Raw genomic sequence first — 115,343 nt, 5'->3', positions numbered from 1 at the left:
CACCGGCATCTGGCTTTTGATGCTTTCGACTTCTTCGCGCAGCCGGTTGAACTCGGCGTCGTCGCCCTTGGCCTTGGCCTGACCGATCAGCTTGGAGGCGGCGTTGCGCTTTTCCTGCATCTCATTGAGGACAACGGTGTATTTGCGCGCCTCCTCGTCAAGAGCGAGGATCTCCCCGGCGCGGGGGGCGAGGCCCCGGCGCGCGAGACCGGCGTCGAAAGCGTCCGGATTTTCGCGGATATAACGAATGTCAAACATGGGTCGCGGTTTAGCCGGGTTGCGCGGAGCGGTCCAGTCTCACCTGCCGGTCAGGCCGACGCCTCTTCTGCGCTTTCCACCGCCTCTTTCGCCTTTCTCTCAGCGAGGCGCACGGAAAGGACGGAGACCTCATATAGCGAGATGATACAAGCGCCGAGGATGAGCTGGCTGAAGGGGTCCGGCGGTGTCAGGAAGGCGGCGATAATGAAAATCACCACAATCGCGACGCGCCGGTTGCGCACGAGGAACCCTGAGGTGATGAGCCCCGCCCGGGCGAGCAATGTCAGGAACACCGGCAACTGGAACGCGAAGCCGAAAGCCATGATCAGCGTGGTGATGAGCGAGAGGTAATCCCCCACCCGGGTCAGAAGCTCGATGGAAACGCCGGAGCCCTCACCCGCATCCTGCTCCATCCCCACGGCAAACCGCATGACGAACGGCATGAGGATGAAATAGACAAGCGCGGCGCCGAGGGCGAACAGGAACGGCATGGCGGCGAGAAACGGCAGCGCCGCCGCGCGTTCGCGCCGATACAGCCCGGGCGCCACAAACTTGTAAATTTCGTAAGCGACCACGGGGAACGCCAGCGCGATCCCACCCATCGCCGCAAGCTTCACCCGCGTGAAGAAAAATTCGAGCGGGGCGAAATAGAGTTTCGGTTCGACGCCTGCGGCGGCGACGGCGCGCCGGAACGGGATCACCAGAAATTCATAAAGCGGAATTGAAAACACAAAGCAGATCGCAAAACCCACCGCGACCGCGACCACAGAAACGATCAGACGCTGGCGCAGTTCAACAAGATGGTCGAGCAGCGGCGCAGAAGACGCTTTCAGCTCATCTTCTTCCGACGCCATCTGGTTTTTTTTCTTGCTTTCGCCGCTCATGTTTTCGCGGCTCCGCCAGCTTCATCTGACGTTGTTTCAGGGATGGTGTCTGGCGCCGCATCCGGCCCGGCGCCGGCCGCGGCGTCCGTCTTGGTTTCTGTCGTCGCGGTCGCCGCGGCTTTGTTGATTTCACGGGCTTCGTCGCGGAGGTCTTTTTCGATCGGCGCCACCGCTTCCGACATGGCGCGCTCCGCGTCGGCGATGGGATTGTTTTTCTTGAGCTCGTCGATTTCCTTGCGAAGCTCTTCCATATCCGCTTCGCGCGCCATCTGATCGAAAGCGGCGGTGAACTCCCCCGCCAGACTGCGCGCCTTGGCGACGAGACGGCCGGCGGAGCGCATTAGTTTCGGCAGGTCCTTCGGACCGACCACGATCAGCGCGACGATGGCGACAAGCACCAGCTCAAAAAACCCGAATTGCGGCAGGAGATTCATGACGGCCCAAAACCAATCTGACTTGCGCTCATCAAACCCGGACGGTGGAACGCGCGATTGCGCGACAAGCGCCCGCGTTTACGCCCAAGGACTAAGCTTTGTCCTTTTCCTCAGCCGGCGTCACATCCATGGCCTTATCGCCACGGTCGTCGATGGCCTTGTCTTCTTCCTGCAGGCCCTTGCGGAAAGACCGGATCCCCTTGGCGAAGTCGCCCATGATCGAGGAGATCTTACCGCCGCCGCCGAAGAGCAAAAGCGCGAGAACGAGAATAATGACAATCTGCCAGGGTCCGATTGCGCCCATGACGAGCCTTTCAACTTGAATTGCAGCCAATTGGTAATGCCCGAAGGCCCATTACGCAAACGCGAAACGGCGTAAATTCATGCGCCAATCAGGCGTCTGCGGCCTCATCGCCGTCCTCATCGAGGAAATCCTGAGAAAATTCGCCGGATTCATCCTCTCCGTCGTCATCCTCATCATCTCCATCCACCGGCGACGGCACGGAAAATCCGGGCGGCAGGCGGGCGTCGAGAAGCCCCGCAGCCTTCAAATCCGCGATTCCCGGCAGGTCGGTGACGGTTTCCAGCCCGAAATGCTCCAGAAAGCCCTCAGTGGTGCCGTAAAGGGTCGGCCGGCCCGGCGCGTCCTTGCGCTTGCCGCGCATTTTGACCCAGCCGATTTCCAGAAGCTGGTCGAGGGAGCCCTTGGCGACCTGGACGCCGCGCACATCCTCAATGTCGGCCCGGGTGCAGGGCTGGTGATAGGCGATGATCGCCAGGGTCTCGAGCGCGGCGCGCGAAAGCTTGCGCTGGGTCGTTTTTTCCTTCTGGAGGACATGGGCCACATCAGATGCGGTGATGAAGCGCCATTTCTTCTCCACTTTGGAAAGGACGACGCCGCGGCCCTCATAATCGGCGGCGAGTTGTTCAATCAGCAAGGCTGTCGCGGCACCCGCGGGCAGACGGTCGGAAATGCTCTTTTCGTCGAGCGGTTCGGCGGCGGCGAACAATAAAGCCTCTACCATGCGCTTGTGCTCGGCGAGGTCTTCCTCGCTCCAGTCGACTTCAGGCGCCGCGACTTCCGGCTCAGCCTGTTCGGTTTCCGCCGCTTCCGTTTCGGCGGCCTCGCCCTCAGCTTCTGTCTCAAGCTCGGCTTCTGTGGCGTCTGCTTCTTCGCCTTCGATGTCCTGTGTCTCTTCGTTCACGGCAGCCGTTTCACTTTCCTTGTCCGAGAGTTCCTCTGCGAGCGCTTCTTGCGCTTCGCGGGCGTCGAGGCCCTTGAAATTGCGTCCTGCATCTTCTTCCATCATGACGCGTCTCCTTCACCCGTATCACTCTCCGGCTTCTCCGGACGGGCCTTGATGTAAATCGGTTCAAAGGCGCCGATCTGGCGCAACTCAATGCGCCCCGCCTTGGCGAATTCCAGCGCAGCGTTGAACGAACTTGCAAGCACGGAGGTCTCCGGCGCGTCAACATCATAGCTTCGCGTCAGGCTGCGCAGCTCAGTCCATTCCGGGATGGCGCCAAGAATGCGTTCGAGCCGGTGACGCGCCGCTTCTACGGAATAAACCGCCGGCGGGTCGATATGATATTCGCGGTCAATGGCGACAATGCGCTGGGTCGTATAGGCCTTGAGCAGATCGAGAATGTCCGCCTGCCAGTCAGGTTTTTGCGTGACCCTGACGCCTTCCGGCGCGCCGCGCGGGAAAAAGTCCCAACCAAGTTGCGGCATATTCTGAAGGTCTTCGACGGCCTTGCGCATGGCTTCGAGGCGCTGAAGCTGGAAGGCGAGACGCGCGGCCATTTCGTCCGCCGTGGGCTCATCGCCGTCATCTTCGGCGGCCGGCAGCAGCATCTTGGATTTGAGGTAAGCGAGCCATGACGCCATGACGAGATAGTCGGCGGCAAGTTCCAGATTGCGGTCTTTGGCGGCTTCAACGAACAAGAGATACTGATCAACGAGAGCGACCATGGAAATCTTGCGGATATCAACCTTCTGGTGGCGCGCAAGATCGAGCAGAACATCGAGCGGACCTTCATAGCCCTCGATATTCACCACCAGTGCATCAATCGCGTCTTCGGTTGTCGTCACGCGAACCGGCGCGTCAAACGCGTCGCCGTTTTCGCCGTCATGACCGCCGCCGCCAGAAGCGCCGCCCTGTTGGCTGCTCATCGCAACCACCTGAATATGTTCACCATCCGCCATCGCGCCATTTAACGCCGATTCCGGCCCCCGCCTATCGGCTTTCCTACCCTGTTGAAAACTAGAACCAATCCATGGACCTAGCAGAATTATGTGTCGCGTTTTCGAGCCGCAAAACCGCCTGACCTTTTGCTGAAAACACCCTAGGCAAGCGCCGGTTTAACAAGCGCATTGAGGCGTTCATAGGCCTCGTCAGTCCCGCCTCTATCGGGGGTCTGCAACTCCGCCATAGCGGCGCGCGCCCTGTCTGCAGCTTTGCCGGTGAGATCGCGCAGCGCCCCAGCGCTTTCTTTTTTCTCAGCAAGCGAGAAATTACAGGCAAGCGCGATATCGCAGCCGGCGTCATAGGCGCCCGTGATGCGATCCGAAATCGCCCCGCCCAGCGCTTTCATCTTGAGATCGTCCGTAAACAGGAGCCCGTCAAAACCGATTTCGCCGCGAATGACGTCATTGACGATGACCGGCGACAAGGTCGCGGAGCGTTCCGCATCATAGGCTTCATAAACAATATGCGCGGTCATCCCCATTTTCTCGTCGCGCAGAGATTTGAACGGCTGGAAGTCACAACCCAAGAGATCGTGTTTCTTCGCGCAAACACGCGGCAGGTCATGATGGCTGTCGCAGAGCGACCGGCCATGACCGGGCAGATGTTTGATCACGGGAAGCGCGCCGCCTTTTTTCAAGCCTTCTATATGCGCATGGGCAATCGCGGTGATGATGTCCGGCCATTTCGCGTAGGCGCGGTCGCCGATCACTACCGGGTCGGCGTCGATCTGCGGCACGTCGAGCATCGGGATGCAGTTCACATTGACGCCGCAATCGGAAACAAGCCGTCCCAAAAGATAGCCGTTCAGTTCCGACGCTTCGCGCGCTTTCGACGGATCAAGCTTCCAGAGTTCGCCGAACACCGCCGGCGCGGGATGCGCGGGAAAAACCGGCGGCTTCATGCGCGCAACGCGACCGCCTTCCTGATCGATCAGGATCGGCGCATCCGCGCGGCCAACGCATTCGCGAAGCTCGTCGCAGTGGGCGCTTATCTGGTCGGCGCTCTCACAGTGACGCCCGAATAGGATAAACCCCCACGGGTCCACATCCTTGAAGAAAGCCCGCTCCTCATCAGAGAGGCGCGGGCCTTCGCAATCAAAAATTACTGCAGTCGGCATGAAGCGAAACGGCCCCTGCCCTAAAGCGCTTTGATCAGGCAGTCCTGTCCACGCTCTTTCAGATCAGCGCAGTAGGTTTTGGCGGCGTCAGCAGAGCTGAACGGACCGATGCGCAGACGGTGATAAACGCCGCGATCGCCAAGGTCGGCCACTTCCACATCGGGGCCTTTGCCCGAAAGAAAATCGCCAAGCTTGGTTTGCATGCGGCCCCACTGCGCCATGGCTTCATCATTGGAGCGGAAAGCGCCAACCTGCACCACATGGGTGCCGGAACGCGCATTGCCTGCGGTCACGGAAGCTGACGGCGCCGCCGGAACGGACGGCTTCACGCTGACGGTCGGCGGCGCGCTATCGCGCGGCTCTTCCGCTGTAGGATTATTGTCGAGCGCTGCGGCGTCTTCCGCCTGAAGATCGGCAAGACGGGTCTCGACTTCGTCGCTGACATCGGCGGCGGCCTGTTCGGCCTCGGCGGCGAGCGAACCGATCGTATCTTCGGCGGTGCGGCTCACCGGCTCTTCCGGACCTTCAGCGAGCGTCGTCACCGGATCGCCGGCGTCGCCGTCAATTGCATCGTAGACTTCGCGATTGACTTCAGGCGTGCCGTCTTCGGCGGTTTCGATCTTGATGGGTTCAGGATCGGCGGCGACGTAGGGCGTTTCGATGGCGCCGCCGTCACGGCCGACCTTCATGCCCTGCTTGTAAGCGATCCACACGACCGACACGAATGCGCCGATCATGACGATGCCCATAATCAGGACAGCAAAGCCCGATAGCCCGCGATCTTCATCATCATCGTCGAACTCGTCATATTCCTGATAGTCTTCTTCGAAGGCTTCTTCTTGTGCTGCATTCGCCATGTCTTAAACCGCTCCTTAAGCGCCGTAGATATGCGCCCCGTCTCTTTGGACTTCTCTTCTCTTGCGCCGGCGCCCCGTCGCAGCCAACCCAAAAACCTATCCCGGTCCGGCGTCAATACAGACCATCGCCGAATCGTTGTTCGCGCGCATTCTAGCATCCCCGGCCACGGGAGTCGCAGCTTTAGCCGTCAAATTCGACGCCAAAAAGGCGGCGATATTCCCTGACGGCGTAGCGGTCGGTCATCCCGGCGATGTAGTCGCAAACCGCCCGGGCGCGGCGCGCTTCGGACCCGCCCTCATAGCGCTCACGCCATTCCGGCGGCAACGTCTCCGGCTCAGTGAAGAACAAGTCGAACAAAGATTTAATGATTCTCTTGGCCTGGCTGCGGGCGCGGTTGACCTTGTAGTGGCGATACATGTTTTCGTGGAGAAAACTGCGCAAGCCGCCGAGGTCCTTTTCCATGTCTGTGGAAAACGCGCAAAAAGCGGCGGAGGCCCGGCGCACCTCGTCTGCAGACGCCGGCGGCGCGGCGGCGAGACGGCGCCTTGTTTCAGCGAGCACATCCTCGACCATGGCCCCGATCAGATCCGACACCGCTTCCGCGATCAGGATATCTCTCGGCGCTTGCGGGTATTTTGCTTCCGCCGTGCGAATCGCGGGGCCAACCAGCGGCAGATCGCGCGCTTCGGCGAAACCAAAAAGCCCGGCGCGCAAACCGTCATCAACATCGTGATTGTTATAGGCGATATCGTCGGCGATGGCGGCGACCTGCGCCTCCAGCGAGGCGAAGCTGTCGAGCCAGAGATCGTGACCCGCCGCATATTCGACAATGGCGGCGGGCAGCGGCTCTTTTTTGCGCGCCAAAGGCCCCGTGAGCGGGCCGTTATGTTTGACGACGCCTTCCAGCGTCTCCCAGGTGAGATTAAGGCCGTCAAAAGCGGCGTGGCGGCGCTCCAGTTTGGTCAGGAGCCGCAGCGTCTGGGCGTTGTGATCGAACCCGTCGAACGGCGCCATGCACTCGACCAGCACATCCTCGCCCGTATGTCCGAAAGGCGGATGACCGAGATCGTGGGCGAGCGCCAGACATTCGGCGAGGTCCTCATCGAGCTGAAGCGCACGCGCCAGGGTCCGGGCGATCTGCGCGACCTCAAGGGAATGAGTCAGGCGCGTACGGTAGTGATCGCCTTCATGGGAGATGAAGACCTGCGTCTTGTGCTTCAGGCGGCGGAAGGCGACAGCATGGATCACCCGGTCGCGATCACGCTGAAACGGGGTCCGGCCCCGGCTCTCGGCCTCCGGATGGAGACGCCCGCGGGTTAGCTCCGCCCGGGCGGCATAGGGCGCGAGCGGCGCCGGGAACGCCATGGGACCCTCTTCGCCGGAATGGGCGCCATAAGCCGCCTCCGGCATATTCTCGGTGATTTGACCCTGTAATCGCAAAATATCGCTCCGCTTCCGCCAGAAAGCTTGGTTTCGGCCTTGTCCGCCGATTCCGTTAACAAGGCTCCCCGCAAATATAGGGATTTCTCGAGGAATTGCGCCCTCCTCCCCCATTTATGGGGGAGGTGTCGCCCCGGACCTGATCCGGGGTGACGGAGGGGGCGAAGGCCCCCATCGACCGCTTCGCGGCCACTTCCCCCGTAAACGGGGGAAGAAGGAGAGAGCCCTCGAAATCGCCGCCCAAACCTCCTATTTAGGAACCAGCATTAGAGTGAGCCTTATGACCGTTACCGAAGCCAATACAGATTCTGGCCCTGTCACCGTATCCGCCCGCGCCGCCAAGCGCATCGCCGCGATCCTGTCGAAGGAGCCCGCAGGCGCCATGCTGCGCGTCGCGGTCGAGGGCGGCGGCTGCTCCGGCTTTCAGTACAAGTTCGATATTGTGAAGAACCGCGAGACGGACGACCTCGTCCTCGACGCGGACGGATATTCCGTACTCGTCGATTCCATTTCCGTCGAATACATGAATGGCTCGGTCATCGACTTTTCCGACGAGTTGATCGGCGCGGCGTTCAAGATTGAAAACCCGAACGCTACGGCGGCTTGCGGCTGCGGGACGAGCTTTTCGCTTTGACGCGATTGTTAAAAACCCTTTCTGATTTGAACGCAATGTCTATGCGGCCTTATCAGCTCTTCTTTGATTGGCAACTTGATCGGAAACTCAAAAAGCTTTCTGAAAAAGAAGCAGGCTTAGTCTTGGCGTTGTTAATCGACATGCGAAACAAGGCCATATCCGACGCAAACTGCGATATATTTGAATCAATCAGCTCCTTTCGCACCCAATTGAATCAAAATCGAAAAGAAGCTTTGCAAATATGGCCATATATTAGGCGAGATGGGAGTAATCGTTTTCTCGATATCGCTTCAAGAATTTTTATGGGCCTAACTCAATCACGCGATGAGCGCCTTTCAAGAGTGTGGAGCCAACTCACCAAGAGCGTAGACCTTGTTCCAGAATGCGCACGCGATTGGGAGCAAAAGCACAACGAACTACTTAGAATTTACGACTACAAAAAAGTTCCAACCGGCATCGTGCTTGAAAACGCCTACCCGGCCTAGAAACATCTCGCATTGCAGGCGTTTGCTGATTCAAATTCGTTCCGCCGATGGTTATAGTGGACCGAAATGGCTATCCTCTCCCCATAAATCACGAGGGAGACGAAACATGCGGAACATTTTGATGACGGGCGTTGCGGCGCTGGCGGCGAGTTGGGTCGTGGCGGCCTGCACGGCGGCGGACAAAGAGGGCAGCGACGCGCAAGCCGCGCTTGAGGGAGCCAACAAGACCAAAGCGCTATACTGCATGGATCTTCTTTTTAACCAGAAGAACATCGACGCCGCGCGCACCGAATGCTGGGGCGAGACCTATATCCAGCACAACCCTTACGCCCCTGACGGACCGGAAGCCTTATTCGCCTTCTTGACGCCGTTCTTCGAAGCGAACCCCGATCTGCGGATTGATGTAAAACGCGTCGCGACCGAAGGCGATCTCGTCTGGATTCATTACAACAACAAGCCGACGCCGGATTCCCTCGGCATGGCGGTTGTCGATATTCTGCGCATGGAAGACGGCAAGTTCGTCGAGCACTGGGATGTGGTGCAGCAGGTCCCGGAAGAATCCGCCAACGACAACACGATGTTCTGACGGGCTACTGGTTCGCCGCTGAAATGATCGGCGCGAGATCGCTCCAGTGTTTTTCAAGAGCGTCTTTCATCTCGCGATAGCCATTGGCGACAGCGACGTCGTATTTCTTCCAGTCGCGCAGTTCGACGCCGGGGACCGCCGGCGTCACCATAATGTCGGCGGGACGCGGCGTTTCAGTATGTTCGCGGCGCGCCGTCGCTGAACGCATCAACAGGGAAATGATCGGCGGCGCCGCGCCGAAACCATTATTGGCGACCCACGAAAAAAATCCCGGCGGATCGCGAAACGCTTCGATGTCGATCATCCCTTCGCGCGCCACATCGACGCCGATGGTCAGGCCGCGATGGGTTGTCGTCATGATGTCGGTCGGAAAATTGTTCACCACGGCGCCATCGACGAGAAGCGCGTGATCATCGATCACCGGCGGCAAGATGCCGGGCAAGGCGATGGAGGCGCGCAGCGCGTTGCGCACCAGCCCCTGATTGTGAATGCGCGCGGCGCCGTTGATGATGTCCGACGAAACGCAGAGAAACGGCGTCTGAAGATTTTCGATCAGCGCGTCTGCGAAATGCTTTTCGAGCCGGGTCTCAACGCGCCCGCCCCGGGTCAGCGCCACCACCGGCAGGACATGATCGCCAAGCGGGTTCGACGCGACGAAAGCCTCACGAATGCGGCTATCCGTCTCCTCCTGCGACCAGCCCATAGCGACGCAGGCCGCAACCACCGCGCCCATGGAGGCGCCGCAGAGGAAATCAATCGGCACGCCCGCCTCGCGCATGGCTTTGACGGCGCCGATATGGGCGTAAGCGCGCGCGCCGCCGCCAGACAGGACAAGCCCGATGGACTTGCCCGAGATGATCCGCGCCAGCCGGTCGATACAGGCGTCATTGTGAATATTGATGACGCGCGAGGCGCCGATCGCCTCCATCCATTCGGCCGTTTTGCCGCTATGGGTTCCCTCATGCAGCATGACGAGATCGACAAGACGGAACTTGCGCGCCCGCGCGCCGTCCTCCGCCGTTAAGGGAAAGGGTTTCGAAGGACGGCTGTCGCGCCGCGCCAGCACCAGGAACCGGTCGGCATGCCGCAGGACGAAACGGTACCAAGGGCTGTGATCGACCCGCGCCGCCAGCAGCACTACATCATGGGCGTTTTCGACAAGATCGAACGCGTTGGTTTCCGGCGGTTCATCCGTACAGGGAAAATGCGTGACATTGACTTTGTATTTCGCGATGCGTTTCGCCAGCTCCCTCACCCGCGCATCGACATCGATAGAAGGCGATGTGGCGATCAGCGCGAAAATGCGCGGCGCCGATTGCTGAAAACTCGCCTGGGGGTGGCGCGATCTCGCCAGCACCACACGCGCCAGCGCCGCGGCGAAATCGCCATGGGCCTCGATAAGGCGGTCAACCTCCTCGCGGGTGATCGACAACAGCTCCGTGTCGCGCAGCGCAAAGACGCTCGCCGAATGCGGCTCGCCCGAGAGCAGCGACATCTCGCCAACGGGTTCTCCGCCGCGCACATAGCCCACAACCTCGTCTACGCCTTCATGGTTTTCGCGCACGACGATCAGGCGGCCAGTCAGATTGATATGAAGCGCGTCGGAGGCGGAGCCTTGGGCGTAAAGCTCCCAACCGCCCGCAAGCGAGAGCCATTGGCTCGCCTCTGCGATATCGTTGATCGTCGCAGCGGAAAGGCCGGCGAAAAACGGAAGATTACGAAGGCGCGCGCGGACATCATCCATAAGCCGCGATCTAGCTTGTTTTGAGAAGCCGCGCCAGCGGGCGAATGGCGGCGGCTAGTTCAGCTTTTTCGTAGCGCCGGGCGTTTTCGGCGCCTCGGCCTTGTCCGGCTTTGCGCCAGGCAGCGGGGCGACCTGTACGCCCTCTTCGACAAGCGCTTTCACATCCTCGCCGGAGGCTTCGCCGTAAATGCCGCGCTCTTCGGTTTCGCCATAATGAATTTTGCGCGCTTCCTCGGGAAACTTGTCGCCCACATAATCGAAATTCTTCTCGACATAGTCGCGCGCGCGCGCGACAGCGCTGGCCAGATCCTTATGGATAGCAGCGAGCCTCGCCGTGCGGGGACCATCGCGGCGAGCGACAGCCGGCGCCATCACCGCCTTGCGGACCTCCTCAGAGCCACAGCTCGGGCAATCGATCAGCCCTTTTTCCGATTGAAAATCATAATCGGCGCTGTCACGGAACCAGCCTTCGAATTCGTGGTCGTCGTCGCAAATCAAACAGTACTTAATCATGTTTCTAAAATGGCCAGTTTGAAGGATTGTTCAAGAGCGAGATTAGGGATGCGCTGGCGGGCTTGCCAGACGGCCGAAGGATCAATCTCTGCAAGAATAACGCCGGGCTCGTCCCCCGGCGCTTCGGTGAGGACGTCGCCCCACGGGCCGATGATCAGGGAATGGCCATAGGTCTCTCGCCCATCCTCATGTGTCCCGCCCTGGGCCGGGGCGATGACAAAGGACCCGGTCTCGATCGCCCGCGCGGTGAGCAGCGTCTTCCAGTGGGCCTCGCCCGTCTGCCGGGTGAAGGCCGCAGGCACACAAAGGACTTCCGCCCCGGCTTGCGCCAATTGCCGATATAAATGCGGGAAACGCACGTCATAACAGATGGTTAGGCCTAATTTCGCAAGCGGCGTCTCGGCCATCACAGCCTCTTCGCCGGGCCGGTACACATTGGATTCCTTCCAGCTTTCGCCATTGGGAAGGTCCACATCGAACATATGCAGCTTGTCATATCGGGCGGTGATGGACCCGTCCGGGGCGAACAGAAAAGCGCGATTGGCGGCCCGCCGCTCCTCAAGCTTCACCGCCATGGAGCCGATCAGCAGCCAGGCCCCGTGGGCCTTCGCCGCCTCTGAAAATGTCGCGATTTCGGAAAGGCCGTCTTCCTCCGGCAGGTTTTCAAAAAGCCGTGAAGCCTTGCGGTCGACCACATTGGTCATCTCGGGCGTGGCGATAAACCGCGCACCCTTGCCCGCCGCCTCCGCGATCAGATCGCAGGCGTCAGCGGCGTTCGCCGCCCGGTCGAGGCCCGAGCGCATCTGAACGCAGGCCGCAAGAAATGGGGTCCGATCAGCCATTCAATAGGGCGTCCAGCTTGCCGGCGCGGTCGAGCGCGGCGAGATCGTCATAACCGCCCACATGAGTGTCGCCGATAAAGATCTGCGGATAGGTCGTCTTGCCATTGGACTTCGCCAGCATCTCCTTGCGCTTGTCCGGATCATAGGCGGCGGAAATTTCCTGCGGCTTCACACCCTTCTTGTCGAGCAGCGAGAGCGCCCGGAAACAATAAGGACATAGGGGTTTCGTGTAGACGACGACTTCTTTCATTTCAGCTCCGCAATTCTTCTTTCACGTCCGGTAATGCCAACAAGGCGCTATATGGCCCCGATCCCGCCTTTGACAACGCGCGCCAAGACCAGCGCATCGACTTGTGAAGCGCCTGCGCGTTTCAGCGCCCGCGCCGCAGCGGACAAGGTTGCGCCGGTTGTTAGCACATCGTCAACAAGCACCACATGGGCGCCACGGAATCGATCACGCGCCTTGTCATCACGAACACCGAAAGCGCCGGAAACGTTGCGTTTTCGTCCCTCGGCAGAGAGATCTTTTTGCGGCGGCGTCGCGCGGCGGCGCACAAGGCCGTCAATGCACAGATTGGCGCCCGTCTCTTTCGCCACAGACCGCGCGAGGAGCGCCGACTGATTGAAACGCCGTTCACGCAGCCGCTGGGGGTGCAGCGGCACCGGGGCGAGAATGGAGGATTTGGTCATCATCCCTTCTCCCGCCCTTGCCATCCAGCGCCCGAACATGCTGGCCAGCTCCGTGCGATCGCCATGCTTGAAGCCGACGATCAGGCTATGGGAGGCGTCGTCATACACAAGCGCCGCGCGCGCATGCACAAAATCCGGCGATGCGGCGATGCACGCCGGACACTCCACCTCCGCGCCGTAATCCGCCGCGAAAGGAACGCCGCAGCGCGCGCAGTAAGGCGTTTCAATGAAATGCGCCGCGCCCCATGCGCGCGCGCCAAGCGCATCGGCGGAGCCGGTTTCCTCCCGCGTCACCGGGCAATGAGGCGGCATAGCGAGATCGAGCGCTTTTTGCGCCGCGCCTTTGCTCCAGGAACCGAGCCGGGTGAAGATTTGCGGTTTCACGTGCGATAGACTAACGCCCCGGCCAGAAGAGAACCAGTGACGCTGATGACCGCCCCGCCGCAGATTTTCGATCGCCCACTTTACGCCCGCCGCCGCGCGCGCGCCGCGACAGGCTTCGCCGCGTTCGATTTCCTCCACCGCCGCGCCATGGAAGACGTCGTCGACCGGCTCGAAAGCGTGAACCGGCGCTTTCCCCTCGCAGCCTTTGACGGCGCCGGCGCCCTGACCGCGATGCTGACGCCCGATTGCGGCGTTGATGAAGCGGTCTGTTTCGATCTCGCGCCAACGCGGCTGTCTGCAACTGGGCTTCGTCTCGCCGCCGATGCGGAGGCGCTGCCGTTCAGGCCGGAAAGCCTCGACTTGTTTGTCAGTATACTGACGCTTCATACGGCGAATGATCTCGTCGGCGCCCTCGCCCAGGCGCGGATGGCCCTTAAACCCGACGGTCTTTTTATCGCAGCCGCTTTCGGTGAGGAAACGCTTAGCGCCCTGCGCGCTTCCTTTTACCGGGCGGAAGCGGAGATCACCGGCGGGGCCTCGGCGCGCATTGCGCCTTTTGCGGGCGTCAAGGATTACGGCGCCGCCTTGCAGCGGGCCGGTTTCGCGTTGCCGGTCGCAGACATCGACAAAGTCAGCGTTAAATATGACGACCCTCTGAAACTCTTAAAAGACCTGCGCGGCATGGGTGAAACGCGGGCGCTGAAAACAAAAGCGGCGCCCTTGCGCCGCGACGTCATTTTGCGGGCCATGGCCCTGTTTGCGGAAACCGGCGGAACGGAGCGATTTGAAATCGTCTATCTCACCGGATGGGCGCCCCATCAGAGCCAGCAAAAACCGCTCAAACCAGGATCGGCCCAAGTCTCATTGAAGGACGCCATCAAGGGCGCGTCCTGAAGCCACTATTCAGATCAGCTTCCCGCGTCATCCATAGCGGTGCCGATATCGTCATAGACACCGCTCGCCGATGAGGAATAAGCGCGGAGCGCCGAGACGATACCGAGAAAGATCAGGGCGACAATCAGCCCGTATTCGATCGCCGTGGCGCCCGATTCGCAATCGCGAAAGGCCTTTACCCGCCGGCGTACGCCCCGCAATGGCGAAGCCTCAAAATTCCAGAATTGCGCCATCACAACAAGTCCCTTAGCTGCGCCGCCAGAGGGCGATCCGCTGGCGGCATCTCCATCCGGGTCAAACCTTCCGGCCTGACCCAGCGAAGCTCCTGCCCTTCCATCGGCGTCGGCGCGCCCTCCCACTTCCGGCAGACATATAGGGGCATCAAAAGGTGAAATTCCCCTAAAGCCTCGGACGCAAAGGCCGCCGGCGCCAGGCAAGACGCCTCTGTTTCTATGGCAAGCTCTTCCTTTAACTCACGCACCAATGCCGCTTCCGGCGTCTCGCCTTCTGCGAGTTTACCGCCCGGAAATTCCCATAGTCCCGCATGGGCCTTTCCTTCGGGCCGGCGCGCCATCAGGACCTTTCCGTCCCGGTCGATGAGCGCGCAAGCCGCAACGAGCAACAGCTTCGCCATAATCTTGCCTTAATTGTTACGTGAGGGGATTTAACAGAACGCTGGTTCAATCGCTAAAATTTTAAACATTGCGGCGCCCATAAACTGGTTAAAGCGCGTTTACGGTCCGGTCTCTTCGCTCGCATCCGGCTCGCCATCCTGTTCGCCACTTTTTTCAGTGGGCAGCGTGAACTCGGGATCGTCAAGCGGCGGATCGGACAGATCCGGCGGCGCGGCGCTCGGCGTCTCATCTTCCTCTTTCGGACGGAAATAGACGACCTGGCTCTTTTTCTCCAGATCACGCAGGGAGGATTCAATCGTCCTCATACGGAGGAAATTCTCGATCGGCGCACGCACGCGCGAAAACGGCACGGCGCTGGTGGCGCGACGGTCAACCACCTCAAGGATGTGCCAGCCAAACTCGGTCTGGAAAGGCGCAGCAAGCTCGCCTGGCGTCGCTGAGAAAGCGGCGTTTGAAAAAACCGGGGTCATCATCCCCCTGGTGAACCAGCCCACCTCGCCGCCCAGAGGGGCCGTGGCGCGGTCAAGTGAGCGTTCTTTCGCCAGCGCAGAGAAATCCGCGCCGCCTTTCAGCAAGGCGACCACTTCCTCCGCCTCCTCGCCGGTGGCGACCAGAATATGGCGCGCGCGCACTTCGTCGCCAAGGCGCGTCACATCGGATTGCGAGCGGTACAGCCGCTCCACCGCTTCGGGGGTGACCGTGTCTCGCAATTGCGCGTCCATATAGGCGGCGGCGAGCACGCGGTCTCGGGCGGCGTTGACCTTTCGGGCGACGGTGGGGCTGCGCTGGAGCCCGTCATCGAGCGCCGCCCGGGCGAGAAGCCGCTGTTCCACGTAGGATTCAACAAGCTCACGTTCAAAGGCGTTGCCGGGGGTCAGGGTTTCGTCTGGCCTCAAAAATCCGCCCGCCCGCGCCGACGCTTCAATCTCGGAAAGATGGACATAGCGCCCGTCAATGCGCGCTAGGATCGGGTCGTCTTCGTCCACCGGGGCCCGGGCCGAGGACGCGCCCGCGGCGTCAAGCGACGGGACGGAGCGCAGGAGATCGATCATCCACAAGCCGCAGACCATCAAAAAGGCGCCGAAGAGTGACGAATAGGCGCGCCCTGTGCGGGTCGGCAGCCAGGCGATCAGCCCGCGAAAGGCCGTGAGCGCTATCCCGCCCACATAAGCGAGCCCCGCGAGGGTCTGGCGCGCCAACAGCTTCACCGCCCGCCAGAGAGCCGAATCCAGGGCCGCAGCCACCCGCCATGTGGTGATGGAGAATTTGGCGATCGCCCGTGCGACAATGACGACGCCGGCCCAGATCAGTCTCGCCAGCCAAACGGTCCCCGCGAACAGCGGCCGCCATACGGCGCCCGCGGCTGCAGCGGCGGCCGAGCCTCGTTTTTCCGTGTCGAACTGTTTACCGTCCGGCGTTTCCATCCTGTTCCGCTCTGTGCGCCCCGGTCCTAGTCCCATTCGTTGACAGGGCCAAAGGCGCTCACTATCTCTCCGGCGCGCCCGTCGCGGCGCTGCAAATCCAACCTGGCCGATGAAAGGCGCGCCCCGCGCTGGTCTCACGTGGGCGCTCACCGCCTTTTCACCGCAGCACGAAGGCTAATGTCCTCATGGCGCTACTCGGTATCGCAAAAAAAATCTTCGGCTCTTCCAATGACCGCCGCCTCAAGCCTTTATTCCGCCGGGTGGAAGCGATCAATGCGCTTGAAGACGAACTCTCCAAGCTGACTGATGATGGCCTGATTGCTCAGACTGAAAAGTTAAAACAGCGCTATAAGGACGGAGAATCTCTCAACGATTTGCTCGAAGAGGCCTTTGCGACCGCCCGTGAGGGCGCCAAACGGGCTCTTGGCCAGCGCCATTACGACGTCCAGATGGTGGGCGGCATGGTGCTGCATCTGGGCGATATCGCCGAAATGAAGACCGGCGAGGGTAAAACCCTTGTGGCGACCCTGCCCGTCTATCTGAATGCTCTGACGGGCCGCGGCGTCCATGTGGTCACGGTCAACGACTATCTCGCCAGCCGCGACGCGGAATGGATGGGCCGGGTCTACACCCAGCTCGGTATGACCACCGGCTGCATCACCCACGGCCTCAGCGACGAAGAACGCCGGGCGGCCTATGCCTGTGACATCACCTACGGCACCAATAACGAATTCGGCTTTGACTATCTGCGCGACAACATGAAGTCGTCGCTCGATCAGATGGTCCAGCGCGGCCACCATTACGCGATTGTCGACGAGGTTGATTCGATCCTGATCGACGAAGCGCGCACGCCGCTGATCATCTCGGGCCCGACTGACGACAAGTCCGAACTCTACATCACCATCGACGCGCTGATCCCGCAGCTGACCGAAGATGATTACGAGATCGACGAGAAACAACGCTCAGTCACGCTGACCGAAGAAGGCAACGAAAAGATCGAAGGGCTTTTGAAAGAAGCCGGCCTGCTTCAGGGCGACAATCTTTATGACTCGGTCAACATCTCTCTCGTCCACCATGTCAATCAGGCGCTCAAAGCGCACAAAACATTCCAGCGCGACAAGGATTACATTGTCCGCAATGACAAGGTGACGATCATCGACGAGTTCACCGGCCGCATGATGGAAGGCCGGCGCTGGTCGGACGGGCTTCATCAGGCGACAGAGGCGAAAGAAAAAGTTCAGATCCAGCCGGAGAACCAGACCCTCGCCTCGATCACGTTCCAGAATTATTTCCGCCTCTATGAAAAGCTCGCCGGCATGACCGGGACGGCGCTCACCGAAGAAGCTGAATTCGCCGACATCTATAAGCTCAACGTCAACGAAATTCCGACGAACAGACCGATCGCCCGCATCGATATGGATGACGAGCTCTACATGACGGCGGACGAAAAATACAAAGCCATCGCGCTGGAAATCGCCGATTGCGTGAAGCGCGGCCAGCCGGTGCTGGTCGGCACCGTCTCTATCGAAAAATCGGAATATCTCTCCAATCTTTTGAGCGACAAGAAATTCTACAAGGACCTCGCCAAAACCCTGCGCGAACGCGCCGCCAATCTCAAAGAGAAAGAGGCCGAGCTCAAGACCAAGATGGAGAGCCAAGCGGCCTATCTGTCGGAACTTGGAGATCGCAAGGATCCGATCCCGCATAATGTTTTGAATGCGCGCTACCACGAACAGGAAGCCGAGATCGTCGCCCAGGCCGGCGCGCCCGGCGCCGTCACCATCGCCACCAACATGGCCGGCCGCGGCACCGACATTCAGCTCGGCGGTTCCGTCGACATGCAACTGATGGCGTCGCTTGAAGAAGGCGATGACGAAGAGACGATCAAGCGCAAGCGCACCGAGATCGAAGCCAAGATTGCCGCCGACAAGCAGAAGGCGCTGGACGCCGGCGGCCTTTTCGTGCTGGCGACGGAACGCCATGAAAGCCGCCGCATCGACAATCAGCTGCGCGGCCGCTCAGGCCGTCAGGGCGACCCGGGCACCACCAAATTCTTCATCTCCGTCGAAGACGACCTGATGCGGATTTTCGGCGACGGCATGGAAAAGATGTTGAAGCGCTTCGGCATCCGGCCGGACGAGTCCATCGAACACCCCTGGTTCACCAAGGCGGTGGAGACGGCGCAGAAAAAAGTCGAACAGCGCAATTACGACATGCGCAAAAACGTTCTCAAATTCGACGACGTCATCAATGACCAGCGCAAGGCGATCTTTGAGCAGCGCATTGAATTCATGTCCACGGATACGGTGGATGACATTATCGGCGACATGCGCAACCAGCTCGTCGACGATCTTGTCGCAGCGCATATGCCGCCGAAATCCTACGCCGAACAATGGGACGTCGAGGGCCTGAAAAAAGACCTTCAGGAGATCTTCGGCAAAGACATGCCCATAGACGAATGGGCGAAGGAAGAAGGTGTCGCGGACAGCGAAATCGCCGACCGCCTCGTCGAGGAGACCGGCCGGATCGCCGGCGCGCGCGCTGCAGAGGTCGGTCCCGACATGATGCGCCGCATCGAAAAGGCGATCCTCCTCAATGTTCTCGACACCAACTGGCGCGAGCATTTGCAGATGCTTGACCATCTGCGCTCGGTGATCTGGCTGCGCGGCCACGGCCAGCGCGATCCGGTGAACGAATTCAAAACGGAAGCCTTCGCCCTTTTCGAAAGCCTTCTTGATGGCTTGCGCCGCGACGTCACACGCATGTTGATGCATGTGCAGGTGCGCGCGCCGGAACAGGCTTTGCCGGAACGCCGCGAGATTCCAATGACGGAAACGCACGTCAACCCGACAACGGGTGAGAATGAAATGGCGGCGGTGGATCCGCGCTCGCGCCTCTCAGCCGGCATCGGCACCATGAAAGGCGTCGCCCGCACCAAAGGCGTCGATCCGAACGATCCGGAGACCTGGGGACGCGTGCCACGCAACGGCCCCTGCCCCTGCGGCTCAGGCAAAAAATACAAACATTGCCACGGATCGATTTAAGCGCGCGCCTTATTTGCGGAAGTCGACGGGCTTTTCCAGTCCGACAATAGCCTCGCCGATGTCGTCCATGCGTTTCGAAAGCAGCGCCTGCGCATAGTAAAGGCCACGATTGTAATAGGCGCCGCCGATTTTCTCCGTAAAAAAATCGAGCAGGAAACCAGCGTCAAAGGCGCTGGCATCCAACTCAAGCTCATCGCGGAGATAGATCTGGATCGCCGCAACAATCTCTTCGCGTTCTTCTTTTGAAAACGCGATTTCGCTCATCAATCCATCTTTCGTTTCATCGCCGCCGCAATGTCAGGAAGCGCCTGCGCATTTGACAGATATTGAGGTTCGGCCCGCGCCAGCGTCTTTTGCTCAAACGCATAGCCGTAGGACAGCACGGCTGCATCGCTGTCTTTGGCGCCGATAATGGAAAACCCGACGGGAACGCCGCGCACCGTGCCCATGGGCACGGTCAGATGCGGATAGCCGGCGATCGCGGCGAGCGTTCCGGCCCCGACGCCGCCGGGCCAGACATCGCCATTAATCGGATCAACGCGCGGCGACGGCGGCCGCGACGGCGAGACAAGAATGTCAACGTCATATTGCGCCAGCATCGCATCGATGCCGTCCGGACCGGACGCTCTTTGAACATCGTCACGAGCGGAAATATATTCCGGATCGTCAAGACCGCCCTTTTCCGCCGACGCTTCAAAGATGCTCTGATCGAACAGCGCCAGCTCCACATCCGCATGCGCTTCATTGAAGGCGATGAGATCGTCGAGCGTGCGCGCCGTCACCGCCGGCGCGGCGTCGGCGAGATATGCGTTGAGCGAAGACTTGAATTCATAATACAGCACCGTACGGCTTTTCGGCCCGCTATTCTCTGTCGCCGGTTCGAACGCGTCGATATCGACCAATATGGCGCCACCCGCCTCCATCGCATCGAGCGCAGCGTTGAACAGTTCGATAACCTCCCCGTTGTCGCCTTGCGCATAACGCAAGACCCCGATCCGCAATCCGTTCAGGGACTGCAAATCGAGGGCGGCGACATAATCGACCGCAGCCTCCCCGTCAGCCATGGCGTTGAGCATCATCGCGGCGCCTGTCACCGTTTTCGTCATGGGACCGGCCGTATCCTGCGACGGCGAGATCGGCACGATATATTGCTGGGAGACAAGTCCGACTGTCGGTTTGAAGCCGACGACGCCATTTATGGAAGACGGACAGATAATCGAGCCATTGGTCTCAGTGCCGACGGCGCCCGCGCCGAGCGACGCGGCGATGGCCGCGCCTGACCCCGAACTGGAGCCGCAAGGATTGCGGTCGAGCATATGCGGGTTCTTCACCTGCCCGCCCAGCGCCGACCAGCCGCTCATGGAATGGCGCGAGCGGAAATTCGCCCACTGGCTCAGATTGGTCTTGCCGAGAATGATGGCGCCTTCAGCGCGCAAGCCAGCGGCGAGCGGTGAGTCGCGGCCTGTCACATTATCTTTGAGCGCCAAGGCGCCGGCGGTCGTCGCCATCGGATCGGCGGTCTCAATATTGTCTTTCAACAGCACCGGCACGCCATGCAGCGCCCCCAGCTTTTCGCCCGCCTGTTTTTTCGCGTCGGCTGCGCGCGCATCCTCCAGCGCATTCGGATTGAGCGCCAGCACGCTTTGCAATGTCGGACCGGCCCAATCGACCGCTTCTATGCGGGCGATGTACGCTTTCGTCGCTTCTTCCGAACTCACATCGCCAGCCTTTATCGCGGCGGCGAGTTCAGGAAGCGTCATCGCAACAAGACCTTCCGCTGCGTAACTTTCAGGCGCGGCCTCCTTCGCAGTTCGTTGTCCAGCCAATTCCACTGGCGACTGGGCGGTTTCCTGCGAACAGGCGGCAAGCGCCAGCGCCGAGACGGCGCAGGTCAATATAGTCCTCATTGGTTGGCCCCTTTTTGTTTATTCCCACCAATAAGACTTCCGGCGGCGCTCTCCGGTCACATTTTCATTGAGCGTCGCCGCATCATATAGCCGTCCGTTCAGCATCACCTGGCTGATATCGTCAGTGTTTTGAATGTCCTCGAGCGGATTGGCGTCGAGAATGACGAGGTCAGCAAGCTTGCCCGCTTCGAGCGAACCAAGGTCTTTTGAGAAGCCCAGCACCTTCGCCGGTGTGATCGTCGCGGTTTTGAGAGCCTCAAGCGGGCTCATGCCGCCGCGTGCGAAGGACCACATCTCCCAATGCGAGGCGAGCCCCTCTTCCTGGCCATGGGCGCCGATGGACACCATGACGCCGCGATCAGCGAGCATTTTCGCCGTTTTGGCGCTGACCTGATCCACATAGTCTTCTTCAGGCGCTTTCTCGCGGCGCGCGGAGCCCGCAGCCAGAAAACCGGTCGGCGCATGTTTCGACAGAATCGGATGCAGCCAGACATCCATCGCCTGACGCCAGTAAGGATCGCCCGCCGGCCCGCCATAGGTGACGACGAGCGTCGGCGTATAGGCGACTTTTGTCTGCTCCCAGAAGCTCAACACATCTTCGTAAAGCATCGCCACCGGGACATTGTGTTCAATGGTGGTGTTGCCGTCGGCGATCAGCGACATGTCCATATGGAAGAGCGAACCACCCTCCGGCACGACATTGATGTTTTCATTGCTGGCGGCGATCGCAACCTGCTGGCGCTGCTCGCGCCGGGGCTGGTTGTAATTTTTGATGGAGTGCGCACCCTGACTTTTCAGGCGACGCACATGGGCGAGCGCATCGTCATAGCTGTCGATCACAGCGTAGACGCTCGGCGCCTTCGCGCCATAGACAACTTCACCCGTGGAATAAATGCGCGGCGCCAGGATCTCTCCCGCCCGCTGATATTCCGATGCGGAGAAAATGTGGCTCGCCTGACTGGATGGGTCATGGATCGTCGTGACGCCCAGCGCCAGATGCGCCATCACCGACCAGTTCTGTTCCGGGATGATGTCATCGGTTCCCTGCGGTCCGTGGGCGTGCGCATCGATAAGACCCGGAATGATGGTCTTTCCGGACAGATCGACCGACGGCGTGCCGGCGGGATAGGTCATCGCCGCCGCAGAACCGATTGCAGCGATGCGGTTATTCTCCACCAGAATGACGCCGTTCTCGATAACGCCGCCATCTTCATCCGCCATGGTGATGATGCGCGCGCCGACCAGCGCCACGGTTCCCGACGGCTTATCCGCCGTAAACGTCATGGTCAGGTCAACGCCGTCAGTCGGCGCCTCATAGGCTGGCGCATCTTCGTCATCTTCGCCTTTCGGCGCCGCTGGCGTGAGATCTTCGACTGTGGCCGAATAAAGCGTCGGGCCCAATGTCCAGTTCAGGGCGCCGCGCGACCAGTTGATATAGGTGGCGCCGTCGCCGCTCGCCTTCGTCACCGGCAGGGCGGACGCCGACCGGCCGGCGCCGACTTCCTGCGGGCCCGGCGTCATCGGCATCACGAAGGCGCTGTAGTTCTCGGTAAAGGCGAGATATTTGCCGTCCCGCGACGCCTCGAACTCGTTGATCAAATCACCGGCGGCATGTGTGCGCTCTTCATTGCCATTGAGATTGACGCTGACAAGCATGCCCTTGTCGCCGTCAAACTTTGTCATTAAAATCCGGTCATTGGCGTCAGCGAAATGCGGGTTCGACCCGTCATCGGTCACTTTTGTCATCGCACCGCCGCCAGCGGGAACCGTATAAATCCCTGGCGCCTCGGACCATTCTTTTTTGGTCAGATAACCGCCCTCGCCTTTTTCAAAAACGATGGTCTTTCCGTCCGGTGAAAAACGCGGCCGGCGATAGTGACCGGGCTCGCGCGTTACGACGCGGCCCGCGCCGCCGCCGGCGCTAGTGACTCGGATGGCGCCGAGATCATCATCGGACCACGACACATAGGCGATGCGCGAGCTGTCATAGGACCATGACGGAAACAGCTCGAACCCGTCGCGCGAATTGGTGAGACGGCGCGGCGCCCCATTCGGCAGGTTTTTCACATAAAGTTTGCCGAGCGATTCAAACACGGCGCGCTTGCCGTCAGGCGACACCGCCGTGAAGCGCGGCATGTGCGTTTTGAACGTGTCCGGCGCCACCTCCACTTGCGGGCGCGGCGGGTCGATGACCGCGCGCGTATCTGAAACGTGGAAAGGAATTTCCGTGACGGCGCCTGTGGCGACATTGATGCGATTAATCTTGCCGCCCGACCAGAAAACGAGACCTTTGGAATCCGGCATCCAGTCCATATTGGGATAGGCGCCCTGCACCGCCCAGGTCTCCTGCATGTCCTGATCGAGGTCATCATAGATTTTGCGCTCAACGCCCGAGGTCAGGTCTTTCACATAGAGCTTCGACTTGGCGCGCTCGCGGCGCACAAAAGCGATGGATTTCCCATCCGGCGACGGCGCGGCGCGAACGGCGCCGCCGAGCCCCGCCACAGCGGTCGTTATCTCGCCAGTCGCCATTTCATAGCGGTTGATATGGAAAAGATCGCCGTTGGAATCCTGCGCGTAGATAAAAGTCGATCCGGGCGTAATGTTTTGCGAATAATAAACATAATTCCCGTCAGCGGAGAAAATCGGCTCGCCAAGTTCTTTCTGGTGAGTCTCGCTCGGCTTTTTCACCAGCGGCACACCTTCGCCGCCGGAGATATGGTACAGCCAGATTTCACCGACACCGGCCGAGCGTTGCGTTGTATAATGCTTGCGCGCTGCTAGATATTGTCCGTCCGCCGACCAGGTCGCATTATTCAGGAGACGGAACTTCTCCTTTGTCACGGCGCGCTTGTCGCCGCCGTCGACATCCATAATCCAGATATTGTCGCCGCCGCCGCGATCCGACGTAAACGCAATCTTCTTTCCATCCGGTGAAAAGCGCGGCTGCATATCCCAGGCAAGACCGCTGGCGATGTTGCGCGCCTCACCGCCCGCCATGGGAATGGTGTAAATATCGCCGAGAAGGTCGAAGGCGATGGTCCGCCCGTCGGGGCTGACATCAAGGCTCATCCAGGTGCCTTCGCGCACATCAAGACTGACATCGCGCGTCGGCAGAGGCGGCGCCGAAACGTCCCACTTCTCCTCTTTCTTATCTTCTCCCTCCGCATCCTGTGCGGCGACAGCAAAAGGCGCGAGCGCAACGGCTGTAAACAGCCAGATCTTCTTATTCATTGAATAACCCCGGATGATTCCCTCGAAAGGATCAGCCTAAGGCGTTGAGGCCGCGCGCGACAACCCTAACAGGGCGCGAGAAGCGCTCCCTGCGGCGTAAAGGCCTCAGCTCGCCGCAAGAACCTCTTCCACCCAGCCTGGCACGACCTCCGTCGCGAGGCCGTATCGGCCCGTAGTGAAGAGATCCGCGTTTAAGGAGGGCTCAAGATTAAGCTCCATCGTTGGAACGCCAAGCGCGTGCGCCTCGGCGACAAATCCCGCCGCAGGATAGACCGAGCCCGATGTGCCGATTGAGACAAACAGGTCAGCGCCCATGATTGCGTCCGCCGTCTCCTCCACATGGCGAGGCGTCTCGCCGAACCAAACCACATGGGGCCGCATGCCCCCGGCGCGATTGCATGACGCGCACACAATATCGATGGAAAGGTCTTCCGCGCACTCAATCACAGCGGCGCAGGAAGCGCATTCAGCTTTATTAAGTTCGCCATGCATATGCAGGATGTTTTTTGATCCGGCCCGCTCATGCAGATTGTCCACATTCTGCGTGACCAGCGTCAGGCGCCCGCCGCGTTCCGCCAACGCTTGCTCCAGTTTCGCGAGCGCCATGTGCGCGGCGTTGGGGTTCACCGCCGCTATGGCTGTGCGCCGCATATTATAAAACTCATGCACCAGGTCGGGAGTGGCGGCGAAGCCTTCCGGCGTCGCCACCTCCCTGTAATCATATTTCGCCCATATGCCGTCTGCGTCGCGAAAGGTTGCAACACCGGACTCCGCCGAGACGCCAGAACCGGTAAGCACGACAATGTCTTTGGGCGCTCGCAATATCTATTCGCCGAAATAGCGTGCAAGGCCGATCAGGAAATCTCTCTTGCCGATATCCAGTCCCAGATGACGCAGGATCAGATAGGTGCTGGTCGCATGAAAATAGAGATTGGGCATGATCCATTCCTGCGCGAACGCTTCGCGCGGCATGGTGACTTTCCGGTCCGGTCCCATGGGCACAGTAATGTCCGCCTTCGGGTCGGCGTCGAGCGCGGTTGTATCGAGCGCTTTGACAATGGCGCCGGCGCGTTCAATGCGCGCGCGCAACTCGGCGATGGTTTTCTCGTCATCGGGAAAGCTCGGAATGTCAGCGCCGGCGAGACGCGACAGGCCGCGCGCCGGAATTTCCGTGGCGAACCGGACCTGCGTCGCCAGCGGGTGCATGTCCGGCGCCATGCGCCAGCCCAGATAAACGCTTTCTTCCACTTTTGTCTTCTCGCAACGTTCTGCGGCCTTAACGAGAATATGGTCCAGCGAGATAAGCATATTGTCGACGGCGGGGAGAACAGAAGACGAAATTGTCGTTGTCATGGGGCAATGTCCTGAATGATGAGCCGGGCGCCAGTTGCGCGCCCGGTCGATTTAGGGGATCACTCTCCCATGTTTAAGGCTCCGGGCAACCCCCACGCGAAAACGTGACATGAAAAACGTCCTGTTTGTCTGTCTTGGCAATATCTGCCGCTCACCCGCAGCGGAGGGCGTCTTGCGCGCCATGGCCAAAGAGCGCGGAATCGACGTCACCATCGATAGCGCCGGCACCGGGGGCTGGCATGCGGGCGACCCGCCCGATGCGCGCATGACGGCGGCCGCGGCGAAACGCGGGATCGATCTATCCTATCAGCGCGCGCGGCAGGTCGATCTGTCAGACTTTTATCAGTTCGATTATTTGCTGGCGATGGACCTGTCGAACTTCTCGGACTTGCTCGAACAGGCGCCGCCAAACCGCACCTGTGACATCAGGCTGTTTCTGGATTTTGCCGATTGCGCGACCCGCGAAACGCCCGATCCCTATTATGGCGGAACAGACGGCTTCGAGCGCGTCCTTGATCTTATTGAACTTGGTGCCGAGGGTTTGCTCAATCACCTCGAAGATGAAAGCGCGTAGCTCGCTTCAATCTCGTAAACGCTGGTCGTGTTGCCGAGCTTCGAAGAATAAAGGTGAAAGTCTTCCACCGGAAACGGCCCGCAGGAAAACAATCCGTGCTGGGCGGCGTAACTTTCCGCCTCATGCAGCGTTGTCCCCTTCAAATAAGCAAGGGTCACATGGGGTTTGAATTTACGCTTCTCAAGATCGAACCCAGCGCGCCGCAGCGCGGTCTCAACCTTCGCCTGCAAATGCAAAAGCGCCGGCGCAGCGTCGGCGCCCGCCCACAGGGAATGAGGTTTCTTGTCGCCAAAGGTTCCAATCCCTGAAAGACGCAATTCAAAAGACGGCGCATCAATCTCCGACAGGGCGTCGATTGCGGCGTCAAATCCGTGCCGGTCCGTCTCGCCGATAAAGGCCAGCGTCAGATGAAAATTCTCAACCGGGCGCCAGCGCGCACCCTCAACGCCATATTGCAGCGTGGTGAGCGCATCGGCGACGATCTCAGGCAGGGAAAGGGCGACAAACAGACGGTGCATGATGAAGCAAGTTGGGTTTAGTATGCCCCCGCATAGCAGCTTTCGAATTGAAGTCGAATATTCAACGCATAAATATGAATGACACCCCGAAACTTTTCTGCCTCGGATATGGCTACACCGCCCGCTTTTTCGCGGCGCGAAAGCGCGCGCAAGCATGGCGCATTACGGGCACGACCACCTCCCCCGAAAAAGCCGCCGCCATGAACGAAAAGGGCGTCGCGGCGCATCTCTGGCGCGGGGACGGTTTCGACCCGTTATGGCTCGATGGCGTTGACGCGATTCTGATCTCGACGCCGCCCGGAGAAGCGGGATGTCCCGCTTTCAACGCAGCGTCACAGGCCATTGCCGACCACGCCAAACAGGTTCGCTGGATCGGCTATCTTTCGACCAATGGCGTCTATGGCGATCATGACGGCGCATGGGTGAATGAAGAAAGCGAGTTACGCTCCACAAGCCCGCGCGCCCTGCATCGCATCGAAGCCGAACAAAGCTGGCGCGCGCTGGCGTCAGCCCATGACCTGCCGTTGGTCATCTTTCGCCTGCCGGGGATTTACGGCCCCGGCCGGTCAGCGATCGATACGGTGCGCGCCGGCAAGGCCAGACGCATCCTGAAAGAAGGGCAAGTCTTCTCGCGCATGCATGTGGAGGACATCGCAGCCGCGCTAGACGCCAGCATGGACAAGCCGCGCCTTCACACCATTTACAATCTCGCCGACGACGAACCGGCGCCGCCGCAGGACGTTATTGACTATGCCTGCACACTTTTAGGCGTTGAACCGCCGCCGCTGGTCGCCTTCAAAGATGCAGACATGTCACCCATGGCGAAAAGTTTTTACGCCGACAACAAACGCGTCTCCAATCAGCGATTGAAAGACGCGCTCGATTTTAAATTGACCTATCCGACCTATCGAGAGGGATTGCAGGCAATCGCAAAAGCGCGGTCTTAATAAGCCTCATCGCCTTCGGTGGTTTTTTCAGGTGATTCCTGATCGAGAGCGGCGTCTTCATCCCATTTATAGATGCCGGTGATGAAGCAGCGATTGGTGAAGCCCGGGCTGTCCCTGACGATAATGACGTCGCCCTTGGTGACGCAGCCGCCTGCGGGACTGCTGTCGAGGCCGATGCTCAGCGCCGAACGCAGCGTGTTCGAACGGCAGTTTCCGGAAAGCTCGGTATAGTACCAGTCGTTCACGCCCTTTTCGAGAAGGACGACATTGTCGACCCCCTTAAGGTCTTTCCATCCGTTGATGGTGCTGCCGAAACAGATGCGGTCAACCTTTTCGCCGATCCGCGGATCGGGGCCCTGGTCTTTCTCGCCTTCATGATGACTGGCGCATGCGGCGCCCGTCATCAGAGCGGCGCCGGCAATCACTGACAGAAGCTTTCTCATGAAGCATCCCTCCACTTTTAGTCGCGCCCAGCGGGCTCAGATTTAACATAAAACACCGCTACGCAGTTCCACACAAATGCGCGAGCAGCTCTCGCCCTGCGCTAAACGCAGCGAAAAACAGAAGGAGACATGATTGCTGGTGCGGTTAAGACGCAATTGCGTCGCGATAAGCGACTTTATAGAAAGATTTCAGCAGCCTGAAGACTTCCTCACCGCGGCCTTCGCGGCGCAACGCTTCAAGTGAATCCCGCGTCAGATCGAAGGCTCCGACCGGCGCGCGCGGCGTCGTCAATTTATGACACCCCATGGACCAGTCGGGAAAATTGCGCGCCGACAAGGGCGCGCGAAAAAGATCGATAATCTGACGGTGGCGCGGATCTGCGGCGATCCGGGCATAGGTCGCATCGAGCGCTTCTTTCGGTCCTTCGAGGGCCTGGATGAAATTGCCCTCGGCGAACAGGAGAATGCCGGTCAGGCCGTTTTCGGCGTTGTTACGCTGTGAAACCTCAAGAATATCCTCAAGATCGGGTGCGGCGCGCAGTGCAGCGCTTGTATAAATGATAATTTCCATGATGAGCGCCTCCCCGGACCTTTTGGGCTTCGCGGCCCCTACTCCTCATCTCCTGAAGCCGGCATAGCGCGCCGTCCTTTATAAGCAGTTGATGCAGGGCCGTTTTGGAACAGGACATAAAGAAATCTTTATATGTCCCTTGCCGCCATTCCGCGCCCCTGTTATAGCGCCGCCCATACTTTCATCAGCAGATCAGGGAATCACCGACATGACCGCGCCCGCGCATCACGATTATCACGTCAAAGACATCAACCTCGCGGATTACGGCCGCCGGGAGATCGAGATCGCCGAAACCGAAATGCCTGGCCTGATGGCGACGCGGGAAGAATATGGCAAGGCGCAGCCCTTAAAAGGCGCGCGCATCGCCGGCTCCCTGCATATGACAATCCAGACCGCCGTGCTGATTGAAACGCTGAAGGATCTTGGCGCCGATGTGCGCTGGGCGTCCTGCAACATCTATTCGACCCAGGATCACGCCGCCGCCGCAATCGCGGCCACCGGCACGCCGGTCTTCGCGTTCAAGGGTGAGAGTCTCGAAGAATATTGGGACCTCGCCGACAAGATCTTCGAATGGCCAAATGGCGAGACGGCCAATATGATCCTCGACGACGGCGGCGATGCGACGCTTCTCATTCTGCTTGGCGCCGATGCGGAGAAAGATCCGTCGCTCCTCGACAATCCGTCCAATGAAGAAGAGACCGCGCTGTTCGACACGATCAAGCGCCGTCTTGCGAAACAGCCGAACTGGTATTCGACCGTCAAAGCCAACATCAAGGGCGTGACCGAAGAAACAACGACCGGCGTGTTGCGCCTTTATCAACGCCAGAAGAAAGGCACGCTTCCTTTCCCGGCGATCAACGTCAACGACTCGGTGACGAAATCAAAGTTCGACAATAAATACGGGTGTAAAGAGTCGCTCGTCGACGGCATCCGCCGCGGCACAGATGTGATGATGGCCGGCAAGCTCGCGCTCGTCGCCGGTTATGGCGATGTGGGCAAAGGCTCGGCTGCATCGCTGCAAGGCGCAGGCGCGCGCGTCATGGTCACGGAAATCGATCCGATCTGCGCACTACAAGCGGCCATGGACGGCTTTGAAGTCGTCACCATGGAAGAAGGCTGCAAACGCGCAGACATTGTCATCACCTCCACCGGCAACAAGGATGTGCTGACCGTCGATCACATGAAAGCCCTCAAGGACATGGCGATCGTCGGCAATATCGGTCACTTCGACAATGAGATTCAGGTCGACGGCCTGAAGAATTTCAAATGGGCGAACGTCAAGGATCAGGTCGACATGATCACCTTCCCCGACGGCAAGCGCATGTTGCTTCTGTCTCAGGGCCGTCTGTTGAACCTCGGCAACGCAACGGGTCACCCGTCATTCGTCATGTCCGCGTCCTTCACCAACCAGACGCTCGCCCAGATCGAACTCTGGACCAAAGGCGACCAGTACAAGAACGAAGTCTATGTTCTGCCGAAACATCTCGATGAAAAAGTTGCGGCGCTTCACCTCGCCAAGGTTGGCGCACAATTGAGCAAGCTCAGCCAGGAGCAGGCGGACTATATCGGCGTACCGGTCGAAGGCCCCTACAAGTCCGACCACTACCGCTATTAAGAAAAGCTGCCCTTCAGGCTTTTTCACAAAACCGCCGGCGCCTCGCCGGCGGTTTTTTTGTGCCCCCGACCACCGCCAGAAAAGAATTGCTACATCTGTAGCATTACGCTAATATGCGACTATTGTAGCACGGGGGCGTGCTCATTGGTATCTGCGTTCTGAACGCTTCCGTCTATGCATGCTCAACCTTGAGCAAACGCATGAAAGGAATGCGCTATGTTCTTGATAAGATGGATTATTGGTATGCCTATGGCTGCGCTGGTGACGGCAGGCCTGTTTTTCATGATGGCGCAGCTGATCAGGGACCGGAATGAGGGTCTGCCGCCCTCCAAACCTGACTTGATCCTCAAGATTACGCCGCAGACAAAAGAAACAGATCCCTATGAAATCAAGCCGCCGACGCAAATCCTTCAGAAAGCGCCGCCGGAAACTGATTTCGAATTTCAAAAGACAAGCAGAGCCCCGATTGGGCCACGGGTCACACCAGAGCGCGCGCCAGTCGACCGAGAACCACCGGGAGGAAAAACCCGTTTTGGGGCAACCATCAAAGTGCCGCCTGCCTACCCGGAGGGATGCCGCTCTCGCGGGGTCGAGGGCGTTGTTATCGTCGAGTTCGATGTTTCGCCGGAAGGCAATGTGATCAATCCGCGGATCAGCTCATCCCCCAACGGGTGCTTCAATCGAACAGTTCTCAAAGCCATCTCCGGCTGGAAATATCCGCCCGCCGCCAATGGCGGCATGCGCTACGGCCTCATAGAGCGGTTCAATTTTCAGCTTCAGGAATAATGCGTTAGGGGCCGCCTACCTGTTGAAAAGTTCATCACCGGAGCGGCCCCAATCCCGCCTTTTGCCCTAGCAGCGCATAACGAACACAGTACATATTGTGCAGCTCAACAGTCAGTGACGCAAAATATCGCGAATCTGTATATTCAGCGATGTGGGGAGAGCCCATGACGCTGTTACTGGCGCGACGGCGAGCAGGTGCGTGAATGCGGCGATACGCGAAGTTATTGATGGCGGGCTCGACCCTTTCCGGGGTCTTTGGCTTGTCCAGTGCGCTTGCTCAAAGTGCGACCGACACCGCTGAAACATCCGGTGGCTCACTTTCCGTTCTGACCGGCGTCGATCCTCTGGTCGCGGGCGCTGCTGGCGCTATAGGGCTTGCTGTCGCCGCCGTGGTCTGGGCGCTGCGGGTCTCCGCTGCGACGCGCCACCAATCGCTCCACTGGTCTGACACGCTCGCAGAAATGGAAGCGCGGCTTGAGAAAGCCGATTCCGTCCTGTCCGCTCATCCCGGCCTCGTCCTCGTCTGGGAGGACGACACCGACTCATTGAGCGCCGGCTGGGGCGAGCCAAAAATTCTCGGCGGACCGGCCGCGCTCGCCTCGCTCCTGTCTTTCTCCAAGGAAGGCGAAGACGCGAAAACACTGCCTGTGGACCGGTTGCTGAATGCGCTGGGCGCGCTCCCGCTTCAGGATGACGACGCTGAAAAGCCGGAGCCCCTGCGCGACAAGATCGCCAATCTGCGCGCCCATGGCGTCGCCTTTTCGGGCAATGTGGTGACCGCTGACGGCCGCTCCATCGAAATCGACGGCCGCGTCGCCGGCGGACAGGTCGCGCTCTGGATCACCGATCCCGCCGTTCGGATGGCCGAAGACGGCGCCGTTATCGGCGCCTTCCGCGAGCGCGCCGTTGATCTCCATGGCGCACACGCCCTTCTTGAACGCTCGCCGACGCCAGCATGGCGGCGCAATGCGGATTTGCAGCTTGTCTGGGTAAACCGCGCCTATGCCGATGTTGTCGAGGCGCCAAATGCGGCCGACGTCATCAAGCAACAGATCGAGCTCGACAATTCGATCCGGAAACTCGCCGCCTCCGCCGCGTCGGAACGCAAGGCCAGTGAAGGCCGCGCGGTCATTAATTCGCGCGGCGAACGCCGGGTATTCCGGATTGTCGAAACCCCGCTCCATGGTTCGGGCGATGCGGCGCTTGGCGGCGTCGCTATTGACGTTACCGAACTCGACAAGGCGAAGTCTGATCTCAAACAGCAGATCGAAGCGAACCAGCGCACGCTCGACCAGATCCAGACCGCGGTCGCGATTTTCGGCGCCAGCCAGAACCTCATCTATTACAACCGCGCTTTTCAGGAGCTGTGGTCGCTTGACGACGCCGAGCTTTCAGGCCGGGTATATCATGGCGAAGTGCTCGACCATCTGCGCATGAAAGGCCGCCTGCCCGAACCTTCCGACTATGACAAATGGAAGGAACAGCAGCTTGCTCTTTATACGGAAGGTCTGGCCGAGCCCGGGGCCGAACGTCTCGGCGGCGCGCCAGACGATATCTGGCGCCTGCCCGACGGGCGCACGATCCGCGTCGGACGGATGCGCCATCCGCTTGGCGGCGTCATGCTCGCCTTTGAGGACATTACGGAAAAGATTTCCCTCGAAGCGCAGTTCAACACACAGATCAAAGTGCAGAAGGCGACGCTCAACAATCTCGCTGAAGGTGTTGCGGTGTTCGCCGGCGACGGGAAGTTGCGGCTTTACAACAAGGCGTTCCAGAAACTGTGGCGGCTCGATGCGCGTCATCTCGACGCCGAACCCCATATCGACACGATCCTTGATGGGCTCAAGAAACTGGCGCGCGACGCCGACACGTCCTTCGATGCGCTGCGCCGCTCCATCGTCTCCAAGGCGCATGAAGACCGCCAGACCTATGAATTCCGCGAAATCCGTCTGGCCGACGGGCGCACGATTGCGATTGGCGCTGAGCCCCTGCCCGATGGCGCAACGCTCGCCCATTTCATCGACGTCACGGATTCCAAAGAGCGCGAAAAAGAACTGAAAGAACGCAACGCCATCCTTGAAAACGCCGACCGCCTCAAATCGAAATTTGTCGATCACGTTTCGTATCAGTTGCGCACGCCGCTTTCGACGATTATCGGCTTTTCGGAAATGCTCGACGGTCAGATGTTCGGCGTTCTGAACGACCGCCAGAAAGATTACATCGCCTCAATCCTGTCGGCGTCCTATCATCTGCGCGATCTCATTACCGACATTATCGACCTCGCCGCGATCGACGCCGGCCAACTCGACGTTTCGTTCAAACAAACCGATATCCGCAAATTACTGGAAAGCGCGGCGACCTTCGCCGCGCTCAAGGCCGAAGACACGCAAGTTGCGCTCAAGGTCGATTGCCCCAAAGACATCGGCGAAGCCGAGCTTGACGAAAAGCGCATCAAACAGGTGCTGTTCAATCTTCTCGCCAACGCCTTCGCCTATACCGGCCCCGGCGGCGCCGTCACCATCGGCGCGAAGCGCGTCGGCAAGGCGGTGAAGATCTGGGTTTCCGATACTGGCCGGGGGCTTTCCCCCACGGATCAGGCGCGCGCCTTTGACGCCTTTGAAAGCCGCGGCCCGTCCGCCGGCGCCGGTCTTGGCCTCGCCCTCGTTGAGCGCTTTGTGAAGCTCCATAATGGCTGGGTGCGCATGGATTCCAAGGAAGGCGAAGGCGCGGTCGTGACCTGCTTCCTGCCGGAGCCTGTGGCAGGCAATGAAGCGGCGGCGTCCGGGGACATTCCCGGAAACGAGGAAAAATCAGAGGCTGCGGCGAAAAAGAAGCCTGCGCGCAAACGCGCGAAACCCCGCAGCACCGGCGAGGCGCCGGCCCGGCCCCAAGCTGCTGAATAGGCCCTGAAGCAGACCGCAAAACGGGCGATCTCCGCTTTTTTCTGCGCCAGCCCCGTTTTCGCCGCGTTCGCGGCCTATATGCGAAAAACCCCTCACACTTTTTCGCCCGCCGCTCTAGAGTGCCTCCATGATTGCAACCCTTTTGCTGCTCCTCGCCACGCCGGCGGAGACTTTGAGCCCGCGATATGCGGACTGTATCAATCTCATCGAAGCCGATCTTGAGCTTGGCCGCATTGCCGCACAGCAATGGGTCGGCGAAGGCGGCGGCGCCGAAGCGCGCCACTGTCTCTCTATCGCCGATTTCAAGGCTGGCTTCCCAAAGCTCGCGGCGTTGCGGCTGGAGGAGATCGCCCAGCGCAATGATGCGGGCGACGATTATGTGCGTGCGCGGCTTTTATCCCAGGCGGCGAATGCATGGCTTGAAGGCGAAGAGCCGAAGCGGGCTGAAGACGCGCTCAACCAGGCGCTAGCCCTCGTCCCCGACAGCGCAGAGCTGCAATTGACGGCCGCAAAGGTCTACGCTGCGCAGGAACGCTGGCATGAGGTGATCACCGCCGTCACGACCGCCGAAGACGGCGATCTGGTCAGCGCCGAGACTTTCGTCTTGCGCGGCAGAGCCCGCCTTGTGTTCGGCGCCCATGAAAAGGCGGCGGAGGATGTGGTCGCCGCTCTCTCTCTTGATCCGACCAATGTGGATGCGCTTGTCCTGCGCGGCGATCTCGCACAGGTGGGAATAAGCATCGACGTTTTCCTGGACACGTCACAGGAAGAATAAACCGCCTTTCCTCAATTCGACCTCGACGCACAGGGAAAATCACCCCAAAGCCCTTTCCCGGGAGAGCTTGTTAACCTTTGGTTAAGTAATGAGTCCTCCGATGGGTTAACGAGATGTTGGGCGAAAGGTCGGCGCCATGGCTAGCGCATCACTGCAGGGCGAATCGGTTCGCGAACTCCAGGAACGCATCGCGCGCGAAGCGGGCGCCCCGCCCCAGCGCCGGCGTTCAGGCCTGTCGCGCGCGGCGCGCCTCAATCTCATCGACATTCTCTCGCGCTGGAGCGGACCCGGTCTTGCGCTGATCGCAGGCGTCTCAGTCTATCTCGCTATTCTGTCGGGCCGCACCTATCCAGGGCGCGCGACCGCCTGGGCCTTGATGATGCTGGGCGCGCTTTGGGTGACGCGGCGGCTCAGAAGCGATTTTCGCGCCGGCGGACGCCTTGCCTCGCGGCCTTTCCGCTGGAGAGCCTCCTTTACGGCGAGCCTCAGCGTTCTCGGCGTGATTCTCGCCAGCGCGCCGATCCTGCTGGCGCCGGTCGAGGCCGTCACCGCTTCGGGCATCCAGATTCTCGCGCTTTCCGTGATCGCCTCCTTTGTCGCGGCGCTGATGCTCTCGGCACATCTGCCCAGTGCGGCGGCCCTCGCCCTTCCCGGCGCAGCTTTCGCGGTGCTTGCTGGCATGCGTGCGGGCGACACCGGGCTGCTGGCCGGCGGCCTCGCGATTTCGCTGCTTAGCATTTCCGGTCTCTATCTCGCCAACCGATATCTCGAAAAGTCTGCGGCGAAGCGTTATCCGCGCACATCATTGCTCCGACGCGAAGTTGAGCGCCGCGCAGGCTCAGCAGTCTCAGCGCCGGGCACCCATCACGCCGCGCAAGCCTGATCGCTCAGCGCCGCCATATTATCGTATTTTTAATACTCTATTTAGCTGTTGCAGCATTTTGCACAGCGCCGCAGGCGTTATATCGCAGCGGAACGAATTCACATGCTTTTCGTTAGACAATTTCAAAGCCTTCACGTTATGACGGCCAAAAGTTTTTGATCGCAAAGGACGCGACATGCCTGAGGGCTTTATCACCGACACCGATAGCCGAATCCTGGAAGACGTTGTTGCGCTGGCCGAGAAGAAAAAGGCTGGCGACACGGACGAAAACGGCGCCCTGACGCCCGCCTTCAAGAGCTATCTTGAACAGATCGTCCTTTACGCCACTGGCGAAGACAAGATCTGGACCGAACCGCAAGCGCTCCTCAACCGCGCCAGCGCCGCATGGAAACACGCGCAGACACGCAAGGCCGGTGAAAGCAAAGTCTCCTTGCGCATCGAGGAAGGCAAAAGCTGGACCGAACGGCGCATGGTTCTCGATATCGTCACCGACGATAAACCGTTTCTTGTGGATTCTATTTCGGCCGCGCTTGCCGATCACGGCAAGCCGGTGAGCTTTTTCTCCAACGCAGTTGTCGCCATTGCGCGCAACGCCAGCGGCAAACGCGACCCGAATGCGACGCAGGCGAGTTTCCGCGAATCCATGATCCACATCGAGATGGATCCGCCGGTCGTCGAAAACGAACTCGAAGCGCTGCACGATGAAATCGAAGCGGTGTTGAACGACGTCGCTATCGCTGTCGAAGACTGGGAGCCGATGCGCGCGCGCCTTGGCGCCTGTATCGCGCAGCTCGAACGCTCGCGCTTGCCGGGTGTGAAAGCCGACGAACAACGCGAAGCGGTGCAATTTCTGAAATGGCTTTGGGACAACCGCTTCGCTTTTCTGGGTGTGCGCCATTTCGACAAGGTTGGCGAAGGCGACGCCATCCAACTCGCAGTCGATCCGGGAAAAGATCTCGGCATTTTAAGAGCGCCGGACCGCAATGTTCTGCAATCGACCTTTCAGCCGGACGGCAATCTGTCGCCGGCAGTGGCGTCTTTCCTCGCTTCGAAAGAACCCCTTCTGGTCGCCAAATCGAGCACCAAATCGCTCATCCACCGCCGCGTTTATATGGACTATGTGGCGGTCAAGAATTTTGCGCCTGATGGCACAGCGATCGGCGAAGACTTGTTTGTCGGCTTGTTCACAGCCGAAGCCTATAACCGCCCGGCGTCGGATATTCCGCTGGTGCGCGCCAAGGTTCACGCGGTCCTCGAAAACACGGCCTTTACGCCCGGCGGTCACAACGAAAAAGCGCTGGTCAACATTCTGGAGTCATGCCCGCGCGATGAGCTTTTCCAGGTCGATGTGGAAACATTGACGGAAATGGCGCTCGGCATTCTGCGCCTGTACAAGCGTCCGCGCGTCAAGCTGTTCATGCGCCGCGACCGTTTTGACCGCTTCATCTCCGCGATGCTGTTTGTGCCGCGCGACCGGTTCAATTCCGAAATCCGCGAACGCGCCGGCCAGTTGCTCGCCGATACATTTGACGGCCGCGTTCTTTCCTTTACGCCATTCTTCGGCGACGCGGCGCTGGTGCGCGTCCATTACATCATCGGGATCAAGCCCGGCGCGCCGGAAGGCCCCGGCATGGCCGAGCTGACCTGGCAAGTGCGCCAGATCTGCCGCAACTGGAATGACGGGCTTCTCGAAGCCATGCGCGAAGCCAATGACGGCTCGGCGCCGACCGCGCTGTACGCCAAATATGAAAAAGCCTTTGACGCAGGCTATCGCGAGCGCACCTCGCCCAAAGGCACATTATTCGACATTGACGCGCTGGAAAGATTAGACAGCGAACCGATGGTCGTGCGCGCCTACAGAAAGCCCGCGGACGACGACAAGACTGTGCGCATCAAGATCTACAAGCGCGGCGCGCCAATGACGCTGTCGACGCTGATCCCGACGATCGAGAATCTGGGCCTCAGCGTCCTTCAGGAAGCGAGCTATCAGGTCTCTCCCTTCGGCCAGAAAAAGGACTGCTGGATTCATGACTTCGCAACCGTGCAGTCGGGCGGCCAGCCCGTCGCGCTGAATGAAGTCAGGGAGACCTTCGAAGAAACCATTCTCGCCGTGCTCGAAGGACGCACCGAAGATGACGGTTTCAACGAACTGGTGCTGACCGCCGGGGTCAACTGGCGCGAGGCGTGGCTGCTTCGCGCCGCTGCCAAGCACCACATGCAGGCGGGCTTTGCCTATTCGCAAACCTACATTCAGGAAGCGCTCGGCAACCATCCCTCTATTGCGCGGTTGTTGATCGCGGCCTTCCATGCGCGCTTCAATCCCGATGGCCCGTCCAGCGCAGACGCGAGAATCCAGGATGTCGAAGCCGCCGACGCCGCAATTGAAGACGCGCTTAACGCAGTCGCCAGTCTCGACGAAGACCGCATCATCCGCCGCTATCGCACGCTGTTCGCGGCGATCACGCGCACCAATTACTACCAGCGCCTCGCCGACGGCTCGATCAAGACCTATATCTCCTTCAAGGTCGACAGCTCCAAAGTCGCGGAAATTCCTGAGCCCAAACCCTATCGCGAGATCTTCGTCTCCGGCCCCCGGGTCGACGGCGTGCATTTGCGCTTCGGACCTGTCGCGCGCGGCGGCCTTCGCTGGTCGGACCGGCGCGAAGATTTCCGCACCGAAGTTCTGGGGCTTGTCAAAGCGCAGCGCGTCAAAAACGCGGTGATCGTGCCCACCGGCTCCAAGGGCGGTTTCTATCCCAAACAATTGCCGACAGGCGGCGACCGCGCAGCGATCTATGAAGAAGGCCGCGAAGCCTACAAGGTCTTTATTCGCGGGCTTCTCGATCTCACTGACAACATCGTCAGCGGTGAACCGAAAACGCCGCCGCGCATTGTCCGCTGGGATGATCCCGATCCCTATCTTGTCGTCGCCGCCGACAAAGGCACGGCCGCTTTCTCCGACACGGCGAATGCAATCTCCGAAGAATACGGCTTCTGGCTCGGCGACGCTTTCGCGTCGGGCGGGTCGGCCGGTTACGACCACAAAGTCATGGGCATCACCGCCCGCGGCGGCTGGGAGGCGGTGAAACGCCACTTCCGCGAAATGGGCAAGGACATTCAAACCGAGCCCTTCACTGCGGCCGGAGTCGGCGACATGTCCGGCGACGTCTTTGGCAACGGCATGCTGTTGTCGCAGCAGACGAAGCTTGTCGCAGCCTTCGACCATCGCGACATTTTCCTGGACCCCGATCCCAATCCGGCGAAATCATGGGCTGAGCGCAAACGTCTTTTCGATCTGCCGCGCTCGTCCTGGCAGGATTATGATAAAAAACTGATCTCCAAAGGCGGCGGCGTCTTCTCGCGCACGGCGAAATCCATCCCGCTGACGCCAGAAATCAAAAAGCTCCTCGACATCGCCGACAAGGAACTGCCGCCGTCGGAGTTGATCCGCGCAATCCTTAAAGCGCCGGTGGAGCTGTTCTGGCTCGGCGGCATCGGCACCTATTTCAAAGCTGAAGACGAAGAAAACTGGCGAGTCGGCGACCGCGCCAATGACGCGGTCCGGATCGACGCCAGCGACATGCGCATGAGCGTTGTCGGCGAAGGCGCCAATCTCGGCCTCACCCAGCTCGCGCGGATCGAATATGCGCAAAATGGCGGACGCATCAACACAGACGCTATCGACAACTCCGCAGGCGTTGATTCATCCGACCATGAAGTCAACATCAAGATCCTTCTGTCCAATGCTATCGAGCATGGCGAACTGAAGCGCGAAGACCGCAACGACCTCCTCGCCTCCATGACCGAAGATGTGGCCGAGCATGTCCTGCGTCACAATTACGATCAGACCCGCGCCATTACCCAGATGGAGACGACGGCGCCCGCCGACCTCGATGTCTACGCCCGCTTCATGACTACGCTGGAGCGCGAAGGCCGGCTCGACCGGGCGATTGAATATCTCCCGGATACAGAACGCCTCGCCTATATGCGCCAACATGGCCTCGGACCAACGCGGCCGGACCTCGCTGTTCTCCTCGCTTACGCCAAGATGTGGCTTTTCGATGAGCTTGCAAAATCCGAAAACATGGATGACCCGCTATTTGAGCGCGAGCTTGTCGCCTACTTCCCTGACGCGCTGCAACAATATGGCCGCGCCATCGTCACTCATCAGCTGCGCCGGGAGATCATCGCGACGCGGCTCTCCAATGAAATTGTCGACACCTGCGGCGTCAGCTTTGTGCAACGCGCGGCGGAAACAAGCGGCGTCGATTTCGCCGTCATCTCCCTCGCCTATGAAGCTGTGCGGCGGATTTTCAATCTCAACGATTTCGCTGCGTCCGTTGACGCGCTCGACAATCAGGCCCCGGCCTCTTTGCAGACCGGCCTTTATCTCGAAGCGTCACGCTTGCTCCGTGAACAGACATTCCATCTCCTCGGCGATCCTGAGGCGAGAGACAGACTGGCGCGCAAAGGCCTGAAATCCGTTGTCGACCAATATGAGTCAGCGGTGGCGGAGTTCAAAACCGCCCTTCCCAACATCCTTCCCGAAGATGCGGCCGCTGCGCTTGAAGACCGCCGGCAGGCATGGATCAATGACACGGCGCCAAAAGACATCGCGGGCGACGCAGCGGCGATACCGGCGCTCGAATTCGCCTTCGACATTGTCAATCTGGCGAACCAAACGGGCTGGTCGAACCCCGGCGTCGGCGGCGTTTTCTTCGCTGTTGGCCGCCTGTTCAATATCGACGCCATGCGCGAGAAGGCGCGCCGCGAGCCGCCAGCCGATCATTTCGACCGGATCGCGATCCGCCAGATCATCGAAGACCTGACCAACCGTCAGCGCATCCTGACAGCGCGCGTCATCGCCGCCGCAGGCGCCGAGCCCAAAGGCGCGCCGGCGAAGTGGACGGAGAAGGTCATCGAAAAATGGTCCGCGACAGCCGAAGACGCGATTGCACTCTATGAAGAGTCAACCGCGTCCCTCGACCTCGCCGGTCCTGTCAGCGTCGGCAAGTTCTCGCTCTTTATCCGCCGTCTCGACGAACTTTCGCTGGATACTGTCCGGTAATTTTAGTGCCGGAAATGCCGGGCGCCTGTGAACACCATCGCGAGCCCGGCGTCATCCGCCGCCTTGATGACATCGTCATCGCGCATGGACCCGCCCGGCTGAATGACGGCCGTCGCGCCCGCTTCGGCTGCGGCGAGCAACCCGTCCGCAAACGGAAAGAACGCGTCTGACGCAACGACAGAGCCTTTGGCAAGGCTTTCGCTGGCACCTGACGCTTTGGCGGCGTCTCCGGCCTTGCGCGCGGCGATGCGGCTAGAGTCGAGGCGGCTCATTTGCCCCGCGCCAATGCCGACCGTGGCGCCGTCTTTCGCATAGACGATGGCGTTCGACTTCACATGCTTTGCGACCTTGAACGCGAACAGCATGTCGGAAAATTCCCGCGCGGTAGGCGCACGTTTGGTGACGACCTTCAATTCATCTTGCGTCACGACTTTTGAATCGCGCGACTGCACGAGAAATCCGCCCGCCAGCGGTTTGACGACCAGCCCTGGCGCATCAGGCGCAGGCAAGCCTCCCGCAATCAGGAGGCGCAGATTTTTCTTCGCCGCAAAGGCCGCGATGGCGGCGTCATCGGCGTCAGGCGCGATCACAACTTCGGTGAAGGTCTCGATAATCTTCTCCGCGACGGCGCCGGTCAGTTTCTGGTTCAGCGCGACAATGCCCCCGAAGGCTGACACCGGATCACAGCGAAGCGCAGCGAGATAGGCGTCCAGCATGTCGGCGCCGATGGCGACGCCGCACGGGTTTGCGTGTTTGATGATAGCGACGGCGGGCTTTTCCGCCCCGAATTCACCGATCAGTTCATAAGCGGCGTCGGTGTCGTTCAGATTATTATAGGAAAGGTCTTTGCCCTGAACCTGACGCGCGGTCGCAACGCCCGGACGCTTGTCGCCGGTCTTGTAGAACGCGGCTTCCTGATGCGGATTCTCGCCATAGCGCAGCACATCGTCGAGCCTGCCCGCCATGGAAAAGTCTTTCGGGAACGTCTCGTCAAGCTGGCCCGCAAACCAGCGCGAGATGGCGGAGTCGTAAGCGGCGGTTTTTGAAAACGCCTTCATGGCGAGGCGCTGTTTGGTTTCGTCTTTCAGTGCGCCGCCGCTTTCAATCTCGCCAAGCACGGTTTCATAATCAGCGGGATCCGTGACGACGCCGACAAAGCGATGGTTCTTGGCTGCAGCGCGGATCATCGCCGGACCGCCAATGTCGATATTTTCGATACACTCGGCGAAGTCGCCACCCTTCGCGACCGTTTCCTCGAAAGGGTAAAGATTGACGACAAGCAACTCGATGCCATCGATGCCGTGATCGGTCATGGATTTGAGATGACCTTCATCGTCACGCAGGGCCAGTAATCCGCCATGGACGCGCGGGTGCAGGGTCTTGATGCGCCCATCCATCATTTCAGGAAATTCGGTGATGTCGGAAACGTCGGAGACGGCGAGCCCCGCCTCGCGCAGCGCTTTCGCGGTGCCGCCAGTAGAGATGAGATCGACGCCAGCGCCCGCAAGGCGTTTGGCGAAGTCCACAATCCCGGTTTTATCGGAGACGGAAATCAGCGCGCGGCGCACCGGCGTTTTGTCGGCCATGAACATACCCCTTTTCGGATGGCGCCGGATTAACGCCCGGGCGCCCCAAGGGCAAGGCTGCAACAAGGCTCAAAGGGAAATTTAGCGATTCGACTGGTTCGGCGAATGCGCTGCGGCGCCATTCGCCGCGCTGAATTCTGGCACCAGATGATGCACAGCTTCGTCGAGACCCGCCTGCTCCCCGCGCAGGGCCGCGTCGATGACGTCGGAAAGCCGGGGATTGAGAATCGGCAGATCGATCATCGCCGGAGATGCGAGCAAAACGCCCTCCGCCCCGGTTTTCACCAGCGCATCCGTGTCGAGGAAGATTTCCTCAAAAAGCTTCTCGCCCGGACGCAACCCGGTGAACTTGATTTCGATGTCCTTGCCCGGGGTCAGGCCATAAGCCTCGATCATGCGTTTGGCGAAGTCGAGGATCTTCAACGGCTCACCCATATCCAGAACGAAGACGCGCCCGTCATGGGTGACAATCGTGTTCTCCGCAACATCGAGACTGGACGCCAGCAAGACAAGCTGGATCGCCTCGCGCGTGCTCATGAAATACCGGATGATTTCCGGATGGGTGACGGTTACGGGCCCGCCGCGTTCAATCTGGCGGGTAAAGAGCGGCGCAACGGAGCCGGTCGATCCCAGAACATTTCCGAACCGCACGGTGACGAAGCGCGTATCGTTTTGCGCAACATCGAGCGCCTGCGCATAAAGTTCAGCTATGCGTTTCGTGGCGCCCATGAAGCTTGTCGGGTTCACCGCCTTGTCAGTGGAGATGAACACCACGGACTCCGCCTCATGCTCCATGGCGGCGTCAAAAACATTTTTCGCGCCAAGAACATTTGTCAGCGCGCCCGCGCAACGGTTTTCTTCGACGATGGGCACATGCTTGAACGCGGCGGCGTGGAGAACAACATCCGGTTCGGCGCGGTCGAAGACGCGTCTTAAATGTTCGGCGCGGCAAACATCGGTAAGTTCCGATTTGAAGATGCCGCCATAACCGGCTTCTTTCAGTTCGAGATCGATCTGGTAAAGCGCAAATTCCGCATTATCCACCAGCGTCAAACGCCCAGGCTCAAACGAAGCAATCTGACGGCAAAGCTCGGAGCCAATCGTGCCGCCAGCGCCTGTGACAAGAATGCTCCTGCCCGCCATCATCTTCCTGGCGGCCTTGAGATCGATCTTGCGCGGCGGCCGCGGCAAAAGGTTGGCGAGATCTATGGTTTGTCCGGGACGGACCCGCGTCCGCTCCGCGCCAAGAAATCCCCGTACTATCTCTACTATCCCCGGCATCGCCCGCGCCCGCTTCCGTATTTTGTTATTTATGCACATCACTGCGCGATGCGCCAGCCGTTGACGGCTAAACCGCGTCGAGACGCTGCAGCGCCCATTTTACATTGAGCGCCGTGTCTTCACGCCGGTCATAGACGCCGGCCCGAATGACAATCTGTTCTGACGCCGCCGGCGCGCCGCCGGCGCCGCAATAGACGCTTTTTTCAAGCAGCAATTCCGGACAGTTGGATTTAAATCGCCAGCCTTCCTTGTTGGGAAGCAGCAGGATCACCGACTTTTTGTCCCGCGCAAGCGAGGCCCGGACGCCCGGATCAAGATGGAACCGCCAAATTGCGGAATCGATTTCGCGCGGCGCACAACCCGCCAGCATCTCCTCCCCGCGAAGATCCGCGCCATTCGCCGCAAGGAACAATCGCCGCAAATAGGACGCGCCTTCAGGATTTGGGGTCTCTATGCGGCGTTCGATCTCGAGGAGCCGGCCCGCGGCTTCTTCGCCGCGACGCTGGACGACATCCCCGAACACCGGCGACGCCCCGCTTTCCACAAAGGAAAGCGCCGTATGGGCGCTGCGTTGCTCAAGCGCCTTGCGCCAGGAAATACCGCGATGAGCGCCATTGCCGCAATTGACGAGGATGCGGCTGCGGCCAGAAGAAAAATGCAGGGAGCCCGTGCTTTTGAAGGCGCTGCCGCTGTCATCGGCGGTGTCGGCGATCAGGAGTGCGCGCGCCCCAGTAAGTTTGTGATAGCGCGAATGACGGGCGAAATCGGCGGGCCCGAGATCGACGTCCGTTCCTGTCTGAACAGCGAGGAGCGCTTTTGAATCGTCTTCATATCCGCCATTGAAGACGGCGAGCTTGCCGTCGGGACACCGAAAGAACGCCGCCATGACGCTCGCGCGCTGCACCTGATGACGCAGAAAGCCCGGTGGTTGAAATCCGCGCGTCTCAATCGCCTTGATGAGCGACTGCAAGCGTAAGGCAAGTTTTAACTGGCGTGACGGATTGCGGCTCACATGCCCGCCGTCAGGCCGCAATTGCAAACGCAGTTCGCGGCGCGCCATTTCAAGTCCGCGCTCCGCAGGCCCCTCACAGCCCGGCAGCGAATAGCCCGCAATGCCAAGACCGAGCGCCGTCATCAGCCGGTCGAAACCGGTGGCGGCGCGATGGGCGGACCGCGCCAAGTGACGGGTCTGTCGCGCCATGCAGGCGAGCACGCGGCTGCGCCACATGGCGTCGGTTCCCGCCAGAATAAGCGGGTGATAGGCGCAAAGTTCAACCAGCCGTTCAGCGGTGAAATAAGGCTCCCAGCTTTCCGCCGACCAGCGCTCATGGCGGTCGAGCCAGGCCTTCATCAGCGCGCGCGCGGGCGCCTTACCGTCATCGCCGAGCGCTGACAGATGACGCAGCCATGAAAATTCCTGTAGCCACGCACTCAAGGCGCCGTCGGGTTCAGCGAGATCCCAAAGTTTTTCGAGTTCACCTTCGCAATCGATGCTTTCATCGCCAAGCGCGATGCGGCCACGCGCCAGCGCCTGCGCGATCGTTTTATCGGGCGCATAGGGATCGTCAGGCTTGAACAACAGACGGTCAGGGGCCGGACCTTTCAACTGCGCCTGATAGAACGGGCTTTCGCCCCAGGCGCGGCGCACCCGCGAGATCACATCGCGCGAGGCTTTTCCGGAATGTCGCTGAGCGCGGGCCATGACGTCACGACCCCGGGCGCAAAGCGGCGATATTCGCCGCATACTGACTTTCGCCGCCGCGAAAAACTGCGGAGCCCGCCACCAGTACATCCGCGCCAGCCTCGATCGCGAGCGGCGCAGTGTTCGGATCGACGCCGCCATCGACCTCCAAATGCACAGACTTGCCGGACGCGTCGATCAGCTTGCGGATGGCCTCAATTTTTTTCAGTTGCGACGTAATGAATTTCTGCCCGCCAAAACCCGGATTGACCGACATGACGAGCACAAGATCGAGATCCTCGATCGCCGCTTCAATGGCGCTGGCGGGCGTCGCCGGATTGAGCGCCGCGCCGGCTTTCACGCCTGCGCCCTTGATGCGCTGGATCGTGCGATGAAGATGCGGGCCGGCCTCCGGATGGACGGTCAGGATATTCGCCCCCGCAGCCGCAAACTCGTCGATATAGGCGTCGACCGGCGAGATCATGAGATGGACGTCGAAAGGCAGATCCGTCGCCCCGCGGATCGCCTTCACCACCATGGGCCCGATGGTGAGATTGGGGACAAAATGTCCGTCCATCACATCGACATGAATGAAATCCGCGCCTGCCGCCGCAATAGCGGCGACTTCCTCGCCCAGGCGGGCGAAATCGGCAGACAAAATGGACGGGGCGATCAGAACTCGGCTCATGGCTTGAGGTATCGTGATGCGCCGCCGACACGCAATAAGCACGGGACCGAAATCAGCCTTGCTGTGCATAAATTCCTGAAAGAAAAACCCCGCCTTCTGGCGGGGTTTTCCTAGGGGGTGCGTGTAAGAGCGTCAGGGACGGACGCTTTCGATTTCTGAAAGGCAGTTTCAACAACCTAACGAGGATCTTTGTAGGTTCTGAATGGGGCAAAAGTAAGACGAATCCGCCTTAATTTCACTCAAATTGTTGTTTTTATTAGTTAATTCCTGTTATCCATAACAGGAGCCGGCTTCGTCTTAACCCTGACCGGCCGCATCACCAGCCGGGTTTTCCACATGCCGAAAAGCGTTGCGCCAGCCAGCGCAGCCCCGGACAGGAGACCGCCGATCCACTCGACGTCATAAAGACCGATCCCGGCTAGGGCGAAAAGCGCGAGACCGAGCAGCATCGCCAGAAAACGCAGGGGCGATGACGCGGCCCGCCCCACCGCACGCACAGCGCCAGATGCCGTTGAAGCCGCAACGCGGGCTGTTTTGATGGCGCCTTCAGTCACAGCCTCAGCCACTTTCCGAGGGCCAATCAGCCTGACCAGCCCCGCCAGGGCGGCGGCGGCCGCAGCCAGAAGCGCCCATTTCTTGGCGCTCAGCGGGGCTTTTTCCTGATCGGCATGGTCAGCCGCATGAGCCATAACCGGCGTCTCCACCGCCACCGTCGGAACAGTGACCGCAGGATCGAGATCGCTGGCGCCCGCAGGCGACAGAGCCGCCGTCGCCGCCGTCACTGACGCCGCCGCGAGCAGGCCCATCTTCATTTTCTTCAAATTCATATTGTCGTCCCTCCAGAACGATTTGCATTATAAATGGGGGGGCTTCACCGCATTTTCAACATCGGTTGCGCTTCCCTTTCCGCCGCGATCTAAGACGCGCTGACCGCCATCCTGCATGAAAAAGGACCTGCTCATGGAAAAGCGCCGCCTTGGCCGCACGGATTTAGACGTTCCCGCCCTTTGTCTCGGAACGATGATGTATGGCGACCAGATTTCCGAAGCGGACGCCGTTCTGCAAATGGACGCCTGTTTCGATCGCGGGATCAACTTTCTCGACACGGCGGAAATGTACACCGTGCCGCCAAAACCGGAAACGCAGGGCGAATCCGAACGCATTGTCGGCCGCTGGATGGCGTCACGCGAAGTGCGGGACAAAGTCATTCTCGCCACGAAAGTCGCCGGACGCTCGCCCGCCGCCTATATGCGCCCGGAAGGCGGCGAGACGCGCCTCACGCCAGAGCAGATCAGATTCGCCGTGGAGCGCAGTCTTGAAAATCTGCAGACGGATTATATCGATCTCTATCAGCTTCACTGGCCAGACCGCCCCATGCCGCTCTTTGGCGGCGTGCGCACCGGTTATGTGCATTATCAAGACAAAGGCGTTCCCATCGAGGAAACCCTTTCAGCGCTTGGCGATCTCGTGAAAGAAGGAAAGGTCCGCCATGTGGGGCTTTCCAATGAAACGCCTTATGGCGTGATGCAATTCCTGAAAGCGTCAGATGAACAACAATTACCGCGCGTGATCTCGATCCAGAACGCCTACAATCTGTTGAACCGGTCTTTCGAAATGGGTCTTGCGGAGATCGCTCTTGAGGAACAGGTGGGCCTCCTCGCCTACTCGCCGATCGGCCAGGGCGCTCTCACCGGCAAATATCTCGACGGCGGCAATCCGCCGGGCTCGCGAAAGGCCTTGTTCAACCGGTTGCAGCGTTATGAAACGCCGATGGCCGATGAAGCGATCCGCGGTTATCTCACCATCGCGGAAAAGTTCGGCGCCGATCCCACCGTCTTCGCCATGCAGTTCGTGACGACCCGGCCTTTCGTAACCTCAAACATTTTCGGCGCGCGCAATATGGATCAGCTAGACGTGATCTTTGCATCGCTTGACCTGAAATGGACCGACGAAATGGACGCCGCCGTGAATGAATTGCACGGGCGCATCCAGAACCCGTGCCCTTAAGAGGCTAAACCTCAACCTTGCCTAGCCCGCGACGGCGCGCCGCGGCGAGCACCGTGTTGCGCAACAGACAGGCAATCGTCATGGGGCCAACGCCTCCGGGCACCGGGGTTATCGCGCCTGCGACTTCCGCCGCCGCGTCATAGTCGACGTCGCCGACGAGCCGCATCTTGCCGCTTTCCTCGATACGGTTGATGCCGACATCGATGACAATGGCGCCCTTCTTCACCCAATCGCCCTTGATGAGGCGCGGAATGCCGACAGCGGCGCAGAGGATATCCGCCTCGCGGCACACCGCGGCGAGATCCTTTGTGCGTGAATGCGCCATGGTGACGGTGCAGTTTTCCGCCAGCAAAAGCATCGCCAGCGGCTTGCCCACCAGAATGGAGCGGCCGACAACCACCGCGTTAAGGCCTGAAAGATTTTCCGTCACCGTTTTTGCGAGAATGACCGACCCCTGCGGCGTGCAGGGAACAAGCCCCTCCTTGCCGAGGATCAACCGCCCGGCGTTCACCTCCGTCAGACCGTCAACATCCTTGTCCGGATGAATTTCGTTGATGACGCGGTCCGAAGAAATATGCTTCGGCAACGGCAATTGCACGAGAATGCCGTCTACTTCGTCATCGTCATTCAGCTTGCGGACAAGCGCGACCACGTCATCTTCGCTCGTGTTTTCGGGTAGCTTGTGTTCGATGGAGCGCATGCCGGATTTTTCCGTCGCAACATGCTTGTTGCGCACATAGACCTGGCTCGCAGGATCTTCCCCCACCAGCACCACTGCGAGCGCCGGTTGCACGCCATGCCGGGACTTGATGTCCGCCACCGCGCTCGCTGCCTTTTCGCGCACGCTTGCAGCAATCGCTTTTCCATCGATGATTGTCGTCATGTTCCCTCTCTCCACACTCACTCTGAGGCGAGATTTTGCAGCGCAGCGGTGAGCGCCTTTTTTTCGACTCTTATATCAACCACCTTCAGCCTCGATGTTTCACCGGAAGCAATCAAGAACGCTGATTTCGGCAGACCTAGAACCTTGGCTAACAGTTTGACGATCGCTGCATTCGCCTTGCCCTTGTCCGGCGGCGCCGACACTTTGACGGCGAGACGCGCCTCGCCTTCGGGGCCAAGCCAGACGCCTGCGATGGCGTCCGCTTTCGCGCCGGGGCTCGCGCGCACAAACAGCCGTGCGCCCTCTTGCGTCATTTCGTAGAATTCAGGCCGGCTCACCGGGAGCGCATTACTTCAGCGCGAGCCGCGCCGCGAGCCACCAGTTCATTTCCCTCAGGAAGTAAATGCCGAGAAGCAGGACCAGCGGCGAAATGTCGATGCCGCCAATATAGGGGATCACCTTGCGGATCGGCTTCAGCGCCGGCTCCGTCAGCGAGGTGACGAAGCGCCAGATCATATCCACAAACTGGTTGTGGCGATTCACAACATTGAAGCTGATCAGCCAGGACATGATCACCGATATGAACACGATGAGCGAGTAGATCGAGAGAATGGCGTCGATCAGCGAAAACACCGGCATTGGAATCATGGGCTTTGCAGGCTCCTCATCAACGGGTCCGTCGTGGACCTGAAGACGGGACTTAAGGGCAGTCGGTGGGCCTTGCAAGTTTGGCCGCGCCGCCCGCCCGCTCTCAGCGGGGCCGCCTATTCCGTCAGGCCCTGATCCACGGGCCGGCGGGTGCAGAGCAGCGGGCTCGCAAGGCCGCCGGCGCGAACGAAGCCCACCCCCTCCTTCTCGATGATGAGAAGCGTGATGTCCGCCTCGAAACCGCCTTCGGGCTTGGTGGAAAACGGCGCAGCGTCGCCAGCCCAGAGGAGCCGTCCGGCCTGATCGATCAGGGTCGTTTTCCCCTCCCAGCAGCCAGTATAGGCGCAAACCGAAAAGGCGCCGTCACGGCTTGCGGTGATCGACATGGGCGTCATTTCACCTTCGGGCTGCGCCGCGCACCCGTCGACGGCGCACCAGACCTCCACCGTATTTTCACAATCCCAGGCGTCCGGCGGGATCTCCGATTTTGATGAGGATAAAAGCGCGGCGAGCAACAGGGTCAGCATGAGCTTTCTGGCCTTTCGGGTAGCTTGCCGAAGCTTAGCCCCGGCCTCTCGCCTGCGCCAGAGCGGGCTCGACGAAGGCCCCGCTGGCGACCCTCCGGTAATTGACAGGCCAGAACGCCAAGCCGTAAAAATGCTGCTTCCCAAACGGGGCTCGCGACGCCCCTGACATCCGGCCAATGGCCGCCGTAAAATATTCCTGGAATGGGGCTGTAGCTCAGTTGGGAGAGCGCGTCGTTCGCAATGACGAGGTCAGGGGTTCGATTCCCCTCAGCTCCACCATAATATAACAATAACTCATTGTTATTATTGATGTTTTTTTTCTTTCATCTTTTTCGGCCCCTCTTTCAACCCCGTTTTGAAAAAGGAAGACAAATGACCGAAAGACAAATCAAAAATGCAAATCGCATTCGCCAACTAAGGCCCCCGAAGGGGCCTTTTCTTTTGAGACGGGTACATCGACCCAATCATGAGTCCATTGGGACATTGGTACAGCAATCGCCGTGGCAAACATAATCCGGGTCGCGGTCAGGGACATTCACATCGTCACGCTCGCCAGCGTCGATCCGGTTTGCCCCCGCGCGCAAGTTTGTTGCAACATCTGCAGCGCCCCGATTTTCTAACTCATGCGCAAATGTGCGGGCTTCTGTTGGAGAAAAACCCGCAGGCCCTATAAAGGCGCGCCGCTTCATGGTGATAGTCTGGCGCCAACCATCAAGCTTTAGATGACGAAAGGCGAGTGCCTTCCGCTCCTCATAAGTGAGTTTGATAACATTCGTCATGTTCAAGCCCTCATTTCTTTTACGGCATCCCGCCGACAAATCCGCTTGTGTCTGTGTTGCTCACTAACGCAATGCGCGCACCGCTATGGCCGCAATGCGGGCGGCGGCATTTCAGTTCGCGGGCAACTTCCGCCAAGCTCACATCGCGATGATCGACCTTTAAGAGCAGCTGCACCGGGCTTTGCAGCCATGTGTGCAGGCATTTCATGCAAGTCGCCTCGATCACTTGGCTGTCATCCAAATCGCGCAGGTGCATATCATCAAGCCAGCTCACCAGAAATCCTCCGCCGACGGAATGCGCGTATAAGAAATCTTGCCCCCGGCGTAACCACCCGGCGGTGGCTTCCATGGCCCCAATGAAAGAACGCGCTTGCCGAATTTCCTGTTGAGCGTGTCGATTGAGAAGGTAATGCGCTCCCATTTCTGGCGGTCGCAGTCGTCATTCAAAAACATATCAAGCTGGCGCCCGGTCGCAGGCGACAAGTCCAGGAGCGTCACGCCGACGCGCACAATTTCATGGTTGCGGGAAAGCTCGTCGCGGGCCTTTTCCCAAAGCGCGCCTAAGCCGGTTAGGATCGCCTGATCGTCATTAACGCAAGGCAAATCCCGCTGCGCAAACCATCCCCCTTCGCGCAGGTCGAGCCAAAGCCACAGTTTGCTGGCGTAGAATTGATCACGGCGCATTCGTCTTGCAGCTTTAGTAAGCAGCAACCGGCCTATATCGCGCGCCTTGTCGATCTTGCGCAGTTCCGGCGGCAAGACGCGCCCATGTCCATACATGCCCCGGCCTGTTGGTTGCGCTTGAATATCGTAGCCATGCAGCCCGTACCACATGCGCTCGCCATTCACATTGCCCCACAGGGCGCGCATCTGTTTTGGCTGGGTCGCGATTAGCTGCGCGGTGGTGTGAATCCCGGCGCGGTTAAGGCGCTGCTCCATACGCCCGCCAATTCCAGAGATTTCTGACAGGGGAAGCGCCGATAAATATTGAAGCGCGCCCTCTGGCTCCCAGACGGTGACGCCATTCGGCTTGTCCATCTTACACGCAAGTTTTGAAAGCAAGCGGTTAGCGGCAAAGCCGATTGAGCATGTGATATGCGGGCCGACATTTTTTGCGATCCGCACTTTAAGCCTCTGCGCCAAAGCATGAGGATCGCGAATATCGCGAGGCGCAAGTTTGCAAGTCAGCTCATCAATTGATTTGACCGTATCAATTGGAATTTCGCAGGCAATCTCGTTTAAGAGCGCGTTGTGTGCGCGCCTGAATAAGTCAGGCCGCTGCATGACAAGAACGATGTCGGGGCAAAGCGCCTGCGCATCCGGCGTGCGCATGACGTTCTTAACGCCGCGCGCCTTCGCTTCCTTACTGCAGGCAATTACGGTGGTGTATTTCGCCTTGTCCGTTTCAAACGGAATAACGCCCACTGGCCGCCCGCGCAGCGCGGGAAACGCTTGCTGCATGACGCTCGCAAAGAAGCCGTCAAAGTCGAGATACAGGCGTTCAATCGTCTCTGGTTTGCGCACGGTCCTACCCCACAATCCGGGACGGACCGCCCTTCCGGCCTCGGATATGGATTAGAACAAATACGGAACGAAAGAGTCAATGGTCTTGTTTTCCAATGCCTCCCGGCGGCAGGATAGCCGCCATGTGCAATCGCTATGAAAACCGGGGAAGCATTAGCCAGATCAGGGCTTTAGCCAAAGTGCTGGAGGCTGAAATCATAACCACGGCGGCGACTGATAATTTACCGCCGCAAGACAACATTTACCCTGATCAGGATGCGCCGGTGCTGCGGCCAGCAGGGAACGGCAAGTTAGAGCTTGCGATGTTGCGGTGGGGCTTTCCGCCCATTCCCGGCCAGAAAGCGCCCATCACAAATATTCGCAACCTCAAAAGCAAATGGTGGAGCGACGTAAATCGCGAATGGATGACTAAGCCCGAATATCGTTGCCTTGTTCCGTTTACAGCCTTTGCAGAGCCGGTGCGTGATTCAACATGGTTCACGGTGAAGGATGTTGAGATAGCGTTCTTTGCTGGCGTGTGGCGTCCATGGAAGGGCGAAAGATTAGCCGAGCAACCGGGCAAGAAGCGCAGAGCGCGCGAGGAACGCGAATGGGAGTTGTACGCATTTCTCACAACAGAGGCGAATGATCTAGTTCGGCCAGTGCATGAGAAGGCAATGCCGGTCATTCTCAGCGATCCAATGGAATGCAATGCGTGGCTCGGCGGTGGGTTTGAAAGTCTTGGATTGCAACGGCCGTATAATGCGGAGGGTATGATAATTCGTGACAAGTCATAGTTTTTATAGCCTTCGCCGAAAACCGTATCGGGCTTTAGTCGAGAAACTCTCGCGCCGGGTCTTCTGGGTCGTCCCAAAGGTGAGTTGAGCCGCGCTGATCTTTCGCCGTCGCCGCCGTTTTCGCGCAATAGCTGCTTTGCTGCGCTAATCGCATTTTCGTCGCGAGCTGCACAATCGAGGCACTTTCACGCGCCTGCATCCTAAGAAGCTTGTCGAAACTCGCAGTCTTCACCGTCGGCTCGTCGAGAACCCGGTCGATCTGTTCCGCGATCCGCCGGGCCATGCAGACATGGCGGCAGAAACTTTCGAGCAACGCCCATGTCTCGCGCTTGAACCAATCCTGCGGCATTCGTTTCACGACGGCGCGCCATTCCTCCGCCTGTTCGATGTTCAAAAACGGTGGAGGCTCAGGCCGTGGTGGCATGGCGTTGATGCTGACAACGTTTAACTCAGATGCCGATTTCTTGCCGCGTGCGCCCATGGTTAGCCTGCCTTTCTGTTTATTAAAAATCGCCGGTTGTTGACGTAAGTGAGAGATAACGTGCCCCCACCGGCTTTTTCCCCCAACCTTCATTAGTGAAATTGGTCCCCCCCCGGGGGTTAAGGCCACGCCGTCGCTGCTCGCGCCTTGTCGGGGATTAACTTCATGAAAGCAGAGCGCCATTCGTCGAGAAGGAAGGCGTTGTCTGTAAGCTTTGCTGGTAGGTCTATGGAAGCGGTGAAACATTCATCGCTTTCGTCATAGGCGTAGAACATTACCGCGTCGCCCGTTTCGCATAGGACAGGATCGCATTGCTCGATTTTCAGTCCGCGTTCATTCGCTTTGGAGGCGACATATTCGGCGGCGTGTTTCAGAGTGGTCATTTCATCGCCCTCGTGGTCATTTGCCAGTGCCGCGCAACGCTTTGATTGCCGGGCTTGCCTTCAGCGCCGGGAACGTCTTTGAGACAAAACCAGAGAGAGCCGTCGCAAGTGACCGCATCGCCCTTCTTGTATTCGTCCGCGCGCTGAAAACCGCCGCGATATTTCATTGATCCGTCAAGCCGCGCCTCTAACGCCTCGATGCGTTCTTGAGCGTTAATGCGCATCGCTTCGAGAAAGCGGAGTTGGTTGTTGATTTCATCGTGGCGTCCCTGAGAATAAAGAACGGCGTGCGATTTACCGCTGTCAAAATCCTTGCGCCGGTCGCGTAAGTTCGCACCCGCTTGCGACCAGAGGCGTTCAAATTCCGCGCGGTCTTGATGTTCGCCGTCGCCGTTCATTATGCCGAGACTTTCCGGTATTCGACGTTATCGAGCCAGGCGACGCATGGGCGCATTTTCGCCCAATTGATCCGTCTAGTGACCAATATGCCGACGTTGTCGCTCTGCCAAAGGCTGACCATTCCCGCCGTAGTGGCGCCGGTTCCGTCTGTTCCGTCTTGTTCAAGCCCGCTGTCCAGCATTTCGACGGAAGCGTGCTCCGCGATGTCGATGGTTACGCCATCATCCCCAAAGGCGATGCCTTCGCCGTCAATAAGCGAAATGGTTTCATCTGGCACATAGCGCGAAGTAATAACCGGCAATCCCAAAATCTCGCCGCCTCTGGCGCCGATGTTTGGATGCTCGAAAGAGTTAAGCGCCGCCGCGATATGGGGCCGCATGACAACGCTTGCCGTGGTAAGATCGCCCGCGAAGGTTTCAACCAACTCGCGCAAATCATATGCAACATCGGTTGTCGCCGCGATGCCGCTTACGCCCTGAAGAACGCCAGCCGGGCTAACGTCCGCCACCGCCGATGCAGTTGACATGAATGTGGAGTCGAGAAGTGCGACGCTCGCCCGCACTAACTCGCTTCTGATCCAAAGCTCGCTGTTTGCGGCGCCAAACTTTAGAAGTTCTTTTGAAATGACCGCCAAAGCCGAAAGGCCGAGCGGCGGGAGGCCGCTGTTCGTAAAGACGCCGCTTGTAACGGGTGCCGGTCGAGCTTCGCCGCGCCAATACGCGCTCGTCCCGGTGCTCATGGAGGTCAGGCGCGTACTCAACGGGGCCGCGCGCATTTGCAGTTGGCCCGTGATTGATCTTTCGCGAACCACTTCGATAAACTCATAGCCGACTTCACCGGCTACCGACCCCGCCCAATCGCTGTCTTGCGTATTTGCGGCAGAAACCGCCGCCTTGATGAATATCGCCGGTTCCGAGTCCTCGCCCCACATCCTCGCGGCATATTTTTCTGCCAGCTGCGCGCGTCCGCCCGCGTGCGCCATCGCAATCGCTGCGCGCGTGAACCCGAGCCCTCTTTCGCTGTGTCTGGTAAGATAATTCGCCGCCAACTTATTAACCCTTTTTAAGAGCCCGGCGGCGGGGGTGCGTCAGAAAATCCCGCCGCCGGGGCCGGTCTGCAATGAGAAACCGTTTGCAGAATCGCCCGGTGCGGCAGTGCAATCCACGTAGGTTTGCGGGGCTTCACGTAGGTTTGCGGGAGTTATTTTTGTGAATTTCTAAGGGTTGCGATTTCAACGAGGGAAAACAGGTGGAGTCCGCAGATTATTTCAGGATGCAGCTTTCCCTCGTTAATCCATGCTTCAAGCGTGCGAGGCGAACGCGCCAGAAATTCCGCCGCGATTTTCTTTGGAACAAGATCGACCGGCGCCAATGTGATGCGACGATCCCGGCATATCCCGCGCAAGGTCTTTAGATCGGCCTCAATCGCTGCCTTGTCGCTTATTGGGACAAGACTTTCCCATGAGGAATGAACCCGCCCGCACTGACACGCCCGGCGCCCGGTCATCTGCACCCCTCTGAATATATGAATTTCTGCGTCCGGTGCGTCCGGTTGCGTCCGCTCACCGCTAGAATTCTTCCGATGAAAGGCTGGGGTAGGACGCACCGGACGGAGCGGACGCACTTTCCACCTTGTTTCTGTTGTTAGTGAGAAGGATTTTTCTAGTCCGCGCCCGGTCGCTCGCTTTGTCGCGATGAACGTCTATTCCAACTTTCCGCAAAACGGGGGCCGCGCGCGTAAGCCGCTCTGATAGGGCTTTGGCTGACTTCGGGAATCCGCTGCCGCGCCGAGTGCTTTCATCAGCGCTTTCCCAAAGCGTATGAAACAATTCAGTCGCCGTACCGGTCCACTCATGGAACGTCGCCATATGGGCGATGACGCCGGAGGCTACCTCATCCGAGTCTGCGATTGCATAAACAGCCTCGTCACGATTGCCCGCATAAGCCTTCATGAAAGCGCCCTCGTCAGAGTGCGCCGCTTCGCAAGCGACGGCCCATGCGGCAAAGTCCGCCATGCGGGGGACGCGATCAAGCTGAACGTGGGGGAGCGCCGCCAAGCCTTCGCTGACGGCGTCGTAAAGCCCGGCCAGAATGGCAGGAAGCGCCGCGTTAAATTCGTTCCAGATGTCCCGTTCCGTCCGGCGTCGGTCTTCAGGGATTGCCGCCAGCTTTATAAGAATAGCTCTGTCCGCTGCGTCCGCTCTGTCCAAAAAATCCCCGATGCCGTTGCAGATGATCGGCCTTTGAGCATCGAATAAGATTTCATCCGTATCAGTATGCAGCTGACGGGTCGCAAAGCCGCCGCCGGTTGCAAGCCGACAAAGGGCATCGGACAGCCACGGCGAGACGCGGCTGACATTGTCGAATGCAAGCACATGCCCATTGCATGCAGCGATATAGAGGTCCCGCTCATCTCGCGGGAACGTCCGCAACGCGGCGGCATTTGGATCGATGATCGACTTCATGACCTTCGACGCCGTACTTTTCGCCGCGCCCTGTTCACCGACGAAAGCAAGGATCGGAAACGGCCCGTCAGGGCGCACGGCCTGGACAAGCCACGCTTTTATGAGAACAAAGTCATCAGGGTTTTCGAGATTGAGGAACGGTTGCAGGCGTTCGAGCCCGCCAAGCCCACGCACGGGCGCGGGAAGCGCCTTCATGCCCGCTGCGCGCCGAAACTTTACCGGCGATCCTTCGATGATGCGCCATCCTTCGGCGTCGATTTCAACGGCCCGCCAATCACGGTCGCAAAGGTCAATATAAATTCGCCGCGCGTCGCCGCCCGCCCGGATATACGGGAGCGCTTGGGCGCCGTCGAAGCGGGCCTTGCCTTCGATGATGGTCAGGGCCGTCTGCACGGCGTCCGATGCAGCGGCAGTGCCGTCTCGTGTATAGTATTCACGCGCCAGCCATTGCTTAAAACCCTTACTGCGAACGGGCCAGTTTTCACGATGTCCGTTGATGTCCAAGGAGGCGAACGGCGTTCCATCTGGCGCATGAAACAAACCGCAATCGCTGGCGATCTCAACCAAACGGTCCGCGGCCTTTTTTGACTTCTTATCCTTCTCACTCATGCTGCGCCGCCGTTGAGAAGAATGGTCTCAAACATAATTTGAGGCATTACACAGAAAGCTGATCCGGCGACGTTGACTAAGCCAAGATCGCCTCCGTCGAGCAACGCGGGAAAAAGATCGCAAACGAATTGTGGGAGGGCGGCGCCGTAAAAGGCGGTCGCTTGAGGCTCGGGAAGCCACATAGCGCGCGCCCAATCGCCGGGCCGGGAATGCTGGCGCCAATCGTCAAGCAAACGGATTGCACGGGCGGCTTGTTCTGAATCTTGCGCCGGGGCGCGGCTGTAGCTATAAGTCATTTGTTCTCTGATTGGTTTGGCGATTGATCTTGAGGCTTGAAACAAAAAGCGCCGCCCTCGGCATGGGGCGGCGTTTTCGTTACGCGGCACTCGATGAAAGCCGCTGCGCTAATTCGATGATGTCAGAATTGCGCCACGCTGCTTGATTCGGACCGATTTTAACCGGCGCGGGATACCGGCCCTCTTTGATGCCACGATACCAACTTGTGCGGGAGGTCGGGATTATCTCCAGTACACGATCGATGCGTGAAAGGCCTTCGGGGGGGAGCGAGGTTGGAGAGTTCATTGCCGTTCCTTTGAATGCGCCGCGATTGAATGCGGCTGTATGGGACGGCCTTAGAATTATGCACCGGTGGCGGTAGGAATCTACCGACTAGTTCCTACCGGTTATTTGTCTCTTCTTTTCCTTTTTGCCCGCTGGATTGCCTCTTTCAGGGAAGCGCCGTTTGCGTAGCCGTACTTTGCTGAGTGCAAATCGTACCATTCGCGCTTCGTCATAAATTTGAAGTCAGCGCTGATCGGTCGGCCAAGTTCCTTTTCAACCTGAGCCCGCAGCTGTGGGTCTGTCTCAATCGCTTTTCTCACCTGTAAGCTGGCGCTCTTAACGATATTATATTGGTTTTCTATCTGTAGAAGCTTTGAAACGGAGACGGCTCCGCGTCTTACTCGCGCTGGAATTGCGCTTCTATCGGGATTTTTTGTATTTTTTGCGTTCAGAATTTCTCGAATAATGGTGCCAAGCTGTTTTCGATCTTGATGTGACAATTCGGTGTCGGGCGCACTCAGCCAATCAATAAAATTTCTGGTTCCATCTTTAAGCCACCGATCTAGAGCAGTGCGTGGCGGGGTAAGTTTAATTGCCATTGCTTAACCTCGTCACAAAAGCCTCCCAATCGGCCATCAATTCCCGTCTTTTCTCCAGAAGGGTTGTGCGCCGATATGCGGCCTCAACACGGTCGGGAATTTTATGCGCGAGGGCGGCTTCCATCGCTGCATGAGGATAAGCTGTCTGTTCCTCGGCCCATGTCCTGAATGAGCTTCGAAAACCATGCGCAGTAAAAGGCTCTCCCATCCTTTTTAGCGCCGCTGCGAATACGGCGTCAGAATACGGACCGCCGTCCGCGTTTGCCGGAAATACGAGATCGCCTCGGCCTGAATGACTTCTCACTTCCTTAAGAATTGAGATTGCTGCGGCACATAACGGGACCACATGCGTTTCGCCCGCTTTCATTCGTTGAGACGGAATGGTCCACAGCTTCTTTCGCAGGTCGATTTCCGACCAACTGGCGAAGCGAATTTCGCCGGTTCGCGCTGCGGTCAATATCAACAACCGGAAAGCTGCCTTCGACGTGAGCGCCATTTCAGACTTACGCAACCGAGCATAAAAAGCCGGAACGTCCGCATAGGGCATGCTCCTCAAGTGAACCGCTGGGGCCCGCTTCTTGCTGAGCGCAGCTGCAATGTCGTCTACCGGATTCGGCCCCGGCCTGAGGTTCTCAGCTATGGCTGCACTTAGAACACGCCCCACACGTTGCTTCACCCGGCGCGCTGTTTCAGGCTTATCTTTCCAAATTTTTTTCAAAGCGCCAGTGACGGTCGGCCCGTCAACCGCGTCAATCATCAAGGAACCAAAATGCGGGAATGCGTATAGCTCCAAGGTTCGCAACCAAGCTGTTGCATGTTTCTCATTTCGCCACTCATGCTTAATCTCATCGTAAAGATCGCGGGAAAAGGCTTCAAAGGTTGGAACCGCGCGCGCGCGCTGCTTTTCTGCAAGCGGATCGACACCATTCCTGATGTGGCGCTTAATTTCGTCACGGCGTGCACGCGCCTCGGCTAAAGAGACTTCCCGGGCCGAACCGGCGCCGATTTCGCGTCGCTTGCCGAGATAGGCAACGATTACAACCCAGCGTTTGTTTCCTCTCTCATCAATGACAAGGTTCAGACAGTTGCCATCCGCATACTTTCCGGGCGCCGACAATGAGGCAACCCGTCTAGCGCTCAATTGGTTGTATTTGACGTTCGACACTGCCGCCTCAGGTGGAAACCCAACTATCTAATCCCCCTTTCCACCCCCTTTTATGCATGAAATTCGGTGAAAAGGCATGGGACAGTATGGAACGCTTTATAGCAATAGTCTATTGATATGTTGATGTTTTTGGGATCGCATGGGACGGCGTGAGACACAGGTTCGGAGGACCTCAGCTCCACCATAATTTATCTCGCAGCAAACTGGTTTGCACTCGCCAGCAATAACGCAACATGAGCGCAGCGCAATAACGCGCATATGCCCTTTCACTATAGCTTCCCGTGATCATTGCTTCCTCAAATCCGATTTTTCGGAATCAATTCCAATTTCCGCGGTGAAAATTTCGAAATACGTTCTCAAGCTATGTTTTTTGGAACGTCTCGCGCGCGCACCAAAAATGAAATTGATTTCAAAAAATAAAACACCGCATACGGATTGTCTTTACCATGTTTTCATGTCCGACCGCGATAGTGATCTTGCGCCGGGAGAATATGAGGCTCGTTCTCAGTGAGTTTCTTTCGACGTTGCGGGTGGTGTGACCCCAACGCGTTCTGACAGAGATTTGTCATTTCGTATGTGGCGATCGCCAGCGCCGGAAGAAGCCGGCGCGGTCCGTCGCATGCTGTGACCGCCGCCCGTAAGCACATTTGAACAAGAACATAGAAAAATGTCGGAGCCGGCCCCATGAAATATGTCGACAACATAAAACTCTCTGTCAAAACACCCGCCCTCATCTTGCCAATCGTGCCGGCGACCGCCGTCATGACATATTATCTTGGCCTGCCCGCCGCCGCCTTGATCGGCGTACTGCTCGCCGGCGCAGCAAGTTTCTTCCTCGTTAGAAGCGTCACCGACCCCCTTCAGACGATCAAGAACGCCCTCTCGCGCCTCACCGCGCTTGAATTCACCGACGTCAACGCGGAAGACAACAACGCGCGCGGCGACGAAATCGGCGAAGTCGGAAAAGCTGTCACCGAGCTTAACGCGAGCCTGAAAGCGGATATTGAACGGCGCCGCAATGAGGCCTGGTCCGCCAGATTCAAGAGCTCGGCCTTTGAGGGCTCAACAAACGCCATGATGGTGATCGATCGCGATTTTAAAGTGATCTTTATCAATGACGCCACCAAGAAATTGCTGGCGGACAATATCCACACCTTCCGGGATATCTGGCCCAATTTCGATCCGGACAAGATTATAGGCTCCTGCATCGACATGTTCCATAAAAAACCGGAACACCAGCGTCAGATGCTGTCTGACCCTACACGCCTTCCCTACAAGACGGACATTTCTGTCGGCGACCTTAAATTCGAACTGGATGTCCGGGCGGTTAAAGACCGCGACGGTGAATATGTCGGCAACGTCCTGCAATGGAACGATGTCACGACCATCCGCACCAATGACGGCATCCTGAATGCGCTCGACCGTTCGCAGGCGGTTATCGAGTTCACGCTTGAAGGAAAAATCCTGCACGCCAACAAAAATTTTCTCGATGTTACAGGCTATTCCCTGAACGAAATCATCGGCCGCCATCATTCCATTTTTGTTGATCGCAAGGAAGCCAGTTCGCCCGCCTATAAGGCGTTCTGGGAGAAACTCGGCAATGGCGAGTTTGACACCGGAAAATACAAGCGCGTCACCAAAGCCGGTGAGGATATCTGGATTCAAGCCGCTTATAATCCGATCCTCGACGGCAATGGCAAACCCTTCAAGGTCGTGAAATTCGCCACCGACATAACACAGACTGAAATCACCACGAACGAGAACAGCGCCAAGATTAGCGCAATCGGCCGGTCGCAAGCGGTGATCGAGTTCGAACTAGACGGCACCATCATCACTGCAAATGACGCCTTCCTCTCGGTCATGGGTTACACACGCGAGGAAATCGTCGGCAAGCATCACCGCATGTTCGCCCGCGAAGACTTCGCCAAGTCCAGCGAATATCACCATCACTGGGAACGGTTGCGCAATGGCGAGTTCATTGAAGGCAAATTTGAGCGCGTTTCCAAAGACGGCAAGGAAGTCTGGATCCAGGCGTCCTATAATCCGCTCTTTGACCTCGACGGCAAGCCTTACAAAGTTATCAAATATGCGTCAGACGTTACACATGTCGAGCTTGAGCGCCGTCGCAATGAAGAAGAACGCGCTCAAAAAGCCGAAGAAATCCGCACGGTCATAAGCCAGGTCGGTTCGGCTTTGCGTCGCCTTTCTGACGAAGACTACAGCCGCACCATCGAGGAGGCCTTCCCTGAAGAATTCGAACAGGTAAGAGCTGACATCAACACGGCCATCACCAAAATGGCGGAAGCCGAAAGACAGCGTGACCTCAACGAAAAGCAAATGGCGAAACAGCGTGAAGAACAAAGCGAAGTCGTTCGCGCACTCGCCTCCGCTCTTGAAAGTCTTTCAGAAGGCGATCTGGCGATCGAGATCGAAAAGGCTTTCCCTGAAGGGTTCGACCAGCTTCGGCTCGACTTCAACAGTGCGATCTCAAAACTCTGCGAGGCCATGCGCGGGGTTGTGATTTGCGCCGATGGCATCAAGACCGGCGCAGGTGAGATTACACAAGCGTCTGACGACCTTTCGCGCAGGACTGAAGGTCAAGCTGCAACGCTGGAACAAACGGCTGCATCGCTGGAACAACTGACGGTAGGCGTGAAGGCCGCAGCTGAAGGCGCCGATCGCGCCAACGGCGTCGTCAGTGAAGCCAAACGCAACGCTGAGGACAGCGGAGAAGTGGTGCGCCAGGCGGTGACCGCTATGTCTGAGATTGAAAAATCGTCGGAACAGATCTCGCAGATCATCAGCGTCATCGACGACATTTCGTTCCAGACAAATCTTCTTGCCCTGAACGCCGGTGTCGAGGCTGCCCGCGCCGGCGACGCCGGACTCGGCTTTGCGGTTGTCGCCAAAGAAGTCGGCGCCCTCGCCCAGCGTTCATCCACTGCCGCGAAAGAGATCAAGGTGTTGATCAAGACCAGCTCCCAGCATGTGGAGCACGGCGTCGATCTTGTTGGTCAGGCCGGCAAGGCGCTCACCGAAATCGTCGCTTCGGTGACGAACATCAATGAGCTTGTTTCAGCCATCGCCACGTCGGCGAAAGAACAGTCGACCGGCATCGCTGAAATCAACATTGCAGTGAACCAGCTTGACCAGGTCACACAGCAGAACGCCGCCATGGTTGAGGAATCGACCGCCGCCAGCCACTCCATGGCGCAGGAAGCTCAGGAGCTTGCGCGCATGGTCGCCACCTTCCGGACCGATCAGGCTATCAGCAGCGTCACCGGTCAGGCGCAACAACAGGCGAAGAACGCAAAAGCCAAAAAGCCACAAGACGGCGCCAAAGCGACGACAAAAGAAGTCATCGCCGCACATCAGACCACCGGCGGCAAAACCGCCAATGGCGCTGACAATTGGGAGGATTTCTGATCCGGAAAATGTAGCGCGAGCGGCGGGCGATAAACCATGCCCGCCGCCGTGTTCTTTTCTTGATGATCAGTCTTACCGATCACGGCTGGTAATAGGTCTCAACACTTCCTGTTCTCTTTATCCGTACAGAAATTAGCCTCACGCATGTCAGTTTCAGCTGGCCTCTGAACGCCGACGTGAAGGTATGGCGCGCTGTGTGCTCTTTTTCCGCTTCAGGCGCAGTGTGAGCATTATGGGCGCCCTCAATGAAGGCGCCACAGCTTCTGGACATTGGTTCCCGGCGCACTAGACTCCCCGAAATTTTCGAGGATTCCCATGCCCGCCGACACCGCACACACCGCCCCCGATCTCAGCGAGAACATCGAAGAGTTGAACCGTCTTTTTGCGTTGCAAAAAAGCGCCTGGGCCGTCGCGCCTTTCCCCTCCTATGACCAGCGCATCGCCAGCCTCGATCGCCTCATTCGCCTGACCGAGGCGAATGAGGAAGCCTTCATCAAGGCGATAAGCGACGACTTCGGCAATCGCGCCCGCCAGGAGACCCTGATCGCGGAAATCGTGGTCACCATTTCCGGCGCCCGTCACGCCAAAAGAAGCCTGAGAAAATGGATGCGTCCGCACGGCGTGCCGACACCGCTTCACATGCTTCCCGGCCGCAGCAGGATTGAGCCGCAGCCTTTGGGCGTCGTCGGTATTATTTCACCGTGGAACTATCCGCTGCAACTTGCGCTGGCGCCGGCAGCTGCGGCGCTCGCCGCCGGGAACCGCGTTATCATCAAGCCGAGCGAATTGACGCCGCGCCTCGCCGAAACATTGCGCAAGGCGATCGCCGACGAATTCGACGAACGTATCTGCGCCGTCGTGACAGGCGGCGTTGAAACCGGCCAGGCCTTCGCCGAAACGCCCTTTGATCACCTTCTCTTCACCGGCTCCACGGCTATCGGCATGCGCGTAGCGCAAGCCGCTGCGAAAAACCTGACGCCGGTCACGCTTGAACTTGGCGGCAAGTCGCCGGCGATCATTGACGAGAGCGCAGACCTGGACGCGGCGGCGCGCTCCATCGCTTACGGCAAGATGCTCAACGCCGGACAAACCTGCGTCGCGCCTGATTATGTGCTGGCGCCGCGGGACAAACTCGACGCCACGGCGGACGCGATCGTCAATGCTGCGCGTAAAATGTTTCCCTCAATCGACACCAGCCATGACTACACCTCAATCATTTCCGACCGGCATTTCGAGCGGCTGAAATCGATGATAGATGACGCCCGTGATCGCGGCGCCAGAATTATCGAGGTTGGCTCTTCAAACGCGCTTTATCCACAACGCAAAATCCCGTTGACGCTGATTGTCGATCCCCCGAATGACGCCGGCGTGCTGAAGGAAGAAATTTTCGGCCCCGTCTTGCCGATCCTGCCCACGGCGTCGACGGAAAACGCCATCGACCACATCAACCAGCATGATCGGCCCCTCGCCCTTTACTGGTATGGCGAGGACAATACGGCGCGCGACAAGGTTCTACAAAAAACCGTGTCCGGCGGCGTCACCGTGAATGACACGCTCTGGCATGTGGCGCAGGAAAATCTGCCCTTTGGCGGCGTCGGCAAAAGCGGCATCGGCGCCTATCATGGCGAGGCGGGGTTCAACACCTTTTCGCATCTGAAGCCGGTCTTCTACCAGAGCCGGTTTTCATCCGGCGCCCTGCTCCATCCGCCCTATACGGAGAAGACAACAAAGATCCTCTCCATTCTCCGCAAGTTTATTTAGGGACACTATGGCGGACCATAAAAACAAGCGCGAAAGCGCGGGCGAATTTGATTATGTGATTGTCGGCGCAGGGTCAGCGGGATGTACGCTCGCGGCGCGCCTGTCGGAGGATGCTTCGGTCAGTGTCTGCGTCCTCGAAGCAGGCGGTCCGGACACAAATCCTTTAATCCACGCCCCAATCGGATTTGCGTTTTTCGGCGACAAGGCGCCGCTCAACTGGCGCTTCGAGACCGTTCCGCAAAAACATCTCAACAATCGCAACGGCCACCAGCCGCGCGGGCGAACGCTTGGCGGATCAAGCTCCATCAACGCCATGATCTATATTCGCGGCAGCCGCGCCGATTATGACCGCTGGGCGGCGCATGGCGCGACGGGCTGGAGTTGGGACGACGTTTTTCCCTATTTCCTGAAAGCCGAAGACAATGGCCGCGGCTCCGACGCCCATCACGCCATTGGCGGGCCGCTGACCGTTTCCGATCTGCGCTACAAAAATCCGCTTTCGGATGTGTTCCTCGAAGCGGCGGGAGAAATTCAACTGCCGTCAAATCGTGATTTTAATGGCGATACCCAGGACGGCATGGGCTATTATCAGGTGACCCAGCGCGACGGACAGCGTTGCTCGGCTGCGCGCGCCTATCTCCATCCGGCCATGGAGCGCCCCAACGTCACTGTCATCACCGACGCTCATACGGAGCGTGTTTTGTTTGACGAAAAACGCGCTAATGGCGTGCAATTCGTCCACATGGGCGCCCCGAAATCTGTCACCGCGAAACGAGAAGTGCTCCTTTCCGCTGGCGCATTTCAATCGCCGCAGATTTTGCAGCTATCGGGCGTCGGACCGGCGGCGCATCTGCGCGCGCATGGGATAGAGGTCATCGCCGACCGCGCGCAGGTCGGCGAAAACCTGCAGGACCATCTCGACTGGGCGGCGCTTTACAAGGCGAAGTCGCCTGACTCTATCGGCATGCATATGGGAATGGCGATGCGCGCCCTGCCCGCTCTCAACGCCTATCGAAAACGCCACGAAGGCCTGTTCACTACGAACATCGCCGAGTGCGGCGGCTTTTTGAAAACAGACCCATCGGAACCCGAAACCGACATTCAACTGCATTTCCTGCCCGCCATAGTGGACGATCACGGCCGCAAGAAACATCTGGGCGGCGGGATCTCCTGTCATGTCTGCGTCTTGCGTCCGAAATCCCGCGGCACAGTGCGTCTCGCCTCCGCCGACCCAATGGCGGCGCCAGCCATCGATCCGAATTTCCTGTCAGATGAAGACGATTTGAAACGCCTGAAAAAAGGCGCCCGCATTGTTGAGCGGATCTTTGACGCGCCGGCGATGAAAGCCATACGCGGCAAACGGCTTTATCTTGATGAACCGGCGGATGACGCCGCACTTGAAGCGGATATCCGCAATCGCTCCGACACGATCTATCACCCGGTCGGGACATGCCGCATGGGGTCGGACACAGACGCCGTCGTCGATCCGCAATGCCGGGTCAATGGCGTTGAAGGGTTGCGCGTTATCGACGCGTCAATCATGCCGTATCTTATTTCAGGCAACACCAATGCCCCGACGATCATGATCGCCGAAAAAGCGGCGGATATGATCAAGCAAAATTAAGAAGACTGCTCTTGCGGCGCCTCAGGCTCAATCATCGCCGGTTTCACTGGCGCCGTATCGGATAATGTTTTCGCCAGCGCCACGCGTTCTTCAGGCGTGCGTTTTTCATCGCCAAGCTTCATAGCCTTGTCGAGCACGAAGCCAAGCCCCCTGCGATTGGCGATCTGGATAGAAATGCCGGGGCGCGCATTGAGTTCAAGCAGCATCGGCCCCTTGTCGCGGTCCAAGACGACATCGACGCCAATATAACCAAGCTCCGTCACCTCGTAACATTTTGCGGCCATGAGCAGAATATCATCCCAATAGGGCGTCTGGACATCTTCGAGCGGATGCGCGGTATCCGGGTGAATGTCGATAAACTGATCGTGCTGCATGGCGCGCATGGTCTTGCCTGTCGCGAGATCGACGCCGCAGCCAACGCCGCCCTTGTGCAGGTTCGCCTTGCCATCTGATTCCGCCGTCGGCAGGCGCAACATGCCGAACACCGGGATGCCCTTCACCACAATGACGCGAATATCCGGCACGCCGCGATAGGAAATCTTGCCGAAGACATCATCGAACTTCACGCGATATTCAATCAGCGCCTTGTCCGGCTGGCCGCCAAGGGAATACATGCCAGACAGCATGTTGTTGATCTGGAACTTCATAGTGTCGAGATCGATGCGCCGCCCCGAGGACAAACGCCAGCCGCCTTTCAGCGGCCCCTCAACCACGATAATGCCTTTGCCTTGCGAGCCCTGCGCCGGCTTGATGACGAAACCATCGGGATGGTTGATGAATTCCGGCAGGCGCTTCATATCGCGCGCGTCCTTGATGACGCCGTAAAGCTCCGGCGTCGCAATGCCGGCGGGCGCGACGATCTGTTTCGTCAGGAACTTGTCATCAACGCGCACGAGAAACTTGCGCGGGTTGAGGGCGTTCACATATTTGACGTTGCGTTCGTTGATGCCGATGACGCCGTTGGCCCGCAATGCCTTGATGGTGTTGTACACGGTCTACCCCGCCAGCGCCTTGAACCGCCAGAGTTCCGACAAACGGAGCCCCGTATAGCGGCCCATCAACACACACAGGCCCATGAGCACGAGCAGCAACTCGGGGAAACGGTACATTAGATATTCAACCTGGCTATTGGTCATGGCGAGATAGGTGATCGCCGCCACCGCGAGTGAACCAATGCCCTGCTTGATCGCTTCACTGGCGGAATTTTCCTCCCAGACGATCGACATCCGCTCAATCGTCATGGTCAAGATCACCATGGGGAACAGCGATATTGAAAGCCCCATCGCCTGATTGGTTTCCGCCATCAAAATAGCGAAACCGGCCATCATCATCACGATGAAGATCAGCACCACCGCCAGTCGCGGGACCAGCAGCAATTGCAATCGTTCCAGATAAAATCTCAGTGCAAGACCGAACGCAATCAACAGCGAGAATAATAGGACCCCATTCAGCAAGGCCGTCTCGCGAAAGGCGATGCCGATCAGCACGGGCATGAAGGTGCCAAGCGTTTTGAAGCCGATGAACTGGCGCATGAAAACCAGCATGGTAATGCCGACCGGAATGGTGATCAGCACCTGATAGACAAGCTGCGTCGTCAATGGCAGGCCGGAAAAGCCAAAGGTCCGCGCCATGGAGCCCAGAGGGCCGGGCGCATTTTCGGCGATGGCCGTCGCGGAAGTTTCAAGGGAGCGCAGGGCGATCTGCGCATCCAGATTATCAACTCCGTCGGCCTGAATCATCGGCGCCGTTCCATACCAGATGGTGAAGAAGCGCGCCGGTTCGCCATCGGGGAAATAGCGGAAATCCTCTCCATCCACATGATATTCAAGCCAGCGATGGGTTTCGACGCGCCGCCGCGCCTCGGCAAGATACACCCCGCCGGCGATACGGGCGGGAACGCCCTGCGAGCGCAAAAGCTGCCGCACCAGTTCCAGCCGGCCGGCATCGCCCGTGCTCTCATCGAGAAGCGCCGAGATTTCATCCGCATACTGCTCGCTGCCTGTGCGCTCGCCAAAGGTTTCGGCGATCGCGAGATCAGCGAAGGAGCGATCATCGGCGGAGCGCTGCCTCAGATTGCCGGACCAGACGATAAAGGCCTGGCGCTTTACCGGATCGGCTTCAAACGGCACAGCCCCCGGTCCCGATTCCCGGAACGACAAGGGCAGCGGCGTCGATTTGGTTTCGCCGAGCGTTTGCGCCGCGTAGCGCAGAACCTTGCGGTTCGCCGGATAGCGATAGGTCCAGACCGCCTTGCGGTTGCGCGTTTGCGGCTCGGCCACGAGCGACAGACCGAAGGAGCCGTTATAGAACTCCTCCTTCGGGAAAGCGCGCTCCACATCCGTCGCCGGCACAAAGGCTTCGATGCGCGCGGGCTCATTGCGGCCGTCAAATTCCAGAAACAGTTCAAAATCCCACAGCGTCGCGCGCACCCCCGGCGTCAGCGGATAATGAAGGACGGTCGCCTTGATGACGAATATGGAAAGACCGGCGGCGATCAGGGCGAGCCCTAAAATCACCGCATGGCGAAGCTTAATCTTCATTCACTGGTTCGCATTCTTGTTCGGCCATAAAAGTGCGGCTCGCATCCACCAGAACCCGATTGGCGAGAAACTCGCGGCCGATCAGAATCTCATATTCAAAGTCGCCTCGGTCCGCCAGATTGATTTCGGCGCGACCCCAGGTTCCCCCGACACAAAGCGGCAAGTGAATAACCGGACGGCGGATAACTCCGCCGGTCTTGGTTTTGATCGCCGCGAACCGGATCACGTTCTGGTCGTAGCGGACGGCCCGTCCGTCTTTGCCAATCAGCCGGAAGCGAACCCAGTTATCGCGTTCGCCGCGTTTATATACCTTGACGTTATAGGCGTGGACCGAACTGGTGTCCGCGCCGGTGTCGAGCTTGCCCTTCATGGAAAGCGCCAGATTGCCAAGCGCTACATTCTCAATGTAACCGAAAGTGACAGGCTCACCGCGAGCTTCGCCTTCGTCATCGGCGAGCGCAGGCGCGGCCTGCGCGGCGACCGCAGCAAGCAAGGCAAAAAAGAAAGGCAGGCGAAGTCTTGTCATCAATCGTCTCCGGCGGCGTTTTCTGGCTGATGAACCGGTCGGATGACCGGCCTTGAGAACCGCTTGGGGATAGCAAAGCCGTATATAAAGTAAACGGCGCCCCCGTGTACAACTGCCGATCAGCGCCTTAATTAACAGAAAGCGGATCGCGCGCCTGCGGTAACCCTTTAGCGGCCAGATTTTTGCTATATTTCAGCCGAGAAGCCCTGAAATAGACGGATGCAAAGCCGTTTGGGCGGCGAAACTCATGAGGTCGAAGCGAAATGTGTGGCATTATTGGCGTTCTTGGCACAGGCGAGGCCGCTCCCCGAATCATGGCGGGCCTGAAACGGCTCGAATATCGGGGCTATGATTCGGCTGGCGTCGCGACGGTTAACAATGGCCGGCTCGACCGCCGCCGGGCGCCGGGCAAGCTCGGCAATCTTGACGCTGTGCTCACTGACAATCCCCTGCCCGGCAGCGCCGGCATCGGCCACACGCGATGGGCCACCCATGGCGTTCCCAACGAAACCAACGCCCACCCCCACGCGACCGAGCGCTGCGCCGTCGTCCATAACGGCATCATCGAAAACTTCGCAGAGCTACGCCGCGAGCTGGAGGAAAAGGGCGTCGTCTTCGAATCGGAAACGGACGCCGAAGTCTGCCCGCAGCTGATCACCTATTATCTCGAAACGGAAAACATGACGCCGGCTGAGGCGTTCAAAAAAGCCATCAGCCGGATGCGTGGCGCCTTTGCCTTCGCGGCGATCTTTTCCGGCGAAGACGATCTCATGATCTGCGGCCGCAAGGGCAGCCCCCTCGCCATTGGCCGCGGCGACGGCGAAATGTTTCTGGGATCGGACGCCTATGCGCTGGCCCCCTTCACCAATCGCGTCACCTATCTTGAAGAAGGCGACTGGGCGGTGATCACCCGCGACACCATAGACGTGTGGGATGAAAGCGGCGCGAAAGTGACGCGGCCCGAAAAAATCTCCGCTGCAAGCCAGGGCCTCGTCGACAAGGACGGCCACCGCCACTTCATGGCGAAAGAAATCCACGAGCAGCCTGAAGTCATCGCCCACACCATCTCGCGCTATGTGGACCCGGTTGCGAAAACGGTTCACCTGCCCAAGGGCTCATTCGATTTCGCCAGGCTTGACCGGTTGACGATTTCCGCCTGCGGCACCGCCTATTACGCCGGTCTCGTTTCCAAATACTGGTTCGAGAAATGGGCGCGCCTGCCAATCGAAATCGATGTCGCTTCCGAATTGCGCTATCGTGACGTGCCATGGACCGCGAATGGCGGCGCACTGTTCATCTCCCAGTCCGGCGAGACAGCCGACACGCTCGCTGCGCTTCGCGAGGCGCGCGCCAATGGCCAGCAAATCGCGACTGTCGTCAACGTGCCTGAAAGTTCCATCGCCCGGGAATCCGACATCATCTTCCCTATGGCGGCGGGACCGGAAATCGGCGTCGCTTCCACCAAGGCTTTCACCTGTCAGCTTGTGTCGCTCGCCTGCATCGCGATCGCAGCGGGACGTGCGCGCGGCGTCTTGTCTGTGCAAGAAGAACAGGATCTCGTGTCCGGTCTTCTTGAATTGCCGCGTCTCGTCACCGAAGCGTTGAAACAAAGCGATCATATTGAAACCATCGCCCGCGACATCGCAAAAGCCACCGGCGTTTTTTATATTGGCCGCGGCGTTTCCTACCCCATGGCGCTCGAAGGCGCACTGAAGCTGAAGGAAATTTCCTACATTCATGCGGAGGGCTATGCGTCCGGCGAACTCAAGCACGGCCCTATCGCCCTTATTGACGAAAACCTTCCAATCGCAGTGATCGCGCCGATGGATGCGCATTTTGAAAAAACTATTTCAAATATGCAGGAAGTCATGGCGCGCGACGGCAAAGCGCTTTTAATTTCCTGTAAGGACGGGATCGCGAAAGCCGGCGCCAAGGCCTGGGCGACGATCGAAACGCCAAAGACGCACCCCATGCTGTCGCCCATCATTTATGCGGTTCCGGTGCAACTCCTCGCCTATTTCACGGCGACGACCAAAGGCACCGATGTGGACCAGCCGCGCAATCTCGCCAAGTCGGTAACGGTTGAGTAATTCGCAATTCTGAGCGAGAGTAATGCTGCAGTTGCGAAGGGCCGACTCAGCGCCATGACAGGACTTCACGCCTCCCTCGAGCGCTTTCGCCAATGGTTCATTGCGGACTGTCTCCCGTACTGGGCCGAGCATGGCGTCGATGCGCCAAGTGGCGGATTTTACGAAGCGATTCATTTCGACGGGACGCCTTCAACAGGCCGCCCGCGCCGGGTCAGAACCCTCTTCCGTCAGGTTCACACCTTTACCCAGGCCGGACTTCTAGGCTGGCTTGATGGGGCTGATCCCATCGCGGCGCGCGGCTTTGACTATCTGCTGACGCATGCCTGCCCTGACGACGGAGCGCGAGGCTGTGTCTTCCATCTTGGCGATGATGGAAGCGTGCTTGATGACCGCCGGGACCTTTACGATCAGGCCTTCTTGCTGCTCGCCTGCGCTTCCCGGATTAAAGCTGGCGACGAAGGTCCGGCCAAAGCGCTCGCCGACAACACCATCGCCTTTCTCGACCGCGAACTGGCGTCCCCCCATGGCGGCTGGCTGGAGAGCGACGCCGGCGATCTGCCGAGACGCCAGAACCCGCATATGCATCTTTTCGAAGCCTTTATGGCGCTGTACCGCGCGACCGGCGATGAGGGGTATCTTGGATACGCGGATCAGATCTACGATCTTTTCTGTTCGGCTTTTTACGGCGCCGCCAACAGCATCGTTCGCGAGAATTTCGCTGAAAACTGGAAGCCTCGCGAGGACGATCCGATAGAGCCCGGTCACATGCTTGAATGGGTCTGGCTCCTGAATGCTTATGAGGCATGCGGAAGGCGTACGCCCCTCGATATGCGCAAGCGGCTTTATGACCATGCGCTGGCGTTCGGCGCCGATCCCGGTTTTCACGGGTTGATCGATAATCTGGCGGCGCCGGTCGTGAATAAGATTCACGGCGCCAAACGGCTCTGGCCTCAGACGGAATATCTGCGCGCGTCTCTCGTTCTGGCGGGAAAAGGATCGACTGACGCCGCTGCGAACGCTGAAAAACTGATCGGCGATCTATTCAATACATATCTCGCCATAGAGCCCAAAGGCCTTTGGATTGACGAATTCGACAGCGACGGGGAGCGACTCGCCCGTGACGTTCCGGCCAGCATCCTTTATCATCTGTTCGAGGCGGTCGCAGAAGCCGACGCCTTTCTGAAAGCAAGAGACGCATCGTGAAAATCCAACCAGTCATCATGTCCGGCGGATCGGGGACGCGGCTCTGGCCGCTATCGCGCAAGGCGCGGCCCAAACAATTTCTCAATCTTGTCTCGGACCGATCGCTTTTTCAGGAAACGGTTTTGCGGCTTCATGATGACGGCGGCAATTTTGCGCCGCCGCTGGTGATTTGCGGACGCGGCCATGCGGAGCTTGTCGCAAATCAACTCGAAGCGATTGGCGTGAAAGCGGCGGACATTATCCTTGAGCCCTTCCCGCGCAATACGGCGGCGGTCGCCGCCGTCGCCGCCGCATGGGTCTGCGAAAACAATGAGGACGCCCTCGCCCTGATCGCCCCCGCCGATCACCATGTGGAAGACGCCGCCGGATTCCGCAGCGTCGCCCTTAACGGCGCCAGCGCCGCCGAAAACGGCTCCATCGTGACCTTTGGCATTAAGCCCACCTACGCCCATACAGGCTATGGTTATATTCAGTCTGCTGAGGAAATTTCCGGCGGCGTTTATCGTGTCGCTTCTTTCCGCGAAAAGCCCGACGCCAAAACCGCTGGCGACTATCTCGCCAAAGGCGGCTATTATTGGAACGCCGGCATTTTTCTCTATCACCCAAAAGCGATGCTCGACGCCTTCGCCGCACACGCGCCCGACATCGCCAAAGGCGCAGAACAAGCGCTCGCCGCGAGCAAGAATGAAAACGGCGCACGGCTTCTCGATGAAACACTATTTTCCGAAACGCCGAGCGATTCCATTGACTATGCGATCATGGAAAAAACCGACAAGGCCGCCGTTGTGGCGCCAGTCGATGTGGGCTGGACCGATATCGGCAGCTGGAGCGAGGCGACCACCGACCCTGAAAGCGCAGGACACATGGCGGTCGACAGCACCAATGTCACCCTGCGGTCCGACGGGCCGGTGATCGGCGCGATAGGCGTCGACAATCTCATCATTGTCGCGACAGGCGACGCCGTGCTGGTCGCACGCAAGGACAAGGCGCAGGAAGTGCGCGCCATCGTTGATGAACTAAAGCGCCGTGGACGAGAGGATTTGCTATGACCCGCCGCATCGTCGTCGCCGGCGGCGCCGGTTATATCGGCAGCCATGTCTGCGTTGAGCTGTTGGAGCGCGGCGACGCGCTTCTCATCATCGACGACTTTTCAAACTCTCACCCCGAGGCCGTGGCGCGCATTCAGGAACTCGCAAAAGGCGACGTTGAACTCCTGAAAGCCGATATGGCCGACGAAACCCAGCGCGACATGATCATCAATGCGGTGAAAGCATTTGGCGCGGACGGCGCCGTGCATCTTGCAGGACTTAAAGCCGTCGGCGAATCCGTTGCCGAGCCTGCACGCTATTACCGCGTCAATCTCGGCTCGGCCCTGACGCTGATCGCCGCGCTGGAAGCCGCGGACGCCAAAACAATTGTGTTTTCTTCTTCCGCCACGGTTTATGGCGAGCACAACCAGAACCCGGTTGATGAGAACGGCGCCAACGGCCCGACCAATCCTTACGGCCGCACCAAGTATTTTATTGAGGAAATGCTGAAAGACATTGCGCACTCCGACCCGGAATGGCGCGTTGTAAATTTGCGGTATTTCAATCCCGTGGGCGCGCATCCTTCTGGCCGGATCGGTGAAGACCCGAACGGCATCCCCAATAATCTCTTCCCGTTCATTTCGCAGGTGGCGGTCGGCAAACGCGAGAAACTTTCCGTTTTCGGCGACGACTACCCGACCCGCGACGGCACTGGCGTACGCGACTATATTCATGTGGCGGATCTGGCGCGCGGTCATGCGGCGGCGCTCGATTATCTCGGAACTCTTTCAAAAGGCGGCGCAACCGACATCAATCTCGGAACCGGCGTCGGCTATTCCGTGCTGGAAGCCGTCGCCGCCTTCAAGCGCGCATCAAATCGCGACATTCCTTACGAGGTCACGCCGCGGCGCGACGGCGACATCGCTGAAATTTACGCCAATCCGAAGCGCGCCGAAACATTACTCGGCTGGCGCGCGGAAAAATCACTCGAAGACATGTGCGCCGATCACTGGCGCTGGCAAAGCCACAACCCGGACGGCTACAAAAGCTAGCCTGATCGAAAATTCGCGGTGGCGTGGCGAAAATAGTGGATTTCGAGAACCGGAGCGGATGGTACATACAAGCTACCTGAGCACCGGAAGCGCAGAAAGCCGCTATTTGCAGCCCGCCACAGTAGAATTTTAAGCCGCGTGCTCGGCGAACTGACCGTAACGGCGGTACCGCACCATATAAGACGGCAGGATGGATTCGACCGTTTGCGCCTCAACGCCAAGATCGCTGAGCGCGCGCGCGCGCTCTCCCACCACATTATCGTGTTTTAACAGCTTCACCTGATCGCGGGTCAGCGGCGGCTCCACAAAGGGCGCCCAGCCAGCGATCTCGCCGCCAAGTCCCATCAGCGACGCCACAGGGAACGGCACGGGCAGAAGAATACGTTTTTGACCCGTTTCCGAGAGCATCAATTCCATCAGCTCACGGAAGGTATAAACGCGCGGCCCCCCGATTTCATAGATTTGTCCCGCCGCTTCCGGACGAACAAGCGCTTCGCAGATCGCATCGGCGACATCGTCCACATAGACCGGCTGGAACTTCGTCTTGCCGCCGCCAATCAGCGGCAGCGCCGGAGAAATCCCCGCCATACTTGCGAACTTGTTGAAGAACTCATCCTCGGTTCCGAAAACAATCGAAGGCCGGATGATCACCGCCGACGGGATCGCCTCCATCACCGCGCGCTCGGCCTCGCCCTTGGTGCGGGCGTAATCACTTTCGCCTTTCGCATCCGCGCCGATCGCCGACATATGAACGAAATTCGTCACGCCGGCCTCTGCGGCGAGCCGGGCCACGGTCGCCGCGCCTGCGGCCTGCACCGTATCGAAACGCTGTGATCCGGACTGATACAAAATCCCGACGAGATTGATGACAGCGTCCGCGTCAGTCAGCGCATCGGCGACAGACGGCGCATGGCGCACATTGCACTGCTTCAGCTGGATCTGGCCGACGGCGCCCATAGGCCGCAAAAACTGCGCGTGATGAGGACGGCGCACAGCGACCCGCACCCGCCAGCCGCGCCGCGCCAGCTCGCGCACCACATTGCGGCCCACAAAGCCCGATCCGCCAAAAACGACCGCCAATTTTCCCGTCACGTCTCTTGTCTCCTCATGGCCTTAGCAGGACCGCGAATGCTCCGTGGGGACTATCCGAATTCCGGCGCGAGGACAATGATCCAGCAGGCCGCAGGCGGCGCAGAAACCGCTTTTGGCATGGGGATTTGCGGGAAAAGCCTGCGGGACCGGGAAACCGGGGGAGCGCCCCGCCTGGAGAGGCAAGAACGAGGCCAGGGATTGCCCCTCGCCGCGTCGAGGGACACCGGCCGGTCATGCCGCTGGCCCGCCGCTGTCACATTCACCGGTCAATTGACATCGCGCCCGTGCGCCCTTAAGCAGCCGCCTCCACCAGCCCAGGTGGCGGAATTGGTAGACGCGCTGGCTTCAGGTGCCAGTGGCCTAACGGTCGTGGAAGTTCGAGTCTTCTCCTGGGCACCAAAATTGAGTTTTCCACCGTCCGGCAAGCTCAAAAACATCAATAAAAACAGCGAATTGATGCAAAACACCGTCCAACGCGGTCCGGCGGGATTTGTTGGTATCCTGCCCATTTGTTGGTACATTTGTTGGTATCGTCGGCCTCGCGCACCTATATTCAGGCCTCGGTACCAACAAATATACCAACAATGCCCCTTACAGACGTTCAAATTCGCCGCCTGAAGCCCGAAAACAAGCCATTTCGTAAGAGCGATGGCGGTGGGCTGTTTGTCGAAGTCAGGCCCAATGGCTCAAAACTCTGGCGCATGGCCTACCGTCATGACGGCAAGCAAAAGCTCCTGTCCTTTGGAGCCTATCCGGCCACCTCCCTCGCGAGCGCCCGCGCAAAGCGGCAAGACGCCAAGACCCTGCTGGCGGACGGGATGGACCCGCTCGCGCATTCAAAAGCTGAGGTGGCGCAGCAACGCGCATTAAGCGAGCACACCTTCGGGAAGATCGCAGATGAATTGCTGGCGAAAGGTGAAAAGGACGGGCTGGCCGCAAGGACAACGGACAAGAAGCGATGGCTTTTAAGCCTTGCGAGAACTGATCTTGAAAACCAACCGATTGAGGCCATCACCGCCGCAGACATCCTTTCCGTTCTCCGCAAGGTGGAAGCCAAGGGAAACTACGAGACGGCGAAACGGATGCGGTCCGCAATTGGCCAAGTGTTTCGCTATGCGGTCGCCACCGCGCGGGCGTCCAATGATCCGACCTCCGGCCTACGCGGCGCCCTCATCACACCAAAAACGGTACACATGGCGGCTATCACTGACGCCGACGGCTTTGCAGCACTTGTAAGAGCGATATGGGGCTACACCTCCGGAACCCCGGAAACGCGCACGGCTCTAAAGTTGATGGCGCTTTTGTATCCCCGGCCCGGCGAGCTGCGTCTTGCCAAATGGGATGAATTCGATCTTGACGCGGCAACCTGGAGCATTCCCAAAGAGCGAATGAAAATGCGGCGTCCGCATACCAAACCACTGCCCACTCAAGCCGTCGAACTACTCACGGAATTGAAGCTACTGAATTCCGATAGCGAATTGGTTTTTCCGTCGCCTTGGGCAAAGGGAAAGCCGATCAGCGAAAACACGATGAATACGGCGCTCCGCAGAATGGGCTTCACCAAAGAGGAATGCACCTCCCACGGCTTTCGGGCGAGCGCTTCCAGCCTATTGAATGAAAGCGGAAAATGGTCGCCAGACGCCATTGAAGCAGAGCTTGCGCATGTTGGCGCCGACGAAATCCGCCGTGCCTACCACCGCGCCGCCTATTGGGAAGAGCGGACGAAAATGGCCCAGTGGTGGGCGGACCGGCTTTTCAAATATAGCTGAAAGCAACGACCGATTTTTGCCAATGAGTTAGAGAGTGAGGGGGAGTCTCAGCAAAATCACTCACACGGAGTGCACCGCCGGCGGTAACAAATCTTACTTTTTCACAATTCAAACTCGTTAAGAATTGGAATGCACGTAAAGATCAAATTTGCTCAGCCTCCGAACGAAACGAACTCCAACCTCTGAGATATGGAACCTTCACAACGAATATAATGACAGCCTTGTGCAGAGCATATCAGTTATCGGCGTTGTAAAAACAAATCATTGTTTTGATCTCAACGCTTTCTAAAAGTTCTACAACTTGCTCGAATATAAGACTCGCATAGCGACCTTTGCTAACTGACATCATTCGGAAAAGACTCTACGCCAGCCAGCCAAGTTCTCCAACGGTAGCGGTCATATTCAAACAAGTCTGCCGGGGCACTGCCTTCATCATCCGATAAATTTGCCAAGGCTGCAAAATACTCTCCAAAATCTCTCCGAAATGCTTCTTGCTCTGCAATGTCAAAAATTAAGGGATGGGGACGCAAATCATCACTCATCATCGTTGATAGCTTTGCAGCGAGGAAAAGCATGAAGGTTTCTGATCGACAATAGGCATTGTGGATAATTCCTGGGCTACCTAGAACTCTCTCGCTGTATTCAGCCCAGTGGCTAAATCTTCCTTTTGAGCTTTCCACCAGACGTTTCGGTAGCTCCGCAAGAATACTGCCAAATTCTGGCAATCCGGCCGAGCGGACCCCAGAAATTGCAGACGCCACATCGTGATAACGTCGGGCATTTTTGTCTTCATCTGGTTCAGGGCTAAGCAGAGTGTATTCCGCTATAGGCCCAATCTTCGCTATATTACCTAAGTTCTTTCGCATACCTGCGATAAAAATATTGATCGCCTCGTTCGTTGCTGAGTAAATTCGCAACTTCGATAAAGCTGGACCAAATATAACTCTCAGAAGCACGAACGAAGCAAGGCCAACTAGAGTTATCCCGGAAAGCATTGCGACACCATAAAACCTCTGCTTTGCAGAACACATAGTTTCGAGACCTGTGCAAAAAGCACCTGTCTGAACATCTATCCCAAATGCTTCAAGTAGGCTGTTTAAGAAGTTAAGTCCCGTAGATTGCGCGATACCGGCGTTTATTCCGGACGCAGCGAATAGAATTGTGAATGTCGCCGCACCCGCAAAGAGAGCGCTACGTAGTTGTATAACGAGCGCTGGTATCGCGGCTTGCTCTCCAACCTTATTTTGTATTTTTGATTTACCGCCCTTATTGTACAGATTCTCAAAAGCTGAAACTATTTCGTCATCGCGGTGCCTGAAATGGGCGCTTCCACGTCCTGAAAGAATTTCTTGAATTCGGCCGTTGCGAATCGGCCGCATGAACAAATGCGACGCATAATACAGGACTCCAAAAGCGAGCGCGAACAATGTCGGCCCACCAATGAAAAACGGAACATTATTCCAGAAAAAACCACCTTCTTGATAATCTCCGCCCGCACAAAAGCCAATCAACAATAATAGTGCACCGATTATCCAAGTAAGATGCGACGGTAGTAATGTCCAAGGCTTTTGGGCCAGCCAAGAACCGGACATCCGAATGACGGGTGCCCCGAAGGTAATTAGGCCTTTTAGGTTTCTGCGATTTCGTTTCGGCATAGATGCAAGAGCATCATGCGCTACTGTGCCCCCGTGACTATGGCCGACGATTGCATACGCGATTCGGCGATCTTCGAGAAAGTCTATCTCATTCTTTAACTGACGCGCTGCCGCACGTCTGGCATATTCAGAGTTTTCACCTTTGCGCGCATAATATCGTTCAAGCGGATTTACGCACGCATGATGTTTATTCGGCCATCGGATTGCTCGAATATATAACCGAGTTTCGTTCGGGCCATCAGTAGCCGAGTCCAATGCACCCAACGCACGCGCCAAACAAGATATTTTGTGGATGATACCGGGAAGACCAATAAACGGGTCACTGTCGGCAATTATCTTCTTAAATTCCAAATTGGCCTTGTCAGCATCTTCGTCCTCAAGAACTCTTCTTATCGCGATAGCATCAAAGACCGGTCTGCTCGGAATATTTTGTATGCGTTTGTAGTAACGAACTTTCTTTCCGTTGGTTAATCCGATATATCGTAGCTCTTCTTCGATACTTGGACTCAAACGGGCACTGATGTCGCAATCAGCATCTGAAGCGCCATCATCTGACCACCAATCCAGCGGAGCGTAATCTTCTTCAGATTCTGGAATATCACAGTCATCAACTGCTAGTCCGAGGACTTCGTCACTTCGTCCAATGGCTTTGCGTCGTTGATACTCCGAGCATCTACCGGCATCACCAGCAAACGTGCCGTGCACCGTCAAAATAACAAAGTGCCTTCCCTCGCCGAATCCCGAGTTTGCCATCCCCATTGCCCCCGCATTCATCGATTTGTTGAAGTTAGCCAACCTCAATAGAAAAGGTAAGTCCAGCCCTTTTCTCGGTTGAGAGTTTTACCCCATGTATTCCATTGATTCAGAATAGACTTTTTGAATTTTGTTTTATTACTTTAAGTCTGTCTAACAAGCTGATCACCGCCCTATCGCCCTCCCTATTTTCGCTTGATCGCACATCGGTGCGGTGCGTGGAAAAGTAATCCGACTCAATAGGATGAAATGGGACGACGCGAGACATATATTCTGGCACCCGCCTTATTAGGGAGCCGATATGGACAGCATCGATTTTTGGAAGCTTTGCGATCAGCTAAGCATCGTTCATGCTGCGCTGCTTGTTGCGGGCTATAATCCATCCGATCACCAATCAGTTGAAAATGTTACATTAAGTGGTCAGCCCCCGGGGTATGATGGCGCTAAACATGCGATTTTGTCAGGATTGAGGAAGGGCGCGATTGAAGGCGAGCTAAAATATGAGGAGCCTTTCAATGGAAATGGCGAGCCCTATTTGTGCATCCATAGCTCATATGTTGATGTGGAAAGCCTAAAGGCGTGGCTCATATCCAAGAATGTAAGAGAGCATTTTTTCTTCTTTCCAGAGGCAAAGGTTAGCGAGTTTCTAGATCGCGATCATCCTCGATACTCCCCGAAGCTCGCTGCTGCTGTCACCGCGTGGCATTGGCTAGACGATGAGGCGAAACTTGAAGGCAAAACACCAAAACAGGCTGTTCAAAAGTGGCTGCGGAAGCACGCGGCCGAATACGGCATTTGTGACGATGATGGGAAGCCAAACGAATCGGTGGTCGATAGCATCTCTCAAATCGTGAATTGGAGAACGAAGGGTGGGGCGCCACGGACGCCGACGAAACAGGATTTGGAGGAAAAACCAATCAGCGCGCGAACTCAAATGTCTGTCACGCGGCAAACGGCTCCAAAAACAAATGGAACATCCTATGAATTGGACGATGATATACCATTTTAAGCCGCTGAAAGTTATAGGGTTTTTCTGCTTTCCGGTAGTGATGTAGGGCACATTCCTGTTTTTCCTGCCCCATAAAACGGGATTTTACCTCACACATTTTTTGCTTCTTGCAGCCTATTATCGGCTCCACTTTTTCTAATGTTCGTATGCGACGCAACCAAACGGAGTCGCATAATGTCGAACGAAATCACCCTTCCCCAAACCGGCTTTGTCCGTCTTAAACAAATCCTCGCGCCGCAAGGGCCCATTCCGGTCTCCAAGTCCACCTGGTGGGCTGGCGTTAAAGACGGCCGCTTTCCCAAGCCCATGAAGCTCGGCGACCGCGTCACTGTCTGGCGCGCGGAAGATATTCAGGCGCTCATTGCCAATGGCGTGACCAACGATGGTGCGTCTGACTGTGAAGCGTAAGCCCAATTGGCGCGGGATTAGAAAGCACCGGCCCTACAGGGTCGATGAGGCCGCGCGTACGCTTGGTGTGTGTAAGGCGACCGTGCGCCGCTGGATCAAGCAGGGCTTGCCCACAATCGACAACCAAAAGCCCATGATGGTCCTGGGGCGAAATTTGATCGAATTTCACGAGAAGAGAAAGCGGGCGAAGGCGCCGTGTGGCTTGGGCGAGTTCTTTTGTTTTCGTTGCCGCCAGCCGAAACCCGCCGCCTTCGGAGAAGCTGAAATCGTCTCCGCGACGGCGAAAACCGTTAATCTGCGGGCTTTGTGCGCCACCTGCTCAACGATCATGCACAAGCGCGTATCGCTTCGCAAACTCGCGTCCTTGGCGGCGATTTTGACCATCCAAAACAGCAAGCAGACGAACACCTTAATCAATATGGCGCACCTCTCCCTGATTGTTCACTCGCAAGGACGGTAAAACACATGGCAAAGCACAACCCGAAAAATGAACGAATTAAGCACAAGTATCTTGCTTATCTGGAAGAGGCGAAACGCATGGCGCCCGCGTCTGCAGAGGCCGCCGCCGCAGCAATCGCTCTTTTCGAAGACTCCACCGGCTTCAAGGATTTTGCGGCTTTCCATATCGAACAGGCCCGCCGGTTCAAGCGGCTCCTGAATGATGCTGCCAACCCGAAAACCGGCAAGCCTCTGGCCAAGTCAACGATTCATTCCCGCTTGATGACGGTAAAAGCGTTCTTTCACTGGCTCGCTGGCCAGCCCGGCTATAAATCAAGGATCACTTATGCCGACTGCGAGTATTTTAATCCGTCTGCAAATGACAGCCGTATCGCCACCGCAAAGCGGCCCAAGAGAACGCCCACTCCTGAGCAAATCAAGCATGTGCTGAGCGTTCTCTCGCACTCCACCCCAATAGAGAAACGGGATCGCGCGCTGATCGCCTTCGCCTATCTCAGCGGCGCCCGTGACGACGCTATCGCCTCTTTGAATTTGGGCCATGTAGATTTTGAAAAGAGGTCCATCTTTCAGGATGCGCGCATGGTCCGGACGAAAAACCGTAAGACTTTCACATCTGACTTCTTCCCGGTTGGGGAAGAAATCGAATCAATCGTTGGCGATTGGTTGTCTTTTCTGGCTGACGAAATGCGTTTCGGGCCCGACGATCCGCTTTTTCCATCAACGCTGGTGCAACGGAATGACGACGGTTTGTTCGCCCCCACCGGCCTCTCACGCCAGCACTGGCGCAATGCGGACGCAATCCGGCGCATTTTCCGCCAGTCCTTTGGGGCGGCTGGGCTCCCGTATTTCCACCCCCACTCATTTCGCCGGACCCTGGCGCTTCTTGGTCAAAAACTCTGCAAGACCCCCGAAGCGCTGAAAGCCTGGAGCCAGAACCTGGGCCACGACGCCGTGCTGACAACATTCACGAGCTATGGGGAAATCTCGCCTGAGCGCCAGTCGGAAATCATGCAGACCTTCTCAGAAGGCGGCCCCGCCTCAGCGAGCGAATCACCGCCGCCCGAAGCTATTGAATGGATGAAACGGCAGCTCAAGGGTAATCGCTGATCCGATTGCGAAAACCGCCGGACCCCAATAGCATTTGCCCAAACGGAAAATATAGTGTTCGGCAAATGAACTTATTCAATAGAAAAACGCTCAAGCGACATCTTACAATTCAACCATTGCCAGAACCTCAGCATGCGCTTCTGAAAGAATGGTCGGACCTGATAACTTCCAACCGAATTTTCTCTCAAAAAGAAACAGCACTACATGGGCAATTCGCAACCAAGATAGTCGAAGGCGTTTTAGGCTACGTTGGCTCAGCTGTCTCAGCAGATTATACGGTTTCTACGGAACAAACGATCCTTAAGGGTAGCGTTGATTTGGCGCTCGGTCGTTTTGGCGGACAAACACCTGAAATCCTCGCGCCGTTCGAGTTGAAAGGGGCAGACACGCGCGACCTTGATGCAATCATGCCTGGCCGGAACAAAAGCCCGGTTCAACAGGCATGGGAATACGCCATGAACGCCCCCGGCGTTAAGTGGGTTCTTGTTTCTAACTATATAGAGCTTCGCTTATACGGGTTCGGAGAAGGAACAGTCGCGTACGAAACTTTTCGTCTGGACCGCCTCACTGAGCCTGAAGAGTACGCAAGGTTTATGCTCCTTCTCGGAGCTGAAAATCTCTTGTCGGGACGCACTCTCGAACTGCTTAAGGAAAGTCGTCGCGAAGACAAAGACATTACAGATAAACTCTATAAAGACTACAAGAGTTTACGCCTAAAACTTCTAAGCGCCGTGCAGAAAGCGAATGAAGACATTTCCCCCCTAGACGCTATCGCGCTTGCACAGAAAATTCTTGATCGTGTCTTGTTCATCGCGTTTGCTGAGGACACGAGCTTGCTACCCAGGAACACTCTTGCAACCGCCTTCACGGCCCGCGATCCATACAACCCCCGACCTGTTTGGGAAAATTTCAAGGGGTTATTCCGTGCAATTGATTTGGGCAGTAACGAGCTAAGTATTCAACAATACAATGGTGGTCTTTTCCGTCAGGATAATGCAATTGACTCCCTAGAACTGCCGGACAGCATATGTGAGGGGTTCAAGACGCTAGGCGAATACGATTTCGCGTCTGAAGTGACTGTTACTGTGCTGGGGCACATCTTCGAGCAGTCTATCGCCGATGTGGAACGACTGCAGGCAATTGCGCGAGGAGAAGAGGAAGAACCTGAAAAGACTACCGGCACAACTGGTCGAAGAAAACGCGATGGTGTTGTCTATACGCCTGACTACATCGCACGCTTCATTGTCTCGGAAACCTTGGGCACACACCTAAACGAAATCTTCACCGACATTCTGCGCGATCACACAAAAAAGAACGCAGATCTCACCGACTATTCATCCATTCCGTGGCGCAGAAGATCAGCTGAGCTGGAGGCTTGGCAGGCCTATCGCGACCGGATTAAGACACTACGCATCGTCGATCCCGCTTGTGGTTCCGGTGTTTTTCTTGTCATGGCATTCGACTTCATGAAATCGGAACTCACTCGCGTGAATGATAAAATCGCCGAGTTGGAGGGCAAAGAGCTGCACGCTGACCAATTCCTAGATACCGATAGCGACATTCTCGCGAACAACTTATTTGGCGTAGATGTAAATGACGAGAGCGTAGAAATCGCCAAACTGTCTCTATGGATTAAGACCGCTCGGCTGGGGAAGGTATTAGATAGCCTGTCCGGCAGCATCCGCGTAGGTGACAGCCTGATCGAAGATAGCAACTTCGCCTATCTCGATCATGCTTTTACTTGGGAAACAGCGTTCTCAAGTATCTTTGCCGAAGGTGGTTTTGATGTAGTTTTGGGTAACCCACCCTACGTTCGGATGGAGCTGTTAAAAGCGTTGAAGCCTTATTTGGAAACGCGCTATGAAGTTGTGTCTGATCGTGCGGATCTATACTGCTATTTTTTCGAGCGAGGTTTGCGTCTGCTAAAACCTGGTGGTCGCATGGGTTTCATCTCCTCAAGTTCCTTTTTTAAGACCGGATCGGGTAGACCACTACGCGAATTTCTACTTCGCGAGGCGACCATCGAATCCGTCGTTGATTTTGGCGATCTGCAGATTTTCGAAGGTGTCAATACAACCCCGGCAATTCTGACAATGAAACACGGTTCTGCTAGCGTTGACCACAAATTACGATTTTGGAAAATCGACAATTTGCCTGAAAGCAACTTTCAGGCCGCATGGGAGAATGCAGCGCAAGCTTACCCGCAAGCCGCGCTTGGAGCCGGCTCATGGGAGTTGGAAAATTCTGCCTTGCGTGCATTACGCGAGAGGATCAAATCTGGACGCGAGTCTCTAAGAGAGGTGTATGGATCACCACTATATGGAGTGAAAACGGGCCTGAATCCAGCGTTTATTATCAGTACCGAGACAAAAGAAAGGCTATGCGCTGAAGACCCGCGGTCTGTCGAGGTGCTAAAACCGTTACTAAAAGGTGGTGATTTGGCGCGCTGGCGAATAGAGCCTGAGGGCTGGTGGATTATTTACACACCAAAAAAGAAAATAAATATCAGCCAGTATCCTGCTATCAGAGATTGGCTGCTGCCATTCAAATCACAGTTGGAACAGCGTGCGACAAAACAAGAATGGTTCGAGTTGCAACAAGATCAATTTAGGTATCTTGAGGGTTTTGCAGCAAAGGGAATCTGTTTCCCAGACATGTCACAAGGTCCTAAGTTTTCTATGTCGCCAGAAGGCTACTGTTTCGAAACGACTACCTTCAAAATCAACGGCGACTTTACCCTACTTGCCTACCTCAATAGTAAGGTGGTTTGGTTCTGTTTAAGAGGTGAAGCTAATGCTCTTAGGGGTGGGGAGTGGCGCCTTCGATTGAAGCGACAATATATAGAGCCATTACCAATCCCCAAGTTCGACACGCAGACTAGAGACAGTTTGGCTGCTTTGGCTGAGCAGGCACAAAATCTTGCAGAACAACAATATAAGCTGCAAATCTCTATATCTCGGCGGATCTACGACCTTTGCCCGTCACATCTGGAAGCAAAGCTAACGACGAAACTTAAAGAATGGTGGACGCTGCCTGATTTCGCCTCGTTCCGCAAAGAAGTGAAGAAAGCATTCAAGAGCGATATTCCGCTCTCAGAGCGTTCCGCTTGGGAAGATTGGATCACCCGAGAGAGGGCAAAGATATTCCAACTTGGTAGCGAGATCACCCAAATCGAAGCTAACATTGACAAAATCGTATATGGCTTGTTTGAATTGACTGAAGATGAAGTGGCGCTGCTCGAAGCGAGCATCTGAGCCTTACGTCTAATTTTGTTGGTATTTTTGTTGGTATCGTCAATTTGAAAACAATAGAAACCCCTATACTATCAATGCCTTAGATGAAATTTTCGACGCCTCTCCTGGCACCACATACTTTCGGATAGCGCGGAAAATAGTGTCTGCCGGCGGCGACGGGCCCTGCCGGCCACCAGTTGATGTCGCTCATATTTGACCAGTGGCTTCCCATCTAACACTATAATCCAGTGAAGTGAGGAGCTTCGGGCAAAGGGCCGCCAGCGCCCGGTTTTGGCAGGGATATGGAGCAGTCAACACCGCCCGAAATCAGCCCCGAGCACGCCTTTGTCACGACAGACCTGTCAAAGGTCTATGGCGAAGGAGCGGCGGCGGTTCACGCCTTGCGCGGCGTCGATCTGGAAATTCCGGCTGGCGAACTCGTCGTCCTGTTGGGGCCGTCTGGAAGCGGAAAGTCCACTCTTTTAAATATTCTTGGCGGAATCGACCGCGCCTCGAGCGGTCGCGCTTTTTTCAAAGGAGATGAACTGACGGCGATGAATGACCGCCAGCTGACCGCCTATCGCCGGCGCCATGTGGGCTTTGTTTTTCAGTTCTATAATCTGATGCCGAGTTTGACCGCACTCGAAAATGTGGATCTGGTCGCGGAAATCGCGATTGCGCCGATGTCGTCTATGGAGGCCCTTGATATGGTCGGCCTGAAAAATCGCGCCACCCATTTTCCTTCCGAGCTTTCCGGCGGTGAGCAACAGCGCGTCGCCATCGCCCGCGCAATCGCCAAAAACCCGACCGTGCTTTTTTGCGATGAACCTACAGGCGCCCTCGACAGCACGACCGGCGTCGGCGTTTTGAAGGCGCTACAAGACCTCAACACAAGGCTCGGCACAACGACGCTGATTATCACCCATGCGGCGGCGACCGCAGCCATGGCCGATCGCGTCATCCATTTCGCCGACGGACAGATTCGGGAAGTGGTCAAAAACGACTACAAAGCCTCGCCCGATGACATCAGCTGGTGACGCTTATGCTTTCCCTTACCAGCATTCTTGACCGCAAACTGCTCCGCGATCTCTGGCGCATCAAGGGACAGGCGGCGGCGATTATTTTCGTCATCGCCGCCGGAATATCATTGTTCGTGATGTCCCACGGCATGATGATTTCGCTCGACGAGACCATGCGCGCTTACTACGAGCGCTATCGCTTCGCCGATATGTATGCGCCGGCGAAACGCGCGCCCGATTACCTTTTATCGGAGCTGCGGGCGCTGCATGGCGTCAACGATGTGGAAGGACGCATCAATGGCGGGGGGCTTGTAACCCTGCCTGGCGTTTCGGCGCCGATCAGCGCCCGTGTCTTGTCCTACGATCCCGAGTCGGCGGCGCCAATCAACGGTGTTCATTTGTCGTCAGGGCGCATGATTTCACCGACGCATTCAAATGAAATCCTGTTGCTTAAATCCTTCGCCGACGCCCATGGCCTTGAGCCTGGGGACACGCTGCCCATCACCATGAACGGCGTGCAGCATGAATTCGTTATCGCAGGGCTCGCCCTGTCTCCGGAATTTATCTACGCCCTGCCCCCCGGAGATTTTGTTGTCGATGCGTCCCGTTTCGCCGCGCTCTGGGCGAACGAAGACGTGATGGAGGCGGCCTATGATCTGGACGGCGCCTTCAATGAAGCGGTTCTGACTTTCTCGCCGGGCGCGAATGAACAGGCGTTGATTGACGCGCTCGACCGGATACTCGCGCCATATGGCGCAACCGGCGCTTATTCGCGCGCAGATCAACTCTCGAACAAGTTTTTGGTCGAGGAACTGGCGCAGTTGAAAACCATGGGCCGCGTCATGCCGCCGATCTTTCTCGCCGTTTCTATTTTTCTGTTGAACATCGTCATCACGCGCCTTGTTCAGACGGAGCGCGAACAGATCGGTCTGATCAAGGCTTTTGGATATTCCAATATAGATATCGCTATTCACTATCTCAAATTCGTGCTGGCGATTGCGCTTGGCGGCGCGCTGGTCGGATGGGGCGGCGGCATCTGGCTCGGAAGGATGATCGGAGCGATCTATCAGATCTATTTCCATTTTCCTTTTCTGGTTTTTATCGCCGATTTTTCAACGCTCGGTATTGCACTCACCATTAGCGCGCTCGCCGCCGCCGCGGGCGCCTTTTTCGCAGTCCGCTCCGCCATCATCCTGACGCCGGCTGTCGCGATGCGCCCGCCCGCGCCGCCGAAATACGCCAGCGGCAACGGATTTCAAAAAGCGGTCAGCCGGTTTCTCGATCAGCCGAGCCGAATGATCCTGCGCCGTCTCGCCAGAAATCCTTCACGCGCGCTCCTCACCGCATTCGGGATCGGCGCCGCTATGGGGCTTTCGGTGATGATGCGCTTCAATATGAACGCGACCGACTACATGCTCGATGTCAGCTTCAACGTGATCGATCGCAGCGATGTGCTCGTCACTTTTGTCGAGCCCATGTCGGACAAGACCATCCTCGAACTCGCCAGCGTTGAGGGTGTGAGCCTGGTGGAGCCGTTCCGGTCAACGCCTGTCATGTTCAAGAATGAGCGCATTGATTTTCTTGGCGCCATTACAGGCTTGCCGGATAATCCTGTGCTCAATCGCGCTGTCGACTCGAACCTGAACGATGTCGATATTTCAGGTGACGGCATTGTTCTCTCCGAACAGCTGGCGAAAATTTTGAATGTTTCGGTCGGCGACACATTGACTGTCGAAGTCCGCGAAGGGCGCCGCCCGACGCTTGGCATTCCGGTCATCGGCCTTGTGGAAGCGCTTATCGGCACGCCTGCCTATATGGACATGGCGGCGCTTAACCGGCGCCTAAAAGAGCCGAACCGTGTTTCCGGCGCCTATCTGAAAATTGACCCGCGCATGCGGGTCCATGTTTACGATCACATCAAGGCGATCCCGATGGTCGCCGGCGTCAGCCTGAGACGAGAGGCCTATGAAAATTTCGCCAAAATGATCGACGAAGGGCCCGGCGTCTTTCGCTATATCATGTCGGTATTTTCGATCGTGATTGCGGCCGGCGTTGTTTATAACGGCGCGCGCATCGCCTATATTGAACGCCAGCGCGATCTCGCGAGCTTACGCGTGCTTGGCTTCACCAAGATCGAAACCGGCTATGTCCTCCTGGGAGAGCTTGCGGCGCTCGCCATCATCGCCCTGCCCATCGGGTCGGCGCTGGGCTATCTGATCTGGTCATATATGGCGACCGCCATGTCAACGGAACTTTACCAAATTCCTGTCATCTATAGAGAAGACGGGCTTGGCTATGCGGCGATTATTATTCTCCTGGCGACTGCTGTCGCCGGGGCGTTTGTACAGAGCGATGTGTCTAAACTCGATATGGCGAACGCGCTCAAAACCCGGGACTGAGTCAGATGAACGGATTGAAATCACGCAGCACCGTTATCGCCGCCGCCATCGCAATTGTCGGCCTCTTCATGCTTTACGCATTCTGGCCGCGCGCCATGGCGGTTGATCTTGGCGCGGCTATGCGCATGCCGATGATGGTGACCATCGATGAGGAAGCCAAAACGCGTGTGCGCGACGCCTATATCGTCTCGGCGCCTGTCGCCGGCAGGCTGTTGCGCGTTGATGTGGAGCCCGGCGATGAAGTGATAGAAGGTGAAACCGTGATCGCGCGCCTGACGCCGGCGAGCCCCGGCGTGCTTGACGTGCGCACCGAGGAACAGGCGCGCGCCGCCGTCGAAGCCGCAGAGGCGGCGCTGACGCTCGCTAAAGCGGAGGTGCGCCGCGCCGCCGCCGATGCCGATTATGCGCGCGCCGAATTGAACCGCACCCGGACGCTCAGAGAGACGGATACCGTTTCCGAAGCCGCCCTTGACCGCGCCGAGCGCGCCTCCCGGTCCGCCAATGCGGCGCTCGACACCGCCCGCGCCGCCGTTTCCTTGCGCGAAGCCGATCTCGACAACGCCCGCGCCATGTTGATGACGCCGGTGGAAGCGGACGCGAAAGCGGCGGGCACAAACCCGCATCCGCAAATATCGATCCCGCTGCGCGCGCCCATCTCCGGCCGCATCCTGCGCGTTATTCAGGAAAGCGAAACCGTGCTCCCCGCAGGCGCCCCTATTCTTGAAATCGGCGACCCGCTCGGGGATCTGGAAATCGTGGCTGAACTCCTCTCAACGGATGCGGTGAAAGTCTCGCCCGGCGACAGAGTCATCATTGATAAATGGGGCGGCGACGACCCGCTGGAAGCGCGCGTTGAAAAAATCGAGCCTTGGGGTTTTACAAAATATTCCGCGCTTGGCGTTGAGGAACAGCGCGTCAATGCGGTTATCCAGTTTTCAGGCCCGGGGGAAACACGCGCGCGGCTTGGCCATGGCTTTCGCGTCGAAGCGCGCATTGTTATCTGGGAATCAGATCAGGCATTGGCGATTCCCTCAAGCGCCGTCTTTCGGCAAGGCGATCAATGGGCTGTGTTCGCGGTCGATAATGGGCGCGCACGCATGCACACTATTGAGACCGGCCATAATAACGGCATCATGACCGAAGTTCAGAACGGCCTTGAAGACGGGGATTCAATTATATTGTATCCGGGCAATCGCGTTCGGGACGGCGCGCGCGTCAAGCAGCGTGAACTCGAATAACGCGCAGTCTCACCAATGTTCTAGCTTGCCAAGAAAATACTCGTGCAAGTCGCGTTCGTTTTCATTGGTGAGATCCTTGTCATAAACGCCGATCAGTTTCGCCGTCGTTTCCGCAGACAGTTTTTTCCGCAAAACGCCTAGGGCCGCCGGCGGGGCCGCCACCACAAGCTGGTCGAACCGACCTTTCTTTTCCGCCTCCGCCAAGTCTCGCGCGCAATCAGCAAGAAACTCTTCAGCAGCCTTGTCATGCTCGGATGCGCCCGTCACCGCAAAAGGTGCGCCGGTGCCGATGGTGCGCCCGCGAGTCGGACGATCCCGCCCAAGATCGCGCGAGGGTTTGCGCGCGTCATCATCTGCGGCCTCTTCCAGCTTCGACCAGGTCCCGTGGGGACCTGAACTTTCAAAAATACGGGACTTTGCGCTGTCGACAATCAGGAACCAGGTCGTTCGTCTTGGCAGCTTCATGAAGCCTCCTTGCGCTGGGCCGTAGTCGCCGGCGAAGCGCATCATCAAAAATAGACAGCACCAATATAGGCGCGGTATGGTTTACAACAAGACTGTCCGTAGTGCGACGTTTACGCATGGCGAAGGAATTGTCCGCTGAAACCGCTCCGCCCCTGGCATACCCTGAACGTTCATGACGCCTTCGCGGAACTCAATGCGAAAAGCGAAGGCCTGTCAGAAGCGGAGGCAAGCCGCCGGCTTGAGGCTGATGGCCCGAATAAACTGCCCGAAACCGGCCGCCCGTCGCGACTGCTTATCATTATCCGCCAGTTCAATAATCCGCTGACCTTTATTCTGTTCGCCGCTGCTGCGGCGGCTTTCATTCTGGGAGAGAATGCTGACGGCGTTTTCATATGCGCCGTTGTCGCCATCAATGTCTTCATCGGCGCCTTGCAGGAATGGCGCGCCGAAGCAAGCGCGGCGTCGTTGAAGAAGACACTGCGGATTAAGCCTACGGTCATTCGCGACGGTGTGCGGCGCGTCATCGACATTGAAGAAATTGTCTCCGGCGACATTGTCTGTCTCGAGTCGGGCGCTGTCGCGCCGGCGGATCTGCGTCTTGTCTCCGCGCAGGATCTGCGGATGGATGAGTCTCTTCTCACCGGCGAGTCGAAGCCCGCCTCAAAACAAAGCGACACAACGCTTGAGGAAGCAACAACGCTCGGCGACCGACGCAACATGGCGCTGGCCGGCACGATGGTCGTCGCGGGCCGCGGCGTGGGGCTGGTCTGCGCCGTGGGCGAAGCGACCGAGATCGGCGCCATTGCAAAAATGCTGGGCGCGCGCGGCGCAAGACCGCCGCTTCTCATCCGCATGGAAGCGTTCTCCGCGCGGATTGGCCTATTCATCGTCGGTCTCACCGCGTTGCTGGGCCTTGCGTTTTTTCTTCAGGGCGCCGCTTTTTCAGACGTCTTGCTTCTCTCTGTCGCGCTCGCCGTCTCTGCGATACCGGAGGGGTTGCCCGCCGCCATAACCGTCACGCTCGCCATTGCATCCTCGCGCATGGGCAAGCGCAATGTCATCGTAAGGCGGCTGCCCGCCGTGGAAGCGCTGGGCTCTTGTACGCTGATCGCGACCGACAAGACGGGAACACTCACGGTCAATCGCCTGACCGCCAAGAAAATCATCCTGCCCGATGGCGCAGAATTCGACATCACCGGCGAAGGCCTGGAGCTTTCCGGCGAGTTGCAGCCTGCAGGCGGAGTGGAATGTGATGACCTCACAAAAGACCGCGTGTTTCTACTTTCGCGCGCGGCCGCCCTCACCAATGAGGCCGCCATTCACGAGACCGATGGCGTTGTCGAAGCCCAGGGGGATTCCGTTGACATCGCCTTTCTGGTGCTCGCGGAGAAACTCGGCGCACGAAAAAAAGACCTGCAGAGCACGTTCCGCCGTCACTCGGCCCTGCCCTATGAACCCCAGCATGGATATTCCGCCTCCCTCGACATCGAAACCGAGAATGGCTTCATCTCCGCCAAGGGCGCGCCGGAAATCGTCCTCAACATGTGCGCTCATTTTGACAGGAAAACCGCAGAGGATGCGCTGCACCGTCTCGCAAGCGCCGGTTATCGCGTTATCGCCGTAGCGCAAGGATCGGCGCCTTCTGACGGAGGGGCGCTTGAAGCGCAACATCTTGGCGATCTCGATTTTCTGGGCTTTGTCGGCCTCATCGATCCGCTCCGCCGGGAAGCGCCAGAAGCCGTCGCCTGCGCCCGCGCAGCCGGCATCGACGTGCGCATGGTGACGGGCGACCATCCGGAAACGGCGCTCGCCATCGCCCGCCAGCTCGACCCGTCCTGGGCGCCGGAAACCGTGCTGACCGGCGCAGAACTGTCGAGCCTCACAGGCGATGCCTTGCGGGACAGGATTAACGGCGCTGCGATTTTCGCACGCGTTGAACCGGCGCAAAAAAACCTGATCGTGCGCGAGCTTCAAGCGCAAGGTCACTTCGTCGCCGTCACGGGCGACGGCGTAAACGACGCCCCGGCGCTGAAAGCCGCCAATGTCGGCGTCGCCATGGGCGCTGGCGGCACCGATGTGGCGCGCGCCGCCGCCGATCTCATTATCACCGACGACAATTTCGCCTCGATCGTCGCAGGCGTTGAAGAAGGCCGCGCCGCCTATGACAATATCCGTAAAATTGTCTGGCTGTTGCTCGCCACCGCCGTCACGGAAGTCCTGATCTTTATACTCGCGCTCACCTTCTCCATGCCGATTCCCCTGACGGCGGTGCAAATTCTCTGGATGAATCTCGTCACAGAGGGCGTTCAGGATGTCGCGCTCGCCTTTGAAGGCAAGGAGCCCGATCTGATGAAACGCAAGCCGCGAAGACCGAAAGAACCGATTTTTGACCGGCAAATGATTGAGCAATGCCTTGTCATCGGCCTTTATGTCAGCATCATTTCCTTCGGCCTTTACTATTACCTCTATGAGATTCTCGGATTCGATATCGAAACGGCCCGAAATATCACGTTGTTGTTTCTCGTTTCGTTTCACAACTTTCACGCCTTCAATTGCAGGTCCGAAACACGGTCCGCCTTCCGCGTGCCGCTTCGCGCCAACCCCATCCTGATTTTCGGCGTCGCCGGGGCGCAGCTGTTGCATATTCTCGCCATGTACACGCCGGTGATCAGCGATGTGTTGGAGATCGAACCCGTCGCTCTGTGGGAATGGGCTGTCGTGTTTGCGCTCGGCGGAACGGTTGTGGTGGTTGGCGAGCTCTATAAGTTTTTCATCGCGCGACCGCGGGCGCAGCGCCATTTCGCCGGGCCTATGAAAGCACCCGCCCATGCATGATGACGGCAAGACAGAGATGGAAACCGGCGAGCTCGAAACTGCGCCAGAGCCACGGCGCATATCGCGGCTCATCGCTGTTCTTGTCGGCGTATCGGCGCTCGCAGGGCTGGTTCTTTTCATTGCCAATAGCGGCGACATCACAGCCTTTGCAAGACAGGCCGCGAACGCCAGCGCGGGCCCATTGGCGGGCGCCGTCGCCATACAAGCGCTCCCTTATATTTTCGCCGCCTATGTGTGGTTTCTCTTTTTGAAGCGCATGGGAGACGCGCCCAGATTGCGCTCGCTTATTCCCCTGTCATTCGCCAAATTGTTCGCCGACCAGGCGCTGCCTTCTGGCGGTTTGTCAGGGGCGGCGTTTTTCCTCTTTGCGCTCACGAAACGGGGCGTGCCGGACAAGACCGCGTTCCGCACTTTTGTTTTCGCAACTTCCGCCTATTTCCTGGCGTTTCTGATCACCGCCATCATCAGCCTGATCGCGCTTTCCACGGCGGAAAAGGCGCCGCCCGCGCTCTCGGCCAGCGTATCGGCTTTCGCCGGCGTCTTCCTGCTGCTCACCCTCATCGCCGGCCTTATCATTCTTTATAAACCCGAAAGGGCGCCGTCTTTCGTGCGCAACCATCGGCTCACGGCGAAAGCGGCGGAGTTCCTCGGCGCAGCCATCCACGACATTCGCACTATGCCTGCGCTTTTCGCAAAGATGACCCTCATCCTTATCGCCGTGCGGGCGGTTGACGGCTTGACCCTGATGCTGATCTCACACGCGATTGGCGCGCCCATTGCTTTTTCAACCGGTTTCATTGCGGTCGCCACCGCCTCTATCGCCGCCACGATCGGGCCTGTTCCCATGGGGCTGGGGACTTTTGAAGCCGGAATGATTGCAAGCCTGAGCGTCTTCGGCGCTTCCATGGAGGACGCCCTCACCATCACCCTGATTTATCGTGGATTGACGCTGTGGCTGCCGCTGCTGCCGGGATTCCTGATCATACAACGGGAATTTCTCCACCGGCCAAGCGCTCCACCGGCGAGGAAAGCTGATCCTGATCAATCCTGAAACGCGGCGTTGTGTTTAAAATACAGAGCAGAACGAAAGAAGGGAGTTTTCCCTTGTTCAAGGATCGCCGACAGGCTGGGAAATTACTCGCGGACAAGCTTGCGCTTTATGCGACGGCTAATCCTGTTGTCTACGCCCTGCCGCGCGGCGGCCTGCCTGTCGCGGAAGAAGTTGCGCGCCGCCTGAAAGCGCCGCTTGACCTTATTCTCGTCCGCAAACTCGGCGCGCCCGGACATGAGGAACTCGCCATGGGCGCCATCGTCGACGGCGGGGCGCCAACGACGATCCTTCATCAGGATATCGTTTCCGAACTGGCCGTTCCGGATCGCTATATTGAGGAAACCAAAACCGCCGCGCTGCGCGAAATCGAACGCCGCCGACAGCTTTATATGAAAGACAGTCCAGCAATTTCACCCGAGGGGCGAACGGCGATTATCGTCGATGACGGTCTCGCCACAGGCGCCACGATGGAGGCTGCCGTCGCCGCCATGCGCAAGGCGAAGGCCGGCCGCATCATTGTCGCCATTCCTGTTGCGCCGGAGGACGCCGTGCGAAATCTCCTGAAAACCGCTGATGACGTCGCCGTCCTCACAACGCCCTATCCCTTTTTATCCGTGGGTTCGTGATATGAATCCTTTCCTCAACTCACCGATCAGGATGTCATCGATACGCTTGAACGATGTCATTCGATGTCCATAGAGAGGCAGGATACTCCATGACCGATTATATTGCATGGTTCTCAGATATTTCGAGAGATGATGTCGCGCGCGTCGGCGGCAAGAACGCATCCCTCGGCGAACTCGTCAGCAACCTTTTCGAGGCGGGCGTTCGGGTTCCCGGCGGTTTCGCCGTCACAGCCGCGGCCTATAAAAAATTTCTTGAAGCAAACGGGCTTGACGAAAAGCTTGCGCGCGAACTGGCGCGATATGAAAAAGACTCGGGCGCGCTCGCCGATGTGGGACGAGCGGTGCGCGCACTCATTCTGGAAGGAGAGATGCCAGAGGTTTTGGCCGACGCCATTCGCGGGGCATATGAAAAGCTGGCCGAAGGCGGCCCCGCGCCCAGCGTCGCCGCACGATCAAGCGCCACGGCGGAGGACCTTCCCGAGGCAAGTTTCGCCGGCCAACTTGAAACCTATCTCAATGTTCAGGGCGCCGCGGCGCTGATGGAAGCCTGCCGAAAATGTTTCAGCTCGCTCTATACGGATCGGGCCATCAGCTATCGGCGCAATCATGGTTTTGGCCAGATGGATGTCGCGGTGTCCGTGGGCGTGCAGCGTATGGTCCGCTCCGACGAGGGGTCGTCAGGCGTCATGTTCTCCATCGACACAGAAAGCGGATTTCCGAATATTGTGCTGATCAACGGCGCGTGGGGCCTTGGCGAAACCGTCGTTCAGGGCATGGTCGATCCCGATGAGTATGAAGTTTTCAAACCTTTGCTGAACAATGCGACGCTGAGCCCCATCCTGCACAAAAAATGCGGCGCCAAAGAACAGAAAATGGTTTACGCAACTGGCGGAGACCGGCCCGTCGCCCTGAAACAAACGTCCCCCGAAGAGCGCAACGCTTATGTCCTGACTGAGTCGGAAATTCTGACACTCTCGCGCTGGGCCCTGAAGATTGAAGACCATTATGGCCAGGCCATGGATATGGAATGGGCGAAAGACGGCGAAACCGGCGAACTTTTCATCGTACAGGCGCGCCCGGAAACGGTGCAGACGCGCAAAGCCGCGGGGGCTTTGAAAACCTATCACCTGAAAGGCAGCGGGACGCGATTGCTTGAAGGCTCGGCGATTGGCGACGCAATCGCATCGGGTAAAGTCTGCCGTATCGAAAGCGCAGATCATATCGCCAATTTCAAGGACGGATCGGTGCTGGTCACAAAAACCACCGACCCTGACTGGGCGCCCATCATGAAAAAGGCCGCCGCCATCGTCACCGATCATGGCGGGCGCACCAGCCACGCCGCCATTGTCAGCCGCGAGCTCGGCCTTCCCGCGATTGTCGGCGCCGGAAACGCGACTGAAATCCTGCGTGACGGACAGGACGTCACCGTTTCCTGCGCCGAAGGCGAGACCGGATATGTCTATGACGGCCTGCTTGATTTTGACTCCAGAGCGCTCGACCTGACCGCCGCGCCGAAAACGCACACGCAGATCATGCTCAATATGGCGAACCCGTCGACCGCCTATCGCTGGTGGCGGCTACCGAGCGACGGCGTCGGCCTTGCGCGCATTGAGTTCATCATCAGCGACATCATCAAAATTCACCCGCTGGCGCTCGCGCGATTTGACAGCCTTGAAGACAAGAGGGCCCGCCAAGAGATTGAAAAACTCACCAGAGCCTATGATGACAAGGAGGAATATTTCATCGACCTCCTGTCCCGCGGCGTCGCCCGGATCGCGGCTGCGCATTACCCCAACCCCGTTATCGTGCGGTTGAGCGATTTCAAAACCAACGAATATGCAAGTCTCATCGGCGGCAAAGCATTTGAGCCTGAAGAAGATAATCCGATGATCGGCTGGCGCGGGGCCAGCCGCTATTACCACGATAATTATCGGGATGGTTTTGCGCTTGAATGCAGGGCGATGCGCCGCGCCCGCGAAACGCTTGGCCTTTCCAACATCAAACTGATGATCCCGTTTTGCCGCACACTGGAGGAGGCGGACCGGGTGATTGAGGAAATGGCGGGCAATGGCCTTAAACGTGGCGAGCATGGCCTTGAGATCTACGTCATGGCCGAAATTCCGTCGAACATCATTCTTGCTGAAGCGTTTGCCGACCGCTTCGATGGTTTTTCCATCGGCTCAAATGATTTAACGCAGCTTACATTAGGCATTGATCGTGACAGCGCCATGTTGCAACCGCTCTTCGATGAGCGCAATGCGGCTGTCACCACACTCATTTCAGAGCTGATTAAAAAGGCCGGGGCGAAAGGCGCGCCGGTTGGCATCTGCGGTCAGGCGCCGAGCGATTATCCGGAATTCACTGCGTTTCTCGTTGAGGAAGGCGTCACATCAATCTCGGTGAACCCAGACAGCTTCCTCAAAGTGAAAGAGACTGTCGCCGCCGCGGAAAAGCCCCGCTAGCGCATCATCAAAACTGGCATCTTCGCTTCATGTATCATGTGGCGGGTAAAGCCGCCCAACACAGCCTCGCGCCAGCGGCTGTGAGAATAGGCGCCCATCACCAACAGATCCGGCTGTTCCTGCCGGATTTCCTTATCCAGCCGTGCAGTGACATTTTCATTGTCCTGCACCTCTACCTTCATACGCGCCGCCTCGACGCCGTGGAGGCGCAAATAAGCGGTGATGTCATCAGTGTTGATAAAGGGTTCATCGGCCTTGCGCACGGAAATCACCGTCACCGTTTCCGCGCTCTGCAGCAGTGAGAGCGATGCAGCGACGGCGCGCGCCGCCTCCTGACTGCCGTTCCAGGCGACCACGATTTTTTTCGGCGCGCCGGGAAGACCGCTTGCCGGCGCCAACAACACAGGCCGGCCCGACTCAAACAAAAGACTTTCAGCAATACTTTCTTCCATCGGGCTGGCGTCATCGCCCGCCGCGGCGAGGATGGAAAAATCATATGCGGTCGCCTGAAGGGCGTATTCCATCAAGACGTCGCCTTCCCCCTCACTCCATGACGCCGTGGCGCCATGTTCGTCCTTGTGTTCTTCAAGGGGGACTACGCCAACGCCGGTGTCAGCGCATATCTTGGTGAAAAGCTCTTTCAGATTGTCTGCGAGCGTATCTTCAGCCTTCTGAAAACTTTCCGTAAACTCAGTGGAGACGCCGCCAAGAGGAAAGTAAACGGTGGTGGCGGGAACGGGACGGCTGCGGATATGGACAGCGGTGAGATGCCCTTTGGATTCTTTTCGAAGCGCCACAGCGGCGCGAAAGGCGGTTTCAGCCGACTTCTCTTCAAAGAACGGAATGAAGATCGATTTTAGCGCCATGACGGTCTCTCCTGAAAAAAAGAAGCCTAGCCCGAGCTTCAGATGCCTTTATTGACCAAAGTCAATGCATCCTCCCGCGCAGTCTATTCTTCTTCAAGGGCGCGGCGCAAACGCCGCAAAATAACGTTTCGGGCGCGCTCATCCGCCGCTCCTTCCAGCGCCTCACGGATATCGAGAGAAAGCTGGGCCAGGTCATTGTGCCAGTCCAGATTGACCACACCCGCATGCCCCAAACGCCGGGGGCCGGTTCGCGTTGAAATCCCGCCCTCTCCCAGGAGGTCGACTTCATCATCAAGGCTCGGAACAATCACGCGGTCATTGTCAAATCCGGCGGCGACAAGACGGCTGCGCAACGCCTCAAGCCCCTCGCTTTCGCCATGCGTTAAGAAGACGCCGCGCGTCACGGGCTTGCGCGCCATCATCCAGTCAAAAAGGCCGCTTGCATCCACATGCCCGGAATAAATATCGATGGACTGAATATGCGCGTTTACGCGAACTTCCTCGCCCTGAATGCGCACCGCTTTAGCGCCCTGCTCCAGGATGGCGCCGAGCGTGCCGCCTGCCTGATAGCCCGTCAGCAAGATGGTGTTCTTCTTGTCCCACAACCGGCGTTTTAAATGATGGCGAATACGGCCCGCCTCGCACATGCCGCTGGCGGCGATGATGATGACGCCGTTCTCATAATTGTTGATGGCCTTGCTTTCATCGACCGTACGCGTGAAATGAAAAGCAGGATTTTGAAAAAGGTCGCCATTGAGACCGAGATCTTCCAGATCGTCTGCATGGCGTTCGAAGGTCTCGGTCGCCTTGATCGCAAGCGGCGAGTCCAGAAACACAATCCGCTCCTCGATCTCGCCTTTCTTCATCAACATGCTGAGATCGGCGAGAAGCTCCTGCGTGCGCTCAACGCTGAAAGCCGGAATGACCAGCACTCCGCCGCGCTCCATCGCCTGCTGCACGATGCCGCCCAGCACCTTGCGGCGCGCATCAGGCTTCAAGACCGGCCGCTCGCGGGCGCCATAGGTCGCCTCGCAAATCACATAATCAAGATTGCTGGGCCCGTCGGGGTCAGGGTGGAACAGCTTGTGATCGGGCCCGATATCGCCGGAAAACAAAAGCCGCATGATGCGCTCTTCGTCGTCTCCGGTTTCGATTTCCACTTCAATGGACGCCGACCCGAGAATATGTCCGGCGTTCCAGAACCGCGCCCGCACGCCGGGCCCCGGCTCGAACCAACGCTGATAATCTCTGGCGATAATCTCTTCCGCCGCCGTCGCGCCCTGTTCGCTGGTGTAAATCGGTTCAACCGCTTTACGGCCGCGCTGCGCATTTCGGCGGTTCAGAAAGCCGACTTCCGTTTCCTGAATATAGCCGCTGTCTGGCAACATGAAGCGCAGAAGATCTCTCGTCCCTTCCGTCGCATAGACCTTTCCCTCAAAGCCGTTGCACATCAGTTTCGGCAGCAAGCCGCTGTGATCGATATGCGCATGCGTCAGCAAAACGAACTCCGCTTCATCCGCCGGAAACGGAAAGTCGCCGTAATTAAGCTCCTTAAGGGTTTTCGAACCCTGAAACATGCCGCAATCGACGATAAAGGCGCCCTTTTCATGCTCGATCCAGTAGCACGAGCCGGTGACCGTTCCCGCAGCGCCGCAAAATTTTATCCGCATACTCATGAACGCCACTCCTTCTCCAGCGCCGCAGCGAGCAAAGGCGAAATCTCCGCCGCATTTGTGGCGTGCGCCACGGTGTCTGTCGAGCGAATCGACGCGACGCCCGCCTTCAGCATGTTTTGTTCATCCGCTTTTGTGAACAGGGCATGCGCGGCCAGCACATCTATACGCTTTGCGCCGTGAGTTTTTAAAAGCGAGGCGGCGGCGGAAATAGTCGCTCCTGTGGAAATGACATCATCGACAAGATAAATATGCTTATCCGCGATAGTTGCTGTGTCTTCCGCCGTTACAGACACCTTGCAGTCACCCTCGCGTTGTTTCCTTAACGTCATATACTGCGCGCCAACTGCGGACGCCACGGACGCCGTCCAGCTTTGCGACTCAGCGTCAGGCCCGACAATAAGCATATCAGTCACCGCAACAGCATCGTGCTGGATCAGATCCGCCAGCAAGGAGGCCGCAGACAGAGCTGACGTTTCAATGCCCGGCATCACGGCCGCAAGCGTTTTTGTGCGATGAAGGTGCGGCTCCACGGTGATGACACGGTCAAACCATTGCGCCAGCAGCCCACAGACAACGCGCTGGGCCACCGCTTCTCCTTTGTGAAAGGCGATATCCTGACGCATATAACAAAGATAAGGCGCGACCAGGACTAACCGCTTCACGCCAGCGTCCCGAAACGCAGAGGCCGCCAGCCCAAGCTCTATGAGCTTCGCGTTTGGGTCATTCAGCGAACAATAGACAATCACCGTTTCCGCAATTGACGGGACCCGCACAAGGCTTTCTCCATCCGGAAACTTGTGAATGTTGATTTCCGACAGCGCGACGCCGGTTTTCGCTTCCAGCCTTTGGGCCGCTTTCAGATCCTCCGGCATCGCTGCAATCAGGCGCTTCATCATTCCTTTATGCTTCCTCGCACCGCTGTGCCGTCCACCATTACGCCTGAGTCTTCGTGCGCCATCGCCTTGGCGAATTCGAAATCGGACGCGAAACAGGAATGGATGCGATAAAGCGGGTCTCCCTTTCTGGCGTGATCGCCGATCTTTTTGAATAGGTCGATGCCGGCGCCTTTGTCCGTGGGAGCGCCTGCAAGCCGCGCAATGCGCGCGATCCGGAAGCAATCCATGGCGCCGACAACGCCGTCACAGGTTGCTACAATCTCCGCGGTCAATTCGCCGGCGCAGGCTGGCGACGCCGCGCGCCCTTGCGCTTCAATGATCCGCTCCATCGCGGCAAGGGCCTCACCGGAATCAAGCAACTCCTGCGCCCGCACCCGCCCGGCGCCGCCGCGCAAGGCCGGGTCAAAGTCGAGAACACGCCCCGCCAGCAATAATGACCGCGCGCGGAGATCGGCCGGCGCATCTGGCTGATTTGTCAACACCGCCATGACGTCGCGCGCCTCCAGCACCGGGCCGACGCCGCGCCCCACGGGCTGCGCGCCATCCGTGAAGACAACATCGATCACGAGACCGATTTCGGCGCTCACATATTCCATGAGCTTGCGAAGGCGCACCGCATCGCCTTGCGATCTGACCTTCGCCGTCGGCCCCACAGGAATATCGAGCACAATATGTGTCGATCCCGCCGCCAGTTTTTTCGACAATATGGAAGCGACCATCTGTTCGCGCGTATCGATCGCCAGAGGCCGCTCCACCGTGATCAAGACATCATCGGCGGGTGAGAGATTGACATGGCCGCCCCAGGCGAGACAGGCGTTTTCGAGACCGACAACGCGCTTCATATCGTCAATTGAAAGCGCCACATTTGCGAGCACTTCCATGGTGTCCGCCGTGCCGCTTGGCGATGTGATCGCACGCGACGATGTTTTCGGCATTTTAAGCCCATGCGCCGCAACAATGGGCGCCACGATCATCGAGGTGCGATTACCCGGAATCCCGCCAATACAATGTTTGTCAACAATGAGCGGCGCGTTCCATTTAATTTCTGTTCCGCTCTCCGCCATCGCCCGCGTTGTCGCCAACAGCTCATCCGTTGTCGTGAAACTGGCTGACGCAATCAAATAAGCGGCGATTTCCATAGGCGAGTAACGATGCGTGGCGACATCAGTGATGATGGCTTTTATATCTTCGGCGCTCATCACTTCGCCGCCGATCTTGCGCCGCACTGCGTCAAGGCTGCGCGGCGGCGTCGCCTGTGCGATCTGCACGCTGGCGCCTTCGGCAAGACCAAGCCGCCGGAAGGCGGGCGCTCCGACGCCAAGCTCGTCCGGCGCCGTAATCGTGTGGTCATCCGTGACAACCAGCGTGGCGAGAAGTTTCTTCGTCCCGGCGCTGACTTCAATTTTCTTCAGCGCCCTGAATTCCTCCGGGCGATAAACTGTGCATTGCCGGGATAGGAAAACCGTGTTTTCCGGGTCGGTATCGATCGCAACGTATTTTATTTTTAAATAATCCGTCTGCGCCGCCATGCTCATTCTCCGGATCGACCGCCAGGCATTGTTGCAGCGATATCATTCACTCTACGCCTGCCGCAATAAGATCATGCGGCGCCTCCCTCTCCGGGACGCAGACTGCATGTCACCACGATATAATAGTATCACCTGCTGACCTTGATCTCGTGCAACTGATTCTCAAAAAAGTGCGGCGTTTTCGTTGTGAAAGATCTTTCCGAAGCACAATCGCGCCGCATCGCAAAAAAGCAACGCGCGCCGTCCATAACCAGGCGGCGCATCGGCGCGTTGCGGCATGCCTCTTGGCGTGCGCCTTGCCAAAGACGTTGATCAGTGCTGCAATTCGCGTGAGAGGACGCTAACTTTGGTTAGGCGCCCGCCCCTGTCGGAAGCAAATAGCGCCGGTCCCGAGGATGACAGACTCTCCCGCCTCCATGATCGATCAGGATCACCTGCGCGAGATGATCGAGGTCATCAGTGGGGAGCTTGAGCTACGCCCGCTTTTGACGATCATCGTTCAAAAAGCCTGCGAGCTGTTGCGCGCGGAACGGGGCTCCATCGGCCTTGTCGTTCCCGAGGAAGGCATCGTCCGCATCGAGGCCGTTTACCGCATGCCGCCCGAGGAACTCGGATCCATTTCCTCACCGGATGAAGGATTGGCGGGCAGCGTTTACGCCCGTTGCGCGCCTGTGCTGCTTGAGACCTATGGCTCTTTGGAAAGACCAAAGCTGCACGGCATGGATGAAGACAGCGTCATCGGCATGCCGATCATGTGGCGCGGCGATATTATCGGCACTTTCGGCATTGGCGCCGGTCCGCCGAAACGCTTTGGCGACAACGATATCCGGATGCTTGGCATTTTCGCGCGGCACGCCGCCATCGCCATTAACAACGCCCGTTCCTATGAACGGGAAAAAAATTACGCCGGGCTGAAGGAACGCCAGCGCCTCGCCCGCGATCTCCACGATAATGTCAGTCAGCTGATCTTTTCCCTGTCGCTTGTCGCGCAATCGGTCGGCGCCGGGTATGAGCGCAGCAAGAAGGAAGGCGACGCCCGCACTTCGCGCCTCATCGACATCGCCAGCCTCGCCCAGCGTGAGATGAAAGCGCTCCTGTTTGAATTGCGCGGCCCGCCCGAGGACAGGGACTCCCTCGCCGCTTACGCCCGCGCCGACGGGCTCTCCAAGGCGCTGGCCCGGCACTGCGCCCTCACCGCAAATGAATACGCCGCCGTGACGATCAATGTTGATGACCGGCGCCTGGCCCCGGATCAGGCTGAAGCGCTCTTGCGCATCGCACAGGAAGCGCTGGCCAACGCCATACGCCATGGCAAGGCCGATAACATCTTCATTTCGCTGGACTATCACGAAAGCGAGCTGATATTTCGCATCCTCGATGACGGCCGTGGGATGCCTGAGGACAAGGCCGAGATGACCGCATCGACACAGATCGGGCTGCCCAGTATGCGCGCCCGCGCCGCCCGCCTCGGCGGCGATCTCCACATCCTCAATCGCACGCCGCAAGGGTTCGGCGTTGAGGTTCGCCTTCCCCTGGCTTAAAAGGCTCCCAAGGGAGAAAGGCCAGGATGATGGAACGCGCCGCCATACGCGTCATGATCGTCGATGACCACCCGATCGTCCGGGAGGGATTGCGCACGCTTTTGAGCGACGAGCCCGGCATTGAGATCGTCGGCGAGGCTGGCGACGCCGAGCAAGGCGAACAGCTCGCGGCGACGTTGAAACCCGACATCATCCTGATGGATGTGACCCTGCCCGGCCGCAGCGGCATAGAAGCCGCCGCCGAGATCCGGCGAAAGGGATTGCCGTCAAGAGTGATCTTGTTGACGAGCGCGCTGGGCGACGATCTCAAACTTCAAGAGGCGATCGACGCGGAGGTGATGGGTTATTTGCTGAAGGATGTTTCACGCGGCGAACTGGTCTGGTCTATCGAAAGCGCCTATCGCGGGGCGCCCGTTTTCCATCCCTCCGTACAGAAACAACTTCTACGCCGCGCGACCGGGGAGCGCTTGCCCCATGAAAAACTGACCCCGCGGGAACTTGATATTCTGAAGGCGATCGCAAGCGGCAAAAGCAACAAGGTCATCGCTTATGACCATAACCTCACGGAAGGCACCGTGAAGGGCTATGTCAGCGTGGTTCTATCGAAGCTTGATGTCACGGACCGCACCCAGGCCGCGCTGTACGCGGTGAAGCATCAGCTCGTTGACTAGCCAGAACTTGCCGCGCGAGGCTCTCGCTCAAAACAAAACGGGCTTTCCTAATGGAAAACCCGTTTTAGAAAATCAGATAGCTCTGACTCAAGCCTGACTGGCACAGCCTGTTTTAATTGAGGCCGGGCAGGAAGAAGCTCTGGGAGACGGCCTGTGAGGTGACATTGCTCACACGTCTCATGCTCATGGCGAAGTCATAATTCGTCACCTGAACATTCATGACCACTTCCTGAGAAATGAACACATTGTTCAGCGTGTTATTGATAACGCTGCTAAGCCCGTTCGATTCGATTCCACGAATGCCTTTCGGTTCGTCAATATTCTTCAGCGTGGCGGAAATCGTGGCAGGTGGAGACACGGGCGGCGAATTTTTCCCGCTGTTTCCATTGCCGGTCGAAACCGCTTTGCCAAGGGGAATGCTGTACTGCGTTCTCGACTCGGGAACCGCTGGGACCGCCGAAGGAGCAGGCGAACTTACCTCTGGGGGAGGAGATGAAGACGACGTGTCCTGATCGCCTTGCGACGCGTCTGTCGATGATGAACCAGGCGTTGGCAGCGGCATGTATGGCGTTGACGGCGCTGGTGTGGAATTGGAGGCCGTCTGGGTGTTGTTATTCGTTGCCGACGCCGGGGAGGTATTTGCAACAGCTGCAGGCGGAGTGGATGACGTGGGGGCGGATGTCGTGCTTGTGTTGGCTGCTGTCGCCGCTGGCGGCGTTGGCGTGGTGGTGGCCGCAGGGGTGGATGAGGCGGCGGGAGCGCTAGGCGCAGATGTTGACGGCGCAGCGCTCGCTACAGTCGTTGGCTGTTGGGCCGCTGGTTGTTGCGATGATGCAGCCGGCGTGTTCTGCGCAACAGACTGAGGCGCGGAAGGTGTGTTGTTCTGGCTGGCGCTGTTGTTGTTATGATTTCCGTTATTGCCGAACGGGCCGCCATTCTGACCGAATGGACCGCCATTAGATCCAAAAGGTCCGCCATTGCCGCCAAAAGGGCCATCGGGAAGGGGATTAAACGTAGGCGGCAACACCTGTATGCCGATATTGAAGTCGAGGCCGCCAAACCTGAAGCCGCCGCGCGCCTCGCCAAGCTCATTCGCCGACATGGGCTTTTCATTCAGCTCAAGCAGGCCTGCGGTAAAAAGATCATCCGGCTCGCTCGCAACGGCTGCGCCCAGGGAAATCAGGCTGGCGGCGCCCATGATGCTGGCGGATTTCACGAAGAACATTATCGAACCTCCACAATGGTGTTGATCGTGAAGCCAGAGAAAGATGGACGCGTCTGATTTAGATAAAGCGATTGAAGCGATTCATCATCAAGCGCCCGGTCATGCGGGGCCGACGGCGCAAGGCGCCAGTCGGCAACTTGGTTGAAACTCTGCTTACCGCGCACGACATCAGAACGAATAAATAAAATCGTTCCATCCCACCGTTGCTCAAATATGTTACGCGGCAACGATACAACTCCCGAAGACGGGTCGCCGATCAATACGACCTCGTCCGTTATGCCTTTGATTACAACAAAATGTTTGTATCCGCGCACATCTACAAGCGCGATGCCGGGAACGCCAATTTCCTGAACCCGGTCAAGACTCAAAACAAACCCGTCCGCTTTGAGATTGAGACTTTCGAGATAGCGCTTCATTTCCAGAAGCGAAAAGCCAAGCTCGCGAATGCGGTTCTGGTCGCCCACTTCCCACATGGCCTTGAAGGCATCGGTCTCCGACGTTTCGCGGTCATAGTGAAAGGTTAACAGCGTCGCCAGCGCGGCCGAGCCGCAGCTGAAATCATATTGTTGCCTGACGACAGTCGTGAATTTGCGCTCCGCCATGCTGACGACAGGAACGCGCGCCGAAGCGCCGCCGACAAAGAAATCAATATCGCCGGCGCGCGCGCCGAACGATCCGAGGAAAGAGAGCGCCAACGCAATCGCCGCCCCGGCGCCAAGACGCCGTCCGCAGTTCAGATTGCGATTAAAGAAGCTCATTTTTCCCCCAAAACCCTTAATATTACTGACCAGGCCCTGCCCCTTGCAGGAAGATGTTCAAATTAACGACGCTTTGCATGACAACGCCAGTCCCGGTGTTGTTGAACACCGTGGTGATGCCGCTGTTGTCCGAAACGATGTTGTTCGACACATTGCCGCTGGTGGAATTATTCGCGTTGATGTTGTTAACGCTGCCATTGTTCTCAGCGATATTGACGCCGAGATTGGCGATGTCGATCGCGGTGTAGGCGCCGCCGGAAGCCGTTGACATGGTCGCGTCATCAAGCGCGCTCACACCGGCCAGCGAGGCCACTTCGTCGAAGACATCAAGCATTTGTTCTGCGGCGACGGGCGCATAAGCGTCAAGCTGAGCTTCGCGCTCCACGTCTGAAAGACCCGGGTTCGATGCGATCAGCACCGGCGTGATAATGAAACCCCACGCACTCATACCCATTTTGATATTCCCCCTAACACAACTTCCCGGCGACTTTCGAAATTTAATTCGCGACAAACGCGACCACCGGAAATTTGATGTTTGTAAAGTAGCACCGTTCTCAAGATCTAATAGTTATCTTTTATTAAGGCAGACGCTGCAGGGAAAATTCCCTGCAGCGTCCATAGGCTCACACGCTTAGTTAGGTGTGTTTACCGTACCAACGTTGACGTTCTGCGAGTTCGAGAAGCTGCCAACACCAGTGTTGCTGTTGTTGATCGTCAGACCACGGTTATCCGTCATGGACTGGTTGTTGATGTTGCCAGTCGTGAACGAACCGTCGAATGCCGGCGTCGCGAAAGTCACGTCGCTAACAGAAGCTGAAAGCTCATTCGAGTTCAGCTGGACGTCGCCGATCGTGAGCTCCAACGTCGTGTTGTAGGAGTCATTGATCGAGTTGTCGGAGTTATCCGAAGCGTCGACATCAACCGCAACGTCAACAGTCGTGGAATTGTCGGAATTGTCGACATTCACGGAACCGCTGTCGTTGGCGACAGCAGAACCGCCATCAGCGGTGTTGTTGTCGGAGTTGTCGGAATTGTCGGAGTTGTCCGAGTTGTCGACGGTGACCGAACCGCTGTCGTTTGCGGTCGCGGAGCCATTGTCGGCAGTGTTGTTGTCGGAGTTGTCCGAGTTGTCGTTGCCGGAGTCGGAAATGTCGATATCGAGACCGTCATTGTCCGAGCCGTCACCGTCAATATCCAGACCGTCATCGTCGGTCGTGGTGTTGCCGCTGTCTGCAACGTCAATGTTCGTGCTGGTGTTCGACTGTGTCGAACCGCCGCTAGCGGAGTTCGAACCGTCGGAAGCCTCGTTCGTCTCGTTGCCGTTGTCGGAAACGTTCAGGTCGAGGTTGCCCGAATCATTGATGGAGTTGTCGGAATTGTCCGAGTTGTCCGAATTATCGGAGTTGTCGGAGTTGTCGATCGACGAACCGTTGTTTGCAGAACCGTTGTCTGCAGACGAGTTGTCGTTGCCGGAGTCAGCAACATCAACGTCGATCACGTCGTTGTCGGAACCGTCGCCCGAAAACGCGTCAACGGAGTTGTCGGAGTTGTCGTTGAACGAATCGGTCGTGTCGATGTCGTTCACGTCATTGTCCGAACCGTCGCCCGAGAACGCGTCAAAATCAGCATTGCCCGAATCATTGATCGAGTTGTCTGAATTATCAGAGTTGTCGGAGTTGTCGTTGCCAGAGTCGGTAACGTCGACGTCGAGCACGTCACTGTCGTCGCCCGTGAAGGCGTCAGTGTCGGTCGAGTTGTCCGAGCTGTCGTTGCCGTTGTTGTAGATGTCGGCGTCGATAGCGTCGTTGTCGGAACCGTCGCCCGAGAACGCGTCGAGATCGGCATTGCCGGAATCATTGACGGAGTTGTCGGAGTTGTCGGAGTTGTCCGAATTGTCGTTGCCGGAATTGTCAACGTCGATCACGTCGCTGTCGTCGCCCGTGAAGGCGTCAGTGTCGGTCGAGTTGTCCGAGCTGTCGTTGCCGTTGTTGTAGATGTCGGCGTCGAGCACGTCGTTGTCGGAACCGTCGCCCGAAAACGCGTCAAGATCAGTCGAATTATCGGAATTGTCCGAGTTATCCGAGCTGTCGTTGCCGGAATTGTCAACATCGAGAACGTCGCTGTCGTCGCCTGTGAAGGCGTCAACGGAGTTGTCGGAGTTGTCGGAGTTGTCCGAGCTGTCGTTGCCGTTGTCCTGAACATCGATGTCATTGATGTCGCTGTCGGCGCCGGTGAAGGCGTCGAGATCGGCGTTGCCCGAATCATTGACCGAATTGTCCGAGTTGTCGTTGCCGTTGTCATAGATGTCGGCGTCGATCACGTCGCTGTCGTCGCCCGTGAAGGCGTCGGTGTCGGACGAATTGTCGGAGTTGTCGGAGTTATCGGAGTTGTCCGAGTTGTCCGAGCTGTCATTGCCGGAATTGTCGACATCGAGAGCGTCGTTATCGGAGCCGTCGCCCGAAAACGCGTCAACGTCGGCATTGCCGGAATCGTTCACGGAGTTGTCGGAATTGTCCGAGCTGTCATTGTCGTTGCCGTTGTTGCTGAGAACATCGGCGTCAATGACATCATCGTCCGTAGACTGGTTGCCGTCGCCAGATTCCTGTGCGCCGGGACCAGCCTCGCTCGGTTGAGCCCAGGCGGCGCCCGCAGAAGCGAGCAGCGCGGAGGCTGCAATCGTTGTCAAAAGCTTAAGTTTCACTTGATCGTCTCCCACTATGGTTTCACTGCAAAGCGACCCTCGCACCCCTCCCCGTTTCTATCCCGGGAAAGCCACGGTGATCGCCATTGGGAGCTTGTCCCCCCCAACGCCGTCTTTGATTGCAATCACTGTGCCAAAACGGTCCAGCGGGCGACAAAGATTGCTTAACATTCTGTAAATGCTGGATGATCTTTGTTACGAAATGGAAAGAAAGCGAGATTGCTGCGCCGCAACAATGTGTTCAGGCGCAAGCTGGAATGCACAGCAGGTTGCGCATTCGTCATCATCGCCGCTGCGCCTTGTCTCATTCCTGAAAATGTCCCGCACGCTTGCGCCGGACCAACTTCGTTTGCGTTTCTGTCCGGCCTGGTAATTGCTCGACAAGCCGTCATTGATCATCTTGAATGTGCGCAGTCGCCGCGCCCGTCGCTATGATGTCGTTGTGATTATGTCGCCGTGAGTATTTGGGGGAACACATGCTCGTCCTGGCAGCACGACAAAAGGGAATGTCATGACCCGGCTTGTGTCAGCGCTGGCGATTGTCGCCATAGCGATTGCTCTGCTTTTCCTTGAAACATCGCGTTACGCTGAAATCCGGCGTTTACGCGAGCGCACGGAAACGCTGCAGGATGAAGTGCGCGCCGCCGGTGAAAAAGCCGACGCCGCCCTCTCGGCTGTCATTGCGCCGGACACACTCGCCCATGCGACCGGCTCGGTTTATCTGATCGTCGTCAACGGCGCGTCGCGGGGAACGGCTTTCGTTATTGACCGGGAGCATGGCCTGCTCGCCACAGCGGCGCACACAGCCAGTTCACTGCCGCTCGACGATCCCGAAGCCAGCGTCTATCTGCTTAACCGCGCCTCCAGTGCGAAAATCCCGGTTGTCTCGCGGCGCCTTCACGCTGGCTATGGCGTCTTTCGCACACTGGTCGAGGACCACCAGCCGATCCGACCCAACTCTTCTGTTTATGAGCCGAAAACAGCGCCTTTGCGCGATCTCGCTTTTGACGCGGCGCTGATTACGGTCGATCCCGCCGACCCCGAAACCGGTGAAAACAGGCTTGGCCCTGACCTCCCGATCGCATCTGAAGAGGCGCTTCTCGCCCTTGAGCCGGGGGCCCCGATCGCGGTTATTGGCTATCCTTATGACACCCTAGATGACGGCTTTGCACCTGATGCGGCAACGCCGCGCGTCGAGCGCGGGGTGATCGCCGCGATTACGCCGCCGCTCGATTCAGCAGAGGAAACGCCGAACCCGGCCATCGCAAATCTGATCATTCACCGGCTCGCCACGGCGGGCGGCAATAGCGGCAGTCCGATTCTCAACGCCGCCGGCGAAGTGATCGGCATACACACGCATGGCATCGAATCGAAAAGCTCCAACGCTGACGGCGCCGCGCAGCGCGCCGAGGTGCTCTACGACCTGACGTCTGAAGCGCGTGAACAATCGCGCCTGAACGATCTCTTCCTGCCGGCCTGGAAACGCCTGCTCAGCCACTGGACGCGCGCTGATGATGCGTTGTCATGGTCCTTCTTTATGGAATATGCGCATCCGGGCGAAAAACCGGCGCCGACCGTTGGGGCTCTCGCCGCAACCGCCGCGCCGCCCTTTACGCGCAGCATCGAAACCATCGAATTCGAACCCGCGGCGCAGACCCGCCGAGTCGAAGCGCCGGAATTATCAACTACGCTCACCGCCGCGGATGGAATAGAGACCGACGCACGCAGCTTCCTGATTCGCCAGGAAGGCGAGTATGCCGAATTCTGGCGCACCGTTGATCGCAACAGCGAGCATGTTCTGTTCGCCTTCGATTATTCCCTTCGGTCGCGCACGGGCTTTTGCCCGCTGCACACCTATTGGCGCAAAAAAGGTGAAACGCAGCTTCAGGTGATGCGGTGGCGTGCGGCGTTCGAGCTTCACTTGCCGGCATTGCCGGAAGGCGGGATCGAAGATTATCAGATCTTGCTCCGCCGCTCTCCCAAATGCGATCCGGTGAGTATGGAGTTCATCGCCGGCGCCGTCAGCTGGCCCGCCGGAACTGACAGCAGCGCCCAGACTGTCGCCTTCTCAACCGCCCAACCGGACGGCGGCCAGAATGGAACAGCGCCCAGCGCGACAAGCGTTTTCGCAGGCGCACAAGCCGCATGGAAGCGCTTCCGTGAGTGTCGACTGTCGCCGCGCAGCGAACGCCCAGACCATTGTTTTCCACCGGAATATATCGAACTTGAAGGCGCCACATCCCGTGAATAGGCGCGCGCAAGCTGTTGATTCATTCGCGTAAATGGCGAATTTTTACTACTCAGATGAATTATTCATGTCACGCAGCCGAATTCAGTTGATTCCTGCGGTAGGTGGTCTAGCTTAGCCGGCACAGTACGTTTTGCTGTCGTGTGGGAGAGATAGGCTAAGCTCTTGGGAGAGGGACTGGCCGCAAGAAGTAAACGCCGTCTTCGTTAATGAAGACGATGGTGTTCGTGCACTCATATATTCCATAAGACTAAAAACGTCCGCACAGCTTTGGGGGAAGCGAATGGATGACCATGACTATGACGGCGTAAGCCGTTCGGCCGCCTACGACCAACCTTATGCGCCCAGCGCGTACTCGCAGGAAACTTACATTCCTTCGAAAACGGCGAGGCGTCCTGAAAGATCGCTCGAACGCGGTCAATCAAATCTGATACAGCTCCGGCAGGAGCCGCGCGCAAAGTCCCGCGCGAAACTGCCGCCGCCGGAAATTATCGGCTCAAGCGACCAGGCCGCCCTGCTTCGCGAAACCATCGAAATCTACGCAGACGACCAGGCCCCGGTGCTGATCACCGGCGAAACCGGCGTCGGCAAGGAGCTGGTGGCGCGCCACCTCCATCTTGGCGGATTGCGCGCAAATGGCGGCTTCTCGCCCATCAACGCCGGCGCCATGCCGGAAACGCTCGCCGCGTCGGAATTGTTCGGCCATGTGAAAGGCGCCTTTACCGGCTCTGTCGCTGAACGCGAAGGCGCGATCGCCCTGGCCGATGGCGGCGTCCTGTTCCTTGATGAAATCGGCGACATGCCGCTAACCATCCAGACGCATCTTTTGCGCGTGCTCGAAGACGGCATGGTGACAAAGCTTGGCGGCAAGACGGCTGAAAAAGTCGACTTCCGGCTGATCTCCGCCACCAATGTCAATCTTCAGGAAAATGTCTGCGCTGGAAAATTCCGGGCGGACCTGTTTTACCGGATCAATGTGCTGATCATCGACGTTCCGCCCCTGCGCGAGCGTGGAGACGACGTCGTCGAAATTGCGGAATGGATGATCGCCAATCAAAGCGATGAGCGAAACCGCAATCTTCGGTTAACGCCGAAAGCGGCGGACCGGCTGAAGTCCTATCGTTTTCCCGGCAATGTGCGTGAACTGCGCAACGTTCTTTTGCGGGCGATGCCTTACGCGCGCCGGGAAAAAGGCAGAATCCTGCCTGAACATCTGCGCTTCGATTTCGAGCAGCTTAACGCCGGGCCGGCGAACTCTTTCGCCGTCGAAGACGCAACGGCGCTGATGAACCGTTACATGCTTTTGAAAGCGCTGAACGCCGCGAATGGCAATATCGCCAAGGCCGTGACCCTGTCGGGCCGGTCGCGCGGAACCTTTAACACTTTGAAGAAAAGCCTTGAAGGCGAGGATTTTGCATCGGCCTACCGGTCGGTTTGCGCCGAAGTGAAAGCCTTGTTGAACGACTGCTAAACATCCCAGGGGGAAGTCTTAATGAAACCGCACCTGCTACGCTATTGCGCCGTAGCCGTTCTCGCCGCCGCATTAACCAACACCGCTTATGCGGAACAGGACCCGGCTGTCACGGACACGCCTGCCGGCAGCGACACGGCCATGATGCCGAAGCCGACCATCCAGGAAGACCTGGTCTATCTGAAAGACATCGTTGCGCTTCAGACCTTGCGTCTTGACGAGGCTGAAGAGCTAATCGCCAAACAGGCGGCGCTGATTGAAGCGCAAGCGCGACAGATCAACGCGCTGAGCCGCACCGTGACCGCCATGAATGACGGCGCGGCGCCGCGATACGCCGCCGCCGCCGAAACCGCCTATCAGGTCAAAAGCGGTGACACGCTGACCTCCATCGCGCGCAGCAACAACACCACCGTGCGCGCCATCGCCGAGGCGAATAATCTGCGCCCGCCCTATCCGCTTCGCGCCGGCGCAACGCTGACGCTGCCGGGCCAGCCGGCCCCGATGCAGGTTGCGCAAGCCGAGCCTGCGCCCAAACCGGCCGCGCCGTCGCAAAAAGCGCAGCCCAAAACAACGAACACGCAACAGGCCGCAGCCGCTTCCCCGCAAGCGCAACCGACCTCCGCAACCGCGCCTTCGTCGAGCGGCGCACAAACGACGCGGGTCGCCGCGAACGACACCAAGCCCCAGCGCAAGGACGACGACAAGCCTGATCGGGCGCTGCCGACCGAAGTGGGCGTCCGCCCCGAGGACGAGGATGAAAGACCTTATCTCGCCATCTTCTCCGACATTGGCGGCATCCTGACGCCGCGCGGGACGATGTATGTCGAACCGGCGATCGATTACACGGTCGCTTCCGACAACCGCTTCTTCTTCCAGGGCATTGAAATTGTCGACGCGGTGCTGATCGGCGCCATTGAGGCGACGGACACGGACCGCCGCGCCGTGACGGAAAGCCTCTCAGCGAAATACGGCATTACCAGCCGTTTCGAAATTGACGCCCGCGTGCCTTATGTATCGCGCACCGACCGGATTTCCGGCGTCGCCATTGACGATGCGACAACCACCGTTCGCGACCTCAGCGGCAACGGTCTCGGCGATGTGGATTTCGGGCTCCACTACCAGCTCAACAACGGAACGAAATGGCCTTACACCATCGCCAATCTGCGGGTGAAAGCGCCGACCGGCACGGGGCCCTTCG

At 58.1% G+C, this 115,343-nt stretch carries 99 protein-coding genes and 2 tRNA genes (2 of these 101 running past the window's edge); 42 read left to right on the top strand and 59 right to left on the bottom strand.

Features of this window, described 5'->3' with window-relative positions:
* From serS to ACFOOP_RS10490, 9 genes are all read right to left on the bottom strand, one after another.
* Positions 1-258 carry the 5' portion of a serine--tRNA ligase gene (serS, locus tag ACFOOP_RS10530; protein WP_379880911.1) on the bottom strand. 1,149 nt of this gene lie to the left of the window's left edge, so only the first 258 of its 1,407 coding nucleotides appear in the window; the start codon lies at positions 256-258; its stop codon lies off the left edge, out of view.
* Positions 259-308: 50 nt separating this feature from the next.
* Complete coding sequence (gene tatC, locus ACFOOP_RS10525) at positions 309-1,142, bottom strand: twin-arginine translocase subunit TatC (protein ID WP_379880910.1); 834 nt, start codon at positions 1,140-1,142, stop codon at positions 309-311.
* The gene (tatB, locus tag ACFOOP_RS10520; RefSeq protein WP_379880909.1) at positions 1,139-1,576 is read right to left on the bottom strand and encodes a Sec-independent protein translocase protein TatB; all 438 of its coding nucleotides are present in this window, start codon (positions 1,574-1,576) and stop codon (positions 1,139-1,141) included. The genes tatC and tatB overlap by 4 nt, the downstream gene beginning before the upstream one ends.
* A 91-nt stretch (positions 1,577-1,667) precedes the next feature.
* Positions 1,668-1,880 carry a twin-arginine translocase TatA/TatE family subunit gene (gene tatA, locus ACFOOP_RS10515; RefSeq protein WP_379880908.1) on the bottom strand — a complete coding sequence of 71 codons (213 nt, stop codon included), beginning with the start codon at positions 1,878-1,880 and terminating at the stop codon, positions 1,668-1,670.
* Between the two features lie 88 nt (positions 1,881-1,968).
* The gene (gene scpB, locus ACFOOP_RS10510) at positions 1,969-2,886 is read right to left on the bottom strand and encodes an SMC-Scp complex subunit ScpB (RefSeq protein ID WP_379880907.1); all 918 of its coding nucleotides are present in this window, start codon (positions 2,884-2,886) and stop codon (positions 1,969-1,971) included.
* Positions 2,883-3,749, bottom strand: coding sequence for a segregation and condensation protein A (locus ACFOOP_RS10505; RefSeq protein ID WP_379880905.1), 867 nt, complete (start codon positions 3,747-3,749; stop codon positions 2,883-2,885). Before ACFOOP_RS10505 ends, scpB begins: the two co-directional genes overlap by 4 nt.
* A 173-nt stretch (positions 3,750-3,922) precedes the next feature.
* Complete coding sequence (gene nagZ / locus ACFOOP_RS10500; protein ID WP_379880904.1) at positions 3,923-4,942, bottom strand: beta-N-acetylhexosaminidase; 1,020 nt, start codon at positions 4,940-4,942, stop codon at positions 3,923-3,925.
* A gap of 20 nt (positions 4,943-4,962) precedes the next feature.
* On the bottom strand, positions 4,963-5,799 hold the full coding sequence (locus ACFOOP_RS10495; protein WP_379880903.1) for an SPOR domain-containing protein: 837 nt from the start codon (positions 5,797-5,799) through the stop codon (positions 4,963-4,965).
* A 181-nt stretch (positions 5,800-5,980) separates the two neighbouring features.
* Positions 5,981-7,165: a deoxyguanosinetriphosphate triphosphohydrolase gene (locus tag ACFOOP_RS10490; RefSeq protein WP_379881552.1), complete on the bottom strand. Its 1,185-nt coding sequence runs from the start codon at positions 7,163-7,165 to the stop codon at positions 5,981-5,983.
* A 355-nt stretch (positions 7,166-7,520) separates the two neighbouring features.
* On the opposite strand from ACFOOP_RS10490, the gene ACFOOP_RS10485 reads away from it, so the two are divergent.
* From ACFOOP_RS10485 to ACFOOP_RS10475, 3 genes are all read left to right on the top strand, one after another.
* Positions 7,521-7,874: a HesB/IscA family protein gene (locus ACFOOP_RS10485; RefSeq protein ID WP_379880902.1), complete on the top strand. Its 354-nt coding sequence runs from the start codon at positions 7,521-7,523 to the stop codon at positions 7,872-7,874.
* A complete protein-coding gene (locus ACFOOP_RS10480; RefSeq protein WP_379880901.1) occupies positions 7,871-8,359 on the top strand; it encodes a hypothetical protein in 489 nt (162 codons plus the stop codon). The genes ACFOOP_RS10485 and ACFOOP_RS10480 overlap by 4 nt, the downstream gene beginning before the upstream one ends.
* A gap of 106 nt (positions 8,360-8,465) precedes the next feature.
* Positions 8,466-8,945 carry a nuclear transport factor 2 family protein gene (locus ACFOOP_RS10475; RefSeq protein ID WP_379880900.1) on the top strand — a complete coding sequence of 160 codons (480 nt, stop codon included), beginning with the start codon at positions 8,466-8,468 and terminating at the stop codon, positions 8,943-8,945.
* A gap of 4 nt (positions 8,946-8,949) precedes the next feature.
* Here the strand turns inward: ACFOOP_RS10475 and ACFOOP_RS10470 are convergent, their stop codons facing one another.
* The 5 genes from ACFOOP_RS10470 to ACFOOP_RS10450 are packed head-to-tail and all read right to left on the bottom strand — an operon-like array spanning position 8,950 to position 13,118.
* Entirely contained in the window at positions 8,950-10,689 is a 1,740-nt protein-coding gene (locus ACFOOP_RS10470) for a patatin-like phospholipase family protein (RefSeq protein ID WP_379880899.1), read from the bottom strand.
* A gap of 54 nt (positions 10,690-10,743) precedes the next feature.
* Positions 10,744-11,202, bottom strand: a complete 459-nt coding sequence (locus tag ACFOOP_RS10465) for a DUF1178 family protein (protein ID WP_379880898.1) — start codon at positions 11,200-11,202, stop codon at positions 10,744-10,746.
* The gene (locus ACFOOP_RS10460; protein ID WP_379880897.1) at positions 11,199-12,044 is read right to left on the bottom strand and encodes a carbon-nitrogen hydrolase family protein; all 846 of its coding nucleotides are present in this window, start codon (positions 12,042-12,044) and stop codon (positions 11,199-11,201) included. Before ACFOOP_RS10460 ends, ACFOOP_RS10465 begins: the two co-directional genes overlap by 4 nt.
* Positions 12,037-12,294 carry a glutaredoxin 3 gene (gene grxC / locus ACFOOP_RS10455; RefSeq protein WP_379880896.1) on the bottom strand — a complete coding sequence of 86 codons (258 nt, stop codon included), beginning with the start codon at positions 12,292-12,294 and terminating at the stop codon, positions 12,037-12,039. The genes ACFOOP_RS10460 and grxC overlap by 8 nt, the downstream gene beginning before the upstream one ends.
* Positions 12,295-12,341: 47 nt before the next feature.
* Complete coding sequence (locus ACFOOP_RS10450; protein ID WP_379880895.1) at positions 12,342-13,118, bottom strand: ComFC family protein; 777 nt, start codon at positions 13,116-13,118, stop codon at positions 12,342-12,344.
* A gap of 45 nt (positions 13,119-13,163) precedes the next feature.
* Here ACFOOP_RS10450 and ACFOOP_RS10445 point away from each other — a divergent pair, with 45 nt between their 5' ends.
* On the top strand, positions 13,164-14,012 hold the full coding sequence (locus ACFOOP_RS10445) for a methyltransferase domain-containing protein (RefSeq protein WP_379881551.1): 849 nt from the start codon (positions 13,164-13,166) through the stop codon (positions 14,010-14,012).
* A gap of 14 nt (positions 14,013-14,026) precedes the next feature.
* Here ACFOOP_RS10445 and ACFOOP_RS10440 read toward each other — a convergent pair whose 3' ends face one another.
* From ACFOOP_RS10440 to ACFOOP_RS10430, 3 genes are all read right to left on the bottom strand, one after another.
* Positions 14,027-14,245, bottom strand: coding sequence for a Flp family type IVb pilin (locus ACFOOP_RS10440; RefSeq protein WP_379881550.1), 219 nt, complete (start codon positions 14,243-14,245; stop codon positions 14,027-14,029).
* Complete coding sequence (locus ACFOOP_RS10435; RefSeq protein ID WP_379880894.1) at positions 14,245-14,646, bottom strand: (deoxy)nucleoside triphosphate pyrophosphohydrolase; 402 nt, start codon at positions 14,644-14,646, stop codon at positions 14,245-14,247. Before ACFOOP_RS10435 ends, ACFOOP_RS10440 begins: the two co-directional genes overlap by 1 nt.
* A gap of 99 nt (positions 14,647-14,745) precedes the next feature.
* Entirely contained in the window at positions 14,746-16,071 is a 1,326-nt protein-coding gene (locus tag ACFOOP_RS10430; RefSeq protein ID WP_379880893.1) for a peptidylprolyl isomerase, read from the bottom strand.
* Positions 16,072-16,256: 185 nt separating this feature from the next.
* Between ACFOOP_RS10430 and secA the strand changes: the two genes are divergently transcribed.
* A complete protein-coding gene (gene secA / locus ACFOOP_RS10425; RefSeq protein ID WP_379880892.1) occupies positions 16,257-19,115 on the top strand; it encodes a preprotein translocase subunit SecA in 2,859 nt (952 codons plus the stop codon).
* A 9-nt stretch (positions 19,116-19,124) separates the two neighbouring features.
* On the opposite strand, the gene ACFOOP_RS10420 is transcribed toward secA, so the two are convergent.
* From ACFOOP_RS10420 to ACFOOP_RS10400, 5 genes are all read right to left on the bottom strand, one after another.
* Positions 19,125-19,379 carry a DUF2164 domain-containing protein gene (locus tag ACFOOP_RS10420; protein WP_379880891.1) on the bottom strand — a complete coding sequence of 85 codons (255 nt, stop codon included), beginning with the start codon at positions 19,377-19,379 and terminating at the stop codon, positions 19,125-19,127.
* On the bottom strand, positions 19,379-21,022 hold the full coding sequence (locus tag ACFOOP_RS10415; protein WP_379880890.1) for an amidase: 1,644 nt from the start codon (positions 21,020-21,022) through the stop codon (positions 19,379-19,381). The genes ACFOOP_RS10420 and ACFOOP_RS10415 overlap by 1 nt, the downstream gene beginning before the upstream one ends.
* A gap of 18 nt (positions 21,023-21,040) precedes the next feature.
* A complete protein-coding gene (locus ACFOOP_RS10410; RefSeq protein ID WP_379880889.1) occupies positions 21,041-24,256 on the bottom strand; it encodes an amidohydrolase family protein in 3,216 nt (1,071 codons plus the stop codon).
* A 105-nt stretch (positions 24,257-24,361) separates the two neighbouring features.
* Entirely contained in the window at positions 24,362-25,078 is a 717-nt protein-coding gene (locus ACFOOP_RS10405; RefSeq protein WP_379880888.1) for an NAD-dependent deacylase, read from the bottom strand.
* Between the two features lie 3 nt (positions 25,079-25,081).
* Positions 25,082-25,609, bottom strand: a complete 528-nt coding sequence (locus tag ACFOOP_RS10400; RefSeq protein WP_379880887.1) for a DUF1993 domain-containing protein — start codon at positions 25,607-25,609, stop codon at positions 25,082-25,084.
* Positions 25,610-25,718: 109 nt separating this feature from the next.
* On the opposite strand from ACFOOP_RS10400, the gene ACFOOP_RS10395 reads away from it, so the two are divergent.
* A complete protein-coding gene (locus ACFOOP_RS10395) occupies positions 25,719-26,183 on the top strand; it encodes a low molecular weight protein-tyrosine-phosphatase (RefSeq protein WP_379880886.1) in 465 nt (154 codons plus the stop codon).
* On the opposite strand, the gene thpR is transcribed toward ACFOOP_RS10395, so the two are convergent.
* Positions 26,159-26,701 carry an RNA 2',3'-cyclic phosphodiesterase gene (thpR, locus tag ACFOOP_RS10390; protein ID WP_379880885.1) on the bottom strand — a complete coding sequence of 181 codons (543 nt, stop codon included), beginning with the start codon at positions 26,699-26,701 and terminating at the stop codon, positions 26,159-26,161. The two genes, ACFOOP_RS10395 and thpR, sit on opposite strands and share 25 nt — an antisense overlap.
* Before the next feature lie 74 nt (positions 26,702-26,775).
* On the opposite strand from thpR, the gene ACFOOP_RS10385 reads away from it, so the two are divergent.
* Positions 26,776-27,648 (top strand): SDR family oxidoreductase, encoded by an 873-nt coding sequence (locus ACFOOP_RS10385; protein ID WP_379880884.1) that lies wholly within the window; start codon positions 26,776-26,778, stop codon positions 27,646-27,648.
* Here the strand turns inward: ACFOOP_RS10385 and ACFOOP_RS10380 are convergent.
* Both ACFOOP_RS10380 and ACFOOP_RS10375 read right to left on the bottom strand, forming a co-directional pair.
* Complete coding sequence (locus ACFOOP_RS10380; RefSeq protein WP_379880883.1) at positions 27,645-28,091, bottom strand: DUF6491 family protein; 447 nt, start codon at positions 28,089-28,091, stop codon at positions 27,645-27,647. The genes ACFOOP_RS10385 and ACFOOP_RS10380 overlap by 4 nt on opposite strands.
* Positions 28,092-28,236: 145 nt before the next feature.
* A complete protein-coding gene (locus tag ACFOOP_RS10375; RefSeq protein WP_379880882.1) occupies positions 28,237-28,662 on the bottom strand; it encodes a BLUF domain-containing protein in 426 nt (141 codons plus the stop codon).
* A gap of 208 nt (positions 28,663-28,870) precedes the next feature.
* Here ACFOOP_RS10375 and ahcY point away from each other — a divergent pair, with 208 nt between their 5' ends.
* From ahcY to ACFOOP_RS10345, 6 genes are all read left to right on the top strand, one after another.
* Positions 28,871-30,277, top strand: coding sequence for an adenosylhomocysteinase (gene ahcY, locus ACFOOP_RS10370; protein ID WP_379880881.1), 1,407 nt, complete (start codon positions 28,871-28,873; stop codon positions 30,275-30,277).
* Positions 30,278-30,493: 216 nt separating this feature from the next.
* The gene (locus tag ACFOOP_RS10365) at positions 30,494-31,063 is read left to right on the top strand and encodes an energy transducer TonB (RefSeq protein ID WP_379880879.1); all 570 of its coding nucleotides are present in this window, start codon (positions 30,494-30,496) and stop codon (positions 31,061-31,063) included.
* Between the two features lie 203 nt (positions 31,064-31,266).
* A complete protein-coding gene (locus ACFOOP_RS10360; RefSeq protein WP_379880878.1) occupies positions 31,267-33,966 on the top strand; it encodes a sensor histidine kinase in 2,700 nt (899 codons plus the stop codon).
* A 127-nt stretch (positions 33,967-34,093) separates the two neighbouring features.
* Positions 34,094-34,741: a hypothetical protein gene (locus ACFOOP_RS10355; RefSeq protein WP_379880877.1), complete on the top strand. Its 648-nt coding sequence runs from the start codon at positions 34,094-34,096 to the stop codon at positions 34,739-34,741.
* A gap of 136 nt (positions 34,742-34,877) precedes the next feature.
* Positions 34,878-35,624: a hypothetical protein gene (locus ACFOOP_RS10350; RefSeq protein ID WP_379880875.1), complete on the top strand. Its 747-nt coding sequence runs from the start codon at positions 34,878-34,880 to the stop codon at positions 35,622-35,624.
* Positions 35,625-35,799: 175 nt separating this feature from the next.
* A complete protein-coding gene (locus tag ACFOOP_RS10345; RefSeq protein WP_379880874.1) occupies positions 35,800-40,692 on the top strand; it encodes an NAD-glutamate dehydrogenase in 4,893 nt (1,630 codons plus the stop codon).
* 2 nt (positions 40,693-40,694) lie between these two features.
* Here the strand turns inward: ACFOOP_RS10345 and purH are convergent, their stop codons facing one another.
* The 5 genes from purH to ACFOOP_RS10320 all read right to left on the bottom strand — a co-directional run bounded on the left by purH (position 40,695) and on the right by ACFOOP_RS10320 (position 46,755).
* A complete protein-coding gene (gene purH / locus ACFOOP_RS10340; protein WP_379880873.1) occupies positions 40,695-42,278 on the bottom strand; it encodes a bifunctional phosphoribosylaminoimidazolecarboxamide formyltransferase/IMP cyclohydrolase in 1,584 nt (527 codons plus the stop codon).
* Positions 42,279-42,359: 81 nt separating this feature from the next.
* Entirely contained in the window at positions 42,360-43,559 is a 1,200-nt protein-coding gene (locus tag ACFOOP_RS10335; RefSeq protein WP_379880872.1) for a UDP-N-acetylglucosamine 4,6-dehydratase family protein, read from the bottom strand.
* Positions 43,560-43,626: 67 nt separating this feature from the next.
* Positions 43,627-45,261: a heparinase II/III family protein gene (locus ACFOOP_RS10330; RefSeq protein WP_379880870.1), complete on the bottom strand. Its 1,635-nt coding sequence runs from the start codon at positions 45,259-45,261 to the stop codon at positions 43,627-43,629.
* A 4-nt stretch (positions 45,262-45,265) separates the two neighbouring features.
* Positions 45,266-45,928, bottom strand: coding sequence for a ribulose-phosphate 3-epimerase (gene rpe / locus ACFOOP_RS10325; RefSeq protein WP_379880869.1), 663 nt, complete (start codon positions 45,926-45,928; stop codon positions 45,266-45,268).
* 260 nt (positions 45,929-46,188) lie between these two features.
* On the bottom strand, positions 46,189-46,755 hold the full coding sequence (locus tag ACFOOP_RS10320) for a hypothetical protein (protein ID WP_379880868.1): 567 nt from the start codon (positions 46,753-46,755) through the stop codon (positions 46,189-46,191).
* Between the two features lie 133 nt (positions 46,756-46,888).
* Here ACFOOP_RS10320 and ACFOOP_RS10315 point away from each other — a divergent pair, with 133 nt between their 5' ends.
* On the top strand, positions 46,889-47,935 hold the full coding sequence (locus ACFOOP_RS10315; protein WP_379880867.1) for an aldo/keto reductase: 1,047 nt from the start codon (positions 46,889-46,891) through the stop codon (positions 47,933-47,935).
* Between the two features lie 4 nt (positions 47,936-47,939).
* Here ACFOOP_RS10315 and folD read toward each other — a convergent pair whose 3' ends face one another.
* From folD to ACFOOP_RS10295, 4 genes are all read right to left on the bottom strand, one after another.
* Positions 47,940-48,818 (bottom strand): bifunctional methylenetetrahydrofolate dehydrogenase/methenyltetrahydrofolate cyclohydrolase FolD, encoded by an 879-nt coding sequence (folD, locus tag ACFOOP_RS10310; protein WP_379880866.1) that lies wholly within the window; start codon positions 48,816-48,818, stop codon positions 47,940-47,942.
* A gap of 17 nt (positions 48,819-48,835) precedes the next feature.
* A complete protein-coding gene (locus ACFOOP_RS10305; protein ID WP_379880865.1) occupies positions 48,836-49,156 on the bottom strand; it encodes a DUF167 domain-containing protein in 321 nt (106 codons plus the stop codon).
* 10 nt (positions 49,157-49,166) lie between these two features.
* Positions 49,167-49,466 carry a YggT family protein gene (locus ACFOOP_RS10300; protein WP_379880864.1) on the bottom strand — a complete coding sequence of 100 codons (300 nt, stop codon included), beginning with the start codon at positions 49,464-49,466 and terminating at the stop codon, positions 49,167-49,169.
* Positions 49,467-49,582: 116 nt separating this feature from the next.
* Positions 49,583-49,993: a hypothetical protein gene (locus tag ACFOOP_RS10295; protein ID WP_379880862.1), complete on the bottom strand. Its 411-nt coding sequence runs from the start codon at positions 49,991-49,993 to the stop codon at positions 49,583-49,585.
* Positions 49,994-50,196: 203 nt separating this feature from the next.
* Between ACFOOP_RS10295 and ACFOOP_RS10290 the strand changes: the two genes are divergently transcribed.
* Positions 50,197-50,272 (top strand) — tRNA-Ala (locus ACFOOP_RS10290).
* 185 nt (positions 50,273-50,457) lie between these two features.
* On the opposite strand, the gene ACFOOP_RS10285 is transcribed toward ACFOOP_RS10290, so the two are convergent.
* From ACFOOP_RS10285 to ACFOOP_RS10275, 3 genes are read right to left on the bottom strand one after another with little or no spacing between them, the layout of a single operon-like run.
* The gene (locus ACFOOP_RS10285) at positions 50,458-50,772 is read right to left on the bottom strand and encodes a hypothetical protein (RefSeq protein WP_379880861.1); all 315 of its coding nucleotides are present in this window, start codon (positions 50,770-50,772) and stop codon (positions 50,458-50,460) included.
* Between the two features lie 19 nt (positions 50,773-50,791).
* Positions 50,792-51,046 (bottom strand): hypothetical protein, encoded by a 255-nt coding sequence (locus tag ACFOOP_RS10280; RefSeq protein WP_379880860.1) that lies wholly within the window; start codon positions 51,044-51,046, stop codon positions 50,792-50,794.
* On the bottom strand, positions 51,043-52,296 hold the full coding sequence (locus ACFOOP_RS10275; RefSeq protein WP_379880859.1) for a Y-family DNA polymerase: 1,254 nt from the start codon (positions 52,294-52,296) through the stop codon (positions 51,043-51,045). Before ACFOOP_RS10275 ends, ACFOOP_RS10280 begins: the two co-directional genes overlap by 4 nt.
* 122 nt (positions 52,297-52,418) lie before the next feature.
* Between ACFOOP_RS10275 and ACFOOP_RS10270 the strand changes: the two genes are divergently transcribed.
* Entirely contained in the window at positions 52,419-53,072 is a 654-nt protein-coding gene (locus tag ACFOOP_RS10270) for an SOS response-associated peptidase (RefSeq protein ID WP_379880858.1), read from the top strand.
* Between the two features lie 34 nt (positions 53,073-53,106).
* On the opposite strand, the gene ACFOOP_RS10265 is transcribed toward ACFOOP_RS10270, so the two are convergent.
* From ACFOOP_RS10265 to ACFOOP_RS10230, 8 genes are all read right to left on the bottom strand, one after another.
* Positions 53,107-53,553 (bottom strand): hypothetical protein, encoded by a 447-nt coding sequence (locus tag ACFOOP_RS10265; RefSeq protein WP_379880857.1) that lies wholly within the window; start codon positions 53,551-53,553, stop codon positions 53,107-53,109.
* A gap of 119 nt (positions 53,554-53,672) precedes the next feature.
* Positions 53,673-53,936, bottom strand: a complete 264-nt coding sequence (locus tag ACFOOP_RS10260) for a hypothetical protein (protein ID WP_379880855.1) — start codon at positions 53,934-53,936, stop codon at positions 53,673-53,675.
* Positions 53,933-54,334: a hypothetical protein gene (locus tag ACFOOP_RS10255; protein ID WP_379880854.1), complete on the bottom strand. Its 402-nt coding sequence runs from the start codon at positions 54,332-54,334 to the stop codon at positions 53,933-53,935. The genes ACFOOP_RS10260 and ACFOOP_RS10255 overlap by 4 nt, the downstream gene beginning before the upstream one ends.
* Positions 54,334-55,266, bottom strand: a complete 933-nt coding sequence (locus ACFOOP_RS10250) for a phage major capsid protein (RefSeq protein WP_379880853.1) — start codon at positions 55,264-55,266, stop codon at positions 54,334-54,336. The genes ACFOOP_RS10255 and ACFOOP_RS10250 overlap by 1 nt, the downstream gene beginning before the upstream one ends.
* A gap of 636 nt (positions 55,267-55,902) precedes the next feature.
* Positions 55,903-57,408, bottom strand: coding sequence for an AICE element replication initiation protein (locus ACFOOP_RS10245; RefSeq protein WP_379880852.1), 1,506 nt, complete (start codon positions 57,406-57,408; stop codon positions 55,903-55,905).
* Positions 57,409-57,783: 375 nt separating this feature from the next.
* Complete coding sequence (locus ACFOOP_RS10240; RefSeq protein WP_379880850.1) at positions 57,784-57,990, bottom strand: helix-turn-helix transcriptional regulator; 207 nt, start codon at positions 57,988-57,990, stop codon at positions 57,784-57,786.
* 101 nt (positions 57,991-58,091) lie between these two features.
* Entirely contained in the window at positions 58,092-58,568 is a 477-nt protein-coding gene (locus ACFOOP_RS10235) for a hypothetical protein (RefSeq protein ID WP_379880849.1), read from the bottom strand.
* Positions 58,558-59,733: a tyrosine-type recombinase/integrase gene (locus ACFOOP_RS10230; protein WP_379880848.1), complete on the bottom strand. Its 1,176-nt coding sequence runs from the start codon at positions 59,731-59,733 to the stop codon at positions 58,558-58,560. The genes ACFOOP_RS10235 and ACFOOP_RS10230 overlap by 11 nt, the downstream gene beginning before the upstream one ends.
* A gap of 684 nt (positions 59,734-60,417) precedes the next feature.
* On the opposite strand from ACFOOP_RS10230, the gene ACFOOP_RS10225 reads away from it, so the two are divergent.
* The 3 genes from ACFOOP_RS10225 (at position 60,418) to ACFOOP_RS10215 (ending at position 66,544) form a co-directional block, all read left to right on the top strand.
* Positions 60,418-63,159: a methyl-accepting chemotaxis protein gene (locus ACFOOP_RS10225; RefSeq protein ID WP_379880847.1), complete on the top strand. Its 2,742-nt coding sequence runs from the start codon at positions 60,418-60,420 to the stop codon at positions 63,157-63,159.
* A 315-nt stretch (positions 63,160-63,474) separates the two neighbouring features.
* A complete protein-coding gene (locus tag ACFOOP_RS10220) occupies positions 63,475-64,920 on the top strand; it encodes a coniferyl aldehyde dehydrogenase (RefSeq protein WP_379880846.1) in 1,446 nt (481 codons plus the stop codon).
* A gap of 7 nt (positions 64,921-64,927) precedes the next feature.
* Positions 64,928-66,544, top strand: a complete 1,617-nt coding sequence (locus tag ACFOOP_RS10215) for a GMC family oxidoreductase (RefSeq protein WP_379880845.1) — start codon at positions 64,928-64,930, stop codon at positions 66,542-66,544.
* Here ACFOOP_RS10215 and ACFOOP_RS10210 read toward each other — a convergent pair.
* The 3 genes from ACFOOP_RS10210 to ACFOOP_RS10200 are packed head-to-tail and all read right to left on the bottom strand — an operon-like array spanning position 66,541 to position 69,610.
* Positions 66,541-67,536 carry an alpha-L-glutamate ligase-like protein gene (locus ACFOOP_RS10210; protein ID WP_379880844.1) on the bottom strand — a complete coding sequence of 332 codons (996 nt, stop codon included), beginning with the start codon at positions 67,534-67,536 and terminating at the stop codon, positions 66,541-66,543. The genes ACFOOP_RS10215 and ACFOOP_RS10210 overlap by 4 nt on opposite strands.
* 3 nt (positions 67,537-67,539) lie before the next feature.
* Entirely contained in the window at positions 67,540-69,084 is a 1,545-nt protein-coding gene (locus tag ACFOOP_RS10205; RefSeq protein ID WP_379880843.1) for a UUP1 family membrane protein, read from the bottom strand.
* A complete protein-coding gene (locus ACFOOP_RS10200) occupies positions 69,074-69,610 on the bottom strand; it encodes an ATP-dependent zinc protease family protein (protein ID WP_379880842.1) in 537 nt (178 codons plus the stop codon). Before ACFOOP_RS10200 ends, ACFOOP_RS10205 begins: the two co-directional genes overlap by 11 nt.
* Positions 69,611-69,873: 263 nt before the next feature.
* Here ACFOOP_RS10200 and glmS point away from each other — a divergent pair, with 263 nt between their 5' ends.
* The 4 genes from glmS to galE are packed head-to-tail and all read left to right on the top strand — an operon-like array spanning position 69,874 to position 74,983.
* Positions 69,874-71,700: a glutamine--fructose-6-phosphate transaminase (isomerizing) gene (glmS, locus tag ACFOOP_RS10195; protein WP_379880841.1), complete on the top strand. Its 1,827-nt coding sequence runs from the start codon at positions 69,874-69,876 to the stop codon at positions 71,698-71,700.
* 54 nt (positions 71,701-71,754) lie between these two features.
* Positions 71,755-72,903 (top strand): AGE family epimerase/isomerase, encoded by a 1,149-nt coding sequence (locus ACFOOP_RS10190; protein WP_379880839.1) that lies wholly within the window; start codon positions 71,755-71,757, stop codon positions 72,901-72,903.
* Entirely contained in the window at positions 72,900-73,952 is a 1,053-nt protein-coding gene (locus ACFOOP_RS10185; RefSeq protein ID WP_379880838.1) for a mannose-1-phosphate guanylyltransferase/mannose-6-phosphate isomerase, read from the top strand. The genes ACFOOP_RS10190 and ACFOOP_RS10185 overlap by 4 nt, the downstream gene beginning before the upstream one ends.
* Positions 73,949-74,983 (top strand): UDP-glucose 4-epimerase GalE, encoded by a 1,035-nt coding sequence (gene galE, locus ACFOOP_RS10180; protein ID WP_379880837.1) that lies wholly within the window; start codon positions 73,949-73,951, stop codon positions 74,981-74,983. The genes ACFOOP_RS10185 and galE overlap by 4 nt, the downstream gene beginning before the upstream one ends.
* 129 nt (positions 74,984-75,112) lie before the next feature.
* On the opposite strand, the gene ACFOOP_RS10175 is transcribed toward galE, so the two are convergent.
* Complete coding sequence (locus ACFOOP_RS10175; RefSeq protein WP_379880836.1) at positions 75,113-76,075, bottom strand: complex I NDUFA9 subunit family protein; 963 nt, start codon at positions 76,073-76,075, stop codon at positions 75,113-75,115.
* 312 nt (positions 76,076-76,387) lie between these two features.
* Here ACFOOP_RS10175 and ACFOOP_RS10170 point away from each other — a divergent pair.
* Positions 76,388-76,474 (top strand) — tRNA-Leu (locus ACFOOP_RS10170).
* Positions 76,475-76,659: 185 nt separating this feature from the next.
* On the top strand, positions 76,660-77,844 hold the full coding sequence (locus ACFOOP_RS10165; protein ID WP_379880835.1) for a tyrosine-type recombinase/integrase: 1,185 nt from the start codon (positions 76,660-76,662) through the stop codon (positions 77,842-77,844).
* Between the two features lie 335 nt (positions 77,845-78,179).
* Here the strand turns inward: ACFOOP_RS10165 and ACFOOP_RS10160 are convergent, their stop codons facing one another.
* Positions 78,180-80,258 (bottom strand): hypothetical protein, encoded by a 2,079-nt coding sequence (locus tag ACFOOP_RS10160; protein ID WP_379880834.1) that lies wholly within the window; start codon positions 80,256-80,258, stop codon positions 78,180-78,182.
* Between the two features lie 295 nt (positions 80,259-80,553).
* On the opposite strand from ACFOOP_RS10160, the gene ACFOOP_RS10155 reads away from it, so the two are divergent.
* The 8 genes from ACFOOP_RS10155 to ACFOOP_RS10120 all read left to right on the top strand — a co-directional run bounded on the left by ACFOOP_RS10155 (position 80,554) and on the right by ACFOOP_RS10120 (position 91,124).
* On the top strand, positions 80,554-81,261 hold the full coding sequence (locus ACFOOP_RS10155; RefSeq protein WP_379880833.1) for a hypothetical protein: 708 nt from the start codon (positions 80,554-80,556) through the stop codon (positions 81,259-81,261).
* 174 nt (positions 81,262-81,435) lie between these two features.
* Positions 81,436-81,669, top strand: coding sequence for a helix-turn-helix transcriptional regulator (locus ACFOOP_RS10150; RefSeq protein ID WP_379880832.1), 234 nt, complete (start codon positions 81,436-81,438; stop codon positions 81,667-81,669).
* Positions 81,644-82,129: a helix-turn-helix domain-containing protein gene (locus tag ACFOOP_RS10145; protein WP_379880831.1), complete on the top strand. Its 486-nt coding sequence runs from the start codon at positions 81,644-81,646 to the stop codon at positions 82,127-82,129. Before ACFOOP_RS10150 ends, ACFOOP_RS10145 begins: the two co-directional genes overlap by 26 nt.
* A 5-nt stretch (positions 82,130-82,134) precedes the next feature.
* Positions 82,135-83,235, top strand: coding sequence for a tyrosine-type recombinase/integrase (locus ACFOOP_RS10140; protein WP_379880830.1), 1,101 nt, complete (start codon positions 82,135-82,137; stop codon positions 83,233-83,235).
* Between the two features lie 65 nt (positions 83,236-83,300).
* Entirely contained in the window at positions 83,301-86,489 is a 3,189-nt protein-coding gene (locus ACFOOP_RS10135; RefSeq protein WP_379880829.1) for an Eco57I restriction-modification methylase domain-containing protein, read from the top strand.
* 281 nt (positions 86,490-86,770) lie between these two features.
* Positions 86,771-87,505 (top strand): ABC transporter ATP-binding protein, encoded by a 735-nt coding sequence (locus ACFOOP_RS10130; protein WP_379880828.1) that lies wholly within the window; start codon positions 86,771-86,773, stop codon positions 87,503-87,505.
* Positions 87,506-87,510: 5 nt separating this feature from the next.
* Positions 87,511-89,886: an ABC transporter permease gene (locus tag ACFOOP_RS10125; protein ID WP_379880827.1), complete on the top strand. Its 2,376-nt coding sequence runs from the start codon at positions 87,511-87,513 to the stop codon at positions 89,884-89,886.
* Between the two features lie 5 nt (positions 89,887-89,891).
* Positions 89,892-91,124 (top strand): efflux RND transporter periplasmic adaptor subunit, encoded by a 1,233-nt coding sequence (locus tag ACFOOP_RS10120; RefSeq protein WP_379880826.1) that lies wholly within the window; start codon positions 89,892-89,894, stop codon positions 91,122-91,124.
* A gap of 9 nt (positions 91,125-91,133) precedes the next feature.
* On the opposite strand, the gene ACFOOP_RS10115 is transcribed toward ACFOOP_RS10120, so the two are convergent.
* Complete coding sequence (locus ACFOOP_RS10115; RefSeq protein ID WP_379880825.1) at positions 91,134-91,589, bottom strand: host attachment protein; 456 nt, start codon at positions 91,587-91,589, stop codon at positions 91,134-91,136.
* A gap of 135 nt (positions 91,590-91,724) precedes the next feature.
* Between ACFOOP_RS10115 and ACFOOP_RS10110 the strand changes: the two genes are divergently transcribed.
* From ACFOOP_RS10110 to ppsA, 4 genes are all read left to right on the top strand, one after another.
* Positions 91,725-94,424: a cation-translocating P-type ATPase gene (locus tag ACFOOP_RS10110; protein WP_379881549.1), complete on the top strand. Its 2,700-nt coding sequence runs from the start codon at positions 91,725-91,727 to the stop codon at positions 94,422-94,424.
* Positions 94,417-95,475 carry a lysylphosphatidylglycerol synthase transmembrane domain-containing protein gene (locus ACFOOP_RS10105; RefSeq protein ID WP_379880824.1) on the top strand — a complete coding sequence of 353 codons (1,059 nt, stop codon included), beginning with the start codon at positions 94,417-94,419 and terminating at the stop codon, positions 95,473-95,475. Before ACFOOP_RS10110 ends, ACFOOP_RS10105 begins: the two co-directional genes overlap by 8 nt.
* A gap of 53 nt (positions 95,476-95,528) precedes the next feature.
* On the top strand, positions 95,529-96,101 hold the full coding sequence (locus ACFOOP_RS10100) for a phosphoribosyltransferase (RefSeq protein ID WP_379880823.1): 573 nt from the start codon (positions 95,529-95,531) through the stop codon (positions 96,099-96,101).
* An 89-nt stretch (positions 96,102-96,190) separates the two neighbouring features.
* Positions 96,191-98,563: a phosphoenolpyruvate synthase gene (gene ppsA, locus ACFOOP_RS10095; RefSeq protein WP_379880822.1), complete on the top strand. Its 2,373-nt coding sequence runs from the start codon at positions 96,191-96,193 to the stop codon at positions 98,561-98,563.
* On the opposite strand, the gene ACFOOP_RS10090 is transcribed toward ppsA, so the two are convergent.
* From ACFOOP_RS10090 to ACFOOP_RS10075, 4 genes are all read right to left on the bottom strand, one after another.
* A complete protein-coding gene (locus tag ACFOOP_RS10090) occupies positions 98,560-99,429 on the bottom strand; it encodes a universal stress protein (RefSeq protein WP_379880821.1) in 870 nt (289 codons plus the stop codon). The two genes, ppsA and ACFOOP_RS10090, sit on opposite strands and share 4 nt — an antisense overlap.
* Positions 99,430-99,512: 83 nt before the next feature.
* The gene (locus ACFOOP_RS10085; protein ID WP_379880820.1) at positions 99,513-101,105 is read right to left on the bottom strand and encodes an MBL fold metallo-hydrolase; all 1,593 of its coding nucleotides are present in this window, start codon (positions 101,103-101,105) and stop codon (positions 99,513-99,515) included.
* Entirely contained in the window at positions 101,102-102,001 is a 900-nt protein-coding gene (locus tag ACFOOP_RS10080) for a ribose-phosphate diphosphokinase (protein ID WP_379880819.1), read from the bottom strand. Before ACFOOP_RS10080 ends, ACFOOP_RS10085 begins: the two co-directional genes overlap by 4 nt.
* Positions 101,998-103,530, bottom strand: coding sequence for a thymidine phosphorylase family protein (locus ACFOOP_RS10075; protein ID WP_379880818.1), 1,533 nt, complete (start codon positions 103,528-103,530; stop codon positions 101,998-102,000). The genes ACFOOP_RS10080 and ACFOOP_RS10075 overlap by 4 nt, the downstream gene beginning before the upstream one ends.
* 395 nt (positions 103,531-103,925) lie before the next feature.
* On the opposite strand from ACFOOP_RS10075, the gene ACFOOP_RS10070 reads away from it, so the two are divergent.
* The gene (locus ACFOOP_RS10070; protein WP_379880817.1) at positions 103,926-105,071 is read left to right on the top strand and encodes a GAF domain-containing sensor histidine kinase; all 1,146 of its coding nucleotides are present in this window, start codon (positions 103,926-103,928) and stop codon (positions 105,069-105,071) included.
* Positions 105,072-105,097: 26 nt separating this feature from the next.
* Positions 105,098-105,742, top strand: a complete 645-nt coding sequence (locus ACFOOP_RS10065) for a response regulator (protein WP_379880816.1) — start codon at positions 105,098-105,100, stop codon at positions 105,740-105,742.
* A gap of 112 nt (positions 105,743-105,854) precedes the next feature.
* Here the strand turns inward: ACFOOP_RS10065 and ACFOOP_RS10060 are convergent, their stop codons facing one another.
* The 4 genes from ACFOOP_RS10060 to ACFOOP_RS10045 form a co-directional block, all read right to left on the bottom strand.
* Positions 105,855-106,967 carry a hypothetical protein gene (locus tag ACFOOP_RS10060; RefSeq protein WP_379880815.1) on the bottom strand — a complete coding sequence of 371 codons (1,113 nt, stop codon included), beginning with the start codon at positions 106,965-106,967 and terminating at the stop codon, positions 105,855-105,857.
* Positions 106,967-107,725: a C39 family peptidase gene (locus ACFOOP_RS10055; protein ID WP_379880814.1), complete on the bottom strand. Its 759-nt coding sequence runs from the start codon at positions 107,723-107,725 to the stop codon at positions 106,967-106,969. The genes ACFOOP_RS10060 and ACFOOP_RS10055 overlap by 1 nt, the downstream gene beginning before the upstream one ends.
* Before the next feature lie 22 nt (positions 107,726-107,747).
* Entirely contained in the window at positions 107,748-108,179 is a 432-nt protein-coding gene (locus tag ACFOOP_RS10050) for a hypothetical protein (protein WP_379880813.1), read from the bottom strand.
* A gap of 177 nt (positions 108,180-108,356) precedes the next feature.
* Entirely contained in the window at positions 108,357-110,426 is a 2,070-nt protein-coding gene (locus ACFOOP_RS10045; RefSeq protein WP_379880812.1) for a beta strand repeat-containing protein, read from the bottom strand.
* 511 nt (positions 110,427-110,937) lie between these two features.
* Between ACFOOP_RS10045 and ACFOOP_RS10040 the strand changes: the two genes are divergently transcribed.
* The 3 genes from ACFOOP_RS10040 to ACFOOP_RS10030 all read left to right on the top strand — a co-directional run.
* Positions 110,938-112,677, top strand: a complete 1,740-nt coding sequence (locus tag ACFOOP_RS10040) for a S1 family peptidase (protein WP_379880811.1) — start codon at positions 110,938-110,940, stop codon at positions 112,675-112,677.
* 280 nt (positions 112,678-112,957) lie between these two features.
* Positions 112,958-114,145, top strand: coding sequence for a sigma 54-interacting transcriptional regulator (locus ACFOOP_RS10035; RefSeq protein ID WP_379880810.1), 1,188 nt, complete (start codon positions 112,958-112,960; stop codon positions 114,143-114,145).
* Between the two features lie 21 nt (positions 114,146-114,166).
* A protein-coding gene (locus tag ACFOOP_RS10030; RefSeq protein ID WP_379880809.1) for a LysM peptidoglycan-binding domain-containing protein crosses the window boundary here: on the top strand, positions 114,167-115,343 show its 5' portion. It continues 704 nt past the right edge of the window; only the first 1,177 of its 1,881 coding nucleotides appear in the window; it begins with the start codon at positions 114,167-114,169; its stop codon lies beyond the right edge, outside the window.

Origin of the sequence: Hyphococcus aureus (genome assembly GCF_042643165.1) — a bacterium.
GTDB classification, from domain to species: Bacteria; Pseudomonadota; Alphaproteobacteria; order Caulobacterales; family Parvularculaceae; genus Hyphococcus; species Hyphococcus aureus.
This window is presented reverse-complemented; position numbering and strand designations above follow the sequence as displayed.

What these genes read in the sequence shown, in the direction of transcription:
- ACFOOP_RS10040 (WP_379880811.1), top strand. Translation starts at nt 110,938, where the DNA reads ATGACCCGGCTTGTGTCAGCGCTGGCGATTGTCGCCATAGCGATTGCT.
- tatA (WP_379880908.1), bottom strand. Translation starts at nt 1,880, where the DNA reads ATGGGCGCAATCGGACCCTGGCAGATTGTCATTATTCTCGTTCTCGCG.
- ACFOOP_RS10495 (WP_379880903.1), bottom strand. Translation starts at nt 5,799, where the DNA reads ATGGCGAATGCAGCACAAGAAGAAGCCTTCGAAGAAGACTATCAGGAA.
- ACFOOP_RS10115 (WP_379880825.1), bottom strand. Translation starts at nt 91,589, where the DNA reads ATGAAGCTGCCAAGACGAACGACCTGGTTCCTGATTGTCGACAGCGCA.
- ACFOOP_RS10200 (WP_379880842.1), bottom strand. Translation starts at nt 69,610, where the DNA reads ATGACAAGACTTCGCCTGCCTTTCTTTTTTGCCTTGCTTGCTGCGGTC.
- ACFOOP_RS10165 (WP_379880835.1), top strand. Translation starts at nt 76,660, where the DNA reads ATGCCCCTTACAGACGTTCAAATTCGCCGCCTGAAGCCCGAAAACAAG.
- ACFOOP_RS10440 (WP_379881550.1), bottom strand. Translation starts at nt 14,245, where the DNA reads ATGGCGCAATTCTGGAATTTTGAGGCTTCGCCATTGCGGGGCGTACGC.
- ACFOOP_RS10150 (WP_379880832.1), top strand. Translation starts at nt 81,436, where the DNA reads ATGTCGAACGAAATCACCCTTCCCCAAACCGGCTTTGTCCGTCTTAAA.
- ACFOOP_RS10465 (WP_379880898.1), bottom strand. Translation starts at nt 11,202, where the DNA reads ATGATTAAGTACTGTTTGATTTGCGACGACGACCACGAATTCGAAGGC.
- ppsA (WP_379880822.1), top strand. Translation starts at nt 96,191, where the DNA reads ATGACCGATTATATTGCATGGTTCTCAGATATTTCGAGAGATGATGTC.
- ACFOOP_RS10160 (WP_379880834.1), bottom strand. Translation starts at nt 80,258, where the DNA reads ATGGGGATGGCAAACTCGGGATTCGGCGAGGGAAGGCACTTTGTTATT.
- ACFOOP_RS10050 (WP_379880813.1), bottom strand. Translation starts at nt 108,179, where the DNA reads ATGGGTATGAGTGCGTGGGGTTTCATTATCACGCCGGTGCTGATCGCA.
- tatC (WP_379880910.1), bottom strand. Translation starts at nt 1,142, where the DNA reads ATGAGCGGCGAAAGCAAGAAAAAAAACCAGATGGCGTCGGAAGAAGAT.
- galE (WP_379880837.1), top strand. Translation starts at nt 73,949, where the DNA reads ATGACCCGCCGCATCGTCGTCGCCGGCGGCGCCGGTTATATCGGCAGC.
- ACFOOP_RS10320 (WP_379880868.1), bottom strand. Translation starts at nt 46,755, where the DNA reads ATGAATTTGAAGAAAATGAAGATGGGCCTGCTCGCGGCGGCGTCAGTG.
- ACFOOP_RS10345 (WP_379880874.1), top strand. Translation starts at nt 35,800, where the DNA reads ATGCCTGAGGGCTTTATCACCGACACCGATAGCCGAATCCTGGAAGAC.
- purH (WP_379880873.1), bottom strand. Translation starts at nt 42,278, where the DNA reads ATGGCCGACAAAACGCCGGTGCGCCGCGCGCTGATTTCCGTCTCCGAT.
- ACFOOP_RS10090 (WP_379880821.1), bottom strand. Translation starts at nt 99,429, where the DNA reads ATGGCGCTAAAATCGATCTTCATTCCGTTCTTTGAAGAGAAGTCGGCT.
- ahcY (WP_379880881.1), top strand. Translation starts at nt 28,871, where the DNA reads ATGACCGCGCCCGCGCATCACGATTATCACGTCAAAGACATCAACCTC.
- ACFOOP_RS10035 (WP_379880810.1), top strand. Translation starts at nt 112,958, where the DNA reads ATGGATGACCATGACTATGACGGCGTAAGCCGTTCGGCCGCCTACGAC.
- ACFOOP_RS10505 (WP_379880905.1), bottom strand. Translation starts at nt 3,749, where the DNA reads ATGAGCAGCCAACAGGGCGGCGCTTCTGGCGGCGGCGGTCATGACGGC.
- ACFOOP_RS10395 (WP_379880886.1), top strand. Translation starts at nt 25,719, where the DNA reads ATGAAAAACGTCCTGTTTGTCTGTCTTGGCAATATCTGCCGCTCACCC.
- ACFOOP_RS10065 (WP_379880816.1), top strand. Translation starts at nt 105,098, where the DNA reads ATGATGGAACGCGCCGCCATACGCGTCATGATCGTCGATGACCACCCG.
- ACFOOP_RS10085 (WP_379880820.1), bottom strand. Translation starts at nt 101,105, where the DNA reads ATGAGTATGCGGATAAAATTTTGCGGCGCTGCGGGAACGGTCACCGGC.
- ACFOOP_RS10080 (WP_379880819.1), bottom strand. Translation starts at nt 102,001, where the DNA reads ATGATGAAGCGCCTGATTGCAGCGATGCCGGAGGATCTGAAAGCGGCC.
- ACFOOP_RS10055 (WP_379880814.1), bottom strand. Translation starts at nt 107,725, where the DNA reads ATGAGCTTCTTTAATCGCAATCTGAACTGCGGACGGCGTCTTGGCGCC.
- ACFOOP_RS10125 (WP_379880827.1), top strand. Translation starts at nt 87,511, where the DNA reads ATGCTTTCCCTTACCAGCATTCTTGACCGCAAACTGCTCCGCGATCTC.
- ACFOOP_RS10410 (WP_379880889.1), bottom strand. Translation starts at nt 24,256, where the DNA reads ATGAATAAGAAGATCTGGCTGTTTACAGCCGTTGCGCTCGCGCCTTTT.
- ACFOOP_RS10245 (WP_379880852.1), bottom strand. Translation starts at nt 57,408, where the DNA reads ATGAGTGAGAAGGATAAGAAGTCAAAAAAGGCCGCGGACCGTTTGGTT.
- ACFOOP_RS10215 (WP_379880845.1), top strand. Translation starts at nt 64,928, where the DNA reads ATGGCGGACCATAAAAACAAGCGCGAAAGCGCGGGCGAATTTGATTAT.
- ACFOOP_RS10240 (WP_379880850.1), bottom strand. Translation starts at nt 57,990, where the DNA reads ATGAACTCTCCAACCTCGCTCCCCCCCGAAGGCCTTTCACGCATCGAT.
- ACFOOP_RS10300 (WP_379880864.1), bottom strand. Translation starts at nt 49,466, where the DNA reads ATGATTCCAATGCCGGTGTTTTCGCTGATCGACGCCATTCTCTCGATC.
- ACFOOP_RS10380 (WP_379880883.1), bottom strand. Translation starts at nt 28,091, where the DNA reads ATGAGAAAGCTTCTGTCAGTGATTGCCGGCGCCGCTCTGATGACGGGC.
- ACFOOP_RS10475 (WP_379880900.1), top strand. Translation starts at nt 8,466, where the DNA reads ATGCGGAACATTTTGATGACGGGCGTTGCGGCGCTGGCGGCGAGTTGG.
- ACFOOP_RS10235 (WP_379880849.1), bottom strand. Translation starts at nt 58,568, where the DNA reads ATGGCAATTAAACTTACCCCGCCACGCACTGCTCTAGATCGGTGGCTT.
- ACFOOP_RS10255 (WP_379880854.1), bottom strand. Translation starts at nt 54,334, where the DNA reads ATGAACGGCGACGGCGAACATCAAGACCGCGCGGAATTTGAACGCCTC.
- ACFOOP_RS10335 (WP_379880872.1), bottom strand. Translation starts at nt 43,559, where the DNA reads ATGCCGGGGATAGTAGAGATAGTACGGGGATTTCTTGGCGCGGAGCGG.
- ACFOOP_RS10360 (WP_379880878.1), top strand. Translation starts at nt 31,267, where the DNA reads ATGCGGCGATACGCGAAGTTATTGATGGCGGGCTCGACCCTTTCCGGG.
- ACFOOP_RS10205 (WP_379880843.1), bottom strand. Translation starts at nt 69,084, where the DNA reads ATGAAGATTAAGCTTCGCCATGCGGTGATTTTAGGGCTCGCCCTGATC.
- ACFOOP_RS10365 (WP_379880879.1), top strand. Translation starts at nt 30,494, where the DNA reads ATGTTCTTGATAAGATGGATTATTGGTATGCCTATGGCTGCGCTGGTG.
- folD (WP_379880866.1), bottom strand. Translation starts at nt 48,818, where the DNA reads ATGACGACAATCATCGATGGAAAAGCGATTGCTGCAAGCGTGCGCGAA.
- ACFOOP_RS10330 (WP_379880870.1), bottom strand. Translation starts at nt 45,261, where the DNA reads ATGGCCCGCGCTCAGCGACATTCCGGAAAAGCCTCGCGCGATGTGATC.
- ACFOOP_RS10155 (WP_379880833.1), top strand. Translation starts at nt 80,554, where the DNA reads ATGGACAGCATCGATTTTTGGAAGCTTTGCGATCAGCTAAGCATCGTT.
- ACFOOP_RS10430 (WP_379880893.1), bottom strand. Translation starts at nt 16,071, where the DNA reads ATGGAAACGCCGGACGGTAAACAGTTCGACACGGAAAAACGAGGCTCG.
- ACFOOP_RS10145 (WP_379880831.1), top strand. Translation starts at nt 81,644, where the DNA reads ATGGTGCGTCTGACTGTGAAGCGTAAGCCCAATTGGCGCGGGATTAGA.
- scpB (WP_379880907.1), bottom strand. Translation starts at nt 2,886, where the DNA reads ATGATGGAAGAAGATGCAGGACGCAATTTCAAGGGCCTCGACGCCCGC.
- ACFOOP_RS10470 (WP_379880899.1), bottom strand. Translation starts at nt 10,689, where the DNA reads ATGGATGATGTCCGCGCGCGCCTTCGTAATCTTCCGTTTTTCGCCGGC.
- secA (WP_379880892.1), top strand. Translation starts at nt 16,257, where the DNA reads ATGGCGCTACTCGGTATCGCAAAAAAAATCTTCGGCTCTTCCAATGAC.
- ACFOOP_RS10435 (WP_379880894.1), bottom strand. Translation starts at nt 14,646, where the DNA reads ATGGCGAAGCTGTTGCTCGTTGCGGCTTGCGCGCTCATCGACCGGGAC.
- ACFOOP_RS10140 (WP_379880830.1), top strand. Translation starts at nt 82,135, where the DNA reads ATGGCAAAGCACAACCCGAAAAATGAACGAATTAAGCACAAGTATCTT.
- ACFOOP_RS10485 (WP_379880902.1), top strand. Translation starts at nt 7,521, where the DNA reads ATGACCGTTACCGAAGCCAATACAGATTCTGGCCCTGTCACCGTATCC.
- ACFOOP_RS10225 (WP_379880847.1), top strand. Translation starts at nt 60,418, where the DNA reads ATGAAATATGTCGACAACATAAAACTCTCTGTCAAAACACCCGCCCTC.
- ACFOOP_RS10420 (WP_379880891.1), bottom strand. Translation starts at nt 19,379, where the DNA reads ATGAGCGAAATCGCGTTTTCAAAAGAAGAACGCGAAGAGATTGTTGCG.
- ACFOOP_RS10285 (WP_379880861.1), bottom strand. Translation starts at nt 50,772, where the DNA reads ATGACGAATGTTATCAAACTCACTTATGAGGAGCGGAAGGCACTCGCC.
- ACFOOP_RS10270 (WP_379880858.1), top strand. Translation starts at nt 52,419, where the DNA reads ATGTGCAATCGCTATGAAAACCGGGGAAGCATTAGCCAGATCAGGGCT.
- ACFOOP_RS10070 (WP_379880817.1), top strand. Translation starts at nt 103,926, where the DNA reads ATGACAGACTCTCCCGCCTCCATGATCGATCAGGATCACCTGCGCGAG.
- ACFOOP_RS10135 (WP_379880829.1), top strand. Translation starts at nt 83,301, where the DNA reads ATGAACTTATTCAATAGAAAAACGCTCAAGCGACATCTTACAATTCAA.
- ACFOOP_RS10120 (WP_379880826.1), top strand. Translation starts at nt 89,892, where the DNA reads ATGAACGGATTGAAATCACGCAGCACCGTTATCGCCGCCGCCATCGCA.
- glmS (WP_379880841.1), top strand. Translation starts at nt 69,874, where the DNA reads ATGTGTGGCATTATTGGCGTTCTTGGCACAGGCGAGGCCGCTCCCCGA.
- ACFOOP_RS10490 (WP_379881552.1), bottom strand. Translation starts at nt 7,165, where the DNA reads ATGGCGTTCCCGGCGCCGCTCGCGCCCTATGCCGCCCGGGCGGAGCTA.
- ACFOOP_RS10105 (WP_379880824.1), top strand. Translation starts at nt 94,417, where the DNA reads ATGCATGATGACGGCAAGACAGAGATGGAAACCGGCGAGCTCGAAACT.
- ACFOOP_RS10315 (WP_379880867.1), top strand. Translation starts at nt 46,889, where the DNA reads ATGGAAAAGCGCCGCCTTGGCCGCACGGATTTAGACGTTCCCGCCCTT.
- ACFOOP_RS10445 (WP_379881551.1), top strand. Translation starts at nt 13,164, where the DNA reads ATGACCGCCCCGCCGCAGATTTTCGATCGCCCACTTTACGCCCGCCGC.
- ACFOOP_RS10400 (WP_379880887.1), bottom strand. Translation starts at nt 25,609, where the DNA reads ATGACAACGACAATTTCGTCTTCTGTTCTCCCCGCCGTCGACAATATG.
- ACFOOP_RS10190 (WP_379880839.1), top strand. Translation starts at nt 71,755, where the DNA reads ATGACAGGACTTCACGCCTCCCTCGAGCGCTTTCGCCAATGGTTCATT.
- ACFOOP_RS10060 (WP_379880815.1), bottom strand. Translation starts at nt 106,967, where the DNA reads ATGTTCTTCGTGAAATCCGCCAGCATCATGGGCGCCGCCAGCCTGATT.
- ACFOOP_RS10385 (WP_379880884.1), top strand. Translation starts at nt 26,776, where the DNA reads ATGAATGACACCCCGAAACTTTTCTGCCTCGGATATGGCTACACCGCC.
- rpe (WP_379880869.1), bottom strand. Translation starts at nt 45,928, where the DNA reads ATGAGCCGAGTTCTGATCGCCCCGTCCATTTTGTCTGCCGATTTCGCC.
- ACFOOP_RS10075 (WP_379880818.1), bottom strand. Translation starts at nt 103,530, where the DNA reads ATGGCGGCGCAGACGGATTATTTAAAAATAAAATACGTTGCGATCGAT.
- ACFOOP_RS10375 (WP_379880882.1), bottom strand. Translation starts at nt 28,662, where the DNA reads ATGGAAATTATCATTTATACAAGCGCTGCACTGCGCGCCGCACCCGAT.
- tatB (WP_379880909.1), bottom strand. Translation starts at nt 1,576, where the DNA reads ATGAATCTCCTGCCGCAATTCGGGTTTTTTGAGCTGGTGCTTGTCGCC.
- ACFOOP_RS10460 (WP_379880897.1), bottom strand. Translation starts at nt 12,044, where the DNA reads ATGGCTGATCGGACCCCATTTCTTGCGGCCTGCGTTCAGATGCGCTCG.
- ACFOOP_RS10220 (WP_379880846.1), top strand. Translation starts at nt 63,475, where the DNA reads ATGCCCGCCGACACCGCACACACCGCCCCCGATCTCAGCGAGAACATC.
- thpR (WP_379880885.1), bottom strand. Translation starts at nt 26,701, where the DNA reads ATGCACCGTCTGTTTGTCGCCCTTTCCCTGCCTGAGATCGTCGCCGAT.
- grxC (WP_379880896.1), bottom strand. Translation starts at nt 12,294, where the DNA reads ATGAAAGAAGTCGTCGTCTACACGAAACCCCTATGTCCTTATTGTTTC.
- ACFOOP_RS10295 (WP_379880862.1), bottom strand. Translation starts at nt 49,993, where the DNA reads ATGCTGACCCTGTTGCTCGCCGCGCTTTTATCCTCATCAAAATCGGAG.
- nagZ (WP_379880904.1), bottom strand. Translation starts at nt 4,942, where the DNA reads ATGCCGACTGCAGTAATTTTTGATTGCGAAGGCCCGCGCCTCTCTGAT.
- ACFOOP_RS10415 (WP_379880890.1), bottom strand. Translation starts at nt 21,022, where the DNA reads ATGAGGACTATATTGACCTGCGCCGTCTCGGCGCTGGCGCTTGCCGCC.
- ACFOOP_RS10250 (WP_379880853.1), bottom strand. Translation starts at nt 55,266, where the DNA reads ATGTGGGGCGAGGACTCGGAACCGGCGATATTCATCAAGGCGGCGGTT.
- ACFOOP_RS10350 (WP_379880875.1), top strand. Translation starts at nt 34,878, where the DNA reads ATGGCTAGCGCATCACTGCAGGGCGAATCGGTTCGCGAACTCCAGGAA.
- ACFOOP_RS10260 (WP_379880855.1), bottom strand. Translation starts at nt 53,936, where the DNA reads ATGACCACTCTGAAACACGCCGCCGAATATGTCGCCTCCAAAGCGAAT.
- ACFOOP_RS10130 (WP_379880828.1), top strand. Translation starts at nt 86,771, where the DNA reads ATGGAGCAGTCAACACCGCCCGAAATCAGCCCCGAGCACGCCTTTGTC.
- ACFOOP_RS10265 (WP_379880857.1), bottom strand. Translation starts at nt 53,553, where the DNA reads ATGGGCGCACGCGGCAAGAAATCGGCATCTGAGTTAAACGTTGTCAGC.
- ACFOOP_RS10355 (WP_379880877.1), top strand. Translation starts at nt 34,094, where the DNA reads ATGATTGCAACCCTTTTGCTGCTCCTCGCCACGCCGGCGGAGACTTTG.